Source organism: Bacillus sp. GW823-FHT06A10, assembly GCF_058795375.1.
In genome coordinates, this window is the sequence record NZ_JBXAHT010000003.1 from 287,236 (window position 1) to 402,578 (window position 115,343).

The following is a 115,343-nucleotide window of genomic DNA, read 5'->3' on the forward strand; positions in this document are numbered from 1 at the left end:
AGCATATATGGCCTTCACTAGCCCATGGGGTACTGGAACAGCTATTATCTTGCCACTCGCATTAATTATATTAGCAAGTACAATTGGATTTTTATTCTTCAACTTCCATCCAGCAAAAATTTTCATGGGAGATACAGGAGCACTATTTTTAGGATACTGTATTTCTGTTATATCGTTACTTGGATTATACAAAAGTGTAACGTTATTCAGTTTTATCGTTCCAATTATCATTTTAGGTGTACCTATATTTGATACGATATTTGCAATCATCCGTCGTATCGTAAATAAAAAACCTATTTCAGCACCAGATAAATCGCATTTACATCACCGCTTACTTGCAATGGGATTCTCTCATCGTAAAACGGTACTAATTATATACGCATTCGGTATTTTCTTTAGTGTAAATGCCATTATTTTCACTAGTGCAACGTTATGGTTATCCATTATTCTTCTTTTCGCTTTGATTTTCTTCACAGAAATCATTGCTGAAATAATCGGGCTTGTACATGAACGTTACAAACCACTTATTTCCTTTTATAAAAAAGTGAAAAAACGCGAAGACTAATTGTAGTATAGCCTTTACCATTATGAAATATTCAAATAGCATCCTTTAGGATGCTATTTTTTATTCCTTATTTTATATTTCCAAAATATAGATTGTTTGAGAGTTCCTCTATTGGAGAAAGATATACATAATAAGAAAAGTATCAAGTTTTTTTACATCTTGATTGTCAAACTGAGGGTGAATGTTATGATCAAGCGAATATTTCAATGTATTATTTTATTCTTAACAATTACTATGTACGCATCATCTAATACTGAAGCAACAACCGTTATTCCTGCTGAACATCATCCAAATACTGAAACGACCTCTCCTACACAAAAAATTGCGTACTTAACATTTGATGACGGGCCAAACAAATACACTACACAAATTTTAAACATCTTAAAAGAAAAGAACGGAAAAGCAACTTTCTTTGTTATTGGCGGAAAAGTGCCGCATTACAGAAAAACGATGCAACGATTAATTAAAGAAGGACATTATATCGGGCTCCATAGCATGTCACATGATGTAAAACGCCTTTACACTGGTGACCCTTCCACTTTAATTGGAGAAATGGAACAAACACAAAGTATTGTCCAGCAAGTTACGAAATTAAATACACATCTCGTTCGCGTTCCATATGGTAGTATGCCTTACTTAAAAAAGAATTACCGTGACGCACTTGTATCAGCCCAGTATAAAATGTGGGATTGGACGATCGATACTTATGACTGGAAAAGCTATGATAATCCTTCTGCCATACTCGAAAGAGTGCGTAATCAAAGTGATGAACAAGTCGAAGTTATTTTAATGCATGATTCGAGTGTGACCGTACAAATACTGCCAAAAGTAATTGATTATTTACAGTCACAAGGATACAAACTTCTTCCCTATAATCCATCTTCTCATCTCGAGGTAAATTTTTGGAAAGACACAAGATTGTAACAGCTTTAGTACTTCTAGACTAAAGCTGTTTTATTTTTCTCTTCCCACCCTTCCCATTTTTGTGTAAAATTTTAAATAGTGATGAAGTTTCGAGGTGAATGGAAATGAAACGAATAGATCTCATTTTTAATGCAATACAAGAAGGAAATTATACAGAAGGTGTAACCGCATCAGAACTCGCTACATTTCTACAACTAGATCGCGCCAATGTAAGTAGCGACTTAAACAAACTTGTAAAAGATAAACGGTTATTAAAAACAAATACGCGACCTGTTCGTTTTTACATAGAAACGAACACTTCGTTGGAAACGCATTCAAAAGACATAACTTCATTAGATACATTTGCAATTGAAAATACGAGCCTTAAAATCGCAATTGAAAAAGCGAAAGCTTCTATTCTCTACCCTCCAAACGGTATGCATACTTTACTACTGGGAGAAACAGGGGTCGGAAAGTCTATGTTTGCTTCTTTAATGCACGAATATGCAATTGAAGTTGAACAGCTTCCCAAAAATGCACCATTTATCGTCTTTAACTGTGCTGATTACGCAAACAATCCACAACTACTACTTGGACAGTTATTTGGGATTAAAAAAGGGGCTTACACAGGTGCAAGTGATCAAAAAGGATTAATCGAAAAAGCTCATGAAGGAATTCTCTTCTTAGATGAAGTACATCGTCTGCCTCCAGAAGGCCAAGAAATGCTTTTCACCTTTATCGACCGCGGAGTATACCGCCGCCTTGGAGAAACAGAGAACGAGCGTAAAGCACAAGTATTAATCATTACTGCAACAACAGAAGAACCAAATTCATTTTTATTAAAAACATTTACAAGACGTATACCGATGACTATCACGCTGCCACCACTTCGTGAGCGTACACATAAAGAGCGCTTTGCTTTACTACAACTATTTTTTACAAATGAAGCAATTCGTCTACGAAAAGAAATTCACGTTAGTCCGAATGCAATGCGTGCTTTCGTCTTTTACAATTGTCCCAATAACATCGGTCAATTAAAAACGGATGTACAAATCGCCTGTGCGAAAGCCTATTCTGAATTCGTAACAAAGAAACGTGATTCTGTCTATGTTTCAAGTACAGACTTACCTTGGTATATGAAAGAGGGGCTGTTCATCGAAAGAAAGAGCCGTCACTTATACCAAATACCAAATGAAACATTTGTATTTACAGGTGATGAAGGTTGGAGTAATCATAAAACAGAAGATGAAAAACGCTCTTCTATTTACGATTATATTGACTATAAATACGAAGAACTTCAAGCACGTGGTATTGAAGAGGAAGAATTAGAATTACTAATAGAAAATGATGTTCAAAGCTTTTTCGTACAATATTTTAACCAAATATCAAAAAAAACAAGCCATGAAAATGTTTTTAAAATTGTGGATCGTAATATCGTTTCCGTATGTGAAAAAATAGCGGAACTTGCTGAAAAGCATTTATCTAAGACGTTTGATGAAAAAGTATTTCTCGCTTTAAGTTTACATGTACAGACAACTCTACAACGTTTACAAAGCGGAAAACAAATACATCACCCACAATTAAATCAAATTCGTACGAAATATAAAGAAGCTTTTTCCGTAGCCATGCAATGCATTCAACTACTGGAGGAAGAATTACAAATAACAATGCCTATTGATGAAGCTGGCTTTTTAACAATGTTCTTCGTTGTTGATCCAATTCCTGCCTCACAAACAGAAGTAAAAGTATTAATATTAGCACACGGTAATGGCATCGCAACTGAAATGGCAAACGTTGCAAACGAACTTCTCGGCATTGAGGAAGTAACCGGTATTGATATGCCGTTACACGAATCACCGAAAGATTTCTTAGAGCGTGTGAAAGTTTATATGAAAACACTCCAAAATGTAAATGGGCTTCTTTTACTTGTTGATATGGGGTCACTTGCTTATATCGGTGACATATTAGAAACGGAATTCAAAATTCCTGTACGTGTTCTCTCGATGACGAGCACACCACATGCACTAGAAGCAGCTCGAAAAGCTCAGCTCGGTTATTCATTAGATGCGCTATATGAAACAGTAAAAAATTTAACACCGTTTTACTTAAACGTACAAGAAGAAAAGAAAAAACCTCTCTCTCCAATGAAATCTGTTATTTTAACAGCTTGTTTAACTGGTGAAGGAAGTGCTTTAGCTATTCAAAAAATGTTAGAGAACTATTTACGATTTGATAAAGACTTAATTGAAATTATTCCGATTAGTATCGTCCATGAAAAAGATTTAACGAAAATGATCGAGAACATAAAAAAAGAGCGTAACATCATTTGTATCGTTACGAATTTCGATGTGCAAGTACCATGCTTAACATATCATTTCCAAGACATCGTAAACTACACAGCGATTCAGCCCATTCAAGAATTAATTACGTATGAAGAAACATATGCAAAAATGGCGGATATTCTTGAACAACAAATGCAACGTAACGATGGGGCATTACTGATTAAAACAATTCGTTACGCATTAAATACAATCCAAGAATTAATTTCCTTACAGCTAACTCCTGATAGCTTAATGGGTGTTATTCTGCATATGAGCTGTATGGTTGACCGTCTTCAAAAAGGAGAAAGCCTTCTTCCTCACCCTGATAAAGAGAAAAGAAGACAAGATGAATACTGGATGTATATGAAAGTAAAAAAAGCATTGCAACCAATTGAAAATACATTTGAAATACAAATACCTGATGACGAAGTATTTTACGTTATGGACTTCTTTATTAAAAATCAACCTGTGAAAAATTAATCGAGGCAATTTTTAAAAATATCGACCGTAACGTAAGTTATATCAGCGATTATTGAAATATATCGGCGTAACGCGAGTTATATCAGCGATTTTCAAAATATATCGATTTACCGACAATAATCGCTAAAACTAGCACCTTATATAATGAGAAAAGGCTGTTCCAACATATGGACAGCCTTTTCCTCTACTTCTTTACTTTTCTAACTCGCCCTCTTATTTCTCCTCTTTTTTGTGATTTCGTATGAACATTAACATATACGTTCGCTTGAATAATTTCTTGAAGTAAATGTACAAATGATTTCCCTTGTAAAGGTCCCTCAAAATCCTCCACATTCACTACACCAGTAATACTTCCCTCGTTCAAGCTAATCCCTTGCTCCAGTGGACCATACAAATATAAAACAACAGGACCAATTTGAGTAGACTTCCCTAAATGAATTTGACACGATGTAACCTTTTCTATATTTTTTAGTATTACTCTGTAATGCAATTTCGTTAAATCATCACTAAAAATAAACTCTGCTACCCCAAAAGCTTCTGTATTTACAGGAGGCACTTCCCTCTTACCTGTTAACCTGGCAAAGAAATGTGTTGTCATAAGGCATTCTCCTTATATAAATTTCCCAGCACTACTTCTACTACTTTATGGTTTAGACATAATCATTTATGACTTTTTCAATTTTAATTACAAAGAAAAGATTCACAAAATCTTTACATTGTAATTGTTCCTTTAGATTTACAGTCTCTTGTATAATGCACATAGAAAAAACATTATGGGGGGTTCCATTGAAAACTAACAAATACACTTTTCAAATATTATTAGAGATTTTTCTCGTCTCATTTAAATTAGGACTTACTTCATTCGGCGGTCCTGTCGCTCATCTCGGCTATTTTCACCACGAATACGTGCAAAAAAGAAAATGGATGGATGAACGAAGCTATGGAGATTTAGTAGCGCTATGTCAATTCCTTCCTGGTCCTGCCAGCAGTCAAGTCGGTATGGGGGTTGGATTATTACGGGGCGGGCTTTTAGGAGCTATTATTTCATGGATTGGATTCACTTTACCGTCTGTCCTTGTTTTAGTTTTCTTCGCCTCATTCCTTAATCAATTCGATCTTGGGAGTGCTGGCTGGATTCATGGACTAAAACTTGTAGCAGTCGCTATTGTCGCTCACGCCATATGGGGAATGGCGCAAAAGTTAACTCCAGATCGCAACCGTGCGACGATTGCGATTGTAACTGCCGCAATCGCCTTATTATGGCCAAGTAGCTGGACGCAAGTGATCCTCATTATAATATGTGGCTTTATCGGCTGGTTTTTATATCGCAACCAACCAATTAGCCAATCTCAGCATATAAAAGTACCTATTTCAAAAAAGATAGCAGTTTCTTGTCTCGTCTTATTCTTTGGACTCTTACTACTGCTACCGATATTAAGACCTTTCTCTTATTACATCGCTTTATTTGATAGTTTCTATCGCTCTGGCGCACTTGTATTTGGAGGAGGACACGTCGTGCTGCCCCTTCTTGAAGGTGAGTTCGTACAAAACGGCATGATGACGAAAGAACAGTTCCTAGCTGGATACGGATTAACACAAGCAGTACCAGGACCACTATTTACATTCGCCTCGTATATAGGAGCAGTGTTAAACGGGACGCTTGGGGCAATACTCGCAACAATTGCGATTTTCCTCCCTGCTTTCTTACTCGTTATTGGTGTTTTACCATTTTGGAACAGTGTGAGAAAAATATCATTCATACAAGGCGCACTACTTGGTGTTAATGCCGCAGTTGTTGGTATTTTAATTGCCGCTTTTTACGATCCCATTTGGACGAGTACAATTATAAATACTTCAGATTTCGTTTTCGCTTCGCTTCTTTTTTGCTTACTAGCTTTTTGGAAAACACCACCTTGGGTTATCGTTATACTCGGAGCCTTTGGCGGATATATTCTGTCCATTTTATAAATAGAAAAAACGACGGCATGATGTAGCCGTCGTTTTTCTATTAGAACTTCACAAGCTCTATTCCTTCTGGCAACTCACTCTCTGTTAAAATACGCAATTCCTTCACACGATCCATTACGTAAGAAGAACGCTTCACAAGCTCTGGATCAATATAAGCTGGATGAACCATAATTTCTACCGTTTGTTCACCTTGTACTCTTTCTTTTAACTTCACAAAGTAATCTTCCGTCACACCATCCGCATAAAAGTCACTGTAAAACACATCAGAAAATGGATGCACCGTTCTATCTTCCTCACAACGACGAATCGGAACATTATATTTAGCCGCTAATCTCTCAAGAACATCATGTAAAATCGGTAAACCATGCACATGATGATGACTATCTAAATGAGTTGGTGTTAATCCGTAAGATAAAAACTTCTCAATTTGAGCAGTCCATTCTCTCTCAACTTCTTCTGGATTTATATTCCCTTCCCTTACAACACTTTGTTTATGAAACGATCCGTCGCTACCTACAAGTGATGGTACGTCTCCAAGAAGTGGTTCCCCTGCTGTTAATACGAGATGTACTCCTATCCCTAACATTTTATACTCTTTTGCTAAGCGTACCGCATGCTCTGTTCCTGGCATATTCATCATCATCGTCGTTGAATTTACAAGTCCATTTATATGCCCATCAATAATGCCGTAATTTGTACCTTCTGTAAGACCGAAATCATCTGCATTTACAATTAACTTAATCATCATAATACCTCCTAATAGAATAAAAAAAGCGGGCTAAATAGCGCCGCTTTTACTTCTCTACCTTTTTAAAGAACTGTGGAAGATACTCTTTATGTGCTTCCAACATTTCATCTAAAATTTGTTTTGCAACTTTATCTGATGGTACAAGTGGATTGATTGTCATAGCAAGCAGCGCCTTATGATAATCCCCTGTAACAGCAGCTTCAATTGTTGTGCGCTCGAATGATTTAATTTGTTGTACTAAACCGCGAACTGGTACTGGAAGATCTCCAACTGCAATTGGTTTTGGGCCTTCTTTCGTAATAATACAGTTCACTTCAACAGCTGAATCATGTGGTAAGCTTGCAATTGTTCCGTTGTTTCGTGTATTAACAGGCTGGATATCACCTTTATTATTGTAAATAGACGTAATTAAGCTACATGCTGCATCACTATAATAAGCTCCGCCACGTTTTTCTAATTGTGGTGGTTTAATATCTAAGTTTGGGTCTTTATATAACTCAAATAAATCATTTTCTAATTGTTTTACTACTTCTGCACGTGTACCTTTTTCAACAGAAGCCTCTTTCTCTTCTTCTAACATTTCACGTGTTTTGTAGTAGTAACGATGGTATGGACATGGAATTGCACGAAGGCCGCGAATAAAGTCTGGTTCCCAGTTAAGCGCTGCGATATTTTCCATCGTAATTTGCTTTTCTGGATCTGTCACAAGCTCTAACACACGATCCATTACACTTACGCCATCTAAGTATACATCTAGTCCGTATACCATATGATTTAAACCTGCGAAATCAACGTGGACACGACTTGCATCTACTTCAAGTAATCTTGCAAGACCCATGCGGATTCCGATTGGAACGTTACATAGACCAACTACTCTTTGAATATTTGTATAACGAAGGACAGCCTCTGTTACCATACCAGCTGGATTTGCAAAGTTAATTAACCATGCATTCGGACAGAGCTCCTCCATATCTTTACAAATATCTAAAATAACAGGAATCGTTCTCAACGCTTTAAATAGACCACCAGGACCATTTGTTTCCTGACCGATTACATCATATTTTAACGGGATTGCTTCATCTTTTGCACGTGCTTCTAATAAACCAACGCGAAGTTGTGTTGTTACGAAGTCAGCATCTTTTAATGCCTCACGGCGATCAAGTGTTAAATGTACCTCGATTGGTAAACCTGATTTTTTCACCATACGTTTTGCTAAGTTACCAACGATTTCTAACTTTTCTTTTCCTGCCTCAATATCTACTAACCAAATTTCATGAACAGGAAGCTCATCATAACGCTTAATAAATCCTTCAATTAACTCTGGTGTATAACTAGATCCACCGCCGATTGTAGCAATTTTAATTCCAGTCATGCTTTATTCCCCTTTCGCTTCAAGCTTTTTATAAAGATCGATAAACTCTGCTGCTAATTCTTTCACTGTAATCGCATTCATTAAATGATCTTGTGCGTGAATTAAAAGAACACTAACCTCTGTTTTTTCTCCTCTTGCTTCTGATTGTATGAGCTCTGTTTGGAAATGATGCGCTTCATTAATCGCTTCTTTTGCCTTTACCATCGCTTCATCTGCTTCTACCATTTTCCCCTGTTTGGCAAATTGAAGTGCCTCCATCGCAAAGCTTCGTGCGTTACCACTATTTAAAATCAATTGGAATGGAATTTGTTCTGCTGTAGTCATCATAATTACCGCCCTCTCTATTATGGTTCAACCGATTTACATACCCCTTCAGTTTGAACATTTCTATTACATTATTATTTTATGAATGATAGTTTGGTGTTCTTGTAGATGGATTTCATCTTTTTGAACATGATATAAAGGTGATTGTTCTCACAGATAGTGTTATCTGTGAGAACAATTACTATGTTACATAGGTACAGAGTTATTATTTCCTTGTGCTGCTGCTTTTTCAGTACGAACAACAGAACGATCGCATAATACAACAAATGGATAATAGATTACCATCGCAATTACAAAGTTGAATAACTGTAGGAGTGCACCTGAAAGATGTCCACCTGTTATAAGATAACCACTAATAATTGGTGGTGTTGCCCATGGAATTATCCCAACTGTTTTTGGTACCCAGCCAATAGATATAGCTGTATAAGAAGTAATTACTAATACAATTGGTGTTATGATAAACGGTAAGAATAAAACTGGGTTTAAAATAATTGGTGTACCAAAGATTACTGGTTCGTTAATGTTAAATGCACCAGGACCAATTGATAAACGAGATACACCGCGTAATTGTGCACTTTTCGCTACAAGTAACACAACTACTAAGAACGCTAATGTTGCACCAGAACCACCAAGATATACGAAAGTATCAAAGAATGGTTTTGTAACAATGTTTGGAACATCAAATGCAGATGTACCACCTTTGAATAACTTGATGTTTTCCTCTAATGCCGGTAAGTATAATGGCTCAATAATACCACCAACGATATTTGGACCATGTAAACCGAGGAACCAAAGAAGATGAACAAGGATTACAATGATAATTGCACTTGGTAATGTCCCTGCTAAACTTTGCAGTGGTGATTGAATCGTATTAAAGATAAATTCATGAACACTTGTACCAGCTAATTTCACTGCTAATTGAATACCTGCAACTACTGTTAAGATAACAAATGCTGGAACTATAGCTGCGAACGATCTTAAAACTGCTGGTGGTACTCCATCAGGCATTTTAAATGTAATGTTTCTTTGTACAAAGAAACGGAATACTTCAGTAACAAGGAGCGCCACAATAATTGCTACGAATAACCCTTGTGCACCTGTCCAAGCTAAGCTCAATCCGCCTTCTTTCGGTGTTGTTGGCGTAAGAATAATTAACGCACCAAATGAAATAATACCTGCTGACAAACCATCAACGCCGTAAGATTTTGCTAAGTTATAACTTGTTGTAAATGCTATGATTAGTGCTAGAATCGCGAAAGAACCCGTCCACATTCCACCGCCGACTTGTTTCCACGTTTCACCAAACATACCTTTCATGAAATCTTGGAAAGCTTCAGACGGAAAACCATTAATTAGTGATGCCAGTGCACCAACTAAAATAAGTGGCATAACTGCAATAAATCCGTCACGGATTGCAGCTAAGTGACGTTGCGATCCGATTTTACCAGCGACAGGAACAATATATTTCTCCATAAATGCAATAAACTTTTGCATTTCGCTTCCCCCCTAATTATTTTTTAAGTGTTAATGCGTGATCTAAAACTGCTTCCCCATTCATCATGCCGTAGTGCATTGGATTGATAACGTCGATTCCAACGTTTCTCTCGTCAGCAAGCGTTTTCATTGAAGAGAGCATGTAACGAACTTGTGGTCCTAGTAATAATACATCTGCTTGATCGATATTCGTTTTTACTGCATCCCCAGATACAGCCCAAATCTTGCCTTCTAAACCGCGAGCTTTTGCAGCCGCTTCCATTTTTGTAACTAGTAAACTTGTAGACATCCCTGCTGAGCAACATAATAAAATATTCATTTGAAAATCCCCCTTGTGTAGTATAAAAAATTTATGTTTATTTATTTTTCTTTACGCTATTTATTAATGCAATTAGCGTGCCAACTTTTTAAAACCACTAAAATCAGTGCTTTTTCGAGCATTTTCTTTGTGTGTTAACGCTTTCAATTAGTGTGTCGTCCAAAAAACACACAGTGTGTTATAAAACAACACGCTTTTAACACATAACTGTATGAAAATAGATTAGTGTTTAGTTGTCTAGTTATGTTTAATATGAAAAAACACTAAAAAAATTTTTTTATCGTAGAAATCTAGTAAAAAACAACATTTTCTTGAGCTCAGTCTTCTATCTATTCTATTGTCCAAGCACACTCTACTAAATTACATAAAATAAAATAGAATAAAATAACACAATTCGAAAGGGGATTCCTATGCCAAAACATAGAAAACAAAGCAAAATAAAGATTTATAGAATAACAAGCTATAAAAAGGACAAGCGTTCTGAATTAGACTCTGACAAATTTGAACTAGAACAGCAGGACAAGCATGATACACAAGACAAACAGGACAAACAGAATGAGCAGAATAAGCAAGATAAGCAAGTACAATCGGAAAATGTAATTATAGTACCTACAGATTCACACAGCTTAGATGTGTGGGATGAAATTTCTCTAAAGGAAATACAAGCTGGTGAACATAAGAACCTATTTGAAGAAAAGAGTAATTATCAAAATATTAATTTAGTCCAAGTAAACGATGTTCGATTATACTTGGACAAGCAACTACAATTTAGTTCCGTTGATGAGCAAATTTATCATGAAGCACTTGTACATCCAATTATGTCAAAAGTAATTGATCCAAAACGTGTTCTCATATTAGGTGGTGGCGATGGTCTTGCCTTACGAGAAGTTTTGAAATATGAAACTGTGCTACATGTAGACCTTGTTGATTTAGATGAGGCGATGATTAATATGGCACGTAATGTTCCAGAAATAGTATCTTTAAACAAAAACGCTTTTTTTGATAATCGAGTGAACGTGCACGTATGCGATGCAAAAGAATTTCTAAATTCACCTTCATCTTTATATGATGTAATCATTATTGATTTTCCAGACCCAGCGACAGAGTTGTTAAGTACTTTATATACAAGCGAACTATTTGCTCGTATAGCTACATTCTTAACAGAAGATGGTGCTTTCGTCTGTCAATCTAATTCACCTGCTGATGCACCTCTAGTATATTGGAGTATCGGTAATACAATTGAACACGCTGGATTAACTGTGAAAAGTTATCATACAATAGTTCCTTCTTTCGGAACTGACTGGGGATTTCATCTTGCTACTAATTCTGCACATATACTCGATCAAATTGAACAATTATATGTAGTACCAAATCCTCGAACATTGCCTTCTCTTCTTTTTCCTTTATTCCAATTTAAAGAAGAACATCTAGAACAACGTAACCTCGCTCTCTTAAATTCAGAATCAAATCTTATCTTACATCAATGCTACAAACAGGAAATGAAGTTTTGACGATATTAATAGTAAGGAGTGCTGCCCTATGGAATACTCTACCTTTGGCAAGCATATAATAGTGGATTTATGGGGAGTGGATTTTTCCCTATTAGATGATATTCACTTTTTAGAATACCATTTAGTTAACGCTGCAGATTGCTCTGGTGCCCATGTTTTAAACGTAAGTAAAAAAGAGTTCCAGCCATATGGTGTTACTGTATTAGTGTTATTATCAGAAAGCCATCTTTCCATTCACACTTACCCGGAACAAAATTTTGCAGCTATTGACTGTTATACTTGCGGTACAACCGTTGAACCACAAATAACGATTGATTATATCGTAAATATATTAAAACCGGAACGGATGCATATAAAAAGATTAATTCGTGGTATAGGAGAAATTGTTACTGCCGATTAATTATAACTCTTACTCATCTGAAAAAAGGAGGATTGTAAATACCATCAGTGGGATGAACATTCCACTGATGGTACAGGCACATACATAAAATGAAATTTTAATTACTGGGAGTTTTACTGCCCGTTAATTCGAGATAAAAAAACCTTGCATAAGCAAGGTTCATTCATCCACCGACATCTTCCTATATAACTCTACAAACTCACTCGCTAATTCTTTCACCGTAATTGCATTCATTAAATGGTCTTGTGCGTGTACCATTAAAAGAGTAACTTCGGTCTTCTCGCCACCAGCTTCTTTCTGGATAAGCTCCGTTTGTACACGGTGCGCCTCTTTTAATTCCTCTAGTGCTTCTTGTAATTTAGCTTCAGCTTCTGTAAACTCCCCACGCTTCGCACAATCAATTGCTTCCATTGAACAACTTCTCGCGTTTCCTCCATGCAAGATTAAATGAAAAGCTTTCGTCTCTATCGTATCCATTTTAGTTATTTACTCCCCCTTTTCTTCCGCCAGTTTTTGTTTATCCCATATTTTTAAGAACGGTAAATAAATGAAGAATGCTAGCGCAAAGTTAACAAGTTGCAAAATAACACCTGAAATTTTCCCGCCCGATCCTAAATATCCACTAAAAAGAATAGGTGTCGTCCAAGGTACAGCGGCCCCACTCGGACGTGCGACCCATCCCCATTCCATTGCAAAGTAAGAAACAATTGTTAACACAACTGGAACTAATATAAATGGAATTAGTAAAAGTGGGTTCATTACAATCGGCATACCAAAAGTTACCATCTCATTAATATTAAATATACCAGGTGCAATTGACAATCTCCCTAAACTTTTTAATTGTTGACTTCGTGCAAATAGTAACATTCCGACAACTAGAGCAAGCGTTGCACCAGAACCGCCCATATAAATCCATAAGTCAAAAAACTGTGCCGTAATTGTATTTGGTACATCTTGCCCAGCTTGAAAAGCAACTCGGTTTTGATCCATTAACGACAACCAAACGGGGCTCATTACACCACCAACAATAGTAGCACCATGAATTCCACACGACCAAAGAACATGAACGAGAATAACTGCTATTATTGCGCCCCAAAGACTAGCACCAAGTACACTAAGTGGTTCCTGTAAAATTTGTCCTACGATATTATGGATACTGCCAAAAGAAGTATTTTCTATAATTAAGCGTAAAATCCAAATAACTGTTACAACAATAAATCCTGGAACAAGTGCGGCAAATGAACGCGTGACAGCTGGTGGAACTGTCTCTGGCATCTTTATAATTATCTTTTTTTGTACAATAAACCGATAAAGTTCAGTAGATATAAGTGCAATAATCATTGCTACAAATAACCCTTGGCTTCCCATTAATGCTGCTGGGATAGCGCCTTCTACAAGTACACTCTCTTTTGTACTTGGTATAATATATGCAACTTGAAATGGAGTCGCAAGTAAAAACGTCACAAGCGACAATGCCCCGGATGCTAAAGCATCCACTTTATAATACTCTCCAAGCCTGTAAGCGATTCCAAAAACAGCTATTAAAGCCATTATATTAAAAGTTGCACTAACTGGATACCCTAAAGCTCTCTGCCAATTCTCACCAAACAAACCTGCCATAAACTCGTTATATCCAGGTATCGGCAGTGCACTAATAATGAGGAAAAACGATCCAATAATTAAGAAAGGCATCGTTAAAATAATTCCATCTCGAATTGCTTGCAAATGCCTCTGCTCTGCAACCTTCCCTGCTACCGGCATCACGTACTTCTCTAAAAACCGTATCATCTATCCCACTCTCCTCATGGTTTCATTGACAAAGCTGCTTGCAAGATAGCTTCTCCATTACAAAGTCCGTAATGAACGGATTGAATGACATCAACAGGTATCCCTTTATCCTTACATAATTCTTTCATTTTCGGTAATAAATAACGTACTTGCGGTCCAAGTAAAAGGACATCAGCTTTATCAATATGACTATTCACTTCAGAACCTGATACTGCCCAGATTTTTACTTCTATCCCTCTTGCCTCTGCTGCTTTCTCCATCTTTGTAACAATCAAACTGGAAGACATTCCCGCTGCACAGCAAAGCAAAATATTCATTCCGCTTCCCTCCCCCTTTTTCTAAACCTAAGTTATGGTGCATCCCTTGCCACCACTAGGTTACAAATATATATGTCTAGATTTCCTGCTGTATGCCGAGCTTAAAAACAAAAATTTCTTGGTTTTCACGCTATTCCATTTATCCGTATTCTCCTAGTAAAGAGGACTCTAACTCGCTATAATGATTCAGTATGATTTTTTAATTGATAGGAGGATATATTTATGAAGGCATATCGCTTTCCACTTATTTTATTATCTTCTATCCTAATTGGTGGTTTCATTGGTTATTTCATGGGTGCCGATGCAGTTGCTTTAAAGCCGCTTGGTGACATTTTCTTAAACTTAATGTTTACGATTGTTGTACCTCTAGTGTTCTTTAGCATCGCATCGTCTATTGCTAATATGGATGGATTAAAACGTTTCGGTAAAATTATGTCTAGTATGGCTGGGACTTTCTTATTTACAAGTATTTTAGCTGCTATTTTTATGATTATTGTCGTGAAAGTATTCCCGCCAGCACAAGGTGTTGTACTAGAACTAACACAACCTGACAAAGCCGGCAAAGCTGTTAGTGTTGCAGATCAAATCGTCGGTATTTTAACAGTATCTGACTTCTCGAAGTTACTATCTCGTGAAAATATGTTAGCTCTTATTTTCTTCTCTATCTTAATGGGGATTGCAACTTCAGCAGTTGGCGAAAAAGGAAAACCATTCGCTACATTCCTACAAGCTGGTGCAGAGATTTCAATGGAGGTTGTATCTTTCATTATGTACTACGCTCCAATCGGACTTGCTGCTTACTTCGCAGCATTAGTTGGTGAATTCGGACCACAACTTCTTGGAACTTACTTCCGAGCAGCAATGGTATACTATCCAGCTTCTCTAATTTATTTCTTTGTATTCTTCACATTCTATGCATACCTTGCAGGTCGCAAACAAGGTGTACAAGTATTTTGGAAGAACATGGTCTCTCCTACAGTTACATCACTTGCAACTTGTAGTAGTGCCGCAAGTATTCCAGCGAACTTAGAAGCAACGAAGAAAATGGGTATTTCTTCAGACGTTCGTGAAACAGTTGTCCTTCTTGGTTCTACACTTCATAAAGACGGCTCTGTTTTAGGCGGCGTATTAAAAATTGCTTTCTTATTCGGTATTTTCAACATGGAATTTGAAGGACCGAAAACATTAGCAATCGCACTTGTTGTTTCTCTATTAGTAGGAACAGTAATGGGCGCTATTCCAGGTGGCGGTATGATTGGTGAAATGTTAATCGTTTCTCTATACGGCTTCCCGCCAGAAGCATTGCCAATTATCGCAGCAATTAGTACAATCATTGATCCACCTGCAACGATGTTAAACGTAACAGCAGATAACGCTTGTGCGGTAATGACAGCTCGCCTTGTAGAAGGTAAGAATTGGATCAAAAACAAATTTGCTTAATAGCTAGAAAGAGGATGCTCTAAACGAGCATCCTCTTTTTGTCGTTATTTGTTGATAAGTTGATATTTCCTCTCGCCACAAATTTGTTAAAATCTTCACAAATATTCCACATCCATTATCCATTCTCCGTACTATAATCATGTATGGAAAAGGAGATGGAAATAATGACACAAAGCGCACCTGAATTTAAAGTTTTGCAAAGCATTGCATTTCTCGCTGTCGTTTTGCAAAGTTCTTTATTATATACAATGAATCAAGGAAATGTCTTACTTGAGCAATCCCTCATTATGAGCATGCTATTTAATCTTGCAAAATTCTCAGCACCAGCATTCATATTTATCGTTGGATTTCACTTAATTCGTCACTATACGAAGCAATTAGTATATAAAGAATATATTTCTGAAAAAGCGACACACTTACTCATTCCTTATTTCTTTTGGTCTATTCTTTACTTATTAACAACAAATGATCTTATTACGTTACAAAGTGGAATAAAAAGTTTATTACTCGGAACAGCCGCACCCCATCTTTGGTACGTTATTATGATGTTCCAAATTCACTTATTGTTCCCTTTACTATGCACACTTTTTTATTGGTTTCAAAAACGAACAGAAAATAAAAAAGACATATATAAATATATGACCTTTTTCGCTTGCCTATATTTTCTATTAATGTGGTTCTCTTCTCACTATATTTTTAATGGAGAAAAATTAACAAGTTCAACAATTTTACATTATACAGATCGATCATTTCTATTCTACTCATTCTATTTCGTTATGGGCGGCATTGCCGCTGTAGCACTAAAAACTTGGCGGCTATTCGTCATGAAACATATCCCGCTTATAACAATATTATTTTTCATCTTATTTTTATTCATCAATTATGAGTTGTTTAGTTTTTACGGAGCAAACTCTATTCATTTAACTGTTTCTACCTATTTAAAACCATCTATGTTTTTATATATCGTATGCGAAATTATCATACTGTATGTGTTATCTATTATGATAGTACAGCGTCGTGGTTTCTTATATAAAACGTTACGTTTCATTGGAAATTACACGTATGGTGCTTATTTAGCTCATTTATTCTTCTTGCAACTATGCACAAAACTTCTTTCCTTATTCACGCTGCAAGAAAATACTATATTATATAGCCTATTACTATTTGTGTTAACGGCTATTATCTCTATTTCAACAATGGTCATTTATAGCACAATACCATTTCATACTTGGATTACAGGTCCTTCTCCTACAACAAAGATGAAATGGACGAAGGTTGTATTCCGAAAAAATCATAAAAAACTATTCAAGCCATATATTTGATATAATGATACGCATATAAAAAGAAAGCGAGAGACACCTATGATTAATCAAGTTGGACAAATTATGCTATATGTACATAACCAAGACGAAACAGTACAATTTTGGACAGAAAAAGTAGGGTTCCAAATCATTGCGGAAGAGAATAACGGAAACGGATTCCGCTGGATTGAAATTGCACCGGCGAAAGAAGCAGGAACAAGCATCGTCCTTCACGATAAAGCGTTAATCGCGAAGATGCAACCTGAACTAAACCTTAATACACCTTCACTTATGTTCTTCTCAAATGACTTAGACCGTCTATATAAAGACCTTTCTGAGAAAAATGTCACAGTTGGACAGGTTGTAGATTTACCTACTGGTAGAGCATTCAACTTTGCTGATAATGAAAATAATTACTTTGCAGTAATGGAACGTAAATAAAAAAGAAGCTATCCGAAAAAATCGGATAGCTTCTTTCATTTTAAGAAACTTGTTCTACATTCGTTTCTCTATGCTGTATATGACTCGTGATCCAAGCAATTCCACCGGCAACAACGAGATAACATAACAATATTAAAATTTGCATTTTTAATTGCGACCAATCTCCTAAAGAGATAACATCTTGTAATCCTCTAAGAGAATGAGACATTGGGAGAAACTGTCCAATTTTACTAAGAACAGCTATATTTAATTCTCCTGGGAAAGTCCCCCCGCTTGTCGCTAATTGCAAGACAAGAAGCGTTACTGCTAAGAACTTTCCAACAAGACCAAATACTGTTACTAACATAAGAATAAATGTCATGAACGTAAAGGAAATCACAATACTTGATAAAACAAAGAGTGGCACACTGGCAACTTCTAATTTCATAACACCTAGCACAACTACATCTACGAGTAGCGCTTGAATAAGTCCAATTAAATATACCAATCCTAGTTTATTAATAAAATGTACCGTTCCGCTTACCTTCATATTTTGTCTACGACCAAGCGGTAAAATATTCGATGCCATAATTCCGCCAACATAAAATGCAAGCGATAAGAAATATGGTGCAATGCCTGAACCGTAGTTAGGAACGTCAGAAACTGTTGACTTCACTAACTGAACTGGCTCTGAGAACATCGTATTACGTGCATCATCATTACGAACATTCGCTATCTTCTCTGCACCCTCTCCCAATTTCGCAGAAAGTTCTTTCGCACCATCATCAAGTTTAACAAGTCCATTTGTTAATTTACTAGCACCGTTATTCAGCTCCGTTCCACCACTCGCAAGCTGGTTTACACCTTCTTGCAATGATGTAAATCCATTTCCCCACTTCGTAAATCCATCAGCCAAATTCGATGCACCATCTGCTATCTTTTGCGTTCCAGCAGTAGCTTCATTTAACTTAACTCCGAATGTATTTATGCCTTCTTCAATCTTATGTTGGCCGTCAGTAAGCTTCTTCGCACCTTGTGTCAATTGTTGTTGGCTATTATTTAAAGTACTTGTTGCTTTAGCTAGTCCATTAGACGTAGCAACGATTTTTTGAAAGGCGGGATCTTGCTGCACTTCCGGATGATTTTTCACGTACTCTTCTAATTGTTGTTTTATACTATTAGCTGCACCATCCGCTTTTACTTGCCCTTCAGCAAGCTTCTCACTTCCGCTCACCCATTCATTTGTACCGGCACTTAATTCACTAACTCCTGATTGTAACGTTTTTTCACCTTGTGCTAGTAATTCCATACCACTATGAAGTGATGTCGCTCCTTGACTCAGCTCATTTGCTCCCCCGGTTAAAGCAGATTGACTGGATGCAAGCTTGTCACTTCCTTCTTTCAATTTCGATGTCCCATCACTTAAACGATCAATACCATCCGCAAGCTGATTCGCTCCATTTCTTGCATCGGTCGTTCCTTCATGTAACTTCCCAGCACCATTACTTGCATCACTCAATCCTTGTGCCAAATCTTGAAACTTTGAAAAGACACCTTCTGTATAAGATTTCGTAATACTGTTTGAGATTTTTGTTTTCATATTTTCAACAGCTGTCGTTCCAATTTGAGCTGCTACAAAGTTTTTACCTGGATTTACTTTGTACTGCAACTTTGCCGGCTCTGGTTTCTCATCCATAAGTGTACTTACCTTTTTAGAGAAATTCTCTGGAATCGTAACAACCATATAATATTTATCTTCTTTTAACCCTTCATCAGCATTTTTTTCTGATACGAAATGAAAAGCCAGTTCTTTATTCTCCTTTAAATTTTTTACAAAATCGTCTCCTGCATGAATTGTTTTCTCATCCATCGCAGCCCCCTTATCTAAGTTCACAACTGCAACAGGTAATTTATCTAATTTTCCGTACGGATCCCAATACCCAGCTAAAAAGAATCCTGAATAAATTAATGGAACGATTAATAAAAAAATTAAAGCGATACGTCCATGTTTATGGTGCCACATCGCTTTCCAATCTTTAAATATAAGTTTAATTCCCTTCATGAAACATACTCCTCTTCTAATTTAACACCCTTCGAATGGTTTAACAGATTTACTATACACGTCACTTTCCATACTGTATAATACATCTTTAATTATCAATTCATTCCTTTTGGTCTATAGAAAGGGGATTCTAAATGGAACTGCTCCAGTTAAAATACTTTCAGACAGTCGCACGACTAGAACATATGACAAAGGCAGCTGAAGAATTGCATATCGCGCAACCTTCACTCAGCAAAACAATCGCTAGACTTGAAAAGGATTTAGGCGTCCCTTTATTTGATCGCCAAGGCCGACAGATTACTTTAAATTCTTTCGGAAAAGTATTTTTAAAACGAGTAGAACGTATTTTTCATGAATTAAGTGAAGGGGAACGAGAAATTAAAGATTTAGCCGAATTACAACAAAGCTCTATTACACTGGCCGTTTCTATTCCGAGAATATTACCAGAACTACTTGGCTCTTTTTTACTAGAACATCCTAACGTTCGGTTCCAACAATTTCTTGCATCCACTCCTTCTATGAAACGACAACTAGATAATATAGAAATTGACTTTTGTATCTCCTCTGTGCCAATTGAAGGTGAGGAGGTTGTTTGGGAACCACTTATTACAGAAGAAATTTTCTTAGTCGTCCCTTCAGGCCATCGTTTATCCGGCCGAGCAAATATCCACCTGCATGAAGTAAAAGACGAACCGTTTATTAGTATGAACACTGGCTACGGATTTCGGCACTTAACGGATGAATTTTGTAAAGAAGCTGGTTTCACTCCGCATATTGCTTTTGAAGTAGATGAACCGACCGTGATTAGCGACCTCATTAAGCAAGGTCTCGGCATCGCTTTTGTTCCAAGTTTAACTTTATTAAAAAACTCTACTTTAGCATCAAGCAAGTTGCGTATTATTGAACCCACTTGTCAGCGAACCATCGGATTAAGTTGGTCAAAAAAACGCTACTTATCAAAAACAGCTCAGCAATTCCGTGAATTCGTGATTGACTACTTCTCTAATATTAGGACGTAAAATTATATGAACAAATAAAAGGTGCCACCCTCATATGGTGGCACTTTTTATTGTTCACTCTTTTTTAATTCCATTTCAGCTAAAAGTGGTAGTACATTATCAAAAATATGCGTATTATTATTTTCACCTGTTACATATCCACCGTAATATCTACTAAATACGTTGTCATTTCGGAATGTGGACATATGATCATACAATTCCTTCGCAAACTTTGTATCACCTGTTTGTAGTACGTACAAAATCGTTAGTCCGTAAGCGGCTGGCGATTCATAATTCACAGTTTGTTTTCCCGTTTCTAAATTGTAACGACCGTATAGCTTTCCATCCGCTTGGAACTTCTTCTTTATAAATTCCAAATAAGCAGCTGATGAAAGACCTCCTAAACTCCGATGATATGCAACGTATGATTGGTCAATAAGATTCACTTCTTTATCGTACGTAAATGTACCATCTTCTTTATACTCTTTTGGGAATGCCCAGCCATGCCTTGGATAATCTGCTAAAAATTGAACAACTTCCTGATATTGCTGAGCAGAAACTTTTCCGTACTTCTTCATATAGGAGAATGCGCGCGGATTTATGTATGATGTTGTTACAAAATTATTTTGTTTCCCTGCATCTGCATCATAATAATCAACATAATAATTATCTTTTTTATTATAACGAAGTACAGCATCACTTAATTGATCGGCAAGATTTTTATAACGCTCTTCCTTATACATTTCATAAGCACGATATAATTGTTCTATAATACGAAGATCATCTATAAGTGCATTTGCAGCTGACTGCCTCTCTCCCTTTTCAGAGAGTTTCCATAAAACGATATAATTCTTATATATGAAATTATCTTGAATAACCTTTACTTGCTCATCAAATAACGCCTGATCATCTTTATCAAGTGTATATTGTAACCATAATCCCGCCGATTCTGATAAAGCTTCACGTCCCTTAGCTTCACCCGTACCTGCCTTAGTATCTACTAAACGATACGTGGCAAGTGTTCCATTGTCATTCACCATATGTCTTAAAATAAAATTTTCTGTACGGTTTCCTTGTAAAGCTGACCAAAATACAATTCCACCTAAAGCGATTAAGAAGATAACTCCAATCCCTATATATAAACGTTTCCGCAATCTTTTCACCTCCCTAGTAAGGCTAACCTTAATTTTATCAGAACATACATAAATTTAAAAAAGACAATCCACTAGATTGTCTCCCCCATTTCTATCCTCCGCAAACCTCTTTAGAAGGTTTATATAGCGATTGTACAAGTCGATCATATTCACGACGCGTAATTTCTTTATTATATAGCTTCAATAATAAATCTCTATGCTCTTTTGAAAATGCCATCTTTTTAATGACTTCAGGATACATAAAACACCCTCTCCATTTCACATAAACTTCTTGATTCCGAAAAACAGAACTTATGTTCGCATAAAAGATTATAAAAGATTCCTGAGCAAAAAACAAACAAAACATGACCAACTATTTATTTCTTTCTATTCAAAATATTACAACATTATATTATCATATTCACTTTTTAAATACATATATATTTTTGGTAGTTTTTTTGAATAAATCTTCCAATTCAATCAGAAAATAATGGCAAAAAAGAAGAGGAGTTTACATATGGATACGGTAACATTAGCAAGAGCATTTTTTGGTTCTTCATTAGCATTCCACATTATCTTTGCAACACTTGGCGTCGGACTTTCATTGATGATTTTTATAAGCGAAATACTCTATCACTGGAAGAAAGACTCCGACTATGCCATTATGGCGAAAAGATGGACAAAGGCTTTTGCTATTCTTCTCGGTGTAGCAATTCCAACTGGAACAATTGTTGGTGTGCAAATCTCACTTCTTTGGCCTGGTTTCGCCAAAATTGTTGGGCAAGTTATCTCTGTTCCCTTCCAAATTGAGATTTTCGCCTTCTTTTTGGAAGCTTTATTCATGTCGATTTACGTATATGCAGCCGATAAACTTCCTCCATTTATGAGATTAATCTCGCTATTTTTCGTCATGCTTGGTGCCACAGCATCCGCCGTGCTTATTACATCAGCAAACACATGGATGAATACACCAGCAGGATTTTCAATGAATCCAGATGGATCTGTTTTTAACGTTGATCCGTGGAAAGCTTTCTTTAATCCGAGTTTTGGCACAAGTGCATTCCATGTTGTTATTACGGCTTATGCAACTGGTGCGGCTGTCATTGCTTCTATCGCTGGATTTAAATTATTGAAGAAAAATTTAAGTACACGTGAAATTGCTTATCATAAAAAAGGGCTACTATTAGGGCTTGTCGTTACATTTATTACAGGCGCTACGATGTGGCTTTCAGGACATGAATCAGCGATTGCCTTACATAAACACTCACCTGAAAAACTTGCATCTGCTGAAGCTTTATTTGAAACGACATCACACGCACCGCTATCCATTGGCGGAGTTGTGGATCCTAATACACTTGAACTAAACTACGCACTTGAAATTCCAAACATGCTTAGCTTATTAGTGGGACTAGACCCTAGCACTGTCGTAAAAGGTTTAAAGGAATTCCCACAAGAAACATGGCCACCATTTTATACACATACACTATTCAACTTAATGGTCGGCACTGCTGCATTCACCTTTGCAGTTGCAGCAATTGCACTCTTATATTGGTATTTCGTGTACCGAAAAAAGGGAACAGAACTACCGAAGTGGCTACTTTGGGGGGCTGCCGCATGCGGACCAATTATGATGCTCGGTATTGAATTCGGATGGATTTTCAGTTGTAGCGGTCGTCAACCATGGACAATTTATGGTATGCAACGTACCGTCGATGCAGCTACACGCGCTGATTTCGTCGGTCCTTTATTTATTTTGTTCATCATTTTATATATTGGACTCGCTATTTTAACAGTCTTTGTTCTACGGACATTCTTTAGAAGACATCCATTAAAGAATGATTTACAACACCAAGGAGGCGATTCTCATGCATGAGGAAAGTATTGCAATCATCATCTTATGGGCCCTTATTTTCGTATACAGTATACTAGGGTCCATCGATTTTGGAGCTGGTTTTTGGGGCATGGTATACGCAAAACATCCAACGCTCGCTGCTAAACTTGCGAATCGGTACTTATCACCCACTTGGGAAGTAACAAATACGTTTCTCGTCTTCGTCGTTGTCGCATTTCTCGGCTTCTTTCCGAAAGCAGCCTTTACTCTTGCGACAGTAATGTTCGTACCAGTTATGTTAATTTTAGTGCTCGTTGCAGTACGTAGTACATTTATGGTATTTGCTTACTCCTTGCCAAAATATCAGTACCTTCTTCGGGTTATTTCAGGTATTACTGGTCTCTTAATTCCAGCACTATTAATTACCGTTTTACCCGTTACAGAGGGAGCCTATATTACAATGTCTGAAGGGAAAGAAGTACTCCTGTATGGAAAACTTCTTTCTAGCCCGGTTATCTATTGCTATATGCTCTTCGGAATAACGTCTGAACTATTTCTCTCCTCTCTCTTTCTTGCTGATTTTGCGAGAGAACAAAGTTCAGAAGATACGTATAGAATTTATAGAAGAAATGCCATCATCCTTGGTCCTGCAACGCTCGTTACGGCGATCATCGCCCTCGTTGTAATGGATCCTGAAACACATTGGCTTATGCAAGGATTAATAAAGCAATTCCCGTGGTTTACAGTTTCTATTGTTTTATTCGTTATCGGATACTCGTCCCTTTGGTGGACAAACAAAAAGTACAATACACTAGGATATCCTCGTATTGCCGTTTTAGCTGTCGTCGCTCAATATGCATTTGCAAGCTACGCTTACGGCGTCGCGCATTTACCTTATATTATTTATCCTGACGTAACTGTATTTACAAGCTTTACAACGACAGAAACGTTCTATGCACTGCTCATTCTATACGCAATTGGGATTGCAATTTTATTACCAGGATTTATTTTCTTCTGGAATTTATTCTTGAAGGATCGTACTTTTTTGAAGGAAAAATAATATAGTCTTGGGGTCTGTTCCAAAAGGCATTTTGGGATGGGCTCCTTTTGTCATGTTTTGTCGATAAGTCGATATATTTTAAAAATCGCTGATATATTTTGAGTTGCGCCGATATAAATCTCATTTACTACCTTACTACCCAATCAATTTATAGACTCCTATCACAATAGTTATTTCACTACTAATGACACTTGTCCTTTAGCATGAAAAACACATATTCGCTTCATCTCGTTATACGTCTAGTTCTTCTTATTTTTTGCTGAATATACTACCAATATAACCTTGAGACAAGCTACATCTATTCAAGGGAAAATAGAAAGGTAGGCAAAATATGAGCATTGAAATATGGATTACTATTATTGTATTCTTCTTAACGATGATTGTTATCTTTTGGCGGCCTCGAGGTTTAAATGAGGCGTGGCCAGCAGCAATCGGAGCTGGTATCATCATAATTACTGGACTTGTATCAAAACCAGACGTCATGGATATTATAAGTAAAATTGGCGGTGCTTCCATAACAATATTAGCGACCATCGTCATGGCAGTTATATTAGAAAGCTTCGGCTTTTTCCATTGGTCCGCAGCGAAACTAGCAAATCTAGCAAAGGGTTCTGGACGCCGCTTATACTGGTATATTCAATTATTATGTTTTCTCATGACTCTTTTATTCAATAACGACGGTAGTATTTTAATTACAACTCCAATTTTAATTCTTCTTCTAAAAAATCTTCAATTAAAACCTCATCAGCAAATTCCTTATTTATTAAGTGGTGCTTTAATCGCTACGGCATCTAGTGCACCAATTGGTGTAAGTAATATCGTAAATTTAATCGCATTAAATATCGTTAATATGACTCTTTATATGCATACTGCTATGATGTTTGTACCTGCAACATTAGGCTTATTATTTATGTCATGGCTCATGTATACAGTTTTGAAGAAAAAACTTCCGAAAAAATTACCTGTTTCTTCATATGATATTGAAGAAATTTTCTTCACGAAAAACTTCCATCCACTAAAAGGAAATAATTCTGTTGATACGAAACAAAAACGGACAAGATTCATGTTAAAAGTATTAGGTTTCGTCTTCCTTATGCGCTGTCTTCTATTCGTTGCATCCTTCTTATCCATCCCAATTGAAATCGTTGCAGTACTTGGTTCACTAGTTCTTCTCATTTGGAGATGGTACTACTTACGAACAAATCCTGTCGACATTTTGAAAAAGACACCGTGGCACATTTTAATTTTCGCCTTCTCTATGTACGTCATTATTTACGGACTCCACAACGCAGGATTAACAGCTGCACTTGTACAATGGCTCGAGCCAATTGTGAATCAGCATCTACTCTATGCTAGCTTTGCAATGGGCGGACTTGTATCCATCCTCTCTAACGTCTTCAATAACCATCCTGCCCTTATGATTGGTACAATTACATTAACAGAAATGGGACTAGATCCAGTCACATTAAAAACAATCTATCTTGCAAACATCATTGGTAGTGACATCGGTTCACTATTACTACCAATCGGTACACTAGCTTCACTCATTTGGATGTATATTCTGAAACAAAACAAAATTAAAGTAAAATGGAAAGACTATTTAAGTGTATCCCTTATCGTTATCCCGCTCACAACAGTGGTCACACTATTCCTCTTATTCTACTGGGTACATCTCTTCTTCGCCTTATAAAGTGAAACTTTAATCAGTGGGGGTTTTGTTCATCCCCCACTGATTATTAGCCTTAACCAATCGGGCATTTACGGGCAGCCCGACCCCGACCTAACTTCTTTGCTTCCGCTGAATTTTGAGGTGGGGGTCTTACTGCCCACAAATAGCGGGATAAACAACAGAAGCCCCATTTGCTACCGTCTTAGCAAATGGGGCTTCTTCTATAATAAAGTTAGGTACCACAGTGTGATCAATCAAGTAAAGAGGTGTAATGTGTTATTGATATAAATGACTACCAGCTTCTTTAAATTCTTCTGCCTTCTCTTTCATTCCTTTTTCAATTGCTTCTGTCGTTTCTAAATCATTTTCTTTTGCATATTCACGGATATCATGTGAAATTCTCATACTACAAAACTTCGGTCCACACATTGAACAGAAGTGAGCTGTCTTTGCCCCTTCTGCAGGCAACGTTTCATCGTGATATTCCATCGCACGTTCAGGATCTAAAGATAAATTAAATTGATCGCGCCAACGAAATTCGAAACGTGCTTTTGAAAGTGCATCATCACGCTGATGAGCCGTTTTATGTCCTTTTGCAAGATCAGCCGCATGCGCTGCAATTTTGTACGTAATAACACCGGTGCGTACATCATCTTTATTCGGTAAACCTAAATGTTCTTTCGGCGTTACATAGCAAAGCATTGCCGTTCCAAACCAGCCAATCATCGCAGCTCCAATTGCGGATGTAATATGGTCATAACCTGGTGCAATATCTGTCGTTAATGGCCCAAGTGTGTAAAACGGCGCACCCTGACAAATATCAAGTTCTTTCTCCATATTCTCTTTAATTAAGTGCATCGGTACGTGTCCAGGTCCTTCGATCATCACTTGCACATCATGTTTCCAAGCAATCTTCGTTAATTCACCAAGTGTTTCAAGTTCAGAGAATTGCGCTTCGTCATTTGCATCTGCAATCGAACCTGGACGTAATCCATCTCCAAGAGAGAACGAAACGTCGTACTGCTTCATAATTTCACAAATTTCTTCAAAATGAGTATACAAGAAGTTTTCTTTATGATGGAATAAACACCACTGTGCCATAATCGAACCACCGCGTGAAACGATACCTGTCGTACGCTTTGCAGTAATCGGAATGTAGCGAAGTAATACGCCCGCGTGAATTGTAAAGTAATCAACGCCTTGCTCCGCTTGCTCAATTAACGTATCACGATACACTTCCCACGTTAAATCTTCTGCAATTCCATTTACTTTCTCCAGCGCTTGATAGATCGGTACAGTTCCAACTGGTACAGGCGCGTTACGAATAATCCATTCACGTGTCGTATGAATATTTTTACCTGTAGATAGATCCATAATCGTATCTGCACCCCAGCGCGTTGCCCACGTCATCTTCTCTACTTCTTCTGCGATAGAAGAAGATACAGCAGAGTTTCCTATATTTGCATTGACCTTCACATGGAAGTTACGTCCAATAATCATCGGTTCTGCTTCCGGATGGTTAATATTTGCTGGTAAAATAGCTCGACCTTCCGCGATTTCCTTACGAACAAACTCAGGCTCTACTCCTTCACGGATCGCAACATATTCCATCTCAGACGTAATGATGCCATTGCGTGCATAATGCATTTGCGTAACGTTTGCCCCTTGCTTCGCTCTAAGCGGCTGACGATCCATTTGTGGAAAGACAGGTGTATGTTTCGAAGCCACCTTCACACCGTCATCCTCTGGTTTCACTTCACGCCCTTCGTATGCTTCTACATCTCCGCGCTCCAGGATCCAAGAATGGCGCGGCGCCTGCAACCCCTTTTCCAGCTCCACTTTATACGCAGGATCTGTATAAGGACCGCTCGTATCATATACACGAATTGGCGGATTCGGAATGCCGTTCGTTTCACTTTGTTCAATCTCGCGCATCGGCACTTTCATACCCGCGCGTGGCCCATCCACATATACTTTCTTACTTCCTGGTAAACTCGATTTCAATTCAATTTGCTCAGATGAAACAGATTGTTTCATAACCTTTTTTGCCCCCCTGTACGTGACAAGGACGAGATATGGCCAGCGTATGCCAAAATAAAAAGAGCCAGGTCCATAAAAGAATAAGGACCTGGCTCATAAAGACATCATTATGTAAAGCCGTTAACTTCCCTACGCTGGTACGAGCCAGATCAGGTCCAAAGGGTTAAGAAGTTCACGCGCTTCTCTCTCAGCCTACGCATACGTTAGGCACCCCTAGTTTATCACTGATTTAATTTTCAATACTTTCTCATCATACACGATAATCTGAAAAATGCAAAGTTTATTTCTTTTGTTACTTATGGAATCATCCAAGTTAAATAATAAGCCTGAACATAGGTCATAATTCCCACAATTATTACGAAGAATAAACTATGCTTCACTGTAAAGGGGAATAAATCTAATTCCTTTCCAGCAAGCCCAACTGCTGCACAATCGATTGCGGAGAAATCATTTTTCCTGTTACACCGCCCGTTGTATTTGCTGCAACGAGAAGTACTTCAGATACACCGACTTGCTGCGCTGTAATCGCTTGTAAATTCGAGAACAGTGCATTCTCTGACGTATCAGATCCTGTTAAGAATACACCGATCCATCCTGGAAATTGTAGCAAGAGATGGTTCTATCACATATCATAACGCAATAACCGAAGCACACCCAGAAGCTGTACAAGTAAGCGATTGCTTCCACATTTTAAAAAATCTAACAGATTATGCGTCTGATGTATTAAAGAAGGAACTAAAGAACTCCGTAAAAATCCCTGTGGATGAATCAAAATGTGAGGAAACTTGTACGCAACAAGATAATATCCCGCAAAGCAATATCAATCGTAAACTAACTATTAAGGAAAAGTACGAACGTGCACTTCAATATAAAGCTGATGGGAACAGTAAAAGCTGGATATGTAGCCAGCTAAATATGGACGTTCGGACATATGACAAATTAATACGTCTATCAGAAGAGGAAAAGCAGAAAAAATTTAAAAAGCAAGCAACGATTATTCACTAAGAAAAGGTACAAAGGAAAATGAACGATATAAATGAAGTACGAGAGTTAAAGAAGCTTGGGCTTAGTAATAAGGAAATATCCCGTAGAACGGGCTTTGATCGTAGAACGATAAAGCGGTATTTCGATGAAGACTTCACGCCGGTACATGCTTCTTATGGAAAAAAACGGAGTAGTAAATTGGATCCTTACAAAGAGGAGATTAAAGATTTATTCGAGCGAGGGCTAATGAGTTCGAAAATAGAAAAAATAATCCAGGAAAAGGGTTATAACGGCTCATCATCTAACTTGCGAAAATATGTACATGAATTAAAGCAGAGGAAGAGAGAGCGCGCTCAAACCTTTAGTGAATCACATACTCTAACCGAAACCATAAAACGTTCAAATATCTTAAAACTTCTTTACAAGCCACTGGAAAAGGTAGAAGCTATTACACAAGAGCAATTTGAACGTGTTTGTGAAGAACACCCTATTGTAAAAATAGTTTATGACTTAACATGTGAGTTTAAAAACATCTTCACCACAAAGAGTGTTGAGAATCTCGACCATTGTATCGAGAAAATTAAGAATACTAATATACAAGAGTTTAAGAGCTTTACGAATGGATTAGCCCGGGATATTGAAGCTGTCAGAAATGCGGTAACTTATGAGAATAATAATGGTCTTGCCGAAGGGAGCATAAACAAGTTAAAGCTTATTAAAAGAATCATGTATGGTCGATGCCAATTCTCCACATTGCGGACAAAGATTCTACTTTTGGAGAGAATAAGACTTTTCAACTAACTCCGGGAAGAACCATTTTTTACTTGCCAAATACATTCATCAGTCCCGTTTGACAAAGAGCCTTTGTCTCTGCTGCATTTTGCTATTTCATTTCGTTCGTTAACATACTTTATTATAGTCATTTATGAACTTTTCTTCTATAATCTAATTTTGAAAAATCTTGCGAAGGTGATTTTTTTGGAATTCTAAACGTGACAAATCATTTCATTTCAAGTTTCCTAATAAATGTTTCATTCTCTTCTAACCAATTATGAAAAATTTCTTCACTCAAGCCATTTTTTTCATCCCACTGAATCATGCTTTTTACTTTACCTTGTTGAAATAATAAAAATGCTGGCGTTTGATCAAAACCGTATTTTTTTTTGAACGCTAACCACCTATTTTTATCTTGATGTATATTACTTATATTTACTAAATAAAGTGAGTCTTTAAGAGGAAAAGTTTTAACTTCCTTCTCTAATATTTTTGAGAAAAAAGAACAATCGGAACACTGACTATTTCCGATATAAACAAAAATATCATCCCCATTTTTAATTCTTTTTTCAAATGAATCTACTGTAATTGAATTGAGATAATCATAACTTCCTGTATTATCAATAACAATTTGTTTTTCTATTTCCAAAGTAGAATTATTTCTTTTTAACACTGTATTTTCTCTATAAAGAAAAAAAATACTTAGCAAAAAAATAATAATAATTACTCCTAAAACTCCATATTTTTTCATATCAGAAGTCCACTTCCTTTATCGTTTGCTGAAATTCTGTGTCAGTAAAAGCAGTATTCATACGTTGAACTTCCTTTCCATTTCGATAAAATATTAATGTAGGGGTTCCCTCAATATGATATTTTTTTGATTGGCTGACATAATCTTTGTCTTTGTTTCCAATGATAGTGTATACTATCCCTTTATTTCTCTTTGCATAATCGTTCACAATAGGGTCAACTAGTTTGCAAGGTGCGCAACCATCTTGCTTCACGAAAATAATCACTTTTTCATTTTCTTCTACTATATTCGGAATTTGATTAAACTTTGTATATTCATAATTAGTCTTTTCATAGGTCATTTTGTGATACATAAACATTCCAAAAAAACCTGCTAACACCAGAATTGAAATACTAATAATTATTTTTTTCATATTATCGCCTTCTTTATTATATTGTTATCTTTGACAATAAATTCTTCCAGGCATTTTTCTGTTACCTCTTTATCGTGTGTTATAAAAATTTTCAATCCTTCTAAGTTTAGCAAATAGTTAATAACAGATAATTTTACATCTTCATCTAAACCATTTGTAATTTCATCAAAAATATAAATCTTCTTTTTGATCAATGTAGAACGTAGTATTTTAACAATTTGCATTTGCCCTAAACTTAACTGTGTACCATCTACATTTTCAAAGTCTATATTTTGAAAAGCAGAATCAGCGTTGAGTTCATTTATAGTTTCTATGATATATTTGTCTTCAATATCCCGTCCTAACTTGATATTATCTAAAACATCAGACTCAAATAAACTCTCACGTCCATCTACATAAATAATATTATCTCTAATAGATTCTTCTGAAACATCTTGTAAGTTTTGTCCATTAACCTTAATACTCCCATTATCAGGAATATAAAGACGAGCGATCAATTTACCAAATGTTGACTTTCCTACCCCATTTAATCCACTAATAGCAAGATTATTACCCTTAATATCTATTGAAAGATTTCTAAATATTTTAGCTGTTGAATCATAATCAAAGGATACATTTTCAAAACTAACTTCTATATCTTCTGCGGGTATTTCAAGTACCTCATCTCCAAAAAATTTAATTCTTGATTCAATTATATTGTAGAGTTTAGCTTGTGCTACTTTTCCTTGTACCAGTGATGACTGTAAGTTAGCAAGATTAAGAATTGGATTTGTCACATAAGAAAGTAATGCATTAAATGTTAGCAGAACACCCGTTGATAATTGGTTATTAATAATTAGATACACTCCGCATGAAAATAGCAAAATGTTAAATGAAGATAAAATAAATGTTTTAAGTTGATTTTGCATAGAATCAAAATTAAACATTTTTGTTCTCGTACCAATATAGTCCGTAAGTTTATCTACTCCTCTGTTTCCAAATTCAGTTTCTAAACTAAGCTGTTTAATAATACTCATGTTGCTAAAAATATTGACTACTGTAGTATTAAATTCTTGGCCCGTTTTGACCAACGATTTACTCAATTTTTCATAACGTCCTTGTGATAAATAAAGTACAAGCAAAAGCGTAACAATTAATACAAGAACAAGACCGGATAATCTACTTTCAGATTTGAATAACAAATAAAAACTGAATCCCATAGTTATAACATTCACCGGAATCATTTGAAGATAAGTTAAAAATCTTTGTCGGATCATTAATACGTTTGAGAGGTTAGTAAGCAATTCTCCTACCTCATAAGATTCAATTGCCATATTTGGTTTAGCTAACAAGCCTTTAAAATATTTTTCAATAATTCTTTTGTCAATTTTTTTACTCATCAAGTTATACATAAAATTATTAGTAAAAGATAATACGAAATTTAAGATATTTATCACTAGATAAACACCCATTAATTCTAATACAAGTGCACTTAGCTTTTGTGGTATCAGAAAGTTGAAGTACAGAGAATAAATATTTGCAAGCACTACACCCAGGAGATAAATTACAATTGATAGGACAAATGATATAACAAGTTGCCATTTTACTAATTTCAAAATTTTCCAGATACTCACTTCTTTAGTATTTTGTTCTATTTCATACTGTATTTCAGAATTTTCTAAATCAATTTCTAATACATACGGTTGCCATATTTCTATGAACTTCTTTATTGTCATTACTTGTTGCTTATCTTTAGTAGAATCTCCAATAATTAAACTAGATTTTTTCTTTTCAAAAACTGTAACGAAATGTATTCCCTCTTCATTCTCAATTTGTGTAATAAACGGATAAGAAACTTCATCAAATACCTCTCTCTGCTTAGTTGCTTGTGAAACAGTTCCATTAATTCCTAAACGTTTTAGACCTTTTTTTAAATCAAAAAAGTTAGTCCCCAACGAAGTATTTTTAATTAATGGTCGAACTTCACAGATTGAGACTTTTTTGCAAAATAGTTCTTCATTATCATAGCCACACACGCTGCGCCACAGTCTTCCTTACCAATCTGAGGAATGACTTCATATTTCATAATTACTCTCCTTCTACTGAAAAATCAGTCATTTTTTAATGTTATTGAAAATTATATTAAGTGATTTTTTTTGAATTTATTTATATATCTGATCAAGCTTTTTTAACATTTTTGAAAGATTAGAAGAAAAATTATTTAAATTGAGCTTATGAGCTATTTCATAAGCAGTTTTGTAATCTTCCAACTCAAAAAATAATAATCCTATTAAATCATCAAATGCATATCCATTTTCAAACAGTGATTCTTCTTGATTTAAAACATTGTCTCTAGTATAAATTAGCAACCTAAGTAATTCTTTTTGTTGGGATTTCAATTTTTGAATTTCTTTTATTCCTGTGAGATATATTGCTACAGAACGATCTTCCACAGTTCCCCTCTCGGCACTTTCAAAAAGCATAGTAATATACTTTTCTGCTTCATCATTTTTATTTTTACTTAAATAATAAAAGCCTAAATCCTTAGCAACCTGGTTACTATAAGAGTCATCAGGAAATTTTTTAAAAAAGTTAAGCATTCCTTGTTCATACTCTTGATCAGTCAACATCGGCTTAGCATCTCTATAGTAAAAATAATAGTACCTAGAATTATTGGGATTTTGCTTAAGAATTTTTTCTATTAAAGTTGTGTTCCTGAGTGCTTTATTCTTATTTTTTATCACGACATCTTCATACCCATCATGTTTTACCACTACTTTAGATATTTTTATAGACACTAGATTTAAGCTTTCCTCTATCACAATAGGGTATTCATGAATAACTCCTTCGAATTTAACGGTGTTATCGTTAGGCAGAATTCTACCAGCATTATAAAAAACAGAATCATCTGTATTTATTATTTTCGGTGCAAAAACAATTCTTTCTCTATTGTTAGCATGTTTCAACGTATTTTTAATAGCATCATCAAGATGATCAATACTACCTTTTACTAAAATTTCATCAGAATCTATAAAAAAGATCCAATCTTTACTGGATTTAGAAATTCCAAAATTTCTAGCTTCTGCAAAGTCATCGTTCCAATCGAAATGAAAGATTTTTATATTTTCCATTGTAGCTAAGATACTCAATGTATTATCTGTTGAACCAGTATCAACAACTATTATTTCATCATCTTCTCGTAAGTCCTCATGTATAGCTTCTATACATCTCTCTATTACTCTTTCTTCATTTTTACATATAATGACTATTGAAAATGATTGACTCATTTTATCCTCCTAAAATTAGAATAATCAGATAGTTAAATCACTTTTCTATTATTGTATTATCTTACTTTGAAAAATAGATTATTATTAACAGTATTTATGAAGATATTCTGTGTAATACTGCATTTCGCTACAACTGCTATTGTTACCCGCAATACAGCCTGCAATAGCGATAGGTAACAATTTACTATACAAGGAACAAAATTGACCTGCTCCTCCATATTATTGTATTATCTTACTTTGAAAAAATAATTATTATTAACAGTTATCATGAAGCCATTGTGTGTAATGCTGCATTTCGCTACAACTGCTACTGTTACCTGCCATACAACCTGCAATAGCGACAGGTAACAATTTACTATACAAGGAACAAATGTAACTTGCTCCTCCATTAGATAGCGACGTTTCCATTTCTTCATCTGCTAGTTTACGCAATAAATTAGTCATTACTTTCTCCTCCATTTAGTGATTTAACTATCTTTATTATTCAGAGCTAAAACTCAAAGAGAAAGCTCTTACATTTATTGTAACATTTTTTCCTTAATATGTTAATCTTTTTTCCTTAATATGTTAATCTTTTTCCTTAATATGTTAATATTTTTTTGTTGTCTTGTTAGTTAAAGGGGTACTTAGTATAAAAAATAACCGTAGATAGTAGCACGAACACTGTTCTTGTTATAATTAATTTTTTTCAGAACGTCTATAATCCTCTTTTAAAAAATATATGTAAATATAATAAAAAACGAATGATTAATAGAAATATTCTACACCACTCGTTTTTTATCGGACTTCTTTTTACTGTACTTTTATTTTCTTTATGAGTTATTAGAAAAATAATTGTCTATATAAGTCTTTATTTTTTCAAAATCCTTTTTCATAAATAAGATTGCTGGTACTTCAATTATTGGAAGATTATTTTCATTATCAAAAGATGGACACGGTTTGGGAACTACCAAATAGTCAACTGAGTTTTTATCCCTAATATAATTAATTGAAACATCATAATACTTAGAAAAATATCCCTTCAAATCATCCTGATTCCTTAAAAATGGTAGAGAAAATATTGAACCATAATTTATACCAGCGTCGACAATTAATACAAAACATATTTTTTTCATGATACACCCTCCTCGTATAATAAGTTTTAAGTTAATAACTGTTCCTTGAAAATTAAATAGTTTTTATCTTCAAGAGCTACATCAAAAAAATGATGTATGGGTAAAATTTAGTCTTGGATACTGGGGGATTTACCCAGATAATGGAAGTGTAGAAATGGACCCATCGGGAATATGCTTACTCCTCCTGTAGTTCGACCACGTTAAAAGACTGTGATCCAGACCGAAATGCACTGCATACGCACAAGCTGTATCGGTTTCCTTCACTTACCTCTCATAGTGGTGGGAGGGCAGCTTAGATGAAGGCAATCATTGAATACTCATACGCGAGGTTGTGGCTATGTTTTGGACTCTAGGGAGATCCCACAGTATCCAAGCTCATTCCAAATACTATTCAAAGAAAGGAGCTCCTTTCTTTGAGATTATTCGTAGCTATTGATGTAAGCTCTGAAAAACTTGATGTATGTTTTCTTGACAGTCATGACACTGTTTTGAAAGAAATTTGTCTTTCAAACGATGTGAATGGTGCCAACGCCATTAAGGAGGATGTTCTCCATTTTCACCAGTTGTACAACTATAAAAAAATTGTCATTGGCATGGAATCTACTTCCGTCTATAGTTTCCATCCTTCCATGTTCCTAACGGAAGATAAGGATTTGAGGGCTTTAGACGTGGAAGTGGTCGTACAAAATCCAAAAGCCATCCATCGGTATAAAAAACTCTTTGAAGAAGATAAGACCGATAAAATAGATGCTTTCCGTATTGCCGATTTTTTACGAATCGGGCGGTATAATAAGTTTCTTATCAAGGAGGAAAAATACGTTGCCCTTCAACGTTTAACACGATCTAGATATCAACTCGTTCACCAGCAAACAGAATGTAAGCAACACTTTCTGGAGAACCTTTACTACAAATGTAATACGTTATCGAAAGAGTTAAATACCTCTGTTTTTGGTGCGACGATGATGGAAATACTCTCAGATTCCCTTTCGTTGGATGAAATCGCAGAAATGGATCTAGAAGCACTCGCTACTCTTCTTCAGAAAAAGGGGAAAGGACGCTTTAACGACCCGGAAGATTTAGCGAAAACCATCAAGAAAGCCATACGTGAATCCTACCGACTAGGTAAGGTCGTTCAAGACTCTGTGGACGTTGTATTAGCCACTTATGCACGATTGATTCAAACATTGAAAAAACAAATCAAAGAAATAGAAAAAAGCATTACTGCTTTTTTCGAAGCCATTCCAGAAGCGAGATATTTAACAAGTGTTCCAGGAATTGGAGTCGTATACGCCGCGGGAATCATTGCGGAAGTTGGACAAATTGAACGCTTTGAGAACGAAGCACAATTGGCCAAATACACCGGTCTTTACTGGAAAAAATCGCAATCTGGAAACTTTGAATCGGAACGAACACCCATGACACGAACGGGAAACCAGTATCTTCGTTATTACATGGTTGAAGCTGCCAACTCTGTACAACTTCGTGAAGCTACTTACCGTGCTTATTATTTAGAGAAATATGATGAAGTTCCGAAATACAAACATAAAAGAGCCCTTGTCTAAAGCCGTAACTAGATTCGCTAAATTGTTTTTCAAATATTGAACCAAGCACTTGACTGATTGCTTGTTGAACAACCCTATCCACTACTGTCGGTATTCCCAATTTGCGCATCTTCCATAAAAAGAGCCAGGTCCATAAAAAAATAAGGACCTGGCTCATAAAGACATCATTATGTAAAGCCGTTAACTTCCCTACGCTGGTACGAGCCAGATTAGGTCCAAAGGGTTAAGAAGTTCACGCGCTTCTCTCTCAACCTACGCATACGTTAGGCACCCCTAGTTTATCACTGATTTAATTTTCAATACTTTCCCATCATACACTATAATCTGGAAAATTCAAAATTTATTTCTTTTGTTGTTTATGGAATCATCCACGTTAAATAATAAGCCTGAACATAAGTCATAATCCCTACAATTATTACGAAGAACAAACTATGCTTCACTGTAAAACGGAACAAATCCGATTCTTTTCCAGCAAGACCAACTGCTGCACAAGCAATCGCAATCGACTGCGGGGAAATCATTTTACCTGTTACACCGCCTGTTGTATTTGCTGCAACGAGAAGCACTTCAGATACACCGACTTGCTGCGCTGTAATTGCTTGTAAATTCGAGAACAGTGCATTCGCTGACGTATCAGACCCTGTTAAGAATACACCGATCCATCCTAAGAAAGGTGAGAAGAACGGGAATAGTCCGCCAGTTCCGGCTAATGCTAACGCTAACGTAGAAGATAGACCAGAATAGTTTGCGATAAATGCAAACCCTAGTACGAATCCGATTGATAGAATTGGCATTTTTAATTCACTTAACGTTTCTTTAAATGTCACTACTGCATCTTTTACACTCATTTTCAAAATAAACATGGAAATGATACAAGCAATTAAAATCGCCGTTCCGGTTGCTGATAATACATCAAACTTCAGAATTGCCTCGTAAGGCGTTGGTTTATTTACAATCGGCTCTGCTTTCATTACTAGATTATGCAGACCTGGAATTTCAAACTTAAATACAAGACTTGCTAAAGCCCCTCCTGGAGCGAATAATGCCTTAAAGAAACTTTGGCTCCAAATGACTACCATAACCGTTAATACGATAAATGGAGACCATGCTTTTACTACTTTTCCAAACGTTAATTTCGGCATCGATGCTGCTGTCGTTGTTGCTGCTACTTCACTATTTGCTTGCCCGGATTGATAGATTTCTTTCGGCTGCCAAACTTTTAAGAACAGCGCTAAACTAATTAAACTTACAAGTGCCGATGTAATATCCGGAAGTTCTGGCCCTAAAAATGTCGCTGTAATGAACTGCGTAATCGCAAATGAACTACCCGCTACAAGTAACGCAGGCCACGTTTGTCTTATCCCTTTAAATCCATCCATTAAAAATACGATAAAGAATGGAACAAATAATGATAGGAACGGTAATTGATGCCCAGCCATTTGTCCAATTTTATGTGGATCAATACCTGTTACTTGTCCAGCAACTGTAATCGGAATTCCCATCGCTCCGAACGCCACTGGTGCAGTATTGGCAATTAAACAAAGACCTGCTGCGTATAAAGGATTTAACCCAAGACCCGCAAGAAGTGCTGCTGTAATCGCTACTGGTGCCCCAAATCCTGCCGCTCCTTCTAAAAATGCTCCAAATGAAAATCCAATTAAAATAACGAGTAGACGATGATCGTTCGTAATCGATAATACCGATGCACGAATCACATCGAATTGACCTGTTTTCACAGAAATCTTATATAAAAATACCGACATAATGATAATCCAAGCAATTGGCCATAATCCGTACAAAAAACCGTACCCGGTTGCTGCCATTGCCATCGTGAACGGCATTTTATAAGCGAATAACGCTACTAAAACTGTAAGTACGACTGTAATAAATCCTGCGACATACCCTTTCATGCGGAAAACTGCTAAAGCTAAGAAAAAAAAGATAATCGGAATAAGTGCAACCGCTGCCGAAATCCAAATGTTTCCGAATGGATCATAAACTTGTGTCCATGTGTTCATTGTTCTCTCCCCCTAAAAAATCCCCTTTTAAATAGAATAACCTCATCAATAGGCTATCAGGTCATCATACCTTTAAGCCTAAAATAAAAAAACGTTTAAGAAAACGCTTTCAACAACTTTCATTTATACTGTACCATAACAATTTCTATTAAAAAAGATTTTTTTGAAAATTTTATTATTTAACAGAAAATCTTACAAAATCGTCACGTTCTTGTAATGTTCATCGATAGGAAGTTTGCCAAAATTATTGCATAATAATAGTATAACAACAGAAATTATTCATGAGGTGATATATATGAACGGAAATAAAATATTAGCTGCGTTATCATACTTTAGTGTACTATTTGCCCCTATCTTATTCCCTATTATCGTTTGGATTGTAGGAGACGCTGAAACAAAACCACATGCAAAACGTGCTCTATGGACACACATCATTCCAAGTATCGCTACATTTATCGGCGTAGCCATTTTAGGAATTATGGGCATGGGATCTGAACAAGCAGATATAACACTTGGAATTGGATCAATGATTGTCTTAGCTATTTGCGGAATCATCAGCTTATACTACTTCATCTGGAACATTGTAAAAGGAATTAAAGTACTGAAAGCTTAATTTGAAACAAACGTTTGTTTAAAAAAGGACCCTTGCAAATTGCAAGGGTCCTTTTCCGTTCACTTTATCTTCTGCGTTTCTTCTTTTTTCTCATCATTTTCTTTCGGCGCGTATTCACTTTATCCGCTATAATGTGGAGCGTACTTGCCACAACAATTCCCATTAAGAACGTTACAATTTCAACCTCATGTTTCTTCGCAATTTCTATTAAATTACCATCCAGTGCGATTACATTTAATAGGAATAAAAATGGAGAAAAGACGATTAACATGTACGCAATACGAATCACATCACCAAGTATAATCGTATGCGTAAAGAAAGATCGATGCGGCATTACTTTTTTATAAGGATACCAAAATATACGTAAGAAACCCCATTTGTTATAAGCATTACTGTACGTATCTAAATCCGGTGTTAAAAATGAAGTACCTACTAAAAAACCAATTGCAAAAGTTAATAAAAAATCAAAATTTGTTAATCCATACGAAAAAAGCAAAAACAAAACAACCGGAAGGGATATTAAGTTTATTTTCGTATGCGTTCTTCCTGATGGCATAATGCACTTCCTCGCTTACGTTCGTCCTGTCACCTTATGACAGGTTTCACCTATTGACCTAATTTCTGATCGATAAATGTTGTGTCTATATCCGAACCAAACCATTCTGCCAACTTCACTCGTGCCTTATCTTTCACATCTTCATTGACGTATAACGACACCTGTATTAGTGCGGCCGTTAACGCCCCTAAATCATCCGTATAGCCAATTCCAGCAATGAAATCTGGAATCGCATCAATCGGTGCAATAAAATAAGCAAGTGCTCCAATTACAATAATTTTCACTCGTTTTGGAACATCGGGTCTTTGCAAAACGTAAAACAGTAATAAACTTGTATAAATGACCGACTGCCCTGCTTGCTTTGCAACATGTTTTACTTTCTTCCAAAACGCTTCAACTGAAAATTTTTGTTTCATGTAAAAGCCTCCCTATTTTTAAAAAGAAATAAGCTACAATATGTTATCAGTAAAAGTTCATAGAAATTACACAAAACCTATCAATGAACTTTCATTGTAACAAACAAACTAAAAAAGAACAAGTGTTCGTTAATTTTTACACAATTTCCTTCATATAATAGATTTCTAGATAACCCTTACCCATCTTCGTTTCTTATTTCTCAACAAAGAAAATTTTCACTTCTACTTAACATTCTGCTCTATCTTTGTTATATTTTCTAGTTGACGGACATATAAACGAATGTTAAAGTTTTCTCTGGTAGTGACAAATCTTATACAAAAAATGTAAAATGTTATAGTGTTTCTCAGAAATGAATTTTGTTGTATAATACAGAAATGACGTTATGCTTATGAGCAACAAAAGAAACCAAAAGGGTATGCATAGTTATAGTCGTATATGGGTGAATATAGAACCTTTAATTATGGCCAAGAAAACTATGTATTTTTTATTTTAGCATTTTTCGCTCCAAAATCGACCAAGCCTGATAGAGAAAGGGTGGAAATGAATGAAAGAAACCTTGAAATCACAATTTCAAAATGTGCGTTTCACTGTATTCGTAGCATTAGCCTTATGGCTGAAAACTTACATTATTACACGCACAAGCTTTGATTTAAAACTTGAATCTTTCATGCAAGAATTCATTTTATTCCTTAGCCCATTAGCAGCATCATTACTGCTTGTTGGTCTTGCATTATTTGCAAAAGGGAAAAAACGTAACTATATAGCACTTGGAATTAATTTTGTCTTAACAATCGTTCTTGTTGGTAACGTAATGTTCTACGGATTCTACAATGACTTCGTTACTTTACCAGTACTCGGACAAACATCTAACTTCGGAAGTTTAGGTTCTAGTGTGAAAGAATTATTTAACTACAAAATTATTCTTGCATTTGCAGACATTATCATATTCTTCGTTCTATTGAAGAAAATGAAAAACTTTGCACCTACAGAGCGTGTAGCACGCCCGATGCGTTCTCTATACTTCGTATCAACAGTTGCTATTTTCTTCGCAAACTTAGGACTTGCAGAAGCTGAACGCCCAGAACTATTAACACGTTCATTCGACCGCGTTATGCTTGTTAAAAACTTAGGATTATATGTACACCAAGTATACGATCTTGGCTTACAAGCGAAATCAAGTTCACAAAAAGCATTCGCTGACGGTAGTAAATTACAAGAAACAGAAAACTACGTGAAAACAACACAAAGTAAACCAGATCCAAATATGTTCGGTACTGCAAAAGGAAAAAACGTAATTGTTGTCTCTCTTGAGTCATTACAAACATTCTTAATTGGCGCAACAGTTAACGGACAAGAAGTTACACCATTCTTAAACCAATTTACGAAAGAAAGTTATTACTTTGATAACTTCTTCCATCAAACTGGGCAAGGTAAAACATCTGATGCTGAATTCCTAGTAGATACTTCTTTATATCCACTAGACCGCGGTGCTGTATTCTTCACACACGGTAACAATGAATATACAGCAACTCCAGAAATTTTACGTCAGCAAGGGTATCACACGTCGGTATTCCACGCAAACAACGCAACATTCTGGAACCGTAACATTATGTATCCAGCACTTGGTTATGATCGTTACTACAACGAGCTTGATTACAAGATTACGCCGGAAACAAAATTAAACTGGGGATTAAAAGATATCGAATACTTCGATCAATCTATTGATATGTTGAAAGAAGTGAAGCAACCATTTTATACTCGCTTCCTTACTTTAACGAATCATTACCCATTCACTTACGATGACAGTACAAAATTAATCGACGAATATAATTCTGGTGATGGAGTATTTGACCGTTACATGGTAACTGCTCGTTACTTAGACGAAGCAATGAAACACTTTATTGAGCGTCTAAAAGCAGAAGGTATTTACGACAACTCAGTAATCGTATTCTACGGTGACCACTACGGTATTTCTGAAAACCATAACCGTGCAATGGCACAGTTCTTAGGAAAAGAAGAAATCACTGCATTTGACCATATGAACTTACAAAAAACACCGATGTTTATTCACGTTCCAGGTCAAAAAGAAGGTAAAACAATTTCGAAACCAACTGGTGAAATTGACATTAAACCAACTATTCTAAACTTACTTGGTGTAGATTCTACAAATGACGTTCGATTCGGTCATGATGTATTCTCACCTGATAATAAAGGATTTGTTGTTCTTCGTGACGGTAGCTTCGTTACAGATAAATACATGTACACAAACAGTACATTCTACGACCGTGCTACTGGCGAAGTTGTACAATTACCGAAAGAAGAATCTCAACCACTAATTGATCGTGCCCAAAATGAATTGAACATGTCTGATAAAATCATTGAAGGTGACTTACTTCGCTTCTCTGAAAGTAATAAGATCAAAACTGGTGAAGTAAAAACAGCTATTAAAGAAGAAAAGAAGAGCGCTGAGTAATCTCAGCCTCTTTTTTTATTTTCTTCCATACAACTACTTATATTCATTAACTTTAAAATTACATAACCTTTACCAAATATTCACATAGTGTTAATGAAGAATCTCTATAATAAAATATGTAAACAAGGTTCTACATATTTCTTATCTCTCATCTTTCGTAAGATCCCTTAAAGAAATGTGTAAATCTTTTGTTTCTACTTTCTTATAATTGTCTTTCAACATGTTTTGTTTCCATACACAAAGCATTCAACGAGACAATGTCCCTATGAAAGATAGCTACCCTCCTTGTGCAGCATTCCATAAGAATGTTGCTTTTTTTTATCTAAAAGCAGGATTCTCATTCTTATTTTCGAATTTGTATATACAAAATGCTGTAAAGTGAAACTTTAATCAGCCCTCACCAATCGGGCATTTACGGGCATATGTAGAGAATTACTTACATAAAAATTACTATAGTGATTCTTATCTCGCATGAATGAAAGTTTCACGTTACTTACGTACTTACGAAAGGATGGGACGGAAATTGGCATACGAAAAATTTGTACTTTGGAATGATGAAGTTATTGATACAACAAAACAACAAACGTACATAGAACTTGAAGAAAGAGGTTTGCAGTTCGGAGATGGTGTCTACGAGGTTATTCGCCTATATAAAGGGAACTTTCACTTATTAGATCCGCACATAACGAGATTATATCGATCCATGGAAGAAATAGAATTATCGCTCCCTTTCTCAAAAGCTGAACTCATCACTTTACTTTACAAATTAATTGAAAGAAACCATTTCCACGAAGATGGCACAATTTATTTGCAAGTATCTCGCGGTGTACAAGCTCGCACACATATATTTTCATATGACAACCCTCCGACAATTTATGCCTATATTACAAAAAAAGAAAGACCAGCGTTATGGATCGAATATGGTATACGCGCTATATCAGAACCGGATACTCGATGGTTACGCTGTGACATTAAATCATTAAATTTATTACCAAACGTACTAGCTACTACGAAAGCTGAACGGAAAGGCTGTAAAGAGGCACTTCTCGTAAGGAATGGTATTGTAACGGAAGGAAGCCATTCCAACTTCTTCTTAATTAAAAACGGAACTCTTTACACACATCCAGCCAATCACCTTATTTTAAATGGTATTATTCGTCAATATGTCCTTTCTTTAGCCAATACTCTTCACATTCCTGTACAGGAAGAACTTTTCAGCGTTCGTGACGTTTATCAAGCAGATGAATGCTTTTTTACAGGCACAACGATTGAAATTTTACCAATGACCCACCTTGATGGAACCGCGATTCAAGATGGGCAAGTTGGACCTATCACCAAAAAACTGCAAAAATCTTTTAATCAAATCTTGTTACAATCCAATATGGCATCTTCTTAAACACGAATAATTTCTGTCCTTTCATATTCAATATATGCATTTAAATGGAAATCAAGGTGTAATTTTATGCCTTGATTTTTTTCTTGTAATCTTTTTGTCATATTCAGATTCCTATATAAGTCTTGACAGTAATCGACATGCTCTTTAGAATTTTTAACAGTTGGTAAATATTTCTTCACTACATTACAGACAGAAAGGAATCGACAAATTATGAAAAAGTACCTTGCCGGTCTTGCGGCAGTGTCTGTAGCAGGGGGAGCAGCACCTACACTTGATAGTGTTCAAGCTGCACCTGAACAAAATACACAAAAAGCTGCTACAACTGTCCAAGCTTCTGCATCAAACGACTCATCTTATAAGGTAAACGCGAGCGTATTACATGTTCGTGCAGGATCAAGCACTTCTCACGACATCATCTCACGCGTTTATAGCGGTCAATCACTAAACGTGATTGGCGAAGAAAATGGTTGGTTCAAAATTAACATTAACGGAAAAACAGGTTTTGTTAGTGGCGAATTTGTATCAAAAAGTGGAGCAGCAAACAACAATGTAAGCACAGGTGGAAACAATAAAGTTACTGCTGATGTATTACGTGTACGTACAGCTCCTAACACTTCTAGTTCTGTTTCTGGACGTGTATATGCAGGACAAACATTAAACGTAATTGGACAAGAAAATGGTTGGGTGAAAATTAACCATAATGGACAAGTAGGTTATGTAAGTGGCGAATTCGTATCTGGCGCTTCTTCTAATGGGGGTTCTTCAAACAACAATACGAATAATAACAACCAAGAAGTAAAACCAGCAAGCGGAAACTATACAGTAAATGTATCTTCCCTTCGCGTTCGTACAGGTCCTAGCACTTCTCACACAACTGTAGGTTCTGTTACAAAAGGACAAGTAGTACAAGTTGTTGGCGAAGTTCAAGATTGGTTCAAAATCAATTACGCAGGACAAACTGCTTATATAAGCAAAGACTACGTAACAAAAGGCGGTTCTAACGAAAACGTTACAGAAGGCAACAAACAAGAGCAAAACAATAATAATGGAACTATTCAAACTGGCGGTTCTTACGTAGTTAACGCTACATCTTTACGTGTTCGTACAGGCCCTGCTGCTTACCATAGTGTAATTGGTGGCGTTTTAAACGGTACAACATTAAACGTAGTTGGATCTGAAAACGGTTGGTTTAAAGTAAATTACCAAGGAAAAACAGGCTTTGTTAGTAGCGAATTTGTAAAATTCGTTAAAGGTGGCACTACTACTCCTGAGCAACCAAAACAACCTGAAAAACCTAACCAAGGTGCAATTGGCGACTATTACATTAATGCTTCTGCACTAAATGTACGTAGCGGCGAAGGTACAAATTATAGAATCATAGGCGCACTTCCACAAGGTCAGAAGGTTCAAGTAATCTCTGAAAACTCTGGATGGAGCAAAATTAACTACAACGGTCAAAATGGTTATATCGGAACACGTTACCTATCTAAAACACCAGTTGGAGGCGCAGTAGATAATAAGCCTAACAATAACCAAAATAACAATCAAAACAATAACAACAATAATAATACAGGCAACAATAGTGGCGACAGTTCTTCCGTACTTGCATATGCAAAATCAATGCAAGGTGTACCATACGTTTGGGGCGGAAGTTCTGCTAACGGCGTAGACTGCAGTGGCTACATCTACCACGTATTTAAGAAATTTGGTCATAACATTAGCCGTCAAAGTGTTGCGGGATATTGGAGTAGCCTACCAAAAACTTCAAGTCCACAACCAGGTGACTTAATTTATTTCCAAAACACTTATAAATCTGGCCCTTCTCACATGGGTATTTACCTTGGGGGCGGATCATTTATCCAAGCTGGAGATAAAGGTGTAGCAATCGCTTCATTAAGTAACTCTTATTGGAAGAGCCACTTCTTAGGATACACGAAAGCACCTTAATTAATAGTTTCAAAGCCTTCTAGTTTACTAGAAGGCTTTTTTGTACGATTTCAACACATTACTCCCTTTCCCCTAGCTTTCCCTCTACAAAAATAATGTATCTATTCTTCCATTTCATACACTTTATTCTGCAAAAACAATGCATAACGTTATCATAATGTATATATTTTCATAAAAAACATAACCTATTTCATGTCTATTTATTTTATATGTGTTTTTTTGAAGAATTTTCTTTTTATTTAAACTTTTCATCAGACGTTTGACCTCCGATGTCCATTATGATAAGTTACTTAAGATGTTATATTCGTAAACGTATAGACAACTGGTTTATACACTGTTTTTACTATGAGGAAGGAGCATACACTGCATGAATCTTTTATGGGGAATTGGCGGCGTGATTGGGGTATTAGCAATTGCTTTCTTACTATCTTCCAACCGCAAAGCTATTAATTGGCGCACAATTTTAATCGCGCTAGCATTACAAATGTCATTTTCATTTATCGTATTACGATGGGATGCTGGTAAAGCAGGTTTAAAACACGCTGCTGACGGTGTTCAAGGATTAATTAATTTTTCTTACGAGGGAATTAAGTTCGTTGCTGGGGATTTAGTCAACGCAAAAGGACCTTGGGGATTTGTATTCTTTATTCAAGCACTACTTCCAATCGTATTTATTAGTTCATTAGTAGCAATCTTATATCATTTTGGTATTATGCAGAAATTTGTTAGCGTCGTTGGTGGTGCATTAAGTAAACTTCTTGGCACTTCTAAAGCAGAAAGCTTAAACTCAGTAACGACTGTATTTTTAGGACAAACTGAAGCTCCAATCTTAATTAAACCTTACTTAGCACGCTTAACAAATAGTGAATTCTTCACTATTATGGTAAGCGGTATGACAGCTGTTGCCGGATCAGTTCTTGTCGGCTATGCAGCAATGGGTATTCCGTTAGAGCACTTATTAGCAGCTGCAATTATGGCAGCTCCATCAAGCTTATTAATTGCAAAACTAATCATGCCAGAGACAGAAAAAGTAGATAATAACGTTGAACTTTCTACAGAACGTGAAGATGCAAACGTTATCGATGCAGCTGCACGCGGTGCATCTGAAGGTATGCAACTTGTTATTAACGTAGCAGCAATGTTAATGGCTTTCATCGCATTAATCGCTTTATTAAATGGTCTATTAGGATTAGTTGGATCTTTATTCCATATTAAACTTAGCCTTGATTTAATCTTCGGTTACTTATTATCACCATTTGCAATCTTAATCGGAGTTTCTCCAGGTGAAGCTGTACAAGCAGCAAGCTTTATCGGTCAAAAACTTGCAATCAACGAATTCGTTGCATACGCAAACTTAGGACCACACATGGCAGAGTTCTCTGACAAAACAAATCTAATTTTAACATTCGCAATCTGTGGATTCGCAAACTTCTCTTCTATCGCAATTCAATTAGGTGTAACAGGAACGCTAGCTCCTACTCGCCGTAAACAAATTGCACAATTAGGGATTAAAGCAGTTATCGCTGGTACATTAGCGAACTTCTTAAATGCAGCAGTTGCAGGTATGATGTTCCTATAAACTTATATAGAGTCTTCTCTTTCTACAAGAGAAGACTTTTTTCATGCAATCAAAACGTCTTTTATGTATCTGTTAATCACTTTATCCCAAATATAAGTACATTATGATACAATAATGTTTAGGTCTTTTTATTTTTCTGATGAAAATAGAGATACTACTTGTGGTTGCCCTTCAAAAGAATTTAACGACATGGTCAATTTCTTAATAATTGCGCATACTACAAGTATCTATGGATGAAATAGCTTTAAGGAGGAAAGTTTTGTGAAAGATAAGTTCTATAAAATCCTCTCTATGTGGATTTTACAAATTGTATTTTATTTTACTACTGTACATGTGACGAATTATGAGCATGCGCTCATTTTTACAATAATATACGTAATCGTAAATGTACTATTCTTATTTTTAGCTGACAAAACAGCATTTATTTTCTTCATACTAGGAACCATTATTTCCGTATTTTATTTGTTTTATGAAGCATGGCTTCATTTATGGAGTACATCAGTTCAATGGCAATATATGATTACCCACTTCCTGATGGCAGCTAACTTCTTCATTGTATACATAACAACTCACCTATTGAAAAAAGTGATTCATGAAAATAAAACTTTAACTGAGCGTGTGAGAACGTTGGAACAATATATTGGAGAATCAAAATTACTAACGAGACAAGAATTCGAGAGACGCCAAGCGTTATTAACGACTGCAATGAATCGTCGTAATGAAACAGGCTTTATTGTTTACTTTGATTTCACTTCCTTTAGTAAATATACGAAGGAAAGTGTTATGGACCGTGTAGCTTCCTTATTAGTTGAAACCGTAAGGAATGATTTTGACCTTGCTGCTGAATATGACAATAATACACTAGTTATTTTATTACAAAACACAAATGAAGCTGGTGCTGACATTGTAATGAACCGCCTAAAGCCAAAAATGGAGCAATGGCTTGCAGCTGAAGCAATCCGAGATATAAAAATTTCACGAGAGCAAATTGGAAACAAAGGACAGACATTGTTATGATGACTCTCGTTATACTTCTTTTATTTCTTCTGTTTTGCGTACTCGTTTTTTGGATCAGTATCACATTTTCAATTAAATATGTTCTTATTTTTACGGCCTTTCTATTCTCTGGCTTACTCGTTTACTACTCTTTCTTAACAATTGCGGGCTTAATTCACCGAAATAGTAAACGAAAAGATCGTACATTAGAACATTATCCGAGCGTCGATATTTTCATCCCTGCTCATAATGAAGGGGTCGTTATTAAAGATACTTTAGAGGCAATGGCGAAGATTGAATATCCAGGAAAGCTAACCATTTATCTATTAAATGATAACTCTCAAGATGAAACACCTGAAATCGGCGATGATTTCGACAAAGCTTATGCCCACATTCGTCACATTCGTGTTCCACCCGGTGAACCGAAGGGTAAATCACGTGTACTAAACTACGGCCTTAGTATTTCAGATGGTGAATACTTCTGTGTTTACGATGCAGATAACCAGCCTGAGCCACACGCACTGCGAATGCTTGTAGAGCACGCTGAAACAACTGAAGATGCTGTTGGGGCTGTTGGACATGTTCGTACAGTAAATGAAAAAAGAAACTGGCTGACGCGAATGATTTCGCTAGAATTTCAAATCTTCCAGCTCCTTATGCAATCTGGACGCTGGTTACTATTCCAAACAGGCTCACTGACAGGAACAAACATGCTTCTTCGTCGCTCTGCACTAGAAGAGCTTGGTGGCTATGACCCTTATGCAATTGCAGAAGATGCCGAATTAACATTACGAATTACACAAAAAGGTTATCTCTTACCAATCGTCCCAGAATCAGTTACTTGGGAACAAGAACCAGAGCATTTAAAAATTCTTATTAAACAACGTACACGTTGGCTCCAAGGGAATTTATACATTTTAGAAAAAATGTTCTCGTCATTAAGCTTCTTTAAAGGAAAACTGCTCGTTCATTCCTTACAACAAGTTCTAGTGTATGTTGTATTTTGGCTATTCCTAATCATTTCGAACGTTTGGTTTGTAATTGGGCTACTCGGGATATTCCAAATTCAATATAGCATTCCGCTACTATTTATGTGGTATGTCGCATATATTACATATGTTTCTCAATTATTTAGTGCCCAGAGTGTCGAACGAACCTTTACACCGACTAATATTTTTATTAGCGTTATTATGTACTTTACGTACGCACAGCTCTTTACGTACTTATTTATTCGCAGCTTAATCTTATACTTACGTGCGAAGAGCAAGAAACAAGTCATTGGCTGGGATAAGACAGTTCGATTCAAAAAAGATAAATAAAAATAAGCACAGAGCGCCGTATGCTCTGTGCTTATTTATTGCCGTATAAATTATATATCAGACAATACCCCTTAGCTGAAAGTAATTTCACGTCCATCCCCCAACGAACGATCGACCTTCATTTATATACGAAAAAGTGATTGCTATTTTTGTAGAACCAATTGCTTCTCTTGCTGTTCTTTGCGCGTTTCAGTCTTAGGTTCCGTGCTTTCTTGGACACTACGATGTGCCACACGTTTCAAACAAATATGCTTCCACTTTCTTTCGTAACGTTTCATTATTCTAGATGTCCCCCTTGAATGCGCTTTAAAACTATTTGAAATCGCTTACAGGAAATAATATAGCACATATATATAAACGTGACAACACATTTCCGACATATTTTTGACAAAAATACGAATAGAATTCATAAGGTATCGAATATTGTCGAAATCAATCGTTTTTTCTTCGTATAAAAGGCATACTACTTATATAGTAAAGTATTTTATTTCCCTTACCCGCATTCCAAATTCCTTCTATATAAAGTGAAACTTTAATCAGCACTCACTAATCGGACTTTTACAAGCAGCTCGATTTATTTGCTTTTGTTGAATTTTGAGGTGGGGTTCTTACTGCTCAGCAAATAGAGGGATAAAAAAAGAGCTGATATGAAATCAGCTCTTTTCCTTCTATTATTAATGACGCTTCATACGTCCTTCTTTTTGTAACTCTTTAAATAATGCTGCCATCATAAAGAAAATAACAAAGACGAACGGGAATGCTGCAATGATAGCTGCCGTTTGTAAGGCTTCTAATCCGCCAATATATAATAGCGTAGAAGCTATCGCGGCTAGAACGATACCCCAAATCATTTTAATACGATTTGGTGGGTTTAAACTACCATGTGTCGTTAACATCCCTAAAACGAATGTTGCAGAGTCTGCAGATGTAATAAAGAATGTTGCAATAAGTAAAATACCTAAAACTGATAAAGCTGATCCAAAGCTGCCCATCTGATCGAACATAGCGAATAATCCTACTTCTGTTCCCATCTCTTTCACTTTGTCGAAGATATGTGCATCACCAAACAGCTCCATATGAATACCTGTTCCGCCGAAAACGGAGAACCAAAGTGCACCAATTACGGTCGGTACGAGTAACACACCGATAACAAACTCACGAATCGTACGGCCTCGTGAAACACGAGCAATAAACGTACCTACGAATGGTGACCACGCAATCCACCATGCCCAATAGAAAATTGTCCATGACTGAATCCATTGATTTCCGCCTTCATCCAATGGACTTAAACGGAAACTCATACTTGGCAATTCCTGAATATAAGAACCTATTGTTGAAGTGAAGTAATTCATAATAAAGTTTGTTGGACCTGCAAATAATACAATGATCATAAGTGCAAATGCAAAAATAATGTTCGTATTACTTAAATATTTAATTCCTTTATCAAGACCTGTTTGTGCAGATAACATGAAAAGAACTGTTACGATTGCAATAATAACTAACTGTGTCGTTAATGAATTCGGAATAGATGTTAAATAGCTAACACCACCTGCAATTTGTTTTGCACCGAGACCTAATGATGTTGCAACACCAAACACAGTTGCGAAAACAGCTAACACATCAAATGAATGAGCAATACGCCCGTGTTCCCCGCCCTTAAATAACGGACCTACTGTCGCACTAATCGTACTTGCTTTTCCTTTTCTAAAGGTAAAGTAAGCAATACATAACGCTACAAACGCATATAGTCCCCAAGGATGTAATCCCCAATGGAAAAATGAAAAACGCAGTGCAAGGCGCGCACTTTCCTCAGTTGCACTATCTCCAAACGGAGGTGCGTATAAATGGTTTAATGGTTCGGCAACGCCCCAGAAAACTAAGCCAATACCCATACCAGCACTAAATAACATAGCAAACCATGTCATATAACTATAATCAGGTTCGTCATCATCTTTACCTAAACGAATAGAACCGTATTTCGAAACAATTAAAAAGATAGATACACCTAAAATAATAGAAACGGAAATAATATAAAACCATCCAAACTTACTAACTAATGCCGTTTGAATTGCGGTTGTTACATTTCCTAAGCTACCTTTTCCAATAATAGATTCGGGAATAATCCCCCAAATTGTAAATGCAATACATAATGTTAATGAAACGATGAATGTTTTTGTCAGTTTCCTCATCAAATCCCCCTTCGTAGGTTTCGTTTTTGTAAATAACATAAATTCCGATATGTAAAATCGGATAGAAAACTATAATTTTGCGGTGATGTTCTTACTTTCACCTTCACCAATTCGAATTCTTATGGACAGCCTTACCTTTCGTATAACCTTTTCACTCTGCAAGAGCTACAAGTTAGAAATACTGCTGTCAAATTGTGTGAGAAAAACGCGGATAGGAATGTATTTTCCTAAAAAAGGATGTGTTACATATGTAAAAAAGGGCAAAGTTCTTCCTTGCAACCCTTTCGTTTTGTAACAATTATGCGGTTTTTTTGCTAGTATATAGCACGTGTTTATAGCTTCACAAACAAAATGTTTATGTTTATATAACTATATTACCCATAAAACGGTAAAATACTCAAGGAATGTAATCGTTTAGTAAACATCATGTAATATTCCTGTAACATTCTTATTTACGTCGAAAAAAACATGTTGTATTAAATATTTTGAATATAACCAGAAACCTATGAGTCATATAGAATGAAAAACGCTTTCCTATATTTTTTGTTATATTACAGGATGTTAACGACTGATTACGAATGGTTTGTAATTGTGTGTTTTCCCCAAATCCGAAAAAATCTGTTGCTATAATGAGGACACGAAAACAAACGCAATGGAGGCTATCATGAAAAAATTAATTGGTATAGCAACAGCAGCAGTTTTTGGTCTTGGGATTTTCACATCATCTGCTAATGCAGAAACTGTTGTAACAACAGACGTACTAAACGTACGCGAAAACCCTACTACGGAATCAAAAGTTGTCGGTAAATTACTAAACGGTAATAAGATAGATGTTCAAAATACAGAGAACGGATGGTCAAAAGTTACTTTAGACGGTAAAGACGCATTCGTAAGTGCAGAGTTCACAAAAAGCATCTACTACGTAACAGCTAACGTATTAAACGTACGTGCTGAAGCGAACACAAACTCAGAAATTCTTGGAAAGTTGAAGAAAGACGATGTAATCGAAACAACGAACCAAGTACAAAATGAGTGGTTACAATTTGAATATAACGGGAAAACAGCTTATGTTCATGTTCCTTTCTTAACGGGTACAGCACCTGTAATTGAGAAACAAGAAACGACTGTTCCTGCTAAAGCTGAAGCACCAGCTAAGGCTCAAGCACCTGCAGCACAAGCAAAACCAGCTGCTAAGCCTGCTGTGAAAGCTGCTGAAACTAGCACACCATCTGGTGGTCGTGAGTTAACAGTTGTAGCTACAGCATATACAGCTCACCCGAGCGAAAACGGTGGCACATATGGAGGCCGTGTATTAACTGCAATGGGTCATGATTTAACTGCGAATCCAAACATGAAAATGATCGCTGTTGACCCGAAAGTAATCCCATTAGGATCTAAAGTATGGGTAGAAGGTTACGGAGAAGCTATCGCTGGAGATACTGGTGGCGCAATTAAAGGTAACCGTATCGACATCTTACTTGGATCAGATAGCGCTGCTCAAAAATGGGGACGCAAAACTGTTAAAGTGAAAATTTTAAAATAACCAATGACTGCTAAATTACAAGCCGGTTCTCTTTATTGAGAGCTGGCTTTTATTTATTTATAATACATATAAGGAGGCTATGCCCATGAATGTACAAGCAAAAGTAGACTGGATTGGTACGCCAAAGCCGTACATATATAAAGATGAAGTAACATATAACGCTACTTCTATTGATTTCTCACTCGCTGGCGATGATAATCGCTATAAGTTAATTGTGCTCAAGTCTGAAAACAATACACATTACAAAATTGTGCAATATGGAATAAAACCAGGCTCTCAAAAACCATTTCCTATCGACATTCCATTTGAACAAAATATGTTGCCAATTATAGAGCAAATATTACATGATTCGTATGTACAAGCGATATTAAAGGAAACGCACTCATAATCGTAAAAAAAGATATCATCTCGCCGGATTTTTCGGCTAAGTGATATCTTTTTTATTTTCCCTTCATGAACAAAATTTAAGAAAAATATATCAACGATTTTTCGAATATATCTATCATAAATCGCAATATATCAACGATTTTTCAATTATATCTATCATAACTTACGATATATCAACGGTTTGACACGAAATATTGATTTAGCTACAAAATAAAGAGGCTGTTCAAATATTGAACAGCCTCTTTCATATTAACGAGTTGGACCAGATACATCTTCTGATTTCAACGTATTATTTGCACCAAGAGAATGATACAGCATCTTTCCATTTCCATTCACAGTTACAATATGTTCGTTATTAAAACTTTTGAACTTCACAGATCCATCACCGTAACGAATATGGTACTCTTCATATGTCGTTACTTTATATTTCGTATCACTTTGACGCTCTACATTACGAACTTCCATCGTTAATAAGTCTTCTGTAATTCCTTTTTTGTGTAAATACTGTATATAATCACGGTCTTCCTTATACGATTTCCCGCTCTTATCATAATTATTTTCAATTAAACTAAAATCATTTAATGAAATTGCACGTACGTTATCATAAATATGATTTTTTACAAAGTCGCCCACTGCTGAATTTGATGTTTCTTTCGGGAATTTTAAGTAATACGTGCTTTGGTCTCCAATTTTAACACTTTCAGATTTCATCACACCAAAATCAGTAGTTTTCTCTAAATGTACTTCTACTGTTTCATCTGTGGATACAGGGCCAAGCTTATAACTTCCATAATTTAATTTTCCACGTTTTTTCCCATTCACAAATACAGTTGCATCACTTTCATCAGAAGAAATGCTTACATACTTGCCTTCAAGCGATAAATCAATTTTCACTTTCTCGCTCTGCTCATCCGCTAAATCTACTTCTTTCTCTGTTTCTAATTCAGTAAGTTCTGTCTTCGCCGTTGCCTTTACAACATATGTACCTGGGAAGTATGGCCCCAACTCTTTCGAATTTTTATCACTAGAAAGCTCTGTTTCTTTTTTGTCATTCACATATATTTCTGCATTCTTTGCAGTTGTACTTACATTCATATAATAAGATTTCATGCTGAACTTATACTTTGGATATAAGAACCACTCTTTTCCCTCTTCTACTATTTCCCCGTCTTTAAATGCAGGTTTATCTTTTGTTAACTTTTGATCTACTGTCTCTTTTTGTAAATAAGACAACAATTGTTTGTTGTAAGAAGGATTCTCTTTTAAATAACGCATGTACACTTTAATATCCTCTGTCTTAATCTTTAAGCTTGAATCATTTGCTTTCACAAACTCATCAATTGCGTTAATATCTTTCTTTTGGAATGCTTCAATCATTACATTTACTTGCTTTTCTTTTGAAAACTTATATGCTCCAAATTTATATGCCCCAAATAATAAAATAACAATAATAGCTAAACCAATGATTAAAAACACATTTTTCTTACTTTTCACTGGTTTTGTCTCGCTTTGTAATTCTGTATATGAAGCAGCAGTGTTATCAACGATTACTTCTACTTTACTCCCACACTCAGGACAAAAGTTCAAATGGTCTGCAACGTTCTTTTTACATGTTCCACAAAACTTCAACGTGCTCTCCTCCTATTTTTTAGCTAATTTCATTCCAGCAAATGCTGCTACATATGTCACAATAAAGCTAAACAAAGTTAAATATACAAATGAATTTTGCATAGATAATACCGTTCCACTTGTTCCAAATAAACCTGTTACCGTTCCTGAAACATTAATTTGGAACTTAGAAATCATATTCATTACAATCATCATAATTGTGTAAGAACCACTACATACCGCTAATGTAATATATATATTGGTAGTCGGTAATTTAGCTAACTTTCTTCCCGCTCTAAACATAAAGAACAATGGAATAATAAGTAGTAATAAACCATAATGGAATACGTTATTCACTCTATCAAATTCTGCAAGGCTTTCCTCATTTGCTCCTTTTGAAATTAATATCTCTCTAAGCTCTACGCCATTTACAGAGACGCCTGATATAAATGAAAATGATAATGTGCTCTCATATGCTTTTGATTTCTTCCCAATTCCAGTAAATTCCTTACTAAGTGCTGGACTTGATACTTCTAACGGTGCAAAATGAGCCATACTCCATAATTGAGGTGTTAACTCTAATGCTAATAATGTACTTTCAGATTTTAAAGTTGTTATTTCTTTTAATGGTTCAATACCGTCTTCCTTACTTACTAATGCCATAATACAAACCGCTACTGCTGTTACTAAAAGTCCTTTTATCATAGCTGAAACACCGTAATAAACAGACGCTCCATATGGCATTAACTCTTGAAATGCTGCTGCCATATTGTTTTTGCTTGTATGAGCGATAAATCCTAATAAGGTAAATAATGTCCCACATACAAAACCACTCAATAAACTCTTAATCGCTGAATAGCCAACCGTAATCTTACCTGCTTCTGAGAATGGAATTGCAAAAGATTGTGATGCTATAAAACTTATAATGAATAAAAAGACGCCATAAATAATACCAACTGTTGATGCCATAAAAATTTGATCTTTAATCGTTTTCGCAACATGCTGCTTCCCTAACCAAATTCCTGTACCAGCGAAAATAATAAATGGAATGATTAATAGTAATGTAAATGGAGTATGCCAAGATAAAGAAAATATCAATCCACTATCGTCGTTAGCTGTAAAACCAAGTAAATGATAACTTAACATCGTAGAAGTTGCACTCGAATAAAAATTCGGCAACATTTCTAATTCTTTCGCAAATTTGCTAAACATCTCACTTAACATAGAAGCAAATAATAAACTACCAATCCAACCAGCAATTAACATGAGAATACTTGCAACAGCCCCACCAATAAAACCTTTTTGTAAAACGGCTTTATCTGCTTTAAATTCAACTTTAGGAGCACCATCCATTGTAGGCAATTTTACAGATTGTTCTTTTTTCTTCGCAACAAATAAAGAATACCCACACTTTTGACAATATAAATTTTTTTGAGCATTTTCATTGCCACAACCTTTGCAGTATTTTGCAGTATCTTTTTCTAATGTTATTGCATCTATAGCTCCTGCAATCTCCATACTACCTTCATTTGGACAATAATTTACTTCTTCACCATGTTGTTTTCCACATGTGCGACAATACATTTAATTCACTCCCCACTTTGCTTAATTCCACAAACTGGACAGTAAGTAGAGTTTTTATCGATATGCTCATTACATGAAATACAATTTACCGTTTCACCTTCATTTTCTACTGCTAACATTGGGTTAGGCTTTCCACACGAACCACAAAACTTATCATTTATTGATAAAGGTCCACCACATTCACATGTAGCTTTTTCACCTTGTTGTTTTTGCAATTCAACAATGCGTTTTCTTGCTTGATAAATAGCTACATCAAATTCTTGAACTGGAGCAATCATTTCTTTTAAGCTCGCTTCATTTACTCCATTTCCTCTTAATTGAACGTACACTTGCTGTCCAACCTCTAATAGAACCTCTGCTTTTTTCTGCATTTGCACTTGCATTCCCTTTTTCAATTGAGCAATTTCTTGTGCAACTTGCAACTTCATTTTCCCTTGTTCTATTCCTTCTTGTAACTTATTCATTCCACTACCTAACTTCGTCTGTAAATCTGACAAATTATTTCTCCTCCTATACGTATATATTCATATATGAAATTAACATTTTATATATTACCATGATTTTCAAGTTATGTAATCCAAATTTCATTTTTTCTGTTTTGAGCATTTTTTGTTTATAATGGTAAAGGAAAGAAATATGTGTACGGAGGAATATTATGCTGCAACACTCAATTACGAAAGATGAAATTATGATGATTGCGAATGAGTTCGTTCAAGGACTAGATCCACAGCAAACAGCTGATCAGGAACATGTCGCTACAGCTCGGCACCTATATCGTAGTGGTGTTGTCTACAATGTTGACTTTGATGGTTATACACTATCAGGAACTGTAGATGCGGAAGGCAACGTATATAGCGTTCATATTCCGATTCGTAACGTCGCTGAAAGTTATTGTGATTGCTTCGCACCAACACAATGTGAGCATATGCTTGCTGTATTACTATCTGCAGCGTCTAGTTTCGGGCAAGTAGGAGATGTATTAACTTTATTTAAAAATAATACGAAACCTTCCCTTCCTCCTATTCGAACTGCAAGACAAGTATTGCAATCATCAGCTTTTGAAGAAACCGATTATAAAAGTTGGCAATCGTATTTTGAAAAAGAATATGAATCATTTAAAAAAGAACAAGCTCGGCTTACTTATAAACAAATGTATTTTCTTATGAGTATCTTTACAGATTTCTATACGAAACTTGAGCGGAAAGCTCCGCGTGTCATTGCGATACATGAATTATTCAGGTTACACGCAGCACTTTACTGCTTTCAAAAGTTATTAGAAGAAATTCAGGCATTCGACGCAAACAAAACGTATTCTTATCACCAACCTGTTAATGTCATTCGCCTATTTGTAGACAAAGTGGAATCCATCGTTCGGGACTTACAATCAGAAGCGATTCCTTCAGAGTCTGAAATAATTTTACAAGAAACAGCTCGTCTCGTTCATGAAGTATTCTTCTCTACCGACACTTATACGCAAGAGCGATTTTTCATTTATCGTCACATATGGAGTGAACTTTTAAACAATAAAGAGAAAATACAAGAAGAAGAAAAACGAATCGATACGAAAATCAATCCACTATCCAAAGCGTTAGCGTCTTCCCATCTTCTCTTTTTGAATGACGAAGATCTACTAGCGATGGACTTACTAAAAAAACAGCCTGCTTCTGTTGTGAGTCTATACTTCTATTGGTTAGAAGAACTATTAAGTGCCATGCAGTGGGATCGTGCGAAAAATTGGCTTTCCTTTACGTATAAACAAGTAAAGAAAACAATCCAAGATCACGAAAATACGATTTTTATAAAAGATGTCGTTCGCCTATTTGTAATCATGTATGAAACATATGCAACACATACAAATGAACAAGCGGGTTTCGAAATGATCTTACAAGAACTATTACCGTATAGTTTCACAAACTATGAACAGTACGTACTCGCGAAAAAACAGTATCGCACATGGGCAGAGCTTCATCTCCTATATGGATTTGAAGCAATTGAACTGTTAAAAGAGCCACTGAAAGATATTGAAAAAGAAGCGCCAGAAGCGGCACTTCCTCTTTACCATCTTGCTGCTGTAGAGGCGATTGAAGAACGAAATCGCAAATCATATAAACGCGCAGTTCGTTACTTAAAGAAATTACGCACATTATATAAACGATTAAAACGCACCGATGAATGGGATGCTTTCATTATTCACATCGCCAATCTCCATTCACGTCTGCGTGCACTACAAGAGGAATTACGGAAAGGAAAATTAATCGATGATCAATCAAACTGAAGTAACAATTAGGCTCCAGCATGTTAGTCAAGGTTGGTTCCTTTGGGGAGAAGATGACAGCGGTACTCCATTATCCGTAACAAGTTGGAAACGAAATGCATTCACATGGCACTCCACTTCTTTCTACGGTACGTTTCTAAAAGAAGCAACCTTCGAAGGAAAACAAGGTGTTATGCTAACAAACGCACAAGCATTTGAATACATTGCAAACAAACCGATGAATTCATTTGCACATATGCAAATAAACGGACCTATTACAGCCCTTACGAAAGATGCAAATGAATTATGGGATGCCTTTACGAGTGGTAACTTCGTACCAGATATGAATCATTGGTCCAAACAACCATCTTGGAAAGTTCAAAATACAGCAATTGAAGATGACACATTAGCATCTCTTTTCTCAGCAGCAGTTAATGAAAGCATATTACAAGATAATCGCTCAAATGACGGCTGGGAAGATGCCAAAAGACTATATGAACATTACGACTTTACGAAAAGACAATTGGAAACAGCACTACATGAAGAAGATTGGCTTCGAAAAATTGGTTATATTGAAGATGATCTTCCGTTTACAATCGGACTAAGACTGCAAGAACCACAAGAAGAATTTGAAATGTGGAAGCTTGAAACAATTGTGACACCAAAGCGTGGGGCGCATCGCATATATGTATATGAAAACATCGATTCCTTACCGAAAAGATGGCACGATTACGAAGAACGGATTACAGAAACACAAGAAGGTTTTAGTAAGCTCATACCGTGGTTAAAAGAAGAAGATACGTTCCGAAACGAGCTCTTTGAAACAGAAGCGTGGAACTTCTTAACAGAAGCAAGCAATGAATTACTTGCAGCCGGCATTACAATTTTACTACCATCATGGTGGCAAAATTTAAAAGCAACAAAACCGAAATTACGTGTCCAGTTGAAGCAAAATACAGCACAAACACAATCGTTCTTCGGTATGAATACGCTCGTTAATTTTGACTGGCGCATTTCGACAAACGGCATTGATTTATCGGAAAGCGAATTTTTCGAACTCGTTGAACAAAACAAACGTCTATTTAATATAAACGGTCAATGGATGCGACTAGATCCAGCCTTTATCGAAGAGGTAAGGAAACTCATGAACCGTGCCGATAAATACGGACTAGAGATGAAAGATGTCCTGCAGCAACATTTATCAAATACGGCTGAAACGGAAATTGTAGAAGATAATAGTCCGTTTACTGATATTGAAATCGAACTAGATGGATATTATGAAGAACTCTTCCAGAAGCTGCTTCATATTGGAGATATTCCAAAAGTAGATGTCCCTACTTCACTAAACGCAACACTTCGTCCGTATCAACAACACGGTATTGAATGGTTATTATATTTACGAAAGCTTGGATTTGGAGCATTGCTAGCTGACGATATGGGACTCGGGAAAAGTATTCAAACAATCTCTTACTTACTATATATAAAAGAAAACAATCTCAAAACAGGCCCTGCATTAATCGTAGCACCGACATCTGTTCTTGGAAATTGGCAAAAAGAATTTGAGCGTTTCGCACCGAATTTACGTGTTCAATTACATTACGGAAGTAATAGAGATAAGGGCAATTCATTTGAAGATTTCCTTCAATCGGCAGATGTTGTATTAACATCTTATGCATTGGCTCAGCTCGATGAGGAAGAACTGACTTCATTATGCTGGGATGCTGTTATTTTGGATGAAGCACAAAATATTAAGAACCCACATACGAAACAGTCGAAAGCAGTACGAAACTTGCAAGCAAATCACAAAATCGCTTTAACTGGTACACCGATGGAAAATCGCCTCGCTGAACTTTGGTCCATTTTTGACTTTATTAATCATGGATATCTCGGAAGCTTAGGGCAATTCCAGCGCCGCTTCGTCACACCGATTGAAAAAGATCGTGATGAAGGAAAAATCCAGCAAGTTCAACGGTTTATCTCACCATTTTTACTGCGACGAACGAAGAAAGATCAAACAGTCGCATTAAATTTACCAGATAAACAAGAACAAAAAGCTTACTGTCCTCTTACTGGTGAACAAGCTTCCTTATATGAACAACTTGTTCAAGATACACTGCAAAATGTCAAAGGATTAAGCGGAATTGAAAGACGCGGCTTTATATTGCTTATGCTGAACAAGCTAAAACAAATTTGTAATCATCCTGCTCTTTATTTAAAAGAAGAAGAGCCACAAAATGTTGTTGAACGCTCCATGAAAACAAAAACGTTAATGGAGCTCATCGAAAATATAAAGGATCAAGATGAAAGTTGCCTCATCTTCACTCAATACATCGGCATGGGGAACATGCTAAAACGTGTGCTAGAAGAAAAATTCGGCCAGCGTGTCCTCTTCTTAAACGGTAGTGTACCGAAAAAAGATCGTGACAAGATGATTGAGGAATTCCAAAATGGAACGTATGACATTTTCATCTTATCTTTAAAAGCTGGCGGAACAGGACTAAACCTAACCGCTGCCAACCATGTCATTCACTACGATCGTTGGTGGAATCCAGCTGTGGAAAATCAAGCAACAGACCGCGCATATCGCATTGGTCAAAAACGATTTGTTCATGTTCACAAACTCATTACAACAGGAACATTAGAAGAAAAAATCGATGAAATGCTAGAGAGAAAACAATCTCTAAACAATGCGGTCATCACAAGCGATAGTTGGATGACTGAACTATCAACAGACGAACTAAAAGAATTACTTGGTGTATAAAGTGAAACTTTAATCAGGCCAGTTACGGGAAATTTTACTACCCGCAAAAAAAGCGCTAATCTCGAAATGAGATTAGCGCTTTTTTCTATTCCAAAACCAATTACTTATTATAATCCCCGTTAACCCGCCGCATGTATCAAGCAATGAATCTTGCCACATTGGTGTACGGTCCCCCGTATACCATTGGTGGATTTCATCAAATGTTGCATAACCTGCAACGAAAAGAAGGGCATATATAAAACATCTTTTCCTCGAATGACCTGATCGATGAAAAGCGTAATAAATCAATGAACCTAGCATAAAGAACACCATAAAATGAGCACCTTTACGAAGGAAAAACTCAATAAATCCGCCTACACCTTTATTCGCAATACTAACAGGGGTTCCTCCACCATAATCGATAGATACCCATGAAAAATGTTCTTTCACAAATTCAACATTTACATATTGTTCAATATCTGAACGCATATCCTGCTTTTTATATGGTTGTGCCGAAGAATAGAAAATCAGCCCCATCCATAGTAATACAGGAATCCAAAATAACCATTTACGATTCATTATCCAGAATTCTCCTCTCTTAATCTTTTAAGGGTACCAAAAAAAAGAAAAAATTTCACGCCAAAACATGACATTTGTACCCTATTTATAAAGTGAAAGGAGGTGATATACATGGCAATTGAAACAATCGTAATGGATTTAACTTTACGTCTTGTCTTAAACAACGGATTAGATAAGAACGGCAAAACAGTTTTCAAGAGCAAACAATTTAAACGTGTTAAAACAAATGCGAGCTTAGATCAAGTACACAACGTAGCTCATGCTCTCGCTTCCTTACAAGCATCACCACTTCACTCTGTGCAACTTGTAAGCACATCAGATCTTTCTAAACTATAAAGTAAAACTCGGATCAGTGGGGATTTTATTCATCCCCGCTGATTATTAGCCCGCAATTTAACCGTCAGACCCAACCCCCGTAAATAGCGGGATAAATACAAAGGAGGGAATAACACATGCAAGTACTAGAGTTAATTTTCGCGAAAGAAGATGGAAAAACAGTCGTTTTTTCTATCGATACGCCTATCACACCAATCGATGCACAAGTCGTAAATCAAGTAATGGATACAATCCTTGCCTCATCTGTATTTTCATCCATTGATGAAAATACAAGAAAAAAGGGAGCTCGCCTTGTAGAAAAAAATGTATCTGAAGTTCCAATTACTCTATAAAATGAAAAAGACGAATCTGCATCATTTTGCAGATTCGTCTTTTTTCTTCGGCATTTCAATCGGGATAAAAATCTTTGAAAAACCGACGCATACATACTTATAATGTTCTTCCCCTATATCAAACTCAGTCGTATATGTTGAGAAGAATATATAATCATTTTGCTTCGTATAATGATCGATTAATAACCCAACTTGTGGCTCAACATACTTTTTCGCTAACTTTTTACCGGCCGATGCCAAGTCGCCAAGGAGACCCTCTTCATTCTCTTTTTGAACTTCATCTAGCTTCTTACTCACATCATTACGCTTCATAAACTGCTTCGCTGCCCATTCTGTATATTCGCCCTTACTCGGATTACTGTTTGCTAAATATACTAGGAGAACGACAACTAAAGCCATAATAATATACTTTTTCTTCATACTATATCACCGCCTACTCTTTTCTATTTTCATATATATGTACAAGCGATGCAAATTAGAAAGACTATCACCTATTGATTGTAAACGAATAGCCAAAATTTACAATATGAAATAGAATATTAACAATTAATTTACTTAATTTATATATAATTATATTCAGAATAAGAATTATAAGGGAGGATATAGAATTATGGATAATGAAAACAACATTTTTATTTCTAGTTCTACAATGATGCTTGAACCATGTAAACACCCTTATTACCGTACAAAAATCATCGACAGTAGCGGAAACCATCTTTACTCCTGTCAGACCGCTCTCCAACTTATACAGAAATCTTGTCTAACAAATATTCATTCTACTTATCAAGGGAGACGTAATGCCGTAAAAACAAAATTTAAATTTAAACAAAACGTCCCAATTCCGATCAACCATAGAGAATATATTTGTGCTTTCCCAACAGAATCTCCTGCTTCTCCAAATTGTATTTGGCTTTTCTTCAAACATGTTCATACAATAGAGTTTTTCCAAAAAGCTAAACAAGCTAAAATTCATTTTTCAAACGGAGCTACCGTAACGATACAAATTAGTTCCCATAAGTTAAGTCAGCAATTATGGAAAGCTGGATATGTATTATCCCAAATGAACATGCAAGATTCATCACCTTAATAACAAATAGAATGGAAGGTAGTATTTCCTTACCTTCCATTCTATTTGCTATTTTTATCCTCTTACACTATCTCGCATTTTCTCGAGTGCTTGCCGATACATCCATCTTACTTGATAATATGTCATTTCCGTCTCTAAAGCGATTTCTCCCATCGTCTTTCCTACAAAAAAACGTTCAAAAATAATATACTTCTCCTTCTCATCTAACACACTCATAAAATCCTTCACTCTTATTTCAACATCTTCAAAATGAAAAATATCCTCATACTCACCTACACATACACATCTTTCTTGTACAGTAGATTCTTTCTTCAATCTTTCTAATATATAACCACGCACCGTTACAAGTGCATATGCAGGGAAACACCCCTTCTCCGCATCAAATCTTTCATATGCATGCCAAAGACCAATTAAACCACATTGATAATACTCTTCATAATCTTGGCGAATACCTAATTTCTTTATTTGATTTACAATCATCCCTTCATACAAAACAACTGCCTCTGTAAAAGTCGCTGGCTTCACACAGTACCCGTTTCTAAAAGGTATACCTTTCTAGTATTCCGCGGTACCTTCACAATATAAAAATAAAGAAAAGATTTCACTGTGAGTAATTTCAAATACTACCGACGGAATTTGAAATTACACTATGTAGTATTTGAAATTTTGTTGGTGGTATTTGAAATAAGGGTAAAAATAAAAAAGGTGACTCTCTTGAAGAGTCACCCTTTCTATTTTATTTCCTTATTGGAACATACCTTGTAAAGCTCCCATTCCAAGAGTTAAAACAAAGAAAACAATAGTAATAATTGTTGCCTGCTTTTTAGTTAAACCTGCTGTAATTTGAAGACCTAGCCATGTAACTGCATATCCCCAGATTGTAAACACTTCAAATTTACTTACAATACCTTTTACAACACCACTACTTGAGGCGAAAATCGGTTCTAGGCCAGTGTACATTTCTTGACCCGTTCCACCTAAAATATATGCTAAAATCGTATTTATTAATAAACCAAGTAATGAAATAACACTTGAATATACAGTAATCGCTAATAATTTTTTATAAGAAGTATCATTGCTTATAAACACCATTAACACTTTATACACCACGGCACTAAGTAGAAAGACAAATGCCATACTAATAGCAATTACCCCAAATCCCATACCGTATGTCATTGCAGCTGAAACAGTAACACCTAATTCCTTATTAAGGTTAATTGCCTCAGGTGTTAGAGAATATACATAAGCAGCAAATCCCCCAACAAGCCCAGCTATTAAAACAAGTAGCCAAAATGCACCCCAAACTGCATTACTCGTCTTCATTCTCTCAAACTGCTCACCTGGAGAAGTAATCATTCCAAATAATGATGGCTTTTTTGAAACTACATCTTGCGTATTAATATTCGCTTCCATTATAACGCCTCCTTCTATTTATATAACCCGTTCTAACGGGCGGTTCACTTCCTCATGCAGAGGCTACGAACCGCCCACTAGAACGGTAATGTGTAGTTCTACCACACTATTAATTATTCATAACGCAATGCTTCAATTGGATCTAATTTCGCAGCTTTGTTCGCTGGAATTAATCCGAAAATAATACCAAGTGTCATCGAGAACAGTACGCCTCCAACGACAACTTCCCATGAAACGAGTGGTGGCCATTTTGCGAATGTAGAAACGATATATGCTCCGCCATACCCAAGACCAATTCCGATTAAACCACCTAGAAGTGTTAACATAACTGCTTCAATTAAAAACTGTAATAAAATTTTACTACGCGTTGCTCCAAGTGCTTTACGTACACCAATTTCACGCGTACGCTCCGTTACAGATACAAGCATGATGTTCATAACACCAATTCCACCAACGACTAATGAAATACCAGCGATACCACCGATGATCATTGTCATAATACCGGTCATCTTCGAAATACCTTCTTGAATTTCTTTTAAATTCATAACTTCATATTTACCAGTTGCATCAGTCGGTTTACGACTATTTAAAACATCTGCAGCTTTTTTACCTGCTTTTTCTAGATTATCTACATTTTTTGCTTGAACAGAGATATTTTGAATTTCATCTTTCCCATACAGTGTCGGCCATAATGAAATTGGAACTAGTGCTTCTGATGGTCCCATTCCCATAAACTCATTATCTGATTTGTAGACACCGATAATTTGCATCGGTTGACCTTTCATTTCAATAATTTTACCGACTGGATTGGCATCCTTAAACACCTTTTCTTCCATTTGTTTACTAATCATGACAACGTTATTACCTTGATCCACATCTGATTCTTGTAAAGAACGTCCCTTTAACAACTTTACTTTATTTACTGCAAAGTACTCACTATCTAATCCAGTAATACTCACCATTTCTTTTTTATCTTCAATATCAAGTGGTTCCATGGTTGAATTTGTTGTTACCACATGTGCGATTTCTGGAATTTTTTTAATTTCAAAAATGTCTTCTTCAGTTATCTTCGGTGCTTCTACCATTCCCATACCGAAAGGATCGTTTATATCTGCACTATAATGAATCGGAACCGTTTGATTACCTGCCCCAACAAACTGCGATTTCAATGCAGCTTCCCCGCCTTGCCCAATTGCAACGACAGTAATAATCGAACCTACCCCGATAATAATACCGAGCATCGTAAGAGCTGAACGTAGTTTATGAGCTAAAATAGAAGATAGGGCAATTTTTATACTATCTAGTAAACTCATACCGCACACCTTCTATCTTCTGTAACTTTCCCGTCTCGTAGTACAATGCGGCGGGAAGAATACGCTGCTACTTCCTCTTCATGCGTAACCATAACAATCGTCGTACCTTCTGCATTAAGCTTCGTGAAAATATCCATAACTTGCTCACCAGACTTCGTATCAAGTGCACCAGTCGGTTCATCAGCCATAATGAACGTTGGATTATTTGCAATCGCTCTTGCAATCGCTACACGCTGCTTCTGTCCACCGGATAACTCATTTGGTAAATGATGCACGCGATCCGCCAATCCAACTTTACCTAACGCCTCCAAAGCACGCTTGCGACGCTCCGCTTTCTTCACGCCACCGTATACGAGCGGAAGCTCAACATTTTCCACTGCGGAAAGACGAGGTAGTAAATTAAAATGCTGGAATACAAAGCCAATATATTCATTACGAATTAAAGCAAGCTTTGACTCGTCTGCTGTTAAGATATTCACGTCATTCAGCATATATTCGCCTTCTGTTGGACGATCTAAACAACCGATAATGTTCATAAGCGTTGACTTACCAGAACCAGACGGTCCCATAATCGAAACGAACTCACCGCTCTGAATCGTTAAACTAATGCCATGCAAAATCGGCACCGCCAATTTTCCTTGATAATACGTTTTAGCAATATTATTTAACGTAATCATTTCTCTTTCACTTCCATTCCGTCATACACATCGTCGGAAGGATTTTTAACCACCTTTTGCCCCACTGTTACGCCTTCTACAACCTCTGTCCAGTCTCCATCAGTAGAACCTTTTTTCACATTTTGTTTACGAAGCTTCCCTTTATCCTCAACATAAACAAATGCATCATCACCTTTTTCTACAATGCTTTTACTTGGAACAGCAATCATCGTCTTATTCTCTAAGTTTACTTGCAGGGAAACATGATAACCTGGAGATAAACCGTCTTGACTATCAAGGCTAGCTTTATATGTATATTGGGACATATTTTGAGTTGCTTCACCCATGCCGCCAGCTTGCGCCATCTCTGCACTTGTTGGGAATTCGCTTACCTCTGTAATCTTACCAGTCCACTTCTTCTTATTATTTGCTTTTGCTGTTACAGTGAATGTTTGATCCTTTTGAATTTGTGACTTCTGAAGCTCAGTTAACGTACCTTGAACTTGGAATGGATCTTTAGAAGCTACTTGTAAAAACGATTTTCCTTGACCACCTAACGCTTGAGATGAACTTTGTGCCGCATCTTTATCTAACTTTTGAACAACACCAGCGAAATTACTATAGATCGTAAGCTCTTTCTGCTTCTTACTTAACTCTTCTTTCTGCAACTTTCCTTTTTCTTTCTCAAGGTCAGTTGTCTTTTGAGCTATCTCTAACTCGTTTACTTGCTCTTCCATCGGATCTGTTACTTCTTTTCCAGCTCCGCTATCTTTTGCCTTCTTAATTTCTTTCTTGAGCGAATCAATCTTTTTCTTTCCTTGATCATAACGCATATCCGCCATCTTCTGATCAAGCTCAGCTTGCTTCATTTGAAGGTTAATCTCTTCATTGTCATAAGAGAATAACTTCGTACCTTTTTCTACCTCTTGCCCTTCTTTTACCTCAATATCTTTCACTTTTCCTTTGGCCGGATCTGCATAGAAGCTTTCGATATTACCAGGCTTCACCTGACCAGAAATTAACTTTGTATTATTCAGCTTACGCTCTGTCACTTTCTCAAAACTTACAGCATCAGCATTTGTTGATGCACCCTTCTTCTTACCTTGCATAACAAAAATATTAATTGCCGCTACAATAACAATTAGTGCAATAACCCCAATAATAATCCATTTCTTCTTCTTGTTTGGAGTACGAACCGTATTTGGTAACATATTCTCTCTCCCTTTATAAATTAATAGTTTAATAAATAACATAATTGTATAAAACTTTCTGAAAATAAACTGTATATTATTACAATCTTTTTACAAAGTTTTACACATCCATTTATATTGTAACAAAAATTCCAATGATTAGAAATATGACATTATATCTTTTAAGATAGATTTAAGGAAAGATTATATTATATAGAAAAAGCCATCCAAAATAATAATTGGATAGCTTTTTCAAATAAAATATTACGCTACTTTAGGATCTTTTCTCTCATGTCCACGTTGAACAATAAATAAGAAGATTGTTGATAAAACCGCACCTGTTAATAGTAAGATGAAACAACCATCCCAGCCAGAACGATCAACAATAACACCAATTGCTGCGTTAGCTACAAGACTTCCGCCTACATAACCGAATAGACCACACATACCAACTGTCGTACCTACTGCAAATTTCGGTACTAATTCCATCGCACTTAAACCGATTAAGAACTGTGGTACATAAATTAAACAACCGATAATAGAAACTGCAATACTTACAACAAGTACGCTAGTTGCTTGCCAATATATAAACGTACCAATAACAACTCCAACCATACTAATAATACATAATGGCATACGTTTTCCTTTAAATAATTTATCACTTAAAAAACCAACGATTAATGAACTTGGAATTGCCATACCTTCAAAGATTGCATATGCCGCATGCGCTTCTGCTTTTGAAAATCCTTTAACTGTCGTTAAATAAAGTGGAACCCAGTTAATAACACCGAAACGAATTAAGTAAACAAATGCATTTGCAATACATAAGAACCATACAAATTTATTTTTCACTACATACTTCATTAAAATTTCTTTTGGTGACATCTTGTTAGCATTATCTGCTTTTTCAAGATTTTCATAGTCATTACGATACTCATCAATTGGAGGAAGACCTTCAGATTCTGGTGTATCCTTCGCATTAATCCAAACAAGAACTGAAATTACCATTGCGATAATTGCAGGGAAAATAAACACGCCGCCTTGCCAATGGTTTTCACCAAAAATACCTACACCAATTCCGACAAGTGGTGGCACAAGCATTCCACCAACGTTATGTGAAATATTCCAAAGACCTGTTTTCGTACCGCGTTCTTTCTTCGAGAACCATTTTGTCATAACAATACTACAAGGTGGTGCTCCCATACCTTGTACAATACCGTTAACAACAAGTAATGTAACAATCATCCCAAATGATGATGCAAAGCCGAAACAAATATTTACAAGCCCTGATAAGAATAAACCGACTGCGATAAAGCGCTGGGCGAAAGCTTTATCTGATAAATTACCCATAAAGAACTTACTAAATCCATAAACAATTGCCATTACTGAACCTAGTAGACCAATTTCAGCTGTACTAAAACCATATTCTTGTACTAAATACGTACTTGATAACGTAAAGTTACTACGAACTAAATAATAAGCAGCATATCCAACTGAAATCCCGATTAACACACGAATACGTAGTAATCGATATACACGGTCGATCATATCCGCTGGCAATCTTTCAATTGCAGGTGCTGGCTTGAGCCATTTAAACATATATTTTCGTCTCCTTTTCTCACTTCAGAGAGAGACGCTGTCTATTCCATATCTCGATTATTCCGCTATTTGATATATTTTGATTCGTCCTTCTAACCGGCTGTCCTTCTATTTCTTTCTCATTCTTCGCAAACATCGTTGGTACGCCAAACGACACTTTTTCTAAAATGTGACCCGCTTCTTCTGATAAACAATAATCAATAAATAAATCCGCAATAATACCACTCGGTGCACGTTTTAGTTTAGAAATCGCATTAACGGATAACCCTGTTTGCTCAGGTTCGTTACTTAAAATCGGAAAGCCTTGTTTTTGAAGCATTCTCTGATCTCCCATAAAGTTGATGCCTATCATATATTCACCACTCGCAACAAGTTCTGCTGGGATGTAACCATTCACTGTTACTTCTCCCACTTGTTCTGCCAGATTCTTCACATATTCCTTCGCTTCCTCTTCACCTAATGTATCAATAAGTGATTGGAAAAACGTATATGCTGTACCTGAAACATTTGGATCGGGCATGACAATCTTTCCCTTATATACTGGATTCAATAAATCTTTCCATCTTAACGGATACGAGAGACCGAGCGGCGCTATTTCCTCGTTCCACCGCTCTTTATTAATCGCAATTGCCAGCTTCTCCACTTCATAACCGTACCAATAACCATCTTTATCTTTAACGGTTTTCGAAATACGATTTGCATGTTGGCTTATCACAGGAATAGAAAGATTTTTTTGCTTCATCATTTGATGCGCATCTACTGTACCGCCAATAATAATATCCGCCTTCGGATTTCCAGCTTCTTCTTCCACTCTACGAAGAAGTTCTTCTGTTGAAAGACGAATAAATTCATACGTACATCCGCGCGGTTTACAAAATGATGAAAGTAACGCTTCACCAACTTCCTCACGAGCCGCTACATACGCAACAATATGACGATCATCCAAAATAGGGAGACCATTTTTACTATATTTAATAGAGGTTGTATCTCGAGAGCAACTAGACATCGCTCCTCCAATTACTAGCAAAAAGAAGAAAAAGGCTATCTTTCTCATGACGCATTCTCCTTTACGAATAACTCTGCTAGAGAGCCTTTCATATACATGACATTTCCGTTATTATCACCGAGATATTGCACAACAAAGTACGATGGATACACAGAAATCGTAAGAATATCTTCACGATCATTTTTTACACGCTTACCTGTTTTATAAGCTGTAATATAAGCAATCGGTTCATTCTGCGATTGTAATAACTTCTGAATTTCTCCGTAATCTGTAATTTGCTTTGCGTATCGAATAGAATCAAGTATGTGCGTAAGATTGATAGTACGTACCACATCGCCTTGACGTACTACGACGTCCTTTGCTGAAGCAAAGAAATCACTAATACGCTCTGGCGTGTAATACAGGCTTAATAAATACGTTTGAAGTGCTGAAATCATCGGATCCATGCCATTCTTTCCGTATACATTTTCCCCATACTGGAACAAGTCACCTACTGCAAAAGTACGCTTATGTCCATTCAAGTACGTTACTTCTCCAGTAAATACTTGTTCTTGGCTCTTAACGCCCTCAGGCTCTATTCGAATTCGGTCAAAGAATGAAACAATCGTATGCAAACGAACTTCATCCGTTACAACAATTTCTCCCCACTTTTCATGTCTTACTTTCACTTCAATTGGAAGAGATTCATTCACCCTTTGTAAAACGGCTTGTTTATCATTTACAATGTTAATTCGATTATAGATTTGCTTCTCCATAACATAAAACAAAACAAGAGAAACAATCATACAAATGACAAACATAAGAATTTGAAATGATAGCCTTTTCATTTCTGCCTACCTCCAAGATAAAAAAACGTTGTTTCGAAAATACCGCATAATTGTTTCATAAATGTATCATTTAACCGCTTTCAAGTTTTTTATGTCTTCCATCCTTCTCGGAAGCAAAAATGTAATGAATATTGTAGTACCTATTTCTTCACTACTCTCAATCCGCATGCTTCCGCCCTGCTTATTCATAATCTCCTGACAAATATACAAACCATAACCATTCCCGTAACTAGAAGGAAGTGCCTTTCCTTTCGGAGACTCATTCCACTCTGCAAGCACCACTTCATCTATACCGATCCCATCATCATGAACAAAAACCTTCGCCTCCTGCTCATTTACAATTACATTCATACGAATGTGCGAAGCATCACTGTACTTAATTGCATTATCAAGCACATTTAAGAAAATTTGCTTCGTCTTATCAAAATCTGCAACAACATGTACATCTGTTAACTCATTTATCACTTCAATTTCAAACTGATTTAGACGAGGTTTCACAATTGAAACTGCTTCTTCTGCCAATTCCTTTATATTCACAACTGTAGGTGACACTTCAAACGTACTCGTCCCATATTTCGAAGACTTCAGCAGTTCCTCTACAAGTGATAATAAACGCTCACTTTCCACCGCCACATAACGAAGACTTTCCTGTACATCTTCTTTCGATTGTAACTTCGGAATTAAATCAACATAACCGATAATTGCCGTTAGCGGTGTTTTTAGCTCATGCGTAATGCGGTCTAGGAAATCTTTCTGCTTCTCTTTCTCCTCCTGCAATTGCTTAATATGCAGTTCAATTCCATCGGCCATCGCGTTAAAAGATGCGGAAAGCTGAGCGATTTCCACGTACTCATTTAACTCAATCTTACTCTTATAATCACCATTCGCGAGCCGCTGTGCCATTTGTCTCAACTGATCAATTGGTTTATGAAGAGACTTCGCCAAACGAATCGCAAAGAAAATACCGGTAGCTACTAGGCAAAGAGAGGTCATTAAGAAAGTCCAGCTCACATTTGTTAAAACTTCCTTCTCACCCGTTAACTCATTTATAAAACGAATACTTCCAATGACATCGTTTCCATAATAAACCGGGCTTGAAAACAAAAGAATGGGAGCGGGATCCGCCTCCTCAAAAACATAAGACTTCTTTCCCTTCAAGGAACTCTCAATGTCGATGTTACGGTGAAGCAATGCTCCTTTTTGTGTATCTGCAACAACATCGCCATTCTTCCCGATCATCTGTACACGGACATCCATACGCTTCGCTAAATACGACGCAATTAAAAGTGAATTCGGACCAAGCGTATCCACTTCTGCTTCCTTCTCTAAATAATTCATCGTGTAAATTTGTGCTTCTACACTTAACTTTTCTAAAGAATCTGCTGCGTTATGATACATATTCTTTTCTAACGTAATATAAACAACTGCATATAAAAGAACAAAAATCGGAATTAACAGCCCAACTATTCCAAACACCATATTTCGCTTTAAAGACATACCATCACCACTTAACAATCCAGTTTATAGCCAACGCCATAAATTGTCTTAATATATTCTCCGCTCGTCCCAAGCTTCTTTCGAAGTCTCTGCACCATAATATCAACTGCTCTCGTATTTCCGATATACTCAAACCCCCATACTTTCTCAAGCAACTCATCCCTCATAAACACACGCTGCGGATTTGAAACAAACAACTGACATAAATTAAACTCTCGGTACGTTAACTGAATCTCTTGTCCACTCACATGTACCTTTCTTTCCTTAGGACAAATCACTATCTCTCCAGCCTCAATTACTTCATGACTTACAGCTACCTCCGTCTTCTTTACACGCCGCGCCATATTCTTAACCCGAAGAATAAGCTCCGCATAATTAAACGGCTTCGTCACATAATCATCAGCACCAAGCTGCAATCCAAGCAACTTATCATTCATCTGACTTTTTGCCGTTAACATAAGCACCGGAATATCCCTATCCCTCTCACGGAACAAACGAAGCAACTCATACCCATCCGTATCCGGAAGCATAACGTCCAAAATCAATACATCCGGCCCTTCATTCCATCGCTCTAAAGCTTCTCTCCCATCAGCCGCTGCCAATACTTCATAACCTTCCATCTCCAACTGCATCCGAATCAAATTACGAATACTCGATTCATCATCAACCACAAGTATTTTCATTATTTTCCTCCTTCCATCATGTATTATAGTACAGTTTAGTATAGCAAAAATCGTACAAAAAAAGAGAGGGTATTGTCGAACATATTTTGTCGACGATACCCTCTCTTTCACTTATTATATTTATTTAGCATATCCATTCGGTTGCTTTTGATGCCAATTCCAAGCATGTTCAATGATTGTCTTAACATTTACATACTTAGGATCCCATCCTAGCTTCTCTTTCGCTTTCTTAGAAGAAGCAACTAAACGTGCTGGATCGCCCGCACGGCGCGGTGCTACCTCAGCAGGAATTTCATGATTTGTAACCTCACGAACTGCATCAACGATTTCTTTTACACTGAAACCATTACCATTTCCTAAGTTATAGAAATCACTCTCTCCGCCGTTCTGCAAGTCTTTAAGCCCTAAGAAATGAGCCGCTACTAAATCTTCAACATGAATATAATCACGGATACAAGTACCGTCTGGTGTATTATAATCATCACCAAACATCATAATCTTCTCACGTTGACCTAAAGCCACTTGCAGCACAAGAGGAATTAAATGTGTTTCTGGACGGTGATCTTCCCCAATAATACCATTTGGAGTTGCACCAGCCACGTTAAAGTATCTGAAAATCTTATAACGTAAATTAGAAGCTTGGCTATACCAATGAAGCATCTTCTCGATTGCTAACTTCGTCTCTCCGTACGTATTCGTAGGATTTGTCATCGTTTCCTCAGTAATAAGATCCACATCTACCTCACCATACGTTGCCGCAGTAGAAGAGAAAATGAACTTATCTACCTTAAACTCATCCATTACCTCTAATAAACAAAGTGCACCATACACATTGTTATTATAATATTGAAGGGGCTTTTCCATACTAACTCCAACTAAAGAATCAGCTGCAAAGTGCATAACCGCCTCAATATTTTCTTGTTTAAAAACATCCCTTAAAAATGATTTATCACGAAGGTCGCCATTATAAAACTTCGCGCCTTCCGTAATTGCATCTTCATGACCAGTTTGTAAGTTATCTACTACTACTACAGATAAACCTTCGTCTACTAATTTTTTCACAGCGTGAGAACCGATGTACCCGGCTCCGCCGCAGATTAGGATTGAGTTCATTGTTTTCCTCCTACTATTTTCAAATCTCTTAATTATAAAAGGACAAGGTATACGAGAACTCGTACACCTTTTATCTCTCCTTCATTACTTAGCTACAAAATAATCAGTTACATATTTCGCCCAAACGTCATGTCCTTTTGCACTTGGGAAACCAAATTCTTCTTGTAGGTATGGTAAAATACCTTTCGTTGAAGCATCCGGCCATGCTCCCCAATGATCAATATATGTATAATTATTTTGCGTTGCAAATTGTTTTAATGCTTCAATTGCTTTCGGATAATTCTTCGCACCATACACTGGATTTGATGGTTGAATCATAATCGTAGCACCCTTTGCACTAGTAGAAAGTGCTTGAACGAACTTCTGTGTATTTGCTACAGAGTTTCCATTACCAGTTTTACCGTTATCAGTAATAAATGGTGGCTCAAATAAAATTACATCTGGATTCTCTTTCGCAATCTCTTTATCACGTTTATTCGCGATTAACTCTTCTGTGCTCTCACCCTTATATTCCTTTACAGTCACATTCCATAAACCTTTACCGTAAGCAGTTTCTAAATTAGACGTTAACTTAGCTGCCCAAGCACCTTTTTCAGATGAAGAAGCTTCATCACCAACAATAATAAGGTTTACTGCCTTTTTATCCTGGGCAGCTTTCTTTAACTTCTCTTTCACTGCATCTGGCAAGTTCTTCGCATATGCTTCGTTAAAAGATGACTTCGCATCTTGTTTTTTCTCTTCTTTTTTCTCTTCTTTTTTCGCTCCGCTATCTTTCACTTCAGCCTTTGTTTTCGTTACTTCACTCGTTTGTCCTGTTGCATTTGCAACTTTCTTATTCCAGTACAATTTACCGCTCACAATCGAAGCAACAAACAATACAAAAATAACAAGGACAAGTACTGCTTTCTTATTCATCGATTCACCTCATCTATTAATCTCACAATATATAATACTAATATAAATCCATGCAAAAATAAACCCAACTCCTTCCAAAGGAGTTGGGTTATTACATATTACTTAGTCACTTCAAGATGCGCTCTTAACTTATTCGTTATATCTTGTTTTGCTGCATCTGGAACGTAGTAGTACCAAATACCATCAGCCGCTTTGTGGCCGTCACCTGGGATTTGGATTTCTTCACTATTTTGCATGCAATCTTTATAGTTCTTTTGGATATCAAACATTTGATCTTGCGTTAAGCTTGTTTTTACGTTCTTCTCAATTGCTTTTAATACATCACCGTAACTTGCTAAAGAAGATACGCTTGCACCTTTTTTAATTACTGCCTGGATAACTTGACGTTGGCGCATTTGACGGCCGAAATCACCGCGTGGATCTTCGTAGCGCATACGTGTATATTTTAAAGCCTTTTCACCATCTAAGTGTAAATTACCCTTTTCAAAATGTGTACCTACTGATGTAAATTCTAAATCATTATTAACCTCTACACCACCTACAGCATTTACAATATCCTTGAAGCCCGCCATGTTTACTTCAATGTAATAATCAACTGGGATATCAAGAAAATTTTCTACTGTTTTCACAGCCATATCAATACCACCAAATGCATAAGCATGATTAATTTTATCTTTCTTATCCTTTCCAATGATTTCTGTATAAGAATCACGAGGAATACTTGTAATTTTCATAGACTTAGTTTTGGGATTCAAAGTAAATAACATAAGCGAATCTGATCGACCGGTCTCTTCACCTCTTTGATCAACTCCCATTAATAAAATTGAAATGGGCTTTTGATCAGTAAGATTTATTTTTTGGTCACGTTTTTCAGATTTATCGCGATTTAGTGGTTGATGCACGGAATCTAACGTACTTGATACATTAGAATAAACACGATAAACATATATTCCTCCTACGAGTAGAAGCACACCTAGAATACTTAAAACCCATAGAAAAATCTTTTTTCTCACAAACCTTTCCTCCTTATCATTGGTACCTCTTAAGATATGAAGCAACATTTCTCTATCAAATTTTCATAGTAAGAATTTTACTGGCTATCCATATTTAAAGGTAACTATCAATATTAATATCAGTTTTTACTATCTTAGCAGGAATACCCACAACCATACAATTATCTGGAATATCCTTTAATACTACTGCATTTGCCCCAATTACCACATTATTTCCTATTGATACTGGACCTAATATTTTGGCACCTGTACCCACGTAGACCTTATCTCCTAATTTGGGTACATTGTTTTTTTTCGATGTGCCTCCTATGGTAACACCAGCATTAATTATACAATTATCTCCTATTATAGCCCTTCTATGAATGACTATCCCTAGTCCCCCATATCCTAAAGTTGTCTTTTTCCCTATTTGAGCTGAGAATGGAATATAGCAACCAAATATAAAGCGAATAAGATAAGTAATAAAGCTAGGAATAAAGGGAATTTTCCATTCATAAAGTACTCTTGATACCCTATACCATTTATAAACATTCATTTATATCTGCCACCTAACAATTGTTTCATTACTAAATATTTTTGCAAACTAAATTATTAATAGCTTCGTGCAGATTATTATAATTGTAATATAAAATAGCTTTATTACTTATCTGCACACAATTTCTAGTATCGAAAATTATCGGTCTTTCTGCCCTTTTAATTATAATTTCCTCATCCAAATTCTTAAATTCATTATGGTCTGATAAAACTAAAATACATTGCGTTTTATCAACTGCCTCTTTAAATGTTTTTAACTCATAAGGAACTGCTTCTTGTACCACATGTGGATCATAAACCGCCACCTCATAGCCTTCTTTTCCTAGCAATTCTACTATTTCCATAGCTGGACTTTCACGTACATCATCTATATTTCCCTTATATGTTAGGCCCATAACCGTAATTTTACCACGACTTCCTCCTAATATTTTACCAACATTTTCAACTACAAACCTCGGCATAGAGTTATTAATTTCTCTAGCATCACTAATTAATTGAGCGTTTTGAGGGTCTTTCTCAATGATAAAATACGGGTCAACCGCTAAACAATGACCACCAACACCTGGACCTGGAGTGTGTAAATTAACTCTCGGATGTAAATTAGCTAAACTAATAACATCTAGAGCGTTAATCCCTAAATTCGCTGATATTTTAGCTAATTCATTGGCTAATGCTATATTTACATCCCTAAATGTATTTTCCATTAATTTAGCCATTTCTGCAGTTACTGCAGTTGTTGTAATAACATTTCCTTTTACAAAACTCTTATATATATCCGCTGCTTTATTAGCTGAGATTTCATTAATCCCTCCAACTATTCGTGCATTTTCTACTAATTCAATAAGAATTCTTCCAGGTAATACACGTTCTGGACAATGTGCTAAATAAATTTCTTCTCCAACTTTCCAACCAGCCTCTTCTATTGCCGGGGCAACAATATCGTTAATTGTACGTGGTGGAATAGTAGATTCTACAATTAATATATTTCCTTTTTGTAAAAATGGTTTAATTGATTCTACTGCAGATTGTACATACTTTAAATCTGCAGTATGGTCGTAATTATGAGGAGTTGGAACAGCAATAATATATACATCAGCTAATACTGGCTTTAAACTTGCATTTAAGTTCCCTTTTGAAACTTCCTCTTTCACCAGTTCACCTAATCCAACTTCCTCTATATGAATTTTACCTTCATTTACTGTATCAATTATTAACGGATTAACATCTACTCCCGTTACCTGAAATCCTGCCTTTGCAAACATTGCACAAGTTGGTAATCCTATATACCCCAAACCTACAACACATATTTTCTTCATAATTATTTCCTCCTAAGCTTTTTTCATTTCACTATATATACTCATAAATGTATTAAACGCTTTTTCATAAGATAAATAATTAGACGCATAATCAAATGCATTTCCACCAAATTGATTAATTTTATCTGTATCCTCTAACAGATACAATACTCTTTGACATATATTATTTGAATCTTTTTGTATAAATAAGCCATTATCTCCATCAATAATAATTTCTTTTAACCCACCAACTGGAGTACAAAGAACTGCTAAACTAAATTTCATTGCTTCTAATACCGAATATGGTATTCCTTCCCTCCAACTTGGAAGTATAAAAACATGGGCTGTGCTCAAATAATCTTCTTTTTCTTTATCAAATTTTGCCCCTACAAATTTGACTACCTCATGAAGATTATTTTTATCAATGTATTCTATAATTTGTCCTTCTATAGGTCCTGAACCTATAATTGTAAATTCCACTTCTTTATCTTGAAGTAATTTAGCTGCTTCTAAGACTTCAAATACACCTTTTTCTTGTATTAACCTGGATAAAAAAAGGAACTTTACTTTCCCATCAGTAAAGACATTTCTTTTCTCAATTCCTCTAACATCAATAAAATTTGGAACTAGACTCACATTCACTTTGGCATCTGGATAAACATCCTCAAACTCCATTTTTTGATCTTTACTCAAAAAAAGAATTTTTTTGGGTTTAGTATTAATTTTTTTAAATAAAAATCTAATAAACTTATTTTTAAATAATTTCAACTCCGAAAAATAACCACCGTGATATTGGACAATAATATTTTCATGCTTAATTATCGACAGGGTAAGCCATAATTTCATTAAAGAACCATAATAAATCGAAGGATTTAAATGTACCACACTGTCCTTCTTATTTTTCGTCACCTTTCTCAATCTCCATATTTTACTGAACTCTTTAATCTTTCTTAACAAGAAATTTTTTTCGTTCCCTCCACTAATATCGTGTATCAGAACAGACTTCCCACCTTCTTCAAAACAAGTTTGTAAAGTCCTTATATGAGTAGCAACGCCCCCCATAGAATCAGTCCCTGGCCCAACCAGAATAATTTCATCCTTCATAAAAGCTATCTCCTTGGGTTAAACCTAAATATTTTTATTTAAATTTAGGTATTAGTCTAAAAATCCATATTAAACTACCATATATACTGATAACTATAAAAGAAATTACAGTAACTATTAATAACAGATTATCAGTATACCTATAAAAAATTTCTAAAAATACCTTCGCTACAACAAACGTAATACAACTAATCATTAAATATTTTATTAAAAAGAATTTATTAACATTCAAATAACCACTCATCTTCAAATTTTTATATAAATATAAGCTTGAAATTAATACTGATAATGGTGTACTTGCTGCTAAACCATAAATCCCGTAAAAATAAGACAGTACTATACCTAAAATAAGGTTGAGTAGAAACATGTATAAGCTGTTCATTAGTAGTATTTTTGTATCATTTAAGCAAAAATATATTTTGATAAATAGTTCCCTAAGACTCAAAAAGATTATTCCTAAGGAATAAATTCCAAAACATGTTGCTGTCAAAGAAACTGCTTCCTTAGAAAAACTTCCCCTTTGATAAACTATTTCCACTAATTCTTGCCTTAAAACAAACATTACTATTGCGATAGAGGTCATTAATATTATGATTACTTTGAATAAACCTGCCACATATATCTTAAATTTAGCTAATTCATTATTATTAAAAAGACTAACTAATTTAGGGAAAAATACAGTAGTAATTGCCATTACTACTACTAAATAAGGTAAATTATATAATCTATCAGCAAAATACAAAATAGAAATACTACCATTTTCCATAAATGATGCTATAAATCTATTAATTAATGCTCCTATCATTTGTACCATAGATAAAAGTGTTGCCGGTATCAAGATTTTCACAAATTTATTTAAATTTTCATCTACTTTAAAATCCAATCTAAGATTTAGCCCATATTTCAAACTAAAGGGTAATTGAATTAATAATATGGTTAAAGAACCAATAACAGTGCTCAAAGTTACTGCATAAATTCCACCAATCCCGGAAAAACAAACTATTGAAATTATGATTATTAAATTATTTGGTAAATTTGACCACACATCAATTGCAAATTTATTAGAATATTGCAGTATTCCACTTGAAATAGCAATAATCATACTACTAATAACCATCGGCATAGAGAGCCTTAATAACTCTGATGCTAACTCTATAGTTTGAGGTTCTAACCCAGGAGAAAATATTTTAACAATCGGTTTACTAAAAACAAGTCCTAGAAAAAGTAATAGAATTGATGTTAGCAATGTATATGAAAACACCCTAGAAATAAACACCCTTTTTTCCTGAACCTTTTCTTCTAATGAACTCAACACTTTAATTATAGAGGTTGCATATCCCACCCCTAAGAATTGAAATAGTATTAAAGGGATGGTAAATGCAACCAAATATGCGTCGGTTATTGGTGAAGCACCAAATTTATATGAAATAGCCACTTCCCTTATAAACCCTAACATCTTAATAAGGATATTGCCTAATGCAATTACACCGACATACTTAATAATTTTTTTCATAACCTACAGCTACTCCACCCTTAAGAAATATTATTATTTTATATCAAACTTCTTAATTGCAATCCTTATTAATATATAAATTGGTATTATGGAGAACATAAATATTATTAATAAAGATCCAAAATCTAGTCTTGGAATTATTAAGAATGTATAAATACATATACCATAAATAATCTTATAGCTAGATTTACTAAGACCATCTATAAACTTAGATATATATCCAATAAAAAGGGCAACTAAAAATATACCAGCCCAAGATAAGAATAAGTAACTTTCAGCTACAATGGAACCTGCATATCCTATATTTTGGCTATATTCATATGGATGGAAGTTAAATGTATACCATTCAGGGAATGCCAAAAGTTTTTCCCCCCCAAGTAACGATCTTGGGACCATCACGATAATAGATCCTAGTATAACCTTTAAATCCAACCCCATACTTTCTACATAGTTCATTGTATCGACTAGTATCATGGAAATATATTTCCCTTCAAACCCCGTATCGAGCGCTATCCAATCCCAATCGAAATTATTACTAATAAAGGTCATGGTTTCAGCCAAAGTTGAATTTTGATAAACTCCTCTAACTTTACCGAAAATACCAAAGATAAGATATCCTAAAACCCCAATTATATAAATACTAATTACATTCCTCAGCTTAACTTTATTTGGAATAAAAAGTGCAGCCAAACATATTGCCACCAAAATAATTTGTCTTCTCTTCATAAGAATAAAAAAGTAAAACCCACAATAAATTATTAAAAGTAGCAGTAAGAATATTATTGCACTCTTCCTCTTTTCTTCCTTGAAACCCTGAAGTGCTATAAGAAGGCCTAATGGTAACCACTCAAAAAAAACTGTGATGTATCCCTTACCTCTACTATTTAAGTACCCTTCAGCATATTCTGTTGTTCTAAATACCGATATATCATAATACATAAAATGACTTAGTAACCCAACAATAAACATTGAAAACCCTAGTTTTATTAGTAACTTATTATTTAAAGAATACGTATCTCGACTAATTTTATATATTGGAATGATTTTCACATACATTCTGCCAATAACTATTCCTATTAAAAATATACATACAGCCAATTTATTTTTAAAATCCCCTTCAAAAAATGTATTCCAATAATAAAATATGAGGGTTATTATAACTATTAAATAACTTTTAGGAATTAACTGCACTTTCATATAACTAATTACACCTATCTTCTATACAGATTTATTGGGACGATACTTTCTTAATAATCTCCATATATTTTTTAGCCAAGTGCTCTCTATCAAATTTAGCTTTTACAAATTCATATCCAGCACTACCCATATTCTTAGTTTCATATACATTTTTTTGTAAACTATCCTGAACAACCTGTTGAGCTTCCTCTAAATTTACTGTATTAACAATAACCCCACTCTTTGCCTCTTCTATTATATTACTTGCTTCTCCTATTGGCCCAAAATAAATTATTGGCTTGGCCTTACCCATTATATGAAATATCTTTGATGGCACTGTATTTTTAAAGGCCTTATTATTTTTCAAAGAAACTATAAGAAAATCGCATTTTTCGTAATAGACGTCTAATTCGTTTTTTTCCATATTATCCATTAGTTTAATGTTTTTGAGGTTATTACTTTTAATATATTCATTAAGAGTCTCTTTTTCTGCTCCGTCCCCTATAAACAACAGATTAACTTGCATATTACTAATCTGTATCTTATTAAATACATCTATAATAAACTGTAAGTTTTGAGATTTTCCCAATGCCCCAAAATAACCTATAGTAACTTCTTTTTTAGAATTATTCTTCACCAATCCATAGTTATTCTCTTCAATTTTAACTCCATTATATATTACTGAGATTTTTTCCTTAGGAATTCCTTCCTCTACTAATTCCTTCCGAAACCCCTCTGTTACAGTTACAATATGCTTCGCATGCTTACAAAACAATAATTCAATTCTCCTAACAATTTTGTAAGCAAAACTGGATTTTGATTTTCCATTAGCCACCATTTGCGAGTATGTTATATCCCTAAATTCTACTATTAATGGTTTTTTTAGTATTTTCGAATACAATATACCTAAAAATGGAGCAAATATTGTGCCCGTAGTTGCTAAAATCATATTATAATCTTGACCAATTTTTTTACGATTAAATAACATATTTAATACCCCAAAAAAAGGAAAACTCAAATAACAAATTAACCTATTAAAAATATTCGTGTTTTTCCTAGCCAAAACTTTATTTCTAATAATTTTAACTCCTTCTTTTGTTTCAATATCAATCAATTTATTGGCATACCCTTCAAAAAGAGTTCCCGTTGGAAAGTTGGGATTCCCAGTAAAAATAGTTACATTATGTCCTTCACCAGCCCAATATTTAGAATTCTCATAAGCCCTAAATGCTGCAGCCGCACGCTCAGGATAATAAAATTGGGAAATATATAATAATTTCATGTAATATTTACCATCCATTCTCCTTATTAATTTCACAAATTTTGTCTAGCTTTGTATCGTACTCATATGAAGTATCTGTAGTATTAATAAATATTACTGATCCATTATCTAAAATATTTATTTTATCTCCATATAAATCTACCACTGTAATATAGATTGCTTCACTTCCTACAGTAGTATTTGATTTTATATTCTTGAGCATCTTATGTATATTAAATTGCTCTGCTCCCTTACTATCTTTTATCTTCATATCAAAATTTGTTTTAACTATCGTATTCGAATTCTTAAATTTAATACCTCTGGAATTTATTTGATCAAATTCCTCTCCTAAATAATAATTAACCTCTAAATTATGCATTTTCTCAAAACGTCCATACACCTTGTCAACAAATATAATACCTATATTTTTAAAGTATATAACCGTTCGTCTATGAAATAACTTAGAACCTTTTAAAGTCTTTGTATAGCCGTCATGCTCTGCACTTATATGTACATAACTTTCGCTCTGATCATATTTTATTATATGAGAATATGCCCTCTTGGCAGTTCTGAATGCTTTCCATACCTGAGAACTTGAAATACCATCAATACACAAAGTATTATGTGCAGCGGTAGATCTTAAATAATCCCTTTCTTTCGAAATTTGATAAGTATACGTTCCAGTGTCAACAAAAACTTTTTTTTCACCCAATGTCAAAATCACATTCAACGAATCTGCATGTGTATGACCTAAGTTATAATCTGGCCCACAACTTCCACAATCAAATAATAGATACAACCCACCTATTCCTTCTAATGAATCTTTAATAATATAGTATCCACCATGTTCGTGAACACTAAGACCAGCACAAGTCACGGGATTTCTACGCATCTTTTGTATCTTTTTTATTCCCTCTGTACCAAACAGCATATATGTATAAGTACTTGTTTTTTCAGGACAATATTTTAGATATTTTGAATCCGAGTACAGTAAACTTCCACATTCAAGAATATTTGAAGCTTGTATTGGATAATCTAATGTGGAATCATTTATAAGTGGTATTTCAGAATTAGGCATCATAAATTCATATAAACACTCAAACATTTTATGAATTTGGTCTATAAAATATTTCCCCTCATCCTGAAATCCATTTCTATTTAATAGAATTCCAACCTCCATAAAATGCATCAAAACCTCAATATGATATGACGAAGACATTTCATAGTGCATTCCACTTTCAAGGACTTGTTCCTGAAGCTCTCTTTTTAATAGATTTATTCCGGTTTTAATAATCGAAATTTCATTTAAAAAGACCCCTCCGAAGACTAGACCTTTCCCATCCATTATCAGATGATTTGCCCCCAAGTATTCTTCTATGTTTTTCTCCAAAAAATTAACGTGTGTTTTAATTATATTTCCGTATTCTTTCTTATATCTCTTTTTACTAGCTTCATCTAAAACCGAGAAAAACAAAGATATATTAAAAACCCTCTTAGCTACCACATATGGGTCCCATAAGTTTGAATCATAGTGACTTTTATTAGTATGCCACCAGTCTAATATATATTCCGTCCCCTTTTCCATCCATTTGATATCCCTATCAATTAGATATGCGTAAGAGAAATCATTCAAAAAGTCAAAATAATTTAAATTAAAATTCCATAATCTATAATCAAATGGGTTAGCACTCCAGTCTATTCTTCCCTGAAATCCAAAACTCAAATTATTAAGAAAAGTAAATTTTTTATTGTATAAATCATTTACTTTTTGGAAATCTACTACTATTTCTGAAGAATTCTTTAAAGAATTGACAACCATTGAATCATAATATGTAAAATTATTCTTTACATTATCTACTTCCAGCAATTGAATTTTTCTTGAAGTTTTTTTTCTTAATTGATAAATAATGCGTGATTTGATCTGTTTTCTTCTCATAAACTTAACTGTATTGTACACCAGTTCAATTTTCTCTAATTTATACACTTTTACACTTCCCTATTGTTAAATCGAAAATATACAATAACACCTTAAAATCAATATGCATTTTTATCAAATAACATTACTCCTACTGTTTTTATAATAATTTTAAAATCTAATATTAAGTTTCTATTAATTATATACTCAATATCTAGTTCCACCATTTCAGCAAAGCTCAGGCTGCTTCTCCCACTAATTTGCCAAATGCCTGTACACCCAGGTTTCACCATTAATCTTTGGCGATCATAATTAGTATATTCCTGGACTTCTCTTGGTAGTGGTGGCCTCGGACCAACTAAACTCATTTCTCCCTTTAAGACATTAATTAGTTGTGGTAACTCATCAATACTTGTTCTACGAATAAATTTCCCTATCTGTGTCACACGAGGATCATCCTTCATTTTAAACATTGCACCCGACACTTCATTCTGAATTAACAAATCCTCTAAGCGTTTTTCTGCATCTGTAACCATAGAACGAAATTTATACATATAGAAATTACGTCCATTTTTACCCATACGAATTTGTTTAAAAAATACAGGGCCCTTTGGATCTTCATATTTAATAAGTATTGCTACCATAAGAAAAACCGGAGATAAAATTATTAGCCCACACAATGCCCCCATAAAGTCCACACATCGCTTTGCCAATATATACCCTTTACGGACAGGTACTTGCTCACAAACTAGTATTTCATTTGCTTCTTTTTTCAGTTTATTCTCTGATACTTTTACCAAATTCAAAATTATTCCACCTCACCTATATATTTTTTCTCTTCTTCAAAATTCCATCCATATAATCTATTAATGACTCTCTTAACTCTTCATTTTGTAATGCCATCTCAATTGTCGTCTTAATAAATCCAAATTTCTCCCCAACATCATAACGAATCCCTTCAAAGTCATAAGCAAACACACGCTGAATTTCATTTAATCGTTGAATCGCATCTGTTAATTGAATTTCGCCGCCTGCACCTGTTTGTTGATTCTCTAGAAACATAAAAATTTCTGGTGTTAATACGTAACGACCCATAATAGCTAAGTTTGATGGTGCTGTTCCTTGCTCTGGCTTCTCTACAAATTGACGTACTTGATAACGTCGATCATTTTGTTCAACTGGATCGATAATACCGTAACGATGCGTTTCATTTTCTGGTACTGTTTGTACACCTATAACAGATGATTGTGTTCCTTCATATTGATCCATTAATTGACGTAAACATGGCGTTTCTGCTTTCACAATATCATCACCAAGTAATACCGCAAATGGTTCATTTCCAATAAATTTACGTGCACACCATACTGCGTGTCCTAAACCTTTTGGTTCCTTTTGTCTTATATAATGAATATTAATTTTTGAAGAAGCTTGTACTTTTTCAAGCATTTCATACTTCCCTTTTTCTAAAAGGCTTTGTTCTAATTCAAAAGAATGATCAAAATGATCTTCGATTGCGCGCTTTCCTTTTCCTGTGACAACAATAATATCTTCAATTCCTGATTCCATCGCTTCTTCTATTATGTATTGAATTGTCGGTTTATCAACGATAGGTAACATTTCTTTCGGCATCGCTTTCGTTGCTGGTAAAAATCTTGTTCCCAGACCAGCTGCTGGAATAATTGCTTTTCTTACTTTTTTCAATTGTAGTCCCCCTGCATCCTTTTATTTATATGTAGCAATAACAAAAACCCTACCTATAGAGTCATGTTTATAACTCCATAGGTAGAGTTTCTATTACAAATAAATTATGGGCATCTAACCCACCCTCACGTCATACTCCCGACGACAAGCGTCTAAGGTAGGTTCGAAATAAAAATTTCTACCCACAGCACGACCGAGTGCCCCCCTTGATAACGGTTAGGAGACATCACCAATTTTATTTAAAAAATACCGAACAATTTTTTACGGCGAATTTGTTCTGGATCTTCTTTGTAAATTGCCTTCCCGCTAATTAATAAGTACGGATTTTCTTTCAAATCACTCATAACATTCATTCCGAATTCTTTCTCAATTAATTCATAACTTTCCGCTAAATGAAATCCTCTTGACGTTGTGTTATGTGCATCTGAAGCGACCATATGTGTTAAATTATGTTCTACAAGTTGTAGTGAAAACTTTTTAATTTTTTTACCGAATTTCCCTAATAAACTACCTGCCGTTACTTGCGTTAATGCCCCTTTATTTACAATGTTATATAACTTATCTGGCCGCTCGATTAACTCGGCATTACGCTCCGGGTGAACAATAATTGGAATCATTCCCTTTACACGTAATTCGTATAATAATTGTTCGGCATAACGAGGTACATGATTCGATGGAAATTCAATGAATATATATTTATTTGTTTCATTTAAAGTAACGATTTTATCAGCTTCATAGTCTTCTAATAAATCGCCATATAACCTGACTTCTTGCCCAGGTAAAATAGTAAGTGGAATATTATGTTGTTGTAGTTCATCATTTAGTTGTTTTACGTGATGAATAATTGGGGTACGTTCATTTACATATTTTCCATTTTGATGGTGCGGCGTTGCGACAATTGTATGTATTCCTTCCGCTACAGCTTGTTGTGCCATTGCTAAACTATCTGTTACTGTCTGTGCACCATCATCGATACCAGGTAAAATGTGACAATGTAAATCTATCATTTGTTTCATCATCCCTCTCTCATATAAAAATCTTTTTTCCCTTGAATATGAGAGATTTCTCATGTTCAAGGGAAAAAAGGAGATATGTTTCAACCATATCTCACTCTTTTAATTAGTTTGCACCGTAATAATAATATAAGCCTTCTTCACGTTCACGATCGTTTAGAACAACGCCTAACAATTTACCTTTAGCCGATTCTAACAATCCCTTTGCTTTTACTGCTGTTTCTTTCTCTGTTGATTCACTACGAACAACAAGAATCGAAGCATCACATACATTTGCCATAATTTGCGCATCGGTAACAGCTAAAATAGGCGGCATATCAAAAATAACTAAATCATACATGCTGTATGCTTGTCCAAGAAGTTCTTTCATTGATTTTGAACCTAACAATTCGGCTGGGTTTGGTGGGATTGGGCCACAGGCTAAAAAGTGTAGATTGTCTACAGATGTCGTTTGTACACATTTTTCTAAATGTTCACTATGTGTTAATACGTTCGTGAGTCCAAAAATATTATCAACTTGGAACATTTGATGCATTGCTGGTTTACGCATATCTGCATCAATTAATAATACTTTTTTTCCTTGTTGAGCAAACACAACTGCCATATTCGCTGTCGTTGTCGTTTTCCCTTCACTTGGGTTTGCAGACGTGACCATTAATGAATGTAAATTCGTATCAATAGCTGCAAATTCAATATTCGTTCGAATATTACGATATTGTTCTGAAATTGGTGATTTCGGTTGTTGATGAGCAATTAATTGACGACGTTGACGATGATTCTTTTTCTTTTTAAATAAATTAAGAGCCAATTGTTTGTCCCCTCACTTTTCTTGATGATGGAGCGTGTGATTTCACGTTCATTGTTTCTTCATCCATACGAGCAACGATACCTAGCACTGGTAAGCCAAGTAAGTTTTCTACATCTTCTTCTTTCTTCACTGTGTTATCTAAGTACTCCAGTAAGAATGCAAGACCAACTGAAGCCATTAAACCAACAACGAAAGCAATTGCTACATTTAGCATTGGACGTGGTTTAATTGGAGATAAATTTTCTGCAACTTCTGCTTTAGATAGCACTGTTACGTTATCAACGTTCATAATTTTTGCAACTTCACCTTTAAATACATCTGCAGTTGCATTAGCAATATCACGAGCTAGTTTCGGATCTTTATCTTCAGCTGTTACAGAGATTACTTGTGAATCCTTTTCATTCGCAACATTAATCTTTCCTGTTAGCGCTTGAGATGTCATATTTAAATTTAATTTTTCATTCACTTGTTCTAAGATTACTGGACTTTTAATAATAACCTTATATGTATTCGTTAATTGAATATTCGTTTGAATTTCACCAGCTTGAATCATTGCCCCTTCTTGCTTCTTCTGGTTAACAAGAATTTGCGTCGAAGATTGATAGATTGGTGTCATGAAGAAAAAGCTAATGATAGCACTTACAATAGCTGCACCAAAGGCGATTACGAGGATCATTGCTAAACGTTTTTTTAAGATATGAAATAACTCTTTTAAACTAATTGTTTCTTCCATAGGTTCCTCCAACTTTCTAAAATTTACACATAGGAAAAATTATAACATATAAATCTTACATTTTTTATTTTTAATAATTCAGTTCTGTATTTGTTCACAAGAAACAAGTTTAATCTTACAAAATAATCTTAAATATGACAACACATTCCAATCATTTTCCAAAATTTTTATTTTATCACGTTTTTCATACTGTGTAACTTGATAAAGAATTTTCAGAAAACAATAAAAAGCTAACAAAATTTTTGTTAGCTTTTTATATTTTAGTAATAACCATACTGTTCTTTTTCTTCTCTTTTATCGTTTAAAACAACACCTAGTAGTTTTCCTGATGCTTTATCTAATATTTGTTTCGCTTTTACGATTTTATCTTTTTCCGTCTTTTCACTTCGTACAACGAGTACGATTCCATCACATTTATTCGCAAGTATTTGTGCATCTGTAACCGCAAGGACAGGTGGTGTGTCAATTAATATAATATCAAACATGTTATATGCTTCTAGCAACGCCTCGTCCATTGCCCGGCTCCCTAATAGTTCTGCTGGGTTTGGCGGGATTGGACCTGCTGCCATTAAGTATACGTTCTCTATATCTGTTTTTTGAATGCATTGCATAAGTTTTGCTTGTCCTGATAATAAGTTCGTTAACCCATTTGAACTATGAATAGCAAATAAGTTTTGTATCGTCGGCTTACGCAAGTCAGCTCCAATTAATAAAACTTTCTTTCCTTGTTGTCCGAAAACAACTGCTAAGTTTGCGATTGTTGTTGTTTTCCCATCACCTGGATCTGCTGAAGTAACAATAATAGAACGAACATGATTATCTACAGATGTAAACTCAATGTTTGTACGAATGTTACGGTATTGTTCTGTAATACGCGATTTAGGCTCTTTATGTGTAATTAATTGTCGTAATGGTTTTCTTTTCTTTCTCCCGAACATATTCATAATCTCCTTTTGTGAAATGCGACATTTCCCTTTTCTCTCTCTTATGCTCGATTTCATACGTCTAATTAATATTCTTGCTGATTTCCCCACATTTCATCATAATCAATAACATTCTACTTTGTCTTATTTAAGTACCTTAACAATATGACAATGCCCTTATTTCTTTATTACCTTTATCACTTATCCTGTTTTCTAGATAAACAATAAAGTAAGTATATGGTAATTGCCATCTATTTACAAGTAATTTTCTGATTAGTTTGTATATTATCGTTTCATCGTTATATAGCAGAAATTAAAAAAATCTCCTTGTCTTTTTACAAGGAGATTTTTTAGTACTATCTATTCTTTTTTATCACCAATCGCAAATGTAATTTCTGCCTCACATGCAACTTCACCATCTACTGTTGCGATTGCTTTTCCTTTTCCAATTGGGCCGCGTACGCGTGTCATTTCTACTTCTAGACGAAGCTGATCACCTGGGCGTACTTGTTTTTTGAAACGGCAATTGTCGATACCTGCAAAGAAAGCAAGTCTTCCGCGGTTTTCTTCTTTCTTTAATACTGCAACTGCTCCGACTTGTGCTAATGCTTCTACAATAAGTACACCAGGCATAACTGCATAGTCAGGGAAGTGTCCATTAAAGAATTCTTCGTTTGCGGATACATTTTTAATCCCAACCGCTCTTTTTCCTTCATCTACTTCTAATATTTTATCAACAAGTAAAAATGGATAGCGGTGAGGAATGATTTCTTTAATTTGTTCTATATTTAGCATGTAACAATCGCCCCTTTTGTAATATTGGTCTTACCACTTGGACATATTGCTATTATCCCATTTTGTTTATTGTTTGTCATTACAAAGTAACATTTTATATTTAGTACAACTTCCTAAAAAAAATGCACACACTCTATTCCATTAAAATAGTTGCACATTTTTGCAACTGACACGGAGGTGGAAAAGAGTGTATGCCCAAATTAGGGAAAGGCAATATGTATTGAAACATTATTTGCCTTAATGTCGTATTCGACTCATTATATTATAAACGTTTTCAATTAAGGAAATATTAAATTTAACCATATATATGAATATTTTACCTGTTTCCTTCATATTTCTCTATTTTCCTTCCATTTTCGCAAAAAAACAAAATAAAAAAATATAAAAACGAAAAAAAGAACTAAGGCATCAGCCTTAGTTCTTTCAAATTATCTCAAAGCACGCTTTGGTAATCTGTCGATATTCTCTAACATAATACCTGTACCAACCGCAACGCAGTGCATTGGGTTTTCAGCAATTAATACTGGTACTTTTAGTTCTTCTGCTAGAAGCATGTCGATACCGTGTAGTAAAGCTCCACCGCCTGTTAAAATAACACCGCGATCGATGATATCTGCAGATAATTCTGGTGGTGTGCGCTCTAATACGCCTTTTGCAGCTTGTACAATAACAGCTGCATTTTCTTTTAATGCTTCTGTAATTTCTTCAGAGCATACTGTAATTGTACGTGGTAAGCCTGTTACCATGTCACGTCCGCGAATTTCAAGTTCTTCGCTACGTGCACCTGGGAATACTGTACCAACTTTAATTTTAATATCTTCTGAAGTACGTTCTCCGATTAATAGCTTATACTTACGTTTAATATAGTTTAAGATCTCCATATCAAACTTATCGCCAGCCATTTTGATAGAGGAAGAGGTAACAATATCACCCATAGATAGTACAGCGATATCTGTTGTACCTCCACCAATATCAACAACCATGTTACCGCTTGGTTGGAAGATTTCCATACCAGCACCAACTGCGGCTACTTTTGGTTCTTCTTCTAAAAATACTGTTTTACCACCTGAACGTTCAGCAGCTTCACGAATTGCTTTTTGTTCTACTGATGTAATATTTGTTGGACAACAAATTAAAATACGAGGTTTTGAAAAGAAGCTCTTTACGTCCAATTTGTTAATGAAATACTTTAACATTGCTTCTGTAATTTCGAAATCTGCGATTACACCATCTTTAAGTGGACGAATTGCTACAATATTACCAGGCGTACGTCCCACCATACTTCTCGCTTCTTCACCGACTGCTAATACTTTACCACTATTACGATCAATGGCCACAACAGATGGCTCATTTAATACAATACCCTTACCTTTAACATGAATTAATACGTTAGCCGTACCTAGGTCAATTCCGATATCTCGCGCAAACATTCCCGTTTTTTCCTCCTCGATATTCAAAATCAGGTTACACCCGAATTCTTTTCACCTAATTTCTGATTTTATCATAAATTTAACAGAAACGTAATATTCGCAAAAAGAATTCTTCTGAAAAATATTACCGAATGTGAACGGAATGTTTGCTACTGTAACATTATTGACGTACAGGCTTCTCTACATCTTCTTTTCTATACTTTTGTTTTGTTGCTTCTCCACCTCTTAAATGACGAATAGACTTATGATAATCAAGAATTTCTTTTACTTCATTTGCGAGCTCTGGATTAATCTCTGGTAGACGTTCTGTTAAATCTTTATGGACTGTACTCTTTGATACCCCAAATTCCTTTGCAATGACACGCACTGTCTTTCTTGTCTCCACGATATACTTACCAATCTTGATAGTTCTCTCTTTGATGTAATCGTGCACACCACTCGCCTCCCTAATTTGGATGTGAGAAGGGTGAAATGAGCCTCGCTGCATACGACTAAGAAGTAAGTGTGAGTGCTGTTTGTAAGCGTTAAACATTCTTGGATTTATAATGAAATGATTCACGATTTCTCACCTCAAACACTCTCTTTGCTTTGGTTTATACCATTGTATTGCCCGCACTACTGATATATGCTACATGTTCACTATTTTTGCGGACTAAGTTAAGAAAAATTACATTTTTTTGTGAGAAATACGTTAAAACTGACTATTATGGCCAAAAAAAATGACACCTTGTATAAAAGGCGTCATTCTTCTCGTTCCAATTCTTCTTCTAACAACTGATGGTGGGGAACCTCTTTCTTACCGGCAATATAATAATATAAAGTGAATAAAACAAACAATAAAATAATAGCAGTCGACAGAACAAACAAAAATGACACAGTATCCCCTCCCTTTTGTAATATATATTCGAGAATCTCGTCATTTTTCCTTGTTTTTACAAATTTTTTCTCGAAATTGATTATTTTTATATAAAAATAAAAAAATCAATTCTCTTGATGAGAACTGATTTTTTCACTTTATTATTCTTGTGAAGAAGAATCGTTAGATGATTCTGTAGAACCGTTTGTTGATTTTTCTTCTTTCTTCGGTTCTTCTTTTTTGTCACTAGTTGAACCGCTTGTTGATTTCTCTTCTTTTTGAGACTTGTCTTCTGTTTTATTTTCTGGTTTCGTGCTCGTTGACTTCTCTTCTTTTTGAGATTTGTCATCAGCTTTTTTACCAGAAGCATTCGTAGCCTTTGCAGCACCTGCATCAGCTTTAATTTCTGTTACTGATTTATTTAAGTAACGTTCAGGGTTCACAGCCACATTGTCTTTACGTACTTCAAAGTGAACGTGAGAGCCTGCCTCTTTATTCATTGCACTTAGACCGGATGTTCCTAATACTTCACCTTGTGCAACTCTTGCACCTTTTTCTACTTTCACACTGCCTAAGCTTTGATAAGATACCGCTACACCATTTCCACTATCAACTGTTACAACATAACCAAGAAGTGAATCTTTTTCAGCTTTCGTTACTGTACCACTTAAAGCAGCGGCAACATTGAATTCTTTTCCATTCTTCGCAGCAATGTCAATTCCTTTGTTTGGGGAATATGTGTTGTTATAAAAGACAAGTGCTTTTTCTTGTTCCGCCTCAGTTGCTGCATCTTCATAGAATTTCTTTTGTACGACTACTTCCGCATTCGCGGCAGCTGGCATTTTCACTACTTCTGAAGATTTCGTTACTGGTACTGCTGGATCTTCCGATTGTGTATACGGTGTTGCTTGATCGTGGTTTGGAGTCTTCTTCGGATTAGCTCCTTGGAACCATAGCGCAACCATTAAGATTACCGCTGCACAAGCAATGTATAGTGCCGGAAACACCCATCTTTTTTGAAATAAATGTACTACCTTTTGCGACTTTTTATTATTTCTTCCTCGCATTCCATCATCACCTCAGCAATCATTTTGAACAATATTCACGTATCCTATACAACGTATAACTAATTACTTTTCGACAAAATTTGTAAAAATATGTATAAGAACTGTAAAATTTCCGAGGAAATGATAGAAAAAAGAAAAAACTGAGCACTTTTAGCTCAGTTTTTAGTCTAATTGTTTCTTTTTATACACCATAATACAAAGAATGATAAGACATATAGTCCAAATTGTATTGTTTAAAATATGTTCTTGAATCGCAATAAATCCTTCTCCCTTTATAACTTTTGGCAATGCTTCCATAACATGATTTGTCGGAAGAAGATTAACTACTTTTATAATAAATTCATTCTTAACCATTTCCTTTAACATCGGCCCCATTATGAATATTATAAAAATTGGAAGCCCCAATATAGATGTTTGTGCTATATTTTGGGATAGTAAGCCAACTATAGTACCTAAAACGACACATAACAATGTTCCTATTAAAATAATAATAACTAGCATACCAATATTTCCTTTAAAAGTATCTAAAATCACTAAACTAATAAAACTAGATGCTAGTACAAAAAATACAGTTAATACACTTTTCCCTAAAATAACTTCTATTGGACTTGCTGGAGACAACATCAATACTCGTAACGTGTGTTTTTCCTTCTCCTCTGCAATAATAATTGCTTGCACATAACTTCCCACCATGGTAATCGTCATTACAATAATAAAACCTGCAAAGAACTCTTTTATAGAATCCATATTACTATAGAATACAGCAAGTAGAATAGGTAATAGCGCCATTAATATAACTTGTGAGTTTTTACCTGCATCATTTATTTCTTTTCTTACAATAGCCGAAAACCGTTTCATTGAAAATGTCATTATAATCCCCTCCCAGTAACTTCAATAAAGATATCGCCTAGCGTTGGTTCGTGTGAATGAATAGATAACAGTTCGCCCTTTTTCATCCATTCTGAGATACGTTTTGCGCCTAATTCATCTTTTTGCACTACTTCTTTTTGTTTATCTTTTAATACGACCTGTATTTGATCCTTAGCGTATTGTAAGCGTAGGTTCTCTGGCGTATCCAGCGCTACAATTTCTCCGCCACACAGGAAGGCAATGCGGTTACAAAGCGTTTCTGCTTCATCCATGTTGTGAGTCGTTAAGAAAATTGTCGTTCCTTCTTCATTTAAGTCTTTTAAGATTTTATGAATGTTTTGTACGTTTACTGGATCGAGTGCAGATGTTGGTTCGTCTAAGAAGAGGATATCTGGTTTATGAAGGATTGCTCTTGCCAGTGTGACGCGTTGCTTCATTCCCTTTGATAGTTTCTTTACTGGTGTTTTTTTATCATCTAATAAATTTACTTGTGTTAGTACTTCATCGATTCTTTCTTTTTTGCAATCGTATAAGTCACAAAATAATAATAAGTTATCATAAATGCTAAGTCTTTCATATAAGCCGCTGTTATCTGTTAAAATACCAATTCGTTTGTAATCGATGCTACTTGGTCCTGTAATATCTTTCCCTAATACTCTTACCGTTCCAACACTATGAAGCAATTGAGAAGTTAAAATTTTTACTGTTGTCGTCTTACCAGATCCACTCGGTCCGAGGAATCCAAAAATCTCTCCTTGCTTCACCTCAATATTTACATTTCCAAGTGCCGTTTTTCCGTCGAAACTTTTCATTACATCTTTCATTTCAATTGCCAATGTCATTTCTTCATCCCCTTTGTTTTTCTTCTTTATAGATGAAAGTCGCTTTAGCGCTTTTCGTTTGTTTGTTTCGCTTTTCTTGACTCAATCATATGAAAAACAAAGGGTAGGCGCAGTAAAATACCGGTAAAAGGAGTATTTTTACCGGTGAATGAATCGCATGTTGAGCTTATTGGAGCACTTTTTATAGCCCAATCACGCCTTTTAATTCATCCATTCGTCCTTTTGAAAGCGGAATTGAACTTTTTCTTTCGTCATCCAAAATTAAACTGAAACTGTTACGAGTCCATGTAATCACTTCTCGTACTCTTTGTAAATTTACAAGGTACGAGCGATGACATCTAAAGAAACCAAAACCTGTTAATCTCGCTTCTAGTTCACTTAATGTTAAGGCACATACGAAATCGCCTTCACGAACGTGAATATGTGTTACTCCATTTTGCGTTTCAATGAAATGAATTTCCATCGGATCAAGTAAAATGATTTTATCGTTCACTTTCGCTGGTATTCTTTCTAACTTCATTTGCGGAATCATTTGAATGACTTTTTCTTCATCGACTTCTTCCACTTCCTCTTGCTCAATTTCTATCTTTTTCACACCATCGTTGTTTAATATGTATACATCCTCTGTTAACGAAAGGGCATCCGATAGAAATGATGACGTAATAAAGATTGCCTTTCCTTGCTCTTTCATTTTCATGATTGCTTTTCGAATAATAACCGTACTCTCTGTATCTACATTTTGCTCCGGTTCTTCCAAAATGATTAAATCCGGATTATGAATCATAATTCGTCCAATATGAAGACGACGCTTCTCTGAAAATGATAGTTTTTCTATTTTAACGTTTAGTCTATCTAGGAGACCAACAGGCTGCACAACTTCTTCTATACTTATCTTTGATTCATAAAGCCCTATTAAAAACTTAAAGTATTCTTTCACCTTCAAACGATCATATGCTTCATCTTTCAAAAAACAAAAACCGATGCGGGAATAATTTTTCTTTCCAATTGCTTCTCCTTCAAACAGTACATTGCCAGTTGAAGCTTCTTCTTCACCAATAATGATGCGGTGTAACACTTTAGCTGTATGATTATTGCATTGCAAAACAATACATTGTCCTTTTTCAACCTTTAGCTCAATTTCTGGTAACTGGTTCGTCTTCTCTAACTGTTTCAACTCCAGTAGCGCCATTCCGTCTCCTCCAAATACTTTTTATCCTATTATATCAAACAATTAATGGAAAATTATCCTATTTCAAACAAAAAAATAGATGCCAGAGTTCTGACACCTATTTCTTCACCATCAATTTTCCTTCATAATCATTCATCGTCTTTATTTCAACGCCTTTATAGTAATGAGCGACGATATCTGTATATTTCTTTCCTTCCGCTGCCATGCCGTTCGCCCCGTATTGACTCATACCAACGCCGTGACCGAAGCCTTTCGTCGTAACGATGATTTTATCTCCTTGTTGTTTCCACGTGAAATCAGAAGAACGTAAATCTAACTTTTCACGAACTTCTTTTCCTGTTAATGTTTTTCCTTGAAAAGCTACATCCTTTACACGCTTTCCTTCCGTAAGGTCTTTAATGTTTCCAACCTTCCCGTCTGCTAGCACTTTCACACCGAGACGTTTTTGAAAATCAGCTACTGTAAATGTTTGCTCGCTCGTAAACTTTGGTGAGGCTTGATCCCACGGACTATCTACACTTTTCAAGTACGGATAATCATTTCCCCAATAGTCAGCTGCATTTTCTGTTCGACCATTACTCGTTGAAAAGAAGGATGCTGAAATTGGTTTTCCATCATACGTTAAAACTTGTCCTGCTGTTTTCGAAACAGCTTCTTCGATTTTCTTCAAATTATTTTCGTAGTTATTGCCCCATTGCTTCTTCAATTCATCTTTGCTTTTGTACACTTGATCTTTCACCGTATCTGTCACGTCTGCATTATTTTTCTTTCCTCCGCTTAGCATACGTTGCACTACAAATGTTCTTGCTGCTAATGCCTGTGCCTTTAGTGCCTCTATTTCAAAACTGGCATTCATCTCAGAAGCTACTACACCGGTCACATACTCCTCCATAGGTAATGATTCTACCTTCTTTTGTTTCTCACGATATACAGCAACTTGAACAGCTGTATCTACTTTTCCTGGAGCTGGTATACTTTCTATCGCTGGAGGAGTTTTAGAGGCCGTTTCTTCCCCTACTTTTGCTTTCGCAAATGGGATAACAAGGGCTGCAGGTACAATGATAACGAGCGCTATTAAGAGCGCTACTGTAATAAAAAGTGGCTTTGAAAATTTCATCCTATTTTTCCCCCAATATAAAAGCTTTACTCCATTCATTCTTATGGAACAACTCTTTCTTTTAGAACATACTTAAGGGGAAGAGCATAAAACGGAAATTTTCTAAATATTTTTACTGGTACGTGCATAAGTATAGAATTTATTGACTATAACAGTAATAACCCAAAAAAAATAGCCCCTATGTCAAAAGACATAGAGACTATTTCAATTAAGCGTGAAGATCAGAAACTTCTTGTTCTTTCACTTCTTCTACTTTTTCGTTTACACGTTCAATAGTTGCACCTAATGCAGCTAATTTCTTATGGAAATCTACATAACCACGGTCAAGATGTTTTAACTCAGTTACACGAGTATAACCTTCTGATACTAAACCAGCTAAGATTAATGCAGCTGCAGCACGTAAATCAGTTGCGCCTACTTCAGCACCTTGTAAGCTGTTTGGACCGTTCATAATAACAGAACGACCTTCAATTTTAATATCAGCATTCATACGACGGAATTCTTCAACGTGCATAAAGCGGTTTTCGAATACCGTTTCTGTAATCATGCTTGTTCCATCAGCTTGTAGTAATAATGCCATCATTTGTGATTGCATGTCTGTTGGGAAACCTGGGTGAGGCATAGTTTTAATATCAACCGCTTTTAACTTATCTGGGCCGATAACACGTACACCTTCGTTTTCCTCAATAATTTTAACACCCATTTCTTCCATTTTCGCTGTAATTGAGCGTAAATGTTCAGGTACAGCATTTTCAATTAAGATGTCTCCACCAGTAATTGCTGCTGCAACCATGAATGTTCCCGCTTCAATACGGTCAGGAATAATAGAGTGGTTTGCACCATATAATTTATCAACGCCTTCGATACGAATCGTTCCAGTTCCAGCTCCGCGTACTTTCGCTCCCATCGCATTTAAGAAGTTAGCTAAGTCAACGATTTCTGGTTCTTTCGCTGCGTTTTCAAGAATTGTTGTCCCTTTTGCTAATGTAGCTGCAGACATAATGTTTTCTGTCGCGCCTACGCTTGGGAAGTCTAAGTAGATTTTAGCTCCTTTTAGTTCTCCCTCAACATATGCCTCAACAAAACCGTTACCAACCTGTACTTTTGCTCCCATTGCTTCGAAGCCTTTTAAATGTTGGTCAATTGGACGTGAACCGATTGCACATCCACCAGGAAGTGCAATACGAGCACGACCGTTACGTGCTAATAATGGTCCCATTACTTGAACAGATGCACGCATTTTACGTACATATTCAAATGGTGCTTCAATGTTTAGTTCTTTAGAAGAATCGATTGTTACTTGATTATTTTCAAATACGACTTCAGCATTTAAATGACGTAATACCTCATTAATTGTGTATACATCAGACAAAACTGGTACTTCAGATAGTACATTCTTTCCATCACTCGCTAATAGGGCTGCAGCGATTATAGGTAATACAGCATTTTTTGCGCCCTCAACACGCACTGTGCCGTTTAACCGCTTTCCGCCACGGACGATGATCTTTTCCAAATTATTCCCCTCCGTGTCCTTTTTTCAGTATCTATTCACTCAATACTCAGAAGTTATGATCGGTGTGCCAACCACAATTGTATCTTTGTTGTCTGTAGAACGTATTGCTATTTGCACATTTATTTTCTCTCTATTTGTTGAAAGAGCGTCATCCCACTTTTTATTGTATGCGGAGACTGACACAAATGCTCTTTCTTCTACTTGTTCGATCGCTCTTGCTGAAAGATCTTTCAAAACCTGATTGGTTTTATTTTGCAAAACACCTTCAATCTTATCATTCAGTACACCTTGAACACAAGTGTAAATTATAGGTTTTTCACTAAAAATTTTATTCACTTTTTGAACATACTTCGGGTCCCATTTCGCCCCACTTACTTCAAAGATAATGAAAGTGTTTTCTTTAGTATTTTCTTTACTCCAAGTTACTACTACTCGTTCTTCATGAGAAGCAAACTTTTTATAGGATGTAGCTTTATATCCATCTGGAGATTGCTCTACTTCCCACTTTTGAATATTTGCCTTGTCCTTCACATCGTTTAACAACTTTTGAAACGTATGTATATTAGAAATTGTTTTTGTTTCTCTAGCTAACCATGACCATTTTTCTACTTTAGCATCATTTTTCTCTAAAGCCTTGATCATGCTCTCCATTTTCTGTTCATCGCTTATCGGTTTCATCTCTCTATATCCAACCAAAAATAAAACAACACTAAGTGCAACAATAAGAATGGCTTTAAGCTTCAATTTCATCCCCTCCTATCCCCATTGTTAACGGAGATTTGAGGTTCTATACACTTACTTTACTAAATACGTTAAACTCTTCGAATAGCCTAAATAATCAAGGAAAAAGTTACTTACAGATGTCCCAATTGCAATTGTAATTAAGATGAGTAATACTCGCGTCTGCAGCACTTTTCCGGACTTCATTAAACGCTCAATGTGAATGCCTTGCAAAGCCCACCACGTAATGGTAATAAACAATAAATGCGAAACAATGGCAATCAGTGCTTGTTGCCCTAAAAGTTGTGCCAAAAAATCGACCCCTTTTTACTCAGCTACTACTTATGAAAGAATATAAAAACGATACCATAATAAGTAGGAGCCACACTTTTTCAAATGCAAATAGACATCTTACATTTTACATCGTGATTTTCTTTCAAAAAACGTATATCTACATTACAAGTTAACACAAAATAAAAAGCGCAGAGTACTGACTCCACACCTTTTATTTTCACTATTGTACCACGTTCCCTAAGAAGAAGAAATCTTTCATTAATGGAAAATATTCATAAAAGAAATTGTACCCAATCATCGGCATAATCCCTAGTATTACAATCGAAATTGCACAAAGACTCATAACAACCTTTATATTTAACGGTAACCGTATCCTCTCTTCTGTCTCTCCGGTGTGGAAAAACATTTGTTGTAAAATACGGAAATAATATACGAATGAAACAACTGTCGTACCCATCATAATCGAAGCTAGTACGTAATGTGCTGGCTCTACATGAAGCGCGCCTAAAAAGATGTTAATCTTTCCAATGAAGCCAGCCGTCCCTGGTATCCCGGCCAGCGATAAAATAAAAATTGTCATCATGATCGCTGCAAATGGTGATCTCTTATATAATCCGGTGAAAATCGTTATGTTTTCCTTATCGTTTTGTAAGATTAAGCCGTGGATAATGGCAAACGCGCCTATATTCATAAGCATGTATGCCAGCATATAAAACCACATGCTATCCAGCGTAAATGGTGATAATGCCACAAGTGGAACGAGCAAATACCCAGCATGCGCAATGCCTGAATAAGCAAATAAACGTTTTACGTTGTATTGTTTTAACGCGACTACATTCCCAACAATCATCGTAATACTTGCTAGCACCGCAATATATATATTCATATGCCCATATAAAGATTGCATATCTCCTTGTATTAATACACTTGCAAAAACCATAAGGAACAAACGAATAATGAGTAGGAACCCAGCAATTTTAGAAATCGTTCCAAGAAAAGCGGTAACAGGTGTAGTCGCTCCTTCATACACATCAGGTGCCCACATATGAAACGGCACTGTGGCAATTTTAAATGAGAGACCGACTAGCAATAAAAGAAATGCCAGAGCTAGCAATAACTGAATACCACTAGCGAGCTCCCCAGTGAGTACCTTTTGCATATCTACAATGTTAGTTGAACCTGTAATACCGTATAAATAACTCATTCCAAAGAGCGTGATCGCCGTTCCAATTCCTCCGCTAATGACATATTTCATTGCCGCTTCATTTGATGCACGGTTCTTTTTTCGTATTCCGACTAAAATATAAGAAGAAAGTGAAAGTAACTCTAAACCAACGAAAAGGGTGATAAAGTCAACACTAGAAGCCATGAACATCGCACCAAGAAGTGCCATTAAAAATAAGTAATAATATTCGCCCTTATCTTCAATCGGATTCTTCTTATCATCGCTCATTGCGATGCATAAAATGAGCGCTGAGGCGCCTAATAACAACGTTTTAAACCCTTTTGAAAATCCATCTAACACAAACGATCCATTTAAAATATCTCCAGCTGGTTCGCTATATAGCGTAATTAATGAAACAATTGCTAATACGATGGCAGCAATCGCACCAAGAGCTACATATCTATGGTTCAGCTTAAAAAACAAATCACATATGGAAAGAAGGATGGCGGCCCCGAGAATAATAAATTCTGGCACCATTAGATGCCACGATAAGCTAAGTAACGTATTCATATCCATCCTACTTCACCCCCAATGTTTTCAATGTATTTTGAAGCGGATCCCCTAGTATCTCTGGCATAACTCCAATTACAATAATACAAAAGATAAGTAGTAAAACAGGGACGTACTCCCATCCATGTATATCAGATTTTTCTTCCCACTCTTTCTTTCCAAATGTCACTTGAAGTGTCGCTCTTAATACGTATACAGCAGTTAAAATGATGCCAATCACACCGACTGCAGCAATGACGGGCTCTCCTTGAAATAAACCGAGAAAGGCAAGAAATTCGCTAACAAACCCAGACATCCCTGGTAATCCAAGCGATGCCATTCCTCCTGCTAAGAAGAAGCCGCTAAGTACTGGGACACTTTTTGCGAGTCCACCAAGCGCTGTAATTTCTGATGTTCCGAAACGTTGTTCTATAACACCGAGTAAGAAAAACAGCAAGGCTGCAATTAAACCGTGCGATACAACCTGGAATAACGCCCCTTGTGTACCCGGTGCATTAAGTGACGCAAGTCCCATTAACACAATTCCCATATGCGAAATACTAGAGTAAGCCAGTACTTTCCTAAAGTCCGTTTGGATGAGCGCTAAAAAGGAACCGTATAATAAATTAATTACACCTAATATCGCAATTAGCGTTGCAACATCGTGAAAATATTCCGGGAATAGCCCTTTTCCGAAGCGAATAATACCGTATGCTCCAATCTTCAGCAAAACTCCAGCATGAAGCATAACTACAGCTGGATGCGCTTCTATGTGCACATTGACCATCCAACGGTGCAACGGAAAAACAGGTAGTTTAATTGCAAAGGCAATCATTATGGAAATAAATACACCAAGCTGCAAGCTACTTGGGATGATGAGTTCTCCTTCTGCACTTACGCTTCTTAATATCTCTTTCAGCTCCACAATATTTGTTGTACCTGTTTTCGCGAACAAAATTGAGAAAACAATGAGCAAAATAGCTGAGCCAATACCGTTATATATTAAATAACTATACGCAGCCTTTTCGCTCGACAATTTCCCCCACTTCCCAATCAATAAGAACATTGGTGGCAACGTAATTTCAAAGAAGATAAAAAACAACATTAGATTTTGAGCAGCAAAGACGCCGAGCATCCCTATTTCTAGCATGAGTAACAGCATATAAAATGCTTTTAAATTTCTTTTAATAGAAAAGGCTGCAATTGCTGCGAGCATCGCTAGAAGAGCCGTCAGCACCATCATAACAAGCGACAAACCATCAATACCGAGCTCGTAATAAATAGAAAACCACCTTTTATCCACCGCTGTAAAATCTCCGAACTTAATCCATTTCACCTTTTCATCAAATAGTGACAAACTCTTTCCAGAAGCATATGTACAAGCGAGGACGATAGCGATTCCAAATGGAAGTGCCGTCCCAAATAAGCCAAGCGCCCGCACTGTACGCAATTCCTTTTTCGGTGTTAATACAAGCAATAAAATTCCTAAAAGCGGGGAAAAAATGAAGAACGTTAACAACAAATCATTCATCGTAAATCCCCTCCTGTATAGAGCAAAATAATGACGAGTACAGCGAGCGAAACCGCCGTTACAGTACCGTACACTTGTACATTCCCGTTTTGAAGTTTCGATCCAAGATTACTTGTACCTTTAACTACGCTTCCAATTAAAACTGCAATTCCCTCGACTACATACACTTCAAATAAGCGAAGCACATGAGCGATTCCTTTTGTAATAGGGATCACCGTCATGTTGTATAGTTCATCCACATAATATTTTTCCTTCAAAAGATTATAAAGCGAGGTTTCCGTACCCCCAGCCCAATCTCTAGAAATTGATTTCTTGCCATATATGAAATATGCAAGAGCGATTCCCGCAAATGAAACGAGCGTCGCAACAATCATAATCCAAACTGGCCCATGCGCTTCTTCAACCTTGAACCCTACATCTTTTGTCAACCAATCTCCGAGAAACGTACCGAACCATGGTGTATTTATATATCCTGCCACTACTGCGAGAACGCCGAGAACAATCATTGGATACGTCATAACGCGGGGCGACTCATGCACATCTTCCTTCGTCTTCGTTTCTCCGGTAAAGACAAGAAAGTATAGGCGGAACATATAAAACGCTGTCAAAAACGCCGCAATTACTGCTAAAGTAAATAAAACGTAATTGCCATTCATCCAAGTCGCCGCTAAAATTTCATCTTTGCTGAAAAAACCGGAAAGGAGCGGAACACCGCTAATGGCAAGGGTACCTATTAGAAATAGCGTACCAGTTACTTTCATCTTCTTCTGTAAACCGCCCATTTTATTAATGTTTTGCGTATGCACTGCATGAATTACACTTCCCGCTGCCAAAAATAGTAGTGCTTTAAAAAAAGCATGTGTCGTTAAATGGAAGACACCGGCTACATAACCTGCAGAACCTAACGCAAGCATCATATATCCAAGCTGGCTAACTGTAGAATAAGCAAGTACTCTCTTTATATCTGTTTGCACGAGACCGATAGAGGCCGCAAAGATTGCAGTGAAAGCTCCAACGATTGCCACGGTCTGCATCGCCACTGTACTTGCTGAAAATAGAGGGAACATCGTCGCTACTAAATATACGCCTGCTGCAACCATCGTCGCGGCGTGAATAAGTGCCGAAACAGGCGTTGGCCCCTCCATTGCATCTGGCAACCACGTATGAAGCGGGAACTGACCTGATTTCCCCATCGCCCCGATAAAAATTAATATTGCTGTTATCGTAATCATGTAAGGAGGTAAATCCCCTGTATAAATCGCCCTAAATATTGCGTCATATTCAAAACTACCTGCGTACCAAAAAATTAAAATCATCCCGATAAATAAACCAACATCCCCAATACGTGTCATAATAAAAGCCTTTTTTGCAGCAGCCTTCGCTTCTTCTTTAAAGAAATAAAAACCGATAAGTAAAAATGAGCCAAGGCCAACTAATTCCCAAAATATATAAAGCTGTAATAAATTCGTTGATATAACAAGCCCTAACATCGCAAATGTAAAGAGTCCTAAATATGCGTAAAAGGTTGGTAATCGTTCATCACCTTTCATATAACCTTTCGAATACACATGTACAAGCAGACTCACAAGCGTAACGATAAATAACATTAAAGCTCCTAATGCAGTCACCTCAAAGCCGAATGATATATCCACATCTCCAGCTCTAAGCCACACCCACTTATGCTTCACGCTTGCTTCTGAAAACCTTTCTATTAACACAAGTACCGCAAGTATAAAGGAGAGAAAGACGAAAAAAATACTAAGTACGCTGCTTCCTTCTCTAATTTTCTTCCCGAATATAATAAGTAACAAAAACGAAACGAGTGGGAAAAGCGGTATGAGCCATGCATAATCGATCATTGTTTCCTTCCCCCTTTTTCGGTCACAATGCTATCCTTTGAGCGTATCCATTTCATCTACCTGAACTGTCGTACGATTACGATACAAAGCAATTAAAATAGCGAGTCCTACCGCCGCTTCTGCTGCCGCTACAGCCATCGTAAACAGCGAGAAAATTTGACCTGTTAAATTCGGAAATAGGCCTAATTTACTAAACGCCACTAAGTTTAAATTGGCAGCATTCAGCATTAATTCGATACAAACTAATACGATTACTGTATTCCGCTTTGTTAAAGCTCCAAATAGACCGATGCAAAACAAAATAATCGCAAGCGTTAAATATGCAGAAGCTGGAACGCTACTCATTGGAATCCTCCTCTTTCTCGTCCTTTTTCGCAAGTATAATCGCGCCAACGAGTGCTACAAGTAAAATAACTGAAGTTAGTTCAAATGGAATAATATATTTTGAATAGAGAAGCGTACCGATTTGAAGTGTGTTATTTTCATGGAGAGGTAAACTTCCTTGTGTGCTTTCATTTGCAAAATCAACATTATTAACAGCGAAATACATAACCGCTCCAAATGCTACAACTGCAAAGAAGATAATCCATTTTCGAAGAGTAAGACGCGATTCATTTTCCGCGTTATGTTTCGTTAACATAATGCCGAAAATCATAATAATTGTGATTGCACCAGAGTAAAGTAAAATTTGTGCAACGCCTATAAATTCAGCTGATAAAAGAAAATACAAACCTGCAATGCTGAGAAATGTCAGAACGAGAGCTAGCATCATGTGCATAACTTTCGTTAAGTTCAACATAAGAACACCGCCGATAATTGCAGACAAGGATAGTATAAAGAATGCTACAAACTCGCCATTCATGCCTTATTCTCCTTCCTGACGTTTTCGTCGTTTTCGTCAAGCCACTGCAAATTTTTAAATAAGTCATCACGTGAATATTCCGCGAGTTCAAAGTTATTTGTCATGACAATTGCCTCTGTCGGGCAAACTTCTGTACATAAATCACAAAGAATACAAATTTCAAAATTAATATCATACGTGTCGATAATTTTTCCTTTTTTCGTAGGATCTGGATGTTTCTTTCCTGTTAACTGAATACAGTCTGTCGGACAAATGTTAGAACATTGATTACAAACAATACATTTCTCCGGATAAAATTTTTGAATCCCCCGAAAACGGTCTGGCAACGGCAACGGCTGATTTGGATAATCATACGTTACCTTCTTCTTGCTCAAATTACTTAATGTATATTTTAATCCTTTAAATAGTCCTTTCATCTCTTACTGGCACCCCCCTCATAGATTAGAAGAATAACTCCTTAATCAATGCCGTTAAGAAAATATTTGCAAGTGCAATCGGCAATAATACTTTCCATCCAAACTCCATTAACTGGTCACCTCTTATACGTGGGAACGTAACGCGGAACCAAATTAATAGAAAGACTACACTGCTAAATTTCAAAGCAAACCATACGGCACCTGGGATAAATCCAAGAAACATGACTGGATTCCAGCCTCCTAAAAAGAGCACTGTAATTAACGATGCCATCCCGAAGAAATATACGTACTCTGAAAGCATGAAAAACGCCCAGCGAAAACCTGAGTATTCCGTATGGTATCCAGAAACAAGTTCTGACTCCGCTTCTGGCAAATCGAATGGCGTCCTATTTAACTCTGCCACTGCTGCGATTAAGAAAACGACGAAGCCAATTGGCTGTACGAAAATGTACCAAACCTTCTCCTGCGCCGCTACAATCTCATTTAAATTCAGGCTACCAGCTAGCAAAACGATACCAATTACACTCATTACGAGCGGAATCTCATAAGAAATCATTTGCGCCGCCGCACGCATCCCTCCTAAAAGGGAATATTTATTATTCGATGCCCATCCCCCAGTTACAACACCTATCGTCGTAATACCGGAAACAGCAATATAATAAAGTAGCCCGACTCCAATATCTGCAAATTGAAATTTATCAGTGAACGGGATAACTGCAAGCACCATAAATGCTGGTGCAAATGCAATAACAGGCGCTAATATAAACAGCGGTTTATCTGCTGCTTTCGGAATACTATCTTCTTTCAATAATAGTTTTAAAACATCAGCTACCGTTTGCAGTAAACCAAATCGGCCTCCAACCTGGTTTGGTCCAATCCGCCCTTGCATAAACCCCATCACTTTCCGTTCTGCCAAAATTCCATATGTAACGAAGCCAAGGACTGCAAATAGTAGAAGCACCGCTAATCCGAAAAAAATGAAGAAATTCGTCCAGCTTGAAGGTGATTGTAAGAGCGTCTCAATCATTAGCCATCAACCTCCCCAAGTACAATATCAACTCCACCTAAAATCGTAATTAAATTAGCGATGTTTTCGCCTTTCAATAACTTCGGTAAAATTTGCAAGTTATAAAAAGATGGTCTACGAAACTTCAAACGGTACGGCTCTTTCTTTCCATCACTTGCGATATAACAACCAATCTCTCCGCGCGGCGATTCTATACGTACGAACGCTTCTCCCTTAGGTGCCTTAATAATTTTCGGTACTTTTGCCAGCACAGCTCCATCTTTCGGGAACTGCTGAACCGCTTGCTCAACAATCTTTAAAGACTCCTCGATTTCTTGCATTCGGCAAACGTAGCGATCCCAAGCATCTCCCACGCTTCCAACAGGAATATCAAAATCAAAACGATCATAAATCGAATATGGCTCATCTTTGCGAAGATCCCAGTTTACTCCAGTGCATCGCAAATTTGCTCCGCTTAAAGAATACGAAATCGCTTCTTCCGCGCTATATATACCAACGCCTTTCACACGATTTAAGAAAATCTCATTACCGCTAACAAGATCATGATAACCTGCCAATTGCTCTCTCATATACGGAACAAACTCTTCCACCTTTTCAATCCAACCATCTGGCGCATCCCACTTCACACCACCAACTCTCATATAATTAAAAGTAAGCCGTGCCCCGCATAATTCATTTAATAAATTTATAATCATCTCTCGTTCACGAAACGCGTACAGAAACGGGCTGACCGCTCCTATATCAAGAAGATTCGTCCCCCACCAAACGAGATGGCTTGCAATTCTTCCAAGCTCCATCGCAAGTACTCGCAAGTATTCGGCACGCTCTGGAATTTCAAGCCCCATCATCGTCTCTACAGCATGGCAAATGACGTAATTATTCGTCATGGCTGATAAATAGTCCATTCGATCTGTATAAGGAATAATTTGCGTATACTGTAAGCTCTCAGCAATCTTTTCCGTCCCGCGATGCAAATACCCAATAACCGGTGTAGCTTCTTTAATAATTTCCCCGTCTATCTTAATTACGAGCCTGAACACACCATGTGTACTCGGATGCTGAGGTCCTACATTCAAAAGCATCTCTTCCGTGCGGATCATAGCTACACCTCCACATCATACGGTTCATAGTCTTTTCTAAGCGGATATCCTACCCAATCATCTGGCATTAAAATACGCGTTAAATTCGGATGCCCTTTAAATACAATGCCTAGCAAATCATACGCTTCTCTCTCCGGCCAGTCAGCCCCTTTCCAAAGCGCTGTCACAGACTCGACTTGCGGCGCTTCCCGGTCTAGTTTTACCTTCACCGCTACCGATTGTTTCTTGCCATATGAAAACAAATGAACATACACTTCCATATGTGTCACAAAATCCGTCGCATGTAGCTCTGACATATAATCAAAAGCAAGTCCCTCATGGAATCGCAGTGACTCCATCACTTCATAATATTTTGCGGGATCCACCACAAGAGTTGGCACATCCTTTGACAATTTATTAATATAGGAATCTACTAATGCACCCTCTCCTAACTTCTCCCTAATAGCCTCAACATACTGATTTAAATGTGGTTGATTTACGGACGGTTCTTCCTGCTTCGGCTCATCCTCTTTCTTACCTTCAGCTCCCTTTGTCTTCGCTCTTGCAGCCGCTGCAATTGCCTTGGCCTTTTCATCTCCCGAATCCCCATCACCTTGCGAGGCTTTCTGCTTCGCTAGTGCTGCCGCTTTTGCCTTGGCCGCCGCCACCGCCTTCGCCTTGGCTTTCGCTTTTTCTTCTTCTGTTACTTCTTCTGTCCCTTCTCTTTTCTGTTTCGCTAACGCCGCCGCTTTTGCTTTTGCAGCTGCTGCTGCCTTCGCCTTGGCTTTCGCTTTTTCTTCTTCCGTTACTTCTTCTGTTCCCTCTCTTTTTTGCTTCGCTAACGCCGCCGTTTTTGCCTTTGCTGCCGCTGCTGCCTTCGCCTTAGCTTTCGCTTTTTCTTCTTCCGTTACTTCTTCTGTTCCTTCTCTTTTTCGCTTCGCTAACGCTGCCGCTTTTGCTTTTGCTGCCGCTGCTGCCTTCGCCTTCACTTTCGCTTTTTCTTCTTCCGTTACTTCTTCTGTTCCTTCTCTTTTCTGCTTCGCTAACGCTGCCGCTTTTGCTTTTGCTGCCGCTGCTGCACGTCGTTTTGCTTCTTCTATAGTAATATCATCATTTTTTGGTAGCGCTTTCTCTTTTTCTTGATCTTCTGCCTCAAGCTCACTTATTTCCGCCTCGTGTTTCGCTACAAGGCGTTTTCTCGCTTCTTCTTTTGCACGCCTAGCTGCTTCTTTTTTCAGATCCTCTAAATCTTTGTTTGGATTACTCATTTATTCGTCACCTGCTTCCCGGTCTTTGCTTCGTAACGAATTTTTTCTTTTAATTTATTAATTCCATAAATTAAAGCAGCCGGATTTGGGGGACAACCAGGAATATACACATCAACTGGTACGATTTGGTCTACACCTTTCACAACAGCATATGAATTTACATACGGACCACCTGCTGTCGCACAAGATCCCATCGCAATAACCCATTTCGGTTCAGGCATTTGATCATATAAACGCCGAACAATAGGAGCCATCTTCTTCGTTACTGTTCCCGATACAATCATGACGTCCGATTGCCTTGGTGAAGTCCGAAAAAATGACCCAAATCGATCTAAATCATAATGTGATGAGCCTACTCCCATCATTTCAATTGCACAGCACGCCAGTCCGAATGTCATCGGCCATAAAGAATTGCTCCTCGCCCACCCTTTCAACTGTTCCAATGTAGAAAAAAAGATATTTCGTTCTAATTCTGCTCGCTCATTTGGATGTAATTCCTCAAAATTTATAACCATTGTAACACCTTCTTTTTCCAAGCATACGCTAATCCAACTAGCAACATTACAACAAAGATGAGCATCTCAATTAATGCAAATAAACCTAGCTTGTCATACGCAACAGCCCAAGGATATAAAAATAAAGTTTCTACATCAAAGATCACAAACAATAAAGCGAAAATATAATAACGAGCATGAAACCGAATATTTGCATCGTGAAAAGGCTCAATTCCACTCTCATACGTCGTCGCCTTTGCTGCACTTGGTTTATTTGGGCGCAGCATCCTTCCTAATGTAAGAGCCACTACCGGCAGCAATATACCTAATAGCAAGAAAATCAAAACGATCATATAACTATTTTCATATACACTTGCCATTGTGAAACCCTCCCCCCTAAATTAAGAACAAGTTCACATAGTAAACAATATGTCCTAGTTGCAGCAATTATTATTTTTAAATTTTTCTAAATAATGCAACTATTCTAATCATTATAGCAAACTTCAAATTCCTATGTCGATATGTTGGGAGACAGAAACAAGAATTATTAAAATCTATCTTTACAACTTGCTATAATTGTGCAAAATAAATATAAAACTTATATATGCTTTTCAAGAAACCGTAGGTGATATAAATGAAAAAACAAACACATGTAAGTATTCTTATAATCATTGCATTACTGTCTATAACGATTCACTACGTAGCGATGCCTTTTTTATATGATTACTCATTTCCTTTTCAGCTATTAATCGGAATGAGTACCCTATTAATTGATATTATCGCTTGTAGTTATATACTTTACTTTTCAAACATGAAAGAAGGGCTACCTCGTTTATTTTGGATCATATTATCTGTTGGAGCTCTCTCTTATTTTATCGGTGATATAGTCGTTGCCTATCAGCGTTTAATTGTAAAGGACTTCTATACGTTCGTTGATCCATCTGACTTTTTTTACTTACTTTTTTTAGTTAGTTTTGCCTTTGCCTTTCTATACGAAATCATTTACAACCGAGATTTATTAGAAAAACTTTTTATGCTATGTGATATTTGTATTATCGTTACAGCTCAATTTACTTTAAGTTACTACTTACTTATTGAACGAACCATTCACATCTTTACAACATCCTATATCGACATATTTGTTCAACTTACCTATCCAATGGCTGATTTACTCTTTCTCTTAATAGGAATCAATCTTTTATTCAAACCACTATCCTTATTACCTAAAAAGGTTGGTGCGCTTCTTGGCAGTGCTTTAATTTTATATGCTACTACCGATGCGATTTATGCTTATATAAAATACTTCATACCAGAGTATTCTATGTTTACAGTTACTCCTTTCTATCAAGTAACCTTAGTACTAGTAGCAATTTCCTGTATTCTCCATACAAAAGAATCTGAAAAACAAGAACAAGTACTACTAACACCTAAAATTGGTGAATCAATCCGATTATCATTACCGTATATTTCGGTAGTAATGCTTATTGTTTTTATATTAGTCGAATACGTTTTTGCGCCTATTATAGTAATCGGACTTATAATAACTTTCTCTTTCGTTCTCATGCGTCATAGTTTAGTTCGAAAACAAAATAAAATATTATTGCTTGCTCAAATGCAATTCAATTCAGAACTCGAGAAACAAATTAAACTACGTACAGAAGATTTAGTAGAACAGAAAAATGAACTCTATCATAATCAACAAATGTTTAAATCTTTATACGAGCATCATCCAGATCCAATCTTCACATTAGATTTGTACGGTAATTTTCTCAAAGTAAATAACGCTGGTACTACTTTACTTGGTTATCAAACGAATGAATTATTAAATCAGCCTTACTATTCACTCATATACGAAGAAGATTTAGAAGAAATGATTAACGCCTTTCATCGTGTAAAAAAGGGATATTCTATCTCTTTA

The 115,343-nt window shown here is 36.0% G+C and carries 109 protein-coding genes, 2 pseudogenes and 2 riboswitches (2 of these 113 only partly in view); of the genes and pseudogenes, 32 read left to right on the forward strand and 79 right to left on the reverse strand.

Translation table 11 applies throughout. From position 1 onward, the window contains the following. The 3 genes from tagO to AC1Q8M_RS22290 form a co-directional block, all read left to right on the forward strand. Positions 1 to 565: the 3' portion of a UDP-N-acetylglucosamine--undecaprenyl-phosphate N-acetylglucosaminephosphotransferase TagO gene (tagO, locus tag AC1Q8M_RS22280; RefSeq protein ID WP_000378306.1), read on the forward strand. Its footprint begins 509 nt before the window's first position; 565 of the gene's 1,074 nt are visible here — the last part of the coding sequence; the start codon falls outside the window, past its left edge; its stop codon occupies positions 563 to 565. 186 nt (positions 566 to 751) lie between these two features. After that, a complete protein-coding gene (locus AC1Q8M_RS22285) occupies positions 752 to 1,489 on the forward strand; it encodes a polysaccharide deacetylase family protein (protein WP_097846189.1) in 738 nt (245 codons plus the stop codon). A gap of 104 nt (positions 1,490 to 1,593) precedes the next feature. Continuing rightward, positions 1,594 to 4,269, forward strand: a complete 2,676-nt coding sequence (locus AC1Q8M_RS22290) for a sigma-54-dependent transcriptional regulator (RefSeq protein ID WP_097846188.1) — start codon at positions 1,594 to 1,596, stop codon at positions 4,267 to 4,269. Positions 4,270 to 4,453: 184 nt separating this feature from the next. Here the strand turns inward: AC1Q8M_RS22290 and exsM are convergent, their stop codons facing one another. After that, positions 4,454 to 4,867 (reverse strand): exosporium regulatory protein ExsM, encoded by a 414-nt coding sequence (gene exsM / locus AC1Q8M_RS22295; protein ID WP_000207046.1) that lies wholly within the window; start codon positions 4,865 to 4,867, stop codon positions 4,454 to 4,456. Between the two features lie 188 nt (positions 4,868 to 5,055). Here exsM and AC1Q8M_RS22300 point away from each other — a divergent pair, with 188 nt between their 5' ends. After that, the gene (locus AC1Q8M_RS22300; RefSeq protein ID WP_098361575.1) at positions 5,056 to 6,237 is read left to right on the forward strand and encodes a chromate transporter; all 1,182 of its coding nucleotides are present in this window, start codon (positions 5,056 to 5,058) and stop codon (positions 6,235 to 6,237) included. A 40-nt stretch (positions 6,238 to 6,277) separates the two neighbouring features. Here the strand turns inward: AC1Q8M_RS22300 and chbG are convergent, their stop codons facing one another. The 5 genes from chbG to AC1Q8M_RS22325 form a co-directional block, all read right to left on the reverse strand. Beyond that, entirely contained in the window at positions 6,278 to 6,982 is a 705-nt protein-coding gene (chbG, locus tag AC1Q8M_RS22305) for a chitin disaccharide deacetylase (protein WP_098511957.1), read from the reverse strand. A 49-nt stretch (positions 6,983 to 7,031) separates the two neighbouring features. Beyond that, a complete protein-coding gene (gene celF / locus AC1Q8M_RS22310; RefSeq protein ID WP_098855427.1) occupies positions 7,032 to 8,357 on the reverse strand; it encodes a 6-phospho-beta-glucosidase in 1,326 nt (441 codons plus the stop codon). Between the two features lie 3 nt (positions 8,358 to 8,360). Next, positions 8,361 to 8,684, reverse strand: a complete 324-nt coding sequence (locus AC1Q8M_RS22315; protein ID WP_000989059.1) for a PTS lactose/cellobiose transporter subunit IIA — start codon at positions 8,682 to 8,684, stop codon at positions 8,361 to 8,363. A gap of 183 nt (positions 8,685 to 8,867) precedes the next feature. Then, positions 8,868 to 10,175, reverse strand: coding sequence for a PTS cellobiose transporter subunit IIC (gene celB, locus AC1Q8M_RS22320; protein ID WP_097846186.1), 1,308 nt, complete (start codon positions 10,173 to 10,175; stop codon positions 8,868 to 8,870). Positions 10,176 to 10,191: 16 nt separating this feature from the next. After that, positions 10,192 to 10,494, reverse strand: a complete 303-nt coding sequence (locus AC1Q8M_RS22325) for a PTS sugar transporter subunit IIB (protein WP_001023569.1) — start codon at positions 10,492 to 10,494, stop codon at positions 10,192 to 10,194. 410 nt (positions 10,495 to 10,904) lie between these two features. On the opposite strand from AC1Q8M_RS22325, the gene AC1Q8M_RS22330 reads away from it, so the two are divergent. Continuing rightward, positions 10,905 to 12,005 carry a polyamine aminopropyltransferase gene (locus AC1Q8M_RS22330; protein WP_097846185.1) on the forward strand — a complete coding sequence of 367 codons (1,101 nt, stop codon included), beginning with the start codon at positions 10,905 to 10,907 and terminating at the stop codon, positions 12,003 to 12,005. 28 nt (positions 12,006 to 12,033) lie between these two features. Continuing rightward, entirely contained in the window at positions 12,034 to 12,405 is a 372-nt protein-coding gene (gene speD, locus AC1Q8M_RS22335; RefSeq protein ID WP_016513236.1) for an adenosylmethionine decarboxylase, read from the forward strand. Positions 12,406 to 12,564: 159 nt separating this feature from the next. On the opposite strand, the gene AC1Q8M_RS22340 is transcribed toward speD, so the two are convergent. Genes AC1Q8M_RS22340 through AC1Q8M_RS22350 form a run of 3 tightly spaced genes read right to left on the reverse strand, consistent with a single transcriptional unit; the run spans position 12,565 to position 14,510 of the window. Beyond that, the gene (locus tag AC1Q8M_RS22340; protein ID WP_000379645.1) at positions 12,565 to 12,882 is read right to left on the reverse strand and encodes a PTS sugar transporter subunit IIA; all 318 of its coding nucleotides are present in this window, start codon (positions 12,880 to 12,882) and stop codon (positions 12,565 to 12,567) included. Positions 12,883 to 12,891: 9 nt separating this feature from the next. Further along, positions 12,892 to 14,193, reverse strand: coding sequence for a PTS cellobiose transporter subunit IIC (celB, locus tag AC1Q8M_RS22345; RefSeq protein WP_000617789.1), 1,302 nt, complete (start codon positions 14,191 to 14,193; stop codon positions 12,892 to 12,894). 14 nt (positions 14,194 to 14,207) lie between these two features. Next, positions 14,208 to 14,510: a PTS sugar transporter subunit IIB gene (locus tag AC1Q8M_RS22350; RefSeq protein WP_001023543.1), complete on the reverse strand. Its 303-nt coding sequence runs from the start codon at positions 14,508 to 14,510 to the stop codon at positions 14,208 to 14,210. Between the two features lie 222 nt (positions 14,511 to 14,732). On the opposite strand from AC1Q8M_RS22350, the gene AC1Q8M_RS22355 reads away from it, so the two are divergent. The 3 genes from AC1Q8M_RS22355 (at position 14,733) to AC1Q8M_RS22365 (ending at position 17,692) form a co-directional block, all read left to right on the forward strand. After that, positions 14,733 to 15,950, forward strand: a complete 1,218-nt coding sequence (locus tag AC1Q8M_RS22355) for a dicarboxylate/amino acid:cation symporter (RefSeq protein ID WP_492334194.1) — start codon at positions 14,733 to 14,735, stop codon at positions 15,948 to 15,950. 164 nt (positions 15,951 to 16,114) lie between these two features. Continuing rightward, positions 16,115 to 17,272 carry an acyltransferase gene (locus tag AC1Q8M_RS22360; RefSeq protein WP_098855428.1) on the forward strand — a complete coding sequence of 386 codons (1,158 nt, stop codon included), beginning with the start codon at positions 16,115 to 16,117 and terminating at the stop codon, positions 17,270 to 17,272. 39 nt (positions 17,273 to 17,311) lie between these two features. Beyond that, positions 17,312 to 17,692 (forward strand): VOC family protein, encoded by a 381-nt coding sequence (locus tag AC1Q8M_RS22365; protein WP_097846183.1) that lies wholly within the window; start codon positions 17,312 to 17,314, stop codon positions 17,690 to 17,692. A 40-nt stretch (positions 17,693 to 17,732) separates the two neighbouring features. Here the strand turns inward: AC1Q8M_RS22365 and AC1Q8M_RS22370 are convergent, their stop codons facing one another. Then, positions 17,733 to 19,733, reverse strand: a complete 2,001-nt coding sequence (locus AC1Q8M_RS22370) for a YhgE/Pip domain-containing protein (protein WP_097846182.1) — start codon at positions 19,731 to 19,733, stop codon at positions 17,733 to 17,735. 134 nt (positions 19,734 to 19,867) lie between these two features. On the opposite strand from AC1Q8M_RS22370, the gene AC1Q8M_RS22375 reads away from it, so the two are divergent. Then, positions 19,868 to 20,752, forward strand: a complete 885-nt coding sequence (locus AC1Q8M_RS22375; protein WP_053563353.1) for a LysR family transcriptional regulator — start codon at positions 19,868 to 19,870, stop codon at positions 20,750 to 20,752. A 47-nt stretch (positions 20,753 to 20,799) separates the two neighbouring features. Here the strand turns inward: AC1Q8M_RS22375 and AC1Q8M_RS22380 are convergent, their stop codons facing one another. Then, positions 20,800 to 21,885 (reverse strand): transcriptional regulator, encoded by a 1,086-nt coding sequence (locus AC1Q8M_RS22380; RefSeq protein WP_492334195.1) that lies wholly within the window; start codon positions 21,883 to 21,885, stop codon positions 20,800 to 20,802. Positions 21,886 to 21,976: 91 nt separating this feature from the next. Then, the gene (locus tag AC1Q8M_RS22385) at positions 21,977 to 22,126 is read right to left on the reverse strand and encodes a hypothetical protein (protein WP_000283180.1); all 150 of its coding nucleotides are present in this window, start codon (positions 22,124 to 22,126) and stop codon (positions 21,977 to 21,979) included. A gap of 255 nt (positions 22,127 to 22,381) precedes the next feature. Between AC1Q8M_RS22385 and cydA the strand changes: the two genes are divergently transcribed. The 3 genes from cydA (at position 22,382) to AC1Q8M_RS22400 (ending at position 26,445) form a co-directional block, all read left to right on the forward strand. After that, the gene (gene cydA, locus AC1Q8M_RS22390) at positions 22,382 to 23,737 is read left to right on the forward strand and encodes a cytochrome ubiquinol oxidase subunit I (RefSeq protein ID WP_000381975.1); all 1,356 of its coding nucleotides are present in this window, start codon (positions 22,382 to 22,384) and stop codon (positions 23,735 to 23,737) included. Continuing rightward, on the forward strand, positions 23,730 to 24,755 hold the full coding sequence (locus AC1Q8M_RS22395) for a cytochrome d ubiquinol oxidase subunit II (RefSeq protein ID WP_000544183.1): 1,026 nt from the start codon (positions 23,730 to 23,732) through the stop codon (positions 24,753 to 24,755). The genes cydA and AC1Q8M_RS22395 overlap by 8 nt, the downstream gene beginning before the upstream one ends. A gap of 331 nt (positions 24,756 to 25,086) precedes the next feature. Then, complete coding sequence (locus tag AC1Q8M_RS22400) at positions 25,087 to 26,445, forward strand: arsenic transporter (protein ID WP_000021123.1); 1,359 nt, start codon at positions 25,087 to 25,089, stop codon at positions 26,443 to 26,445. A gap of 255 nt (positions 26,446 to 26,700) precedes the next feature. On the opposite strand, the gene thiC is transcribed toward AC1Q8M_RS22400, so the two are convergent. Together thiC and AC1Q8M_RS22410 are read right to left on the reverse strand one after the other, a co-directional pair. Further along, positions 26,701 to 28,461 carry a phosphomethylpyrimidine synthase ThiC gene (gene thiC / locus AC1Q8M_RS22405; protein ID WP_098250829.1) on the reverse strand — a complete coding sequence of 587 codons (1,761 nt, stop codon included), beginning with the start codon at positions 28,459 to 28,461 and terminating at the stop codon, positions 26,701 to 26,703. Positions 28,462 to 28,573: 112 nt separating this feature from the next. Next, a riboswitch (TPP riboswitch) is annotated at positions 28,574 to 28,689 on the reverse strand. A 71-nt stretch (positions 28,690 to 28,760) separates the two neighbouring features. Then, a pseudogene (locus AC1Q8M_RS22410) lies at positions 28,761 to 29,065 on the reverse strand (L-lactate permease); the annotation flags it as partial. On the opposite strand from AC1Q8M_RS22410, the pseudogene AC1Q8M_RS22415 reads away from it, so the two are divergent. From AC1Q8M_RS22415 to AC1Q8M_RS22425, 3 genes and pseudogenes are all read left to right on the forward strand, one after another. Next, positions 29,011 to 29,172: pseudogene (locus AC1Q8M_RS22415) on the forward strand (transposase); the annotation flags it as partial. The pseudogenes AC1Q8M_RS22410 and AC1Q8M_RS22415 sit on opposite strands and share 55 nt — an antisense overlap. Positions 29,173 to 29,223: 51 nt before the next feature. Next, positions 29,224 to 29,469: a transposase gene (locus AC1Q8M_RS22420; protein ID WP_420913105.1), complete on the forward strand. Its 246-nt coding sequence runs from the start codon at positions 29,224 to 29,226 to the stop codon at positions 29,467 to 29,469. Between the two features lie 18 nt (positions 29,470 to 29,487). After that, positions 29,488 to 30,249 carry a transposase gene (locus tag AC1Q8M_RS22425; RefSeq protein ID WP_255263019.1) on the forward strand — a complete coding sequence of 254 codons (762 nt, stop codon included), beginning with the start codon at positions 29,488 to 29,490 and terminating at the stop codon, positions 30,247 to 30,249. A 199-nt stretch (positions 30,250 to 30,448) separates the two neighbouring features. Here the strand turns inward: AC1Q8M_RS22425 and AC1Q8M_RS22430 are convergent, their stop codons facing one another. The 7 genes from AC1Q8M_RS22430 to AC1Q8M_RS22460 form a co-directional block, all read right to left on the reverse strand. Next, positions 30,449 to 30,973: a thioredoxin family protein gene (locus AC1Q8M_RS22430; RefSeq protein ID WP_098250830.1), complete on the reverse strand. Its 525-nt coding sequence runs from the start codon at positions 30,971 to 30,973 to the stop codon at positions 30,449 to 30,451. Position 30,974: 1 nt separating this feature from the next. Further along, positions 30,975 to 31,385 (reverse strand): thioredoxin family protein, encoded by a 411-nt coding sequence (locus AC1Q8M_RS22435; RefSeq protein WP_000720262.1) that lies wholly within the window; start codon positions 31,383 to 31,385, stop codon positions 30,975 to 30,977. After that, entirely contained in the window at positions 31,382 to 33,355 is a 1,974-nt protein-coding gene (locus AC1Q8M_RS22440; protein WP_255263021.1) for an ATP-binding cassette domain-containing protein, read from the reverse strand. The genes AC1Q8M_RS22435 and AC1Q8M_RS22440 overlap by 4 nt, the downstream gene beginning before the upstream one ends. Continuing rightward, entirely contained in the window at positions 33,334 to 33,450 is a 117-nt protein-coding gene (locus tag AC1Q8M_RS22445) for a cysteine peptidase family C39 domain-containing protein (protein WP_080545911.1), read from the reverse strand. Before AC1Q8M_RS22445 ends, AC1Q8M_RS22440 begins: the two co-directional genes overlap by 22 nt. Before the next feature lie 76 nt (positions 33,451 to 33,526). Next, complete coding sequence (locus tag AC1Q8M_RS22450; protein WP_000083335.1) at positions 33,527 to 34,651, reverse strand: glycosyltransferase family 2 protein; 1,125 nt, start codon at positions 34,649 to 34,651, stop codon at positions 33,527 to 33,529. A 255-nt stretch (positions 34,652 to 34,906) separates the two neighbouring features. Next, a complete protein-coding gene (locus AC1Q8M_RS22455) occupies positions 34,907 to 35,095 on the reverse strand; it encodes a hypothetical protein (RefSeq protein ID WP_000183241.1) in 189 nt (62 codons plus the stop codon). Between the two features lie 368 nt (positions 35,096 to 35,463). After that, complete coding sequence (locus AC1Q8M_RS22460) at positions 35,464 to 35,766, reverse strand: hypothetical protein (RefSeq protein ID WP_098361570.1); 303 nt, start codon at positions 35,764 to 35,766, stop codon at positions 35,464 to 35,466. Positions 35,767 to 36,179: 413 nt separating this feature from the next. Between AC1Q8M_RS22460 and AC1Q8M_RS22465 the strand changes: the two genes are divergently transcribed. Beyond that, positions 36,180 to 37,328, forward strand: coding sequence for an IS110 family RNA-guided transposase (locus AC1Q8M_RS22465; protein ID WP_423191814.1), 1,149 nt, complete (start codon positions 36,180 to 36,182; stop codon positions 37,326 to 37,328). Between the two features lie 169 nt (positions 37,329 to 37,497). Next, positions 37,498 to 37,613, reverse strand: a riboswitch (TPP riboswitch). 71 nt (positions 37,614 to 37,684) lie between these two features. Here the strand turns inward: AC1Q8M_RS22465 and lldP are convergent. Next, a complete protein-coding gene (gene lldP, locus AC1Q8M_RS22470) occupies positions 37,685 to 39,346 on the reverse strand; it encodes an L-lactate permease (RefSeq protein WP_061660887.1) in 1,662 nt (553 codons plus the stop codon). Between the two features lie 295 nt (positions 39,347 to 39,641). Between lldP and AC1Q8M_RS22475 the strand changes: the two genes are divergently transcribed. After that, the gene (locus tag AC1Q8M_RS22475) at positions 39,642 to 39,959 is read left to right on the forward strand and encodes a magnetosome magnetite crystal formation protein family (protein ID WP_053563349.1); all 318 of its coding nucleotides are present in this window, start codon (positions 39,642 to 39,644) and stop codon (positions 39,957 to 39,959) included. Between the two features lie 64 nt (positions 39,960 to 40,023). Here the strand turns inward: AC1Q8M_RS22475 and AC1Q8M_RS22480 are convergent, their stop codons facing one another. Both AC1Q8M_RS22480 and AC1Q8M_RS22485 read right to left on the reverse strand, forming a co-directional pair. Continuing rightward, positions 40,024 to 40,515, reverse strand: coding sequence for a metal-binding protein (locus tag AC1Q8M_RS22480; RefSeq protein ID WP_001139059.1), 492 nt, complete (start codon positions 40,513 to 40,515; stop codon positions 40,024 to 40,026). 50 nt (positions 40,516 to 40,565) lie between these two features. Continuing rightward, positions 40,566 to 40,931, reverse strand: a complete 366-nt coding sequence (locus AC1Q8M_RS22485) for a YkvA family protein (protein ID WP_000810378.1) — start codon at positions 40,929 to 40,931, stop codon at positions 40,566 to 40,568. Positions 40,932 to 41,476: 545 nt separating this feature from the next. Here AC1Q8M_RS22485 and AC1Q8M_RS22490 point away from each other — a divergent pair. From AC1Q8M_RS22490 to AC1Q8M_RS22515, 6 genes are all read left to right on the forward strand, one after another. Continuing rightward, complete coding sequence (locus tag AC1Q8M_RS22490) at positions 41,477 to 43,405, forward strand: LTA synthase family protein (protein WP_097924505.1); 1,929 nt, start codon at positions 41,477 to 41,479, stop codon at positions 43,403 to 43,405. 511 nt (positions 43,406 to 43,916) lie between these two features. Beyond that, positions 43,917 to 44,801, forward strand: a complete 885-nt coding sequence (locus tag AC1Q8M_RS22495) for a D-amino-acid transaminase (RefSeq protein WP_098511940.1) — start codon at positions 43,917 to 43,919, stop codon at positions 44,799 to 44,801. Between the two features lie 210 nt (positions 44,802 to 45,011). After that, entirely contained in the window at positions 45,012 to 46,748 is a 1,737-nt protein-coding gene (locus tag AC1Q8M_RS22500; protein WP_098511937.1) for a C40 family peptidase, read from the forward strand. A 367-nt stretch (positions 46,749 to 47,115) separates the two neighbouring features. After that, positions 47,116 to 48,327, forward strand: coding sequence for a NupC/NupG family nucleoside CNT transporter (locus tag AC1Q8M_RS22505; protein ID WP_001051018.1), 1,212 nt, complete (start codon positions 47,116 to 47,118; stop codon positions 48,325 to 48,327). Positions 48,328 to 48,588: 261 nt separating this feature from the next. Then, positions 48,589 to 49,344, forward strand: a complete 756-nt coding sequence (locus AC1Q8M_RS22510; RefSeq protein ID WP_000653228.1) for a nucleotidyl cyclase domain-containing protein — start codon at positions 48,589 to 48,591, stop codon at positions 49,342 to 49,344. After that, the gene (locus AC1Q8M_RS22515; RefSeq protein WP_000988751.1) at positions 49,341 to 50,642 is read left to right on the forward strand and encodes a glycosyltransferase family 2 protein; all 1,302 of its coding nucleotides are present in this window, start codon (positions 49,341 to 49,343) and stop codon (positions 50,640 to 50,642) included. The genes AC1Q8M_RS22510 and AC1Q8M_RS22515 overlap by 4 nt, the downstream gene beginning before the upstream one ends. A 674-nt stretch (positions 50,643 to 51,316) precedes the next feature. Here AC1Q8M_RS22515 and opuD read toward each other — a convergent pair. Next, positions 51,317 to 52,831 (reverse strand): glycine betaine transporter OpuD, encoded by a 1,515-nt coding sequence (gene opuD / locus AC1Q8M_RS22520; RefSeq protein WP_001229103.1) that lies wholly within the window; start codon positions 52,829 to 52,831, stop codon positions 51,317 to 51,319. 664 nt (positions 52,832 to 53,495) lie between these two features. Between opuD and AC1Q8M_RS22525 the strand changes: the two genes are divergently transcribed. Next, entirely contained in the window at positions 53,496 to 54,374 is an 879-nt protein-coding gene (locus AC1Q8M_RS22525) for a cell wall-binding protein EntA (protein ID WP_000733343.1), read from the forward strand. Positions 54,375 to 54,459: 85 nt separating this feature from the next. Then, a complete protein-coding gene (locus AC1Q8M_RS22530) occupies positions 54,460 to 54,762 on the forward strand; it encodes a DUF3910 family protein (RefSeq protein WP_001102541.1) in 303 nt (100 codons plus the stop codon). A gap of 248 nt (positions 54,763 to 55,010) precedes the next feature. Here the strand turns inward: AC1Q8M_RS22530 and AC1Q8M_RS22535 are convergent, their stop codons facing one another. Genes AC1Q8M_RS22535 through AC1Q8M_RS22545 form a run of 3 tightly spaced genes read right to left on the reverse strand, consistent with a single transcriptional unit; the run spans position 55,011 to position 58,450 of the window. Continuing rightward, positions 55,011 to 56,390: a zinc ribbon domain-containing protein gene (locus AC1Q8M_RS22535; RefSeq protein ID WP_098365822.1), complete on the reverse strand. Its 1,380-nt coding sequence runs from the start codon at positions 56,388 to 56,390 to the stop codon at positions 55,011 to 55,013. Positions 56,391 to 56,402: 12 nt separating this feature from the next. Further along, a complete protein-coding gene (locus AC1Q8M_RS22540; RefSeq protein ID WP_098365823.1) occupies positions 56,403 to 57,953 on the reverse strand; it encodes a zinc ribbon domain-containing protein in 1,551 nt (516 codons plus the stop codon). 5 nt (positions 57,954 to 57,958) lie between these two features. Then, entirely contained in the window at positions 57,959 to 58,450 is a 492-nt protein-coding gene (locus tag AC1Q8M_RS22545) for a zinc ribbon domain-containing protein (RefSeq protein WP_001281749.1), read from the reverse strand. Positions 58,451 to 58,608: 158 nt separating this feature from the next. Here AC1Q8M_RS22545 and AC1Q8M_RS22550 point away from each other — a divergent pair, with 158 nt between their 5' ends. Both AC1Q8M_RS22550 and AC1Q8M_RS22555 read left to right on the forward strand, forming a co-directional pair. Beyond that, a complete protein-coding gene (locus tag AC1Q8M_RS22550) occupies positions 58,609 to 60,228 on the forward strand; it encodes an SWIM zinc finger family protein (protein ID WP_000939149.1) in 1,620 nt (539 codons plus the stop codon). Beyond that, entirely contained in the window at positions 60,212 to 62,968 is a 2,757-nt protein-coding gene (locus AC1Q8M_RS22555; RefSeq protein ID WP_098400737.1) for a DEAD/DEAH box helicase, read from the forward strand. The genes AC1Q8M_RS22550 and AC1Q8M_RS22555 overlap by 17 nt, the downstream gene beginning before the upstream one ends. Before the next feature lie 72 nt (positions 62,969 to 63,040). Here the strand turns inward: AC1Q8M_RS22555 and AC1Q8M_RS22560 are convergent, their stop codons facing one another. Next, positions 63,041 to 63,526 carry a VanZ family protein gene (locus tag AC1Q8M_RS22560; RefSeq protein ID WP_001080707.1) on the reverse strand — a complete coding sequence of 162 codons (486 nt, stop codon included), beginning with the start codon at positions 63,524 to 63,526 and terminating at the stop codon, positions 63,041 to 63,043. 111 nt (positions 63,527 to 63,637) lie between these two features. Between AC1Q8M_RS22560 and AC1Q8M_RS22565 the strand changes: the two genes are divergently transcribed. Beyond that, on the forward strand, positions 63,638 to 63,862 hold the full coding sequence (locus tag AC1Q8M_RS22565) for a DUF1659 domain-containing protein (protein WP_000963862.1): 225 nt from the start codon (positions 63,638 to 63,640) through the stop codon (positions 63,860 to 63,862). 116 nt (positions 63,863 to 63,978) lie between these two features. Further along, the gene (locus tag AC1Q8M_RS22570; protein WP_001197593.1) at positions 63,979 to 64,194 is read left to right on the forward strand and encodes a DUF2922 domain-containing protein; all 216 of its coding nucleotides are present in this window, start codon (positions 63,979 to 63,981) and stop codon (positions 64,192 to 64,194) included. A gap of 21 nt (positions 64,195 to 64,215) precedes the next feature. Here the strand turns inward: AC1Q8M_RS22570 and AC1Q8M_RS22575 are convergent, their stop codons facing one another. Next, complete coding sequence (locus tag AC1Q8M_RS22575) at positions 64,216 to 64,614, reverse strand: DUF4359 domain-containing protein (RefSeq protein ID WP_098855430.1); 399 nt, start codon at positions 64,612 to 64,614, stop codon at positions 64,216 to 64,218. A 190-nt stretch (positions 64,615 to 64,804) separates the two neighbouring features. On the opposite strand from AC1Q8M_RS22575, the gene AC1Q8M_RS22580 reads away from it, so the two are divergent. After that, positions 64,805 to 65,281, forward strand: a complete 477-nt coding sequence (locus tag AC1Q8M_RS22580) for a competence protein ComK (RefSeq protein WP_029443634.1) — start codon at positions 64,805 to 64,807, stop codon at positions 65,279 to 65,281. 54 nt (positions 65,282 to 65,335) lie between these two features. Here AC1Q8M_RS22580 and AC1Q8M_RS22585 read toward each other — a convergent pair whose 3' ends face one another. The 49 genes from AC1Q8M_RS22585 to nuoA all read right to left on the reverse strand — a co-directional run bounded on the left by AC1Q8M_RS22585 (position 65,336) and on the right by nuoA (position 113,805). Next, positions 65,336 to 65,806: a sigma-70 family RNA polymerase sigma factor gene (locus tag AC1Q8M_RS22585; protein WP_071713997.1), complete on the reverse strand. Its 471-nt coding sequence runs from the start codon at positions 65,804 to 65,806 to the stop codon at positions 65,336 to 65,338. A 219-nt stretch (positions 65,807 to 66,025) separates the two neighbouring features. Continuing rightward, positions 66,026 to 66,694 (reverse strand): YknW family membrane protein, encoded by a 669-nt coding sequence (gene yknW / locus AC1Q8M_RS22590; RefSeq protein WP_061660879.1) that lies wholly within the window; start codon positions 66,692 to 66,694, stop codon positions 66,026 to 66,028. A 113-nt stretch (positions 66,695 to 66,807) separates the two neighbouring features. Then, positions 66,808 to 68,007, reverse strand: coding sequence for an ABC transporter permease (locus AC1Q8M_RS22595; RefSeq protein WP_053563340.1), 1,200 nt, complete (start codon positions 68,005 to 68,007; stop codon positions 66,808 to 66,810). Beyond that, on the reverse strand, positions 68,004 to 68,684 hold the full coding sequence (locus AC1Q8M_RS22600) for an ABC transporter ATP-binding protein (RefSeq protein WP_000631624.1): 681 nt from the start codon (positions 68,682 to 68,684) through the stop codon (positions 68,004 to 68,006). Before AC1Q8M_RS22600 ends, AC1Q8M_RS22595 begins: the two co-directional genes overlap by 4 nt. Then, the gene (locus AC1Q8M_RS22605; RefSeq protein ID WP_016513244.1) at positions 68,681 to 69,874 is read right to left on the reverse strand and encodes an efflux RND transporter periplasmic adaptor subunit; all 1,194 of its coding nucleotides are present in this window, start codon (positions 69,872 to 69,874) and stop codon (positions 68,681 to 68,683) included. Before AC1Q8M_RS22605 ends, AC1Q8M_RS22600 begins: the two co-directional genes overlap by 4 nt. 243 nt (positions 69,875 to 70,117) lie before the next feature. Next, on the reverse strand, positions 70,118 to 71,452 hold the full coding sequence (locus tag AC1Q8M_RS22610) for an MFS transporter (RefSeq protein ID WP_000477603.1): 1,335 nt from the start codon (positions 71,450 to 71,452) through the stop codon (positions 70,118 to 70,120). A gap of 19 nt (positions 71,453 to 71,471) precedes the next feature. Then, complete coding sequence (locus AC1Q8M_RS22615; protein WP_001225641.1) at positions 71,472 to 72,506, reverse strand: ABC transporter substrate-binding protein; 1,035 nt, start codon at positions 72,504 to 72,506, stop codon at positions 71,472 to 71,474. Continuing rightward, positions 72,503 to 73,285, reverse strand: coding sequence for a DUF3919 family protein (locus tag AC1Q8M_RS22620; protein WP_000826618.1), 783 nt, complete (start codon positions 73,283 to 73,285; stop codon positions 72,503 to 72,505). The genes AC1Q8M_RS22615 and AC1Q8M_RS22620 overlap by 4 nt, the downstream gene beginning before the upstream one ends. A 66-nt stretch (positions 73,286 to 73,351) precedes the next feature. Then, entirely contained in the window at positions 73,352 to 74,782 is a 1,431-nt protein-coding gene (locus AC1Q8M_RS22625; protein WP_063549099.1) for a HAMP domain-containing sensor histidine kinase, read from the reverse strand. Positions 74,783 to 74,793: 11 nt separating this feature from the next. Further along, the gene (locus tag AC1Q8M_RS22630; protein WP_000699557.1) at positions 74,794 to 75,465 is read right to left on the reverse strand and encodes a response regulator transcription factor; all 672 of its coding nucleotides are present in this window, start codon (positions 75,463 to 75,465) and stop codon (positions 74,794 to 74,796) included. Positions 75,466 to 75,585: 120 nt separating this feature from the next. Further along, positions 75,586 to 76,578 (reverse strand): UDP-glucose 4-epimerase GalE, encoded by a 993-nt coding sequence (gene galE, locus AC1Q8M_RS22635; RefSeq protein ID WP_001084657.1) that lies wholly within the window; start codon positions 76,576 to 76,578, stop codon positions 75,586 to 75,588. Between the two features lie 84 nt (positions 76,579 to 76,662). Further along, a complete protein-coding gene (locus tag AC1Q8M_RS22640) occupies positions 76,663 to 77,493 on the reverse strand; it encodes an SGNH/GDSL hydrolase family protein (protein WP_098855431.1) in 831 nt (276 codons plus the stop codon). Between the two features lie 98 nt (positions 77,494 to 77,591). Then, complete coding sequence (gene tagU / locus AC1Q8M_RS22645) at positions 77,592 to 78,506, reverse strand: polyisoprenyl-teichoic acid--peptidoglycan teichoic acid transferase TagU (RefSeq protein WP_001227555.1); 915 nt, start codon at positions 78,504 to 78,506, stop codon at positions 77,592 to 77,594. Positions 78,507 to 78,600: 94 nt separating this feature from the next. Further along, a complete protein-coding gene (locus AC1Q8M_RS22650; protein WP_001103739.1) occupies positions 78,601 to 79,041 on the reverse strand; it encodes a serine O-acetyltransferase in 441 nt (146 codons plus the stop codon). A 31-nt stretch (positions 79,042 to 79,072) separates the two neighbouring features. Beyond that, positions 79,073 to 80,359, reverse strand: coding sequence for a nucleotide sugar dehydrogenase (locus AC1Q8M_RS22655; protein ID WP_041488137.1), 1,287 nt, complete (start codon positions 80,357 to 80,359; stop codon positions 79,073 to 79,075). A 9-nt stretch (positions 80,360 to 80,368) separates the two neighbouring features. Next, positions 80,369 to 81,439, reverse strand: a complete 1,071-nt coding sequence (locus tag AC1Q8M_RS22660; RefSeq protein WP_098855432.1) for a glycosyltransferase family 4 protein — start codon at positions 81,437 to 81,439, stop codon at positions 80,369 to 80,371. Between the two features lie 34 nt (positions 81,440 to 81,473). Further along, positions 81,474 to 82,952: a murein biosynthesis integral membrane protein MurJ gene (murJ, locus tag AC1Q8M_RS22665; RefSeq protein ID WP_000720342.1), complete on the reverse strand. Its 1,479-nt coding sequence runs from the start codon at positions 82,950 to 82,952 to the stop codon at positions 81,474 to 81,476. A gap of 33 nt (positions 82,953 to 82,985) precedes the next feature. Then, complete coding sequence (locus AC1Q8M_RS22670) at positions 82,986 to 84,149, reverse strand: O-antigen polysaccharide polymerase Wzy (RefSeq protein ID WP_098855433.1); 1,164 nt, start codon at positions 84,147 to 84,149, stop codon at positions 82,986 to 82,988. A gap of 31 nt (positions 84,150 to 84,180) precedes the next feature. Beyond that, the gene (locus AC1Q8M_RS22675) at positions 84,181 to 85,428 is read right to left on the reverse strand and encodes a glycosyltransferase family 4 protein (protein ID WP_492334196.1); all 1,248 of its coding nucleotides are present in this window, start codon (positions 85,426 to 85,428) and stop codon (positions 84,181 to 84,183) included. Then, positions 85,418 to 87,373, reverse strand: a complete 1,956-nt coding sequence (locus AC1Q8M_RS22680) for an alginate lyase family protein (protein ID WP_098855435.1) — start codon at positions 87,371 to 87,373, stop codon at positions 85,418 to 85,420. Before AC1Q8M_RS22680 ends, AC1Q8M_RS22675 begins: the two co-directional genes overlap by 11 nt. A 50-nt stretch (positions 87,374 to 87,423) precedes the next feature. After that, positions 87,424 to 88,110, reverse strand: a complete 687-nt coding sequence (locus tag AC1Q8M_RS22685; RefSeq protein WP_098855436.1) for a sugar transferase — start codon at positions 88,108 to 88,110, stop codon at positions 87,424 to 87,426. 16 nt (positions 88,111 to 88,126) lie between these two features. Then, positions 88,127 to 89,005, reverse strand: a complete 879-nt coding sequence (galU, locus tag AC1Q8M_RS22690) for a UTP--glucose-1-phosphate uridylyltransferase GalU (RefSeq protein ID WP_000757794.1) — start codon at positions 89,003 to 89,005, stop codon at positions 88,127 to 88,129. 239 nt (positions 89,006 to 89,244) lie between these two features. Continuing rightward, positions 89,245 to 90,012: a tyrosine-protein phosphatase gene (locus AC1Q8M_RS22695; RefSeq protein WP_098832168.1), complete on the reverse strand. Its 768-nt coding sequence runs from the start codon at positions 90,010 to 90,012 to the stop codon at positions 89,245 to 89,247. Between the two features lie 112 nt (positions 90,013 to 90,124). Continuing rightward, positions 90,125 to 90,826, reverse strand: a complete 702-nt coding sequence (locus AC1Q8M_RS22700; RefSeq protein ID WP_001207145.1) for a CpsD/CapB family tyrosine-protein kinase — start codon at positions 90,824 to 90,826, stop codon at positions 90,125 to 90,127. Continuing rightward, positions 90,816 to 91,559 (reverse strand): YveK family protein, encoded by a 744-nt coding sequence (locus AC1Q8M_RS22705; protein WP_000393142.1) that lies wholly within the window; start codon positions 91,557 to 91,559, stop codon positions 90,816 to 90,818. The genes AC1Q8M_RS22700 and AC1Q8M_RS22705 overlap by 11 nt, the downstream gene beginning before the upstream one ends. Positions 91,560 to 91,819: 260 nt before the next feature. Continuing rightward, positions 91,820 to 92,497 (reverse strand): CpsD/CapB family tyrosine-protein kinase, encoded by a 678-nt coding sequence (locus tag AC1Q8M_RS22710; RefSeq protein WP_000467945.1) that lies wholly within the window; start codon positions 92,495 to 92,497, stop codon positions 91,820 to 91,822. Positions 92,498 to 92,842: 345 nt separating this feature from the next. Beyond that, the gene (gene fabZ / locus AC1Q8M_RS22715; protein ID WP_000931959.1) at positions 92,843 to 93,277 is read right to left on the reverse strand and encodes a 3-hydroxyacyl-ACP dehydratase FabZ; all 435 of its coding nucleotides are present in this window, start codon (positions 93,275 to 93,277) and stop codon (positions 92,843 to 92,845) included. A gap of 428 nt (positions 93,278 to 93,705) precedes the next feature. Continuing rightward, positions 93,706 to 94,707, reverse strand: a complete 1,002-nt coding sequence (locus AC1Q8M_RS22720; protein ID WP_000457978.1) for a rod shape-determining protein — start codon at positions 94,705 to 94,707, stop codon at positions 93,706 to 93,708. A gap of 160 nt (positions 94,708 to 94,867) precedes the next feature. Beyond that, positions 94,868 to 95,140, reverse strand: coding sequence for a sporulation transcriptional regulator SpoIIID (spoIIID, locus tag AC1Q8M_RS22725; RefSeq protein WP_000544012.1), 273 nt, complete (start codon positions 95,138 to 95,140; stop codon positions 94,868 to 94,870). Positions 95,141 to 95,448: 308 nt separating this feature from the next. Next, a complete protein-coding gene (locus AC1Q8M_RS22730) occupies positions 95,449 to 95,583 on the reverse strand; it encodes a hypothetical protein (RefSeq protein ID WP_000008903.1) in 135 nt (44 codons plus the stop codon). A gap of 141 nt (positions 95,584 to 95,724) precedes the next feature. Further along, on the reverse strand, positions 95,725 to 96,630 hold the full coding sequence (gene spoIIQ, locus AC1Q8M_RS22735) for a stage II sporulation protein SpoIIQ (RefSeq protein WP_001214922.1): 906 nt from the start codon (positions 96,628 to 96,630) through the stop codon (positions 95,725 to 95,727). 162 nt (positions 96,631 to 96,792) lie between these two features. Next, a complete protein-coding gene (locus tag AC1Q8M_RS22740; protein ID WP_098661557.1) occupies positions 96,793 to 97,500 on the reverse strand; it encodes an ABC transporter permease in 708 nt (235 codons plus the stop codon). After that, entirely contained in the window at positions 97,500 to 98,342 is an 843-nt protein-coding gene (locus tag AC1Q8M_RS22745; protein ID WP_000170823.1) for an ABC transporter ATP-binding protein, read from the reverse strand. Before AC1Q8M_RS22745 ends, AC1Q8M_RS22740 begins: the two co-directional genes overlap by 1 nt. A 181-nt stretch (positions 98,343 to 98,523) precedes the next feature. Then, positions 98,524 to 99,531: a LytTR family transcriptional regulator DNA-binding domain-containing protein gene (locus tag AC1Q8M_RS22750; RefSeq protein WP_001185909.1), complete on the reverse strand. Its 1,008-nt coding sequence runs from the start codon at positions 99,529 to 99,531 to the stop codon at positions 98,524 to 98,526. Positions 99,532 to 99,628: 97 nt separating this feature from the next. Then, on the reverse strand, positions 99,629 to 100,648 hold the full coding sequence (spoIID, locus tag AC1Q8M_RS22755) for a stage II sporulation protein D (protein ID WP_000672651.1): 1,020 nt from the start codon (positions 100,646 to 100,648) through the stop codon (positions 99,629 to 99,631). A 208-nt stretch (positions 100,649 to 100,856) separates the two neighbouring features. After that, on the reverse strand, positions 100,857 to 102,161 hold the full coding sequence (gene murA, locus AC1Q8M_RS22760) for a UDP-N-acetylglucosamine 1-carboxyvinyltransferase (RefSeq protein ID WP_000411275.1): 1,305 nt from the start codon (positions 102,159 to 102,161) through the stop codon (positions 100,857 to 100,859). Between the two features lie 39 nt (positions 102,162 to 102,200). Then, the gene (locus AC1Q8M_RS22765; RefSeq protein ID WP_000767913.1) at positions 102,201 to 102,905 is read right to left on the reverse strand and encodes a YwmB family TATA-box binding protein; all 705 of its coding nucleotides are present in this window, start codon (positions 102,903 to 102,905) and stop codon (positions 102,201 to 102,203) included. Between the two features lie 51 nt (positions 102,906 to 102,956). After that, positions 102,957 to 103,193: a DUF1146 family protein gene (locus AC1Q8M_RS22770; RefSeq protein ID WP_000057889.1), complete on the reverse strand. Its 237-nt coding sequence runs from the start codon at positions 103,191 to 103,193 to the stop codon at positions 102,957 to 102,959. A gap of 202 nt (positions 103,194 to 103,395) precedes the next feature. Continuing rightward, a complete protein-coding gene (nuoN, locus tag AC1Q8M_RS22775) occupies positions 103,396 to 104,910 on the reverse strand; it encodes an NADH-quinone oxidoreductase subunit NuoN (protein WP_492334200.1) in 1,515 nt (504 codons plus the stop codon). A gap of 7 nt (positions 104,911 to 104,917) precedes the next feature. Continuing rightward, positions 104,918 to 106,420 carry an NADH-quinone oxidoreductase subunit M gene (locus tag AC1Q8M_RS22780; protein ID WP_000998941.1) on the reverse strand — a complete coding sequence of 501 codons (1,503 nt, stop codon included), beginning with the start codon at positions 106,418 to 106,420 and terminating at the stop codon, positions 104,918 to 104,920. Further along, entirely contained in the window at positions 106,417 to 108,279 is a 1,863-nt protein-coding gene (gene nuoL, locus AC1Q8M_RS22785) for an NADH-quinone oxidoreductase subunit L (RefSeq protein WP_000568236.1), read from the reverse strand. Before nuoL ends, AC1Q8M_RS22780 begins: the two co-directional genes overlap by 4 nt. Positions 108,280 to 108,309: 30 nt before the next feature. After that, positions 108,310 to 108,624, reverse strand: coding sequence for an NADH-quinone oxidoreductase subunit NuoK (gene nuoK / locus AC1Q8M_RS22790; protein ID WP_000100079.1), 315 nt, complete (start codon positions 108,622 to 108,624; stop codon positions 108,310 to 108,312). Then, positions 108,617 to 109,141, reverse strand: coding sequence for an NADH-quinone oxidoreductase subunit J (locus AC1Q8M_RS22795; protein WP_001012812.1), 525 nt, complete (start codon positions 109,139 to 109,141; stop codon positions 108,617 to 108,619). The genes nuoK and AC1Q8M_RS22795 overlap by 8 nt, the downstream gene beginning before the upstream one ends. Next, entirely contained in the window at positions 109,138 to 109,557 is a 420-nt protein-coding gene (gene nuoI / locus AC1Q8M_RS22800) for an NADH-quinone oxidoreductase subunit NuoI (protein ID WP_000677191.1), read from the reverse strand. The genes AC1Q8M_RS22795 and nuoI overlap by 4 nt, the downstream gene beginning before the upstream one ends. 25 nt (positions 109,558 to 109,582) lie before the next feature. Continuing rightward, positions 109,583 to 110,584 carry an NADH-quinone oxidoreductase subunit NuoH gene (nuoH, locus tag AC1Q8M_RS22805; protein ID WP_000573426.1) on the reverse strand — a complete coding sequence of 334 codons (1,002 nt, stop codon included), beginning with the start codon at positions 110,582 to 110,584 and terminating at the stop codon, positions 109,583 to 109,585. Beyond that, positions 110,584 to 111,684, reverse strand: coding sequence for an NADH-quinone oxidoreductase subunit NuoD (gene nuoD / locus AC1Q8M_RS22810; protein WP_000621434.1), 1,101 nt, complete (start codon positions 111,682 to 111,684; stop codon positions 110,584 to 110,586). The genes nuoH and nuoD overlap by 1 nt, the downstream gene beginning before the upstream one ends. A 2-nt stretch (positions 111,685 to 111,686) precedes the next feature. Continuing rightward, complete coding sequence (locus AC1Q8M_RS22815) at positions 111,687 to 112,931, reverse strand: NADH-quinone oxidoreductase subunit C (RefSeq protein WP_098453475.1); 1,245 nt, start codon at positions 112,929 to 112,931, stop codon at positions 111,687 to 111,689. Continuing rightward, on the reverse strand, positions 112,928 to 113,446 hold the full coding sequence (nuoB, locus tag AC1Q8M_RS22820; protein WP_000236331.1) for an NADH-quinone oxidoreductase subunit NuoB: 519 nt from the start codon (positions 113,444 to 113,446) through the stop codon (positions 112,928 to 112,930). Before nuoB ends, AC1Q8M_RS22815 begins: the two co-directional genes overlap by 4 nt. After that, positions 113,437 to 113,805: an NADH-quinone oxidoreductase subunit NuoA gene (gene nuoA, locus AC1Q8M_RS22825; protein WP_000179273.1), complete on the reverse strand. Its 369-nt coding sequence runs from the start codon at positions 113,803 to 113,805 to the stop codon at positions 113,437 to 113,439. The genes nuoB and nuoA overlap by 10 nt, the downstream gene beginning before the upstream one ends. 254 nt (positions 113,806 to 114,059) lie before the next feature. On the opposite strand from nuoA, the gene AC1Q8M_RS22830 reads away from it, so the two are divergent. Next, positions 114,060 to 115,343, forward strand: partial view of a putative bifunctional diguanylate cyclase/phosphodiesterase gene (locus AC1Q8M_RS22830; RefSeq protein ID WP_098855723.1) — the start only. It continues 1,446 nt past the right edge of the window; only the first 1,284 of its 2,730 coding nucleotides appear in the window; the start codon lies at positions 114,060 to 114,062; its stop codon lies beyond the right edge, outside the window.

Excerpts from the sequence above, each read along its gene's own strand:
- AC1Q8M_RS22285 (WP_097846189.1), top strand. The coding sequence starts at position 752 with ATGATCAAGCGAATATTTCAATGTATTATTTTATTCTTAACAATTACT.
- AC1Q8M_RS22290 (WP_097846188.1), top strand. The coding sequence starts at position 1,594 with ATGAAACGAATAGATCTCATTTTTAATGCAATACAAGAAGGAAATTAT.
- exsM (WP_000207046.1), bottom strand. The coding sequence starts at position 4,867 with ATGACAACACATTTCTTTGCCAGGTTAACAGGTAAGAGGGAAGTGCCT.
- chbG (WP_098511957.1), bottom strand. The coding sequence starts at position 6,982 with ATGATTAAGTTAATTGTAAATGCAGATGATTTCGGTCTTACAGAAGGT.
- celF (WP_098855427.1), bottom strand. The coding sequence starts at position 8,357 with ATGACTGGAATTAAAATTGCTACAATCGGCGGTGGATCTAGTTATACA.
- AC1Q8M_RS22315 (WP_000989059.1), bottom strand. The coding sequence starts at position 8,684 with ATGATGACTACAGCAGAACAAATTCCATTCCAATTGATTTTAAATAGT.
- celB (WP_097846186.1), bottom strand. The coding sequence starts at position 10,175 with ATGCAAAAGTTTATTGCATTTATGGAGAAATATATTGTTCCTGTCGCT.
- AC1Q8M_RS22325 (WP_001023569.1), bottom strand. The coding sequence starts at position 10,494 with ATGAATATTTTATTATGTTGCTCAGCAGGGATGTCTACAAGTTTACTA.
- AC1Q8M_RS22330 (WP_097846185.1), top strand. The coding sequence starts at position 10,905 with ATGCCAAAACATAGAAAACAAAGCAAAATAAAGATTTATAGAATAACA.
- speD (WP_016513236.1), top strand. The coding sequence starts at position 12,034 with ATGGAATACTCTACCTTTGGCAAGCATATAATAGTGGATTTATGGGGA.
- AC1Q8M_RS22340 (WP_000379645.1), bottom strand. The coding sequence starts at position 12,882 with ATGGATACGATAGAGACGAAAGCTTTTCATTTAATCTTGCATGGAGGA.
- celB (WP_000617789.1), bottom strand. The coding sequence starts at position 14,193 with ATGATACGGTTTTTAGAGAAGTACGTGATGCCGGTAGCAGGGAAGGTT.
- AC1Q8M_RS22350 (WP_001023543.1), bottom strand. The coding sequence starts at position 14,510 with ATGAATATTTTGCTTTGCTGTGCAGCGGGAATGTCTTCCAGTTTGATT.
- AC1Q8M_RS22355 (WP_492334194.1), top strand. The coding sequence starts at position 14,733 with ATGAAGGCATATCGCTTTCCACTTATTTTATTATCTTCTATCCTAATT.
- AC1Q8M_RS22360 (WP_098855428.1), top strand. The coding sequence starts at position 16,115 with ATGACACAAAGCGCACCTGAATTTAAAGTTTTGCAAAGCATTGCATTT.
- AC1Q8M_RS22365 (WP_097846183.1), top strand. The coding sequence starts at position 17,312 with ATGATTAATCAAGTTGGACAAATTATGCTATATGTACATAACCAAGAC.
- AC1Q8M_RS22370 (WP_097846182.1), bottom strand. The coding sequence starts at position 19,733 with ATGAAGGGAATTAAACTTATATTTAAAGATTGGAAAGCGATGTGGCAC.
- AC1Q8M_RS22375 (WP_053563353.1), top strand. The coding sequence starts at position 19,868 with ATGGAACTGCTCCAGTTAAAATACTTTCAGACAGTCGCACGACTAGAA.
- AC1Q8M_RS22385 (WP_000283180.1), bottom strand. The coding sequence starts at position 22,126 with ATGTATCCTGAAGTCATTAAAAAGATGGCATTTTCAAAAGAGCATAGA.
- cydA (WP_000381975.1), top strand. The coding sequence starts at position 22,382 with ATGGATACGGTAACATTAGCAAGAGCATTTTTTGGTTCTTCATTAGCA.
- AC1Q8M_RS22395 (WP_000544183.1), top strand. The coding sequence starts at position 23,730 with ATGCATGAGGAAAGTATTGCAATCATCATCTTATGGGCCCTTATTTTC.
- AC1Q8M_RS22400 (WP_000021123.1), top strand. The coding sequence starts at position 25,087 with ATGAGCATTGAAATATGGATTACTATTATTGTATTCTTCTTAACGATG.
- thiC (WP_098250829.1), bottom strand. The coding sequence starts at position 28,461 with ATGAAACAATCTGTTTCATCTGAGCAAATTGAATTGAAATCGAGTTTA.
- AC1Q8M_RS22425 (WP_255263019.1), top strand. The coding sequence starts at position 29,488 with ATGAACGATATAAATGAAGTACGAGAGTTAAAGAAGCTTGGGCTTAGT.
- AC1Q8M_RS22430 (WP_098250830.1), bottom strand. The coding sequence starts at position 30,973 with ATGAAAAAATATGGAGTTTTAGGAGTAATTATTATTATTTTTTTGCTA.
- AC1Q8M_RS22435 (WP_000720262.1), bottom strand. The coding sequence starts at position 31,385 with ATGAAAAAAATAATTATTAGTATTTCAATTCTGGTGTTAGCAGGTTTT.
- AC1Q8M_RS22445 (WP_080545911.1), bottom strand. The coding sequence starts at position 33,450 with ATGAAATATGAAGTCATTCCTCAGATTGGTAAGGAAGACTGTGGCGCA.
- AC1Q8M_RS22450 (WP_000083335.1), bottom strand. The coding sequence starts at position 34,651 with ATGAGTCAATCATTTTCAATAGTCATTATATGTAAAAATGAAGAAAGA.
- AC1Q8M_RS22455 (WP_000183241.1), bottom strand. The coding sequence starts at position 35,095 with ATGACTAATTTATTGCGTAAACTAGCAGATGAAGAAATGGAAACGTCG.
- AC1Q8M_RS22460 (WP_098361570.1), bottom strand. The coding sequence starts at position 35,766 with ATGAAAAAAATATGTTTTGTATTAATTGTCGACGCTGGTATAAATTAT.
- lldP (WP_061660887.1), bottom strand. The coding sequence starts at position 39,346 with ATGAACACATGGACACAAGTTTATGATCCATTCGGAAACATTTGGATT.
- AC1Q8M_RS22475 (WP_053563349.1), top strand. The coding sequence starts at position 39,642 with ATGAACGGAAATAAAATATTAGCTGCGTTATCATACTTTAGTGTACTA.
- AC1Q8M_RS22480 (WP_001139059.1), bottom strand. The coding sequence starts at position 40,515 with ATGCCATCAGGAAGAACGCATACGAAAATAAACTTAATATCCCTTCCG.
- AC1Q8M_RS22485 (WP_000810378.1), bottom strand. The coding sequence starts at position 40,931 with ATGAAACAAAAATTTTCAGTTGAAGCGTTTTGGAAGAAAGTAAAACAT.
- AC1Q8M_RS22490 (WP_097924505.1), top strand. The coding sequence starts at position 41,477 with ATGAAAGAAACCTTGAAATCACAATTTCAAAATGTGCGTTTCACTGTA.
- AC1Q8M_RS22495 (WP_098511940.1), top strand. The coding sequence starts at position 43,917 with ATGGGACGGAAATTGGCATACGAAAAATTTGTACTTTGGAATGATGAA.
- AC1Q8M_RS22500 (WP_098511937.1), top strand. The coding sequence starts at position 45,012 with ATGAAAAAGTACCTTGCCGGTCTTGCGGCAGTGTCTGTAGCAGGGGGA.
- AC1Q8M_RS22505 (WP_001051018.1), top strand. The coding sequence starts at position 47,116 with ATGAATCTTTTATGGGGAATTGGCGGCGTGATTGGGGTATTAGCAATT.
- AC1Q8M_RS22515 (WP_000988751.1), top strand. The coding sequence starts at position 49,341 with ATGATGACTCTCGTTATACTTCTTTTATTTCTTCTGTTTTGCGTACTC.
- opuD (WP_001229103.1), bottom strand. The coding sequence starts at position 52,831 with ATGAGGAAACTGACAAAAACATTCATCGTTTCATTAACATTATGTATT.
- AC1Q8M_RS22525 (WP_000733343.1), top strand. The coding sequence starts at position 53,496 with ATGAAAAAATTAATTGGTATAGCAACAGCAGCAGTTTTTGGTCTTGGG.
- AC1Q8M_RS22530 (WP_001102541.1), top strand. The coding sequence starts at position 54,460 with ATGAATGTACAAGCAAAAGTAGACTGGATTGGTACGCCAAAGCCGTAC.
- AC1Q8M_RS22540 (WP_098365823.1), bottom strand. The coding sequence starts at position 57,953 with ATGTATTGTCGCACATGTGGAAAACAACATGGTGAAGAAGTAAATTAT.
- AC1Q8M_RS22550 (WP_000939149.1), top strand. The coding sequence starts at position 58,609 with ATGCTGCAACACTCAATTACGAAAGATGAAATTATGATGATTGCGAAT.
- AC1Q8M_RS22555 (WP_098400737.1), top strand. The coding sequence starts at position 60,212 with ATGATCAATCAAACTGAAGTAACAATTAGGCTCCAGCATGTTAGTCAA.
- AC1Q8M_RS22560 (WP_001080707.1), bottom strand. The coding sequence starts at position 63,526 with ATGAATCGTAAATGGTTATTTTGGATTCCTGTATTACTATGGATGGGG.
- AC1Q8M_RS22565 (WP_000963862.1), top strand. The coding sequence starts at position 63,638 with ATGGCAATTGAAACAATCGTAATGGATTTAACTTTACGTCTTGTCTTA.
- AC1Q8M_RS22570 (WP_001197593.1), top strand. The coding sequence starts at position 63,979 with ATGCAAGTACTAGAGTTAATTTTCGCGAAAGAAGATGGAAAAACAGTC.
- AC1Q8M_RS22575 (WP_098855430.1), bottom strand. The coding sequence starts at position 64,614 with ATGAAGAAAAAGTATATTATTATGGCTTTAGTTGTCGTTCTCCTAGTA.
- AC1Q8M_RS22580 (WP_029443634.1), top strand. The coding sequence starts at position 64,805 with ATGGATAATGAAAACAACATTTTTATTTCTAGTTCTACAATGATGCTT.
- yknW (WP_061660879.1), bottom strand. The coding sequence starts at position 66,694 with ATGGAAGCGAATATTAATACGCAAGATGTAGTTTCAAAAAAGCCATCA.
- AC1Q8M_RS22595 (WP_053563340.1), bottom strand. The coding sequence starts at position 68,007 with ATGAGTTTACTAGATAGTATAAAAATTGCCCTATCTTCTATTTTAGCT.
- AC1Q8M_RS22600 (WP_000631624.1), bottom strand. The coding sequence starts at position 68,684 with ATGATTACGTTAAATAATATTGCTAAAACGTATTATCAAGGAAAATTG.
- AC1Q8M_RS22605 (WP_016513244.1), bottom strand. The coding sequence starts at position 69,874 with ATGTTACCAAATACGGTTCGTACTCCAAACAAGAAGAAGAAATGGATT.
- AC1Q8M_RS22610 (WP_000477603.1), bottom strand. The coding sequence starts at position 71,452 with ATGTTTAAATGGCTCAAGCCAGCACCTGCAATTGAAAGATTGCCAGCG.
- AC1Q8M_RS22615 (WP_001225641.1), bottom strand. The coding sequence starts at position 72,506 with ATGAGAAAGATAGCCTTTTTCTTCTTTTTGCTAGTAATTGGAGGAGCG.
- AC1Q8M_RS22620 (WP_000826618.1), bottom strand. The coding sequence starts at position 73,285 with ATGAAAAGGCTATCATTTCAAATTCTTATGTTTGTCATTTGTATGATT.
- AC1Q8M_RS22625 (WP_063549099.1), bottom strand. The coding sequence starts at position 74,782 with ATGTCTTTAAAGCGAAATATGGTGTTTGGAATAGTTGGGCTGTTAATT.
- AC1Q8M_RS22630 (WP_000699557.1), bottom strand. The coding sequence starts at position 75,465 with ATGAAAATACTTGTGGTTGATGATGAATCGAGTATTCGTAATTTGATT.
- galE (WP_001084657.1), bottom strand. The coding sequence starts at position 76,578 with ATGAACTCAATCCTAATCTGCGGCGGAGCCGGGTACATCGGTTCTCAC.
- AC1Q8M_RS22640 (WP_098855431.1), bottom strand. The coding sequence starts at position 77,493 with ATGAATAAGAAAGCAGTACTTGTCCTTGTTATTTTTGTATTGTTTGTT.
- AC1Q8M_RS22650 (WP_001103739.1), bottom strand. The coding sequence starts at position 79,041 with ATGAATGTTTATAAATGGTATAGGGTATCAAGAGTACTTTATGAATGG.
- AC1Q8M_RS22660 (WP_098855432.1), bottom strand. The coding sequence starts at position 81,439 with ATGAAGGATGAAATTATTCTGGTTGGGCCAGGGACTGATTCTATGGGG.
- murJ (WP_000720342.1), bottom strand. The coding sequence starts at position 82,952 with ATGAAAAAAATTATTAAGTATGTCGGTGTAATTGCATTAGGCAATATC.
- AC1Q8M_RS22670 (WP_098855433.1), bottom strand. The coding sequence starts at position 84,149 with ATGAAAGTGCAGTTAATTCCTAAAAGTTATTTAATAGTTATAATAACC.
- AC1Q8M_RS22675 (WP_492334196.1), bottom strand. The coding sequence starts at position 85,428 with ATGGATGGTAAATATTACATGAAATTATTATATATTTCCCAATTTTAT.
- AC1Q8M_RS22695 (WP_098832168.1), bottom strand. The coding sequence starts at position 90,012 with ATGATAGATTTACATTGTCACATTTTACCTGGTATCGATGATGGTGCA.
- AC1Q8M_RS22705 (WP_000393142.1), bottom strand. The coding sequence starts at position 91,559 with ATGGAAGAAACAATTAGTTTAAAAGAGTTATTTCATATCTTAAAAAAA.
- AC1Q8M_RS22710 (WP_000467945.1), bottom strand. The coding sequence starts at position 92,497 with ATGTTCGGGAGAAAGAAAAGAAAACCATTACGACAATTAATTACACAT.
- fabZ (WP_000931959.1), bottom strand. The coding sequence starts at position 93,277 with ATGCTAAATATAGAACAAATTAAAGAAATCATTCCTCACCGCTATCCA.
- AC1Q8M_RS22720 (WP_000457978.1), bottom strand. The coding sequence starts at position 94,707 with ATGTTTGCGCGAGATATCGGAATTGACCTAGGTACGGCTAACGTATTA.
- spoIIQ (WP_001214922.1), bottom strand. The coding sequence starts at position 96,630 with ATGCGAGGAAGAAATAATAAAAAGTCGCAAAAGGTAGTACATTTATTT.
- AC1Q8M_RS22740 (WP_098661557.1), bottom strand. The coding sequence starts at position 97,500 with ATGACATTTTCAATGAAACGGTTTTCGGCTATTGTAAGAAAAGAAATA.
- AC1Q8M_RS22745 (WP_000170823.1), bottom strand. The coding sequence starts at position 98,342 with ATGACATTGGCAATTGAAATGAAAGATGTAATGAAAAGTTTCGACGGA.
- AC1Q8M_RS22750 (WP_001185909.1), bottom strand. The coding sequence starts at position 99,531 with ATGGCGCTACTGGAGTTGAAACAGTTAGAGAAGACGAACCAGTTACCA.
- spoIID (WP_000672651.1), bottom strand. The coding sequence starts at position 100,648 with ATGAAATTTTCAAAGCCACTTTTTATTACAGTAGCGCTCTTAATAGCG.
- nuoN (WP_492334200.1), bottom strand. The coding sequence starts at position 104,910 with ATGAATACGTTACTTAGCTTATCGTGGCATCTAATGGTGCCAGAATTT.
- AC1Q8M_RS22780 (WP_000998941.1), bottom strand. The coding sequence starts at position 106,420 with ATGAATGATTTGTTGTTAACGTTCTTCATTTTTTCCCCGCTTTTAGGA.
- nuoL (WP_000568236.1), bottom strand. The coding sequence starts at position 108,279 with ATGATCGATTATGCATGGCTCATACCGCTTTTCCCACTCGTTTCGTTT.
- nuoK (WP_000100079.1), bottom strand. The coding sequence starts at position 108,624 with ATGAGTAGCGTTCCAGCTTCTGCATATTTAACGCTTGCGATTATTTTG.
- AC1Q8M_RS22795 (WP_001012812.1), bottom strand. The coding sequence starts at position 109,141 with ATGAATGGCGAGTTTGTAGCATTCTTTATACTATCCTTGTCTGCAATT.
- nuoI (WP_000677191.1), bottom strand. The coding sequence starts at position 109,557 with ATGAAAGGACTATTTAAAGGATTAAAATATACATTAAGTAATTTGAGC.
- nuoH (WP_000573426.1), bottom strand. The coding sequence starts at position 110,584 with ATGATTGAGACGCTCTTACAATCACCTTCAAGCTGGACGAATTTCTTC.
- nuoD (WP_000621434.1), bottom strand. The coding sequence starts at position 111,684 with ATGATCCGCACGGAAGAGATGCTTTTGAATGTAGGACCTCAGCATCCG.
- AC1Q8M_RS22815 (WP_098453475.1), bottom strand. The coding sequence starts at position 112,931 with ATGAGTAATCCAAACAAAGATTTAGAGGATCTGAAAAAAGAAGCAGCT.
- nuoB (WP_000236331.1), bottom strand. The coding sequence starts at position 113,446 with ATGGTTATAAATTTTGAGGAATTACATCCAAATGAGCGAGCAGAATTA.
- nuoA (WP_000179273.1), bottom strand. The coding sequence starts at position 113,805 with ATGGCAAGTGTATATGAAAATAGTTATATGATCGTTTTGATTTTCTTG.